Below are 115343 nucleotides of genomic sequence, written 5' to 3'. Positions count from 1 at the left end.
GACATATTCAATAGTTGTTCCCAGTTTTCTTCTTCAGGTATATCTGACCTACCTATAAGGAAAACTTTTGCTTGATATTTATCCAACAGGTGTGTTGCCAAGGTAAGTGCCGCATTACCAACCCCGCCTGTAATGATGTATATTCCATTCTCTTTGACTTTAGGTGTTGATTTTATCGTATTCAACCTTATAGGCTCATATATTCTTAGCCAACGGATTTCATTTCGATACGCGATTCGTAAATCCTCCAGATTATATAAAATATCATCTACTATTTTTTCTGCTATTTGTTCATCATTTTTATCTATGTCTATGGTACAATTAAACCCTTTTAAATTTTCTTGCATGGCAACATAAAGTAGTGTTGCTACAGTTGCCGAAACAAAGTCCTTTTTTTCATTTTTATGAATGTTTACTTCTTGCTGCGTAAGCAGTGTAAGTTTATGTCGGTGGCGAGTTTGTTGAAGTTTAAAAGCCTGTATAATGTATAAGCATGCATAAAAATCTTCGTGTAATTGATCTAAATTTTCAACATCTAGTTTAGAAATAGATTTTTCACAGTTCGTAAGTGACCAGCCGTAAACATAATGATCAACTTTACCACTAACAACCTCAATATCATTATAAAGAAGATTGAAGTCTGATAATTTGTTTGGGCAAACAATGTATTCATTTTCCGAAATACAAGCGTAGTTTGTTCCCTTCTTAACAAGAATGACATTTTTTCCTTGTGCTACAAAAATTTGCTGTAGGCTTTCAAAGAAAATATCATTATCTGAAAATAGTAAAATAGTATTTGTTTCCGAAAATACTTCATCTGATTTTTTTATATGTGAAAGTTTCCAGTTTGTCGTATAAAACCAATCTTCAAATGGTTTTTTATTTCCCTTTTTCCCAAAATCAAACTCTTTATTTAATTCTTCAAAGACATCAATTTTATATGGAAACGAAACATCGTCAAAAGCATACGATGGTAACTTTGTTTTGTCTTTTACATTTGTTTTTATAAACTTATTCCATTGCGGATGTATTCCATAGCTCCATAATCTTCCCAATTGCTTCATAAAAAATACCGCTTCATTTTGAGTATTTTTTGAGTCTTTAAGTAAGCTCAGTACTTTAGCCGATTGATTTGTTTTGTTTCGATAGAAAAGATTTTTTAGAATATCCCCAGGGCCTACTTCTAAATACACGTTATGATTAGATGCTTCTAGGTGTTTAATTCCTTTAGTGAATTGAACCGAGTTGCGTAAATGTTCTACCCAGTATTTTGGAGATAGAGCTTCTGCGTTTGTTATTGTCTTTCCAGTAAGGTTAGATATGAATGGAATCTTAGGTTCGTGTAATGTAATAGATGTTACCTTTTTCAAAAAATCGTCTAGAATTGGATCCATCAGGCAAGAGTGAAAACCTCTAGAACTCCCTAGTTGTATGGTAGCAATACGCACCGACTTTAAAATATTTTCTATATTTTCTATGGCTGCAACTGCACCTGATAGTACAATGGCATTGGGAGCATTTACAGCGGCTATGCTTACATCTGACTCTAAATAAAGTTCTATCTCTTCTTTAGAACAATTTACACTTATCATTTTACCTTGTTCAGTATTCTCCATGAGGTCAGCCCTACACACAAGAAGTTTTAAAGCGTCTTCAAATGAGAAAACCCCAGAAAGACATGCAGCTACATATTCTCCTAAGCTGTGGCCTATCATTGCCGTAGGCTGAATTCCAATATTTATAAGTAATCTTGCTAAGGCATATTCAATTAAAAAGACTAAAGGTTGCGTATATTGTGTTGTATTCAATAATCTTGAAGTCTCTGTATTTGTTAATGTTGAGAATACTATTTTTTTATACTCTTTTCCGCCAATACGTGATAGCTTTTCAAGTCCTTCATCAATAATAGATGCAAAAAAAGAATTTTCCTTATAGAGGTCATATGCCATATTTTCATATTGACTTCCTTGACCAGGAAACATAAATACTATTTTTTGTTTAGTATTATCGAAATCACAATATTCTATGTGTTCTGAGGTCAATACGTTCAACTGTTCTATAAGCTCCTCATTATTTCTAACTACTAAAGAAATCTTGTGATAAAAAATTGGTTTTTCCAATAGAGCATTAAAAATACTACTGGTGCTAAGAGAAGAGTTATTTTTTAAATGGAGTATGAGTTCTTCTTTATACTTCATCAATGAAGACTCGCTATTAGCTGATAAGAGTATCGGTATATAGTTTTCATTATTATCCAACGTATGCTCTTTTTTATCGATGAATTCTTCCAAAACTACGTGCGCATTTGTACCTCCAATTCCAAAGGAACTAACTCCAGCTCGCAAAGGAACTTCTGGTTGCATTCGATGATAAGTTTTCAGTGCTGTGTTTACATAAAAAGGACCTTCATCAAAATTCACCTTTGGGTTTGGTTTTTTAAAATGTAAACTTGGCGGAATTTGTTTATGATGTAATGTCAATACCGTTTTTATAAATCCAGTAATTCCAGCAGCCGCATCTAAATGCCCTACATTAGATTTTATGCTTCCTATTGCACAATGTTTATGCTTATTTTTTTGGAAAGCTATATTGAGTGCTTCAAGCTCTATGGGATCTCCTATTTGTGTAGCTGTGCCGTGTGTTTCAACATATCCAATTGTCTCTGGAGTTACATTGGCTATTCGATGCGCTAAACCTACGCAACTAGCTTGTCCATCGATACTCGGTGCTGTGTAACCAACTTTGTTGCTCCCATCATTATTAGTAGCAGACCCTCTTATTACAGCATATATAGAATCTCCATCTTGAATTGCATCTTCTAATCGTTTTAATACTACAGTTCCTGTTCCTTCTCCTAAAAAAGTACCAGAGGCGTCTTTATCAAAAGGTTTACACAACCCATCTTTTGAAGAAATCATACCTTCTTGATAATAATAGCCGTGAGAAGCTCGTGAATTCAAAGAAACACTACTGACTACATACAAGGAAGCTTCTTTCATCAGTAATTGACGAGTTGCCATATGTATTCCTGCTAGCGAGCTTGAACAAGCTGTGTCTATAAAATAACTAGGACCTCTAAGATTTAATTTGTATGATATTAAGGTGTTACTAAATTTCACATTGCTAATTTGTCTTCTGTAATAAGGGCTTACATTGGAGCTTGTATTATTTTGAGCATATACTTTCCAATCTAAATTTTCGGAAGCACTAACAATCAACCCTATTTTTTTACCATAGGTAAAAGGATCATATTTTGCATCTTCAAGAGCTAGCCAAACTTCTTCATGAAGCACTCTAGTTTGTGGATCCATACATTTTGCTTCACTTTTCGTGTATCCGAAAAATGCAGGATCAAAAGTTTCTGCCTCTTTTATGGTTGTATTAATTTTGATGAATGTATCATCTTGAATTTGGCTTTCTTTTAGTCCTTCTTCTCTCAACTTTTCATCAGTATGCCAATTATATAAAGGTGCTCCTTGTTTTAATTTTTCCCAAAAAACATCTAGGTTCTTCGCATTAGGAAATCTTCCAGATAACCCGACAACAGCTATGCTTTTTCTTATTGTTTTTTCATCCATTTGCATAAATCATTTATTTAAATACTCATCTCAAAAATTATTCACTAAAAATATCGTAGATATTATCATCTACCACACTTTCTTCTACCTCATCTAAAATTTGAACGAGATGTTTTTCTTCGTTAGCAGTGATTGCTTCAGCGAGGCTTTCAACCGTTGGGAATTGAAATATTGTTGGCAACTTTAAATTGATATTCAACGCTGTATTTATTTCATATAATAATTTAATTAGTATAATTGAGTTAGCTCCTAAATCAAAAAAACTGCTTTTAAGTGAGATTTTCTCAACTCCTAACTCCTTTTTTAGCAATGAAACCAACACTTCTTCTATGTGATTACCTGCTTCAAAAACTTGATCCGGTGCCGAATTAATGGTAATATCTTTAGCATAAAGAGCTTTTCTATCTACTTTTCCATTCGCATTGAGAGGCATATCTTCCAATATTATAAAAGAGTCTGGCATCATATAATCAGGTAATGTTTTCTGTAGCGCTCTTCTTAGCTCTGTTTCATTAAAGTTGATATTGTTATGCGTTACTATAAACGCAATTAAACTTTGATGGCCATTGCGCTCTCTTAGCTGTACAGCTACTTTTTGCACAGTGTCCCTATTTGATGATAATACCTGTTCTATTTCTTCTAATTCTACTCTGTATCCTCTAATTTTTATTTGATTATCTTTTCGTCCAATGTACATTATTGTACCATCAGGTAACCTTTTACCTAAATCACCTGTTTTAAAGATTTTTTTTGAAAGTTTCTTGTGAGTTACAAATTTCTCGTTGGTAAGGTTTTTTAAATTTAGATAACCATCTGATAATTGCGGTCCTGAAACACATATTTCTCCAATGATATTGTCTCCACAAAGTTCTTGATTTGAATCCAAAATTAGTACCTGTGTGTTATCAACAGGTTTTCCTATGACCATGTTTTCTTCAAATTCTCTTATATTTTCTTTGCTTACCGCATGAGTACAAACACCAATGGTTGTTTCTGTAGGCCCATAATGATTTAGAAATATTTTCTCTGCTTCTACCACTCTTCTTGCATCTTCATAAATTGGCTTTTCCCCTCCACAAACCACTAAACGCAATGAAAGAGAACTTAAAATATTTTCTTTTACATTTAACAAAGCATTCAAATACATCGGCGTAGTTTTTATAAAGGTAATTTTACGCTCTATGATATATTTTGATATTTCACTCAAGTCACTAATTAAATGCTCTGGTGGCACATATAAGGTTGCTCCAGAGACAAGGCAACCAAAAACACTGGTGTAAATCAAATCAAATGTATGTGCAGAAAGCACAATTGAACGATCACCTGCTGTTATATTATGGGAGCCTTTAAACCAATCTACATAATTTACTAAGGCCTTATTTGATATTAAAACCCCTTTAGGTTTACCTGTAGTTCCTGAAGTATATATGATATAAGCTGGTGTATTGTTTGATGGCTTTGGTATTGATAACGTTTCTTTTTTAGTATGTTCCAAAGTAAATTGCTCAATAACAACGTTATCAATTGTTAGCACACTGCTACAATCACCTCTTATATATGCCATGCGCTCACTTGGCGTATCTGTAGCAACTGGCACAAATGTACAGTCTAATTTTAATACACTTAACATAGCAACAAACACCCATTCATTTCGCTCTAAAAAGATAATCACATTACTTTCAGGAAGTACATTATATGTTGTTTTTAAATAACTAGCTAGTTCATCAGATAAGGTATCTAACTCTTTATATGTTAATGTTTTTTTATTTCCTATTAATGCATCATGTGTTCCAAATTCTTCTACCGATTTTTTAAATAGCGTAATAATCGTTTCATCTTTAGTTTCTACATTCTTCTGTTGCCTTGCAGGTCTTAAAATACGTTGCCTCTCAGATGCTGATAAATAATTTAACTCAATTATTGGTGTTTTAGGTTTTTGAACTGCTTGATGAAGTACTGTTTCTAAATGAACTGCTACCTGACGAATATAGGGTTTCGAATAAATATCAGAGTTAAATTCTAATAAGAGATGTATTCTATTATTATATTCCTGAAAAACAAATTTTAGATCAAACATGCTCAATTTCCGAGCATTTCCTGAATATGTACTAACGGTAAGATCTGTATTGTATTTAGTTTCTTCAACAATTGTATTTTGAAAGTTTTGTAGCACTACTAAGATATCAAATAGTGGTGATCTACTAAGATCTCTTTCTAGTTTTAGTTTGTCTACAAGCTTATCAAAAGGATATAATTGGTTTGAATAGGTTTTTGATAATTCTTCTTTCATCAGTGCTGTTAAACCAGCAAAGCTAATTTCTTTATCAAACTGAGCTCTAATGGCCAACGTATTTAAGTAAAGTCCTAGCTGATTTTCTAATTGCTCGTGTATTCTACCCGCTGTCGGTGTTCCAACAATGATATCGGTTTGATTCGTATATCTAAACAATAACGTATTTATTCCTGATAAAAGAGTCATGAAAAGCGTCGATTCACTCACCAACATATATTGTTTTATGCTTTCAGATAGTTCTTTTGAAAAAGTTATTGAGACACTATCACCATTGTATGTTTTTAAAGCAGGACGTTTTTTTGAAGTAGGAAATTCGATACGCGGTATGGTGCCTTTAAATTTATCCAACCAATACTCTTCTTCTTTTCCTATTTGTTTTTGTTGATTAGTCATTGTTAACCAAGCAACATAATCTTTATATTGAATTGTGAGTTCAGGTTGAGCTTTTAATGTATTTTCATTTCGTAAGTAATGGTAATTCGCTAGTACTTCTTTCGCTAAAATCTGCATCGACCAACCATCACAAATTATATGGTGTATTGTAAGTATGAGAATGTGTTGTTGTTCGGATATCTTGACAATGGTAATGTTCCACAATGGCCCTTTTTCCAAATCAAACACTGTTCTATACCTGTTTTCTATGATTTCATCAATAGCTAATGGAGTCGTATGACTTAAGTATTCTATATTAAAACGGAATTGCTCTATTGAACTAAAAAACTGACATACATCATTTTTCTCATCAATTACAAATTGTGTTCTAAGAACTTCATGTCGTTCAACGGCTTTTATAATAGCCTTTTCTAAAAGGTCTTTATCTAAATCACCTCTAAACTCAAAAGCTTGAACAATATTATGTGCTCGATCTGCATTTTCAAATTGACTTAAAGTCCACATTCTCAATTGTGATGAGCTCAAAGGATATTTGTCTTTTAGTGTTGTTTTTGGGATTTTGTTTTGTTGATTACCCTTTGCTTTGGAAACGATTAATTTAGCATGCGCCTTGACTGTTGCATTGTAAAATAATTCTCTAAAAGAGACATCTACTTTAAAGTGCTTGGAGTATCTTCCCGCCAATTGTATGAATTGTAAGCTATGGCCTCCTAAGTTTAAAAAGTTATCTAGCACTGTAAGAGTATTTACTTGTAAAATATCTTTCCAAATTCCAATTATTTTTTCTTCTTCCTCTGTCGGTAATACTTCTTTGGTATTAGTAACGATATTAGAAGTATAATTATTTATAAGCTCTTTTTTATCAACTTTACCATTATGTGTCATAGGAAATGCATCCAGACAAATAATTGATGTTGGTATCATATAATGTGGTAAATGATCATTTAAATGAGCGAATAACTGAGCCTCATCAAAAGCATCATCAGCTATTAAAAAAGCTAATAATTTCTGAACAGAAGTTGATTCATCATATAATATTACAACTGCCTCTTTTACTGATACATTTTGCAATATGATAGATGCTATTTCATCTAACTCAATTCGGTATCCTCTATATTTTATTTGGTCGTCTATTCTTCCTAGATAATGAATAGAATTATCGGTATGTATGTATGCTTTATCTCCAGTCCGATAATATATTTCTCCATTTATAGTAACAAACTTTTCTTTTGTGAGTTCATTATTATTCACGTAACCTTTCCCCAAAGATTTCCCTTTAACTAATAATTGTCCGACAGCTCCTTTAGCTAGTATTTTATTAGTATTTGACATGATATAAACAGACGTGTTTTGAACGGGTGATCCGATTGCTGGGATTTTATCAATTGCTGTTTCTTTGTTTATTGTTAACGCTGTTATAACATGGGTTTCAGAAGGCCCATAATGATTGTGTAATCGAATAGTATGAGCTAATAGAAATTCTTTCAAATACATATTTATAATCAACCGTTCTCCTGCAACAATAATATCATTTACGCAAGTTGGAAATTTGTATAATACCTCCTTAGAATTACTTATATATTTTAAATAAGAGGTTGGTAAAAACAATGTGTTTATTTGGTGCTTTTGTACAAACTGAAATAATGCTTCAACATTGTATCGTATTGTTTCATGAATTAAAAACAAATTCCCTCCTCGCAAATGTGTAACAAAAATTTCCTGAAAAGAAACATCGAATACTAGCGGAGCAAATTGCAAAACTTTCGAAAGTTCAATTGTTGTTGTATCATGAAAATCAATCAAATTAATCAAATTTTCATGGGTCAGCATCGTGCCATTAGGTTTTCCTGTAGTTCCTGATGTATATATTATATAACATATTGAATTGCTATCGGGACCGTTAAACAACATAGTAGTTTCGATAGCTACTTCCTGATTATCATTCCATGTTGCCATCAAAGATTCATCAATAGTACAAGTTGCCTCAGAATCATTTAAAATATATTCTTTTCGCCGTTGAGGATAATTTAGATCCATAGGAACAATTGTTGCACCAAGTTTTAAAACACTCCATACAGCAATGATCATTCTTTCTGACCTTTCCAAGGCTATAACTACACGATCTCCTTTTTGAACTTTATGTTTTTGTTGTAAGAATTGGGCAAAAGAATCCGATAATTCATGAATTGTTCGATAGGTAAATTCTTGATCATTTTGAGTAACTGCAATTTTATTTGGGAATTTTTTTACGATTTCACTCCAATACGTTACCAAAGAATGATGTTGAATTTCTTTCTTTACTCCGTGAACCACGGCTAGATTTTCTTTTTTAGCTAAAGAAACCGTTGTCATTTTTTCATCCTGACCTTCAACGATTTGACGCATTACATTTTTAATGTAATCACCAATAACCTCAATATCTTTGATATTTATTAATGAGGCGTTGTATAAAAATTTAAATTCAACTTGTTCATTTTTCTTTGCTATAATGTTAAAATTATAATTTGTTTGATCGAAAACTTGACTATTTTCTAAACGCAAATTCAATGATTTTAATTCATCTGCATTGGAAAGGTCTTCTATACTCTTAGGGTAATTTTCAAAAATGAATATATGGTCAATTAAGTTTCTAGACCGTTCTGATTGCGACTGAATATCAGCCAATTGCACATAGCTATAATTCTGAATTACATTTATTTTTTCAAAAGACTGTTTGAGTACTTCACGTATTGTTGAGTTTTCATTCCAAGAAATTCGAATAGGGAGTGTGTTTATAAATAATCCCAAAATTTTATCTGAATCAGCTATTTCAGGTGGTCTTCCAGAAGAAACCACACCAAAAACAATATCAGAAACGCCGTTTATTTTAGCCAGTACAATAGCCCATAGCAATTGACACACCGCATTTAAAGTGATCTCATTTTCTTTAGCAATAGCAACAAGATTCTCTGTTAGATAACTTCCAAAAGAAATGGTATGATTTTCAAACTTATAAGGAAGGTTATTTTGTTGTTTTAAAAATGGTATTTTAAGTTGATTTTGGTACCCATTTAAATAGTCTTTCCAAAACTTTGTTGCTGTTGACATATCTTGCCTGTCCAACCAATGTATATAGGATTCATAATCAGAGGTAGGTTTTTTGGGTGCCTCTAAATTTAATGTACGAGTTGCATAACAAGCCATAAAATCGTTGATGATAATGCTATTACACCAGCCATCCATTATAATATGATGAAATGTAAAAATACAAGCATAGGAAGTATCATTTTCTTTTACTAATTGCAACCTGACACAAGGGGTTTTATCTATTTGGAAGCCTTTTTCTAGGTCAGTCTCTAATAGTTCTTCTATTGTTATGGTTGGACTAACCATCAAATTGGTATACCTAAATTCAGGAGTAACGTCTTTTAATACAACCTGAATTGGATAATCAGTTGTTTTTTGTACAAAAACTGTTCTTAAAACATCATATCTTTTACAAACATCATTAAATGCTTCTCTAAAATTGATTAATTGTATTTCTCCTTTAAGTGTAAAGTAATATTGTACAATATGTTGTTTTGACGTAGGGTTCAACTTATGCAAAAAGAACATACCTTTCTGCATAGGAGAGCATTTAAATATTCGTTTTATATTTTTTTTATGTAGCATATATAATTCAATTTTTTATAAAGATCTATTTTGTTCGGGCATTAAAAGAGCGCTTCAAAATCATCCAAACTAAGGTCATTTTCTCCTAAATCACTTGGTGTAACTACAGTATCTTCCGTACGTTCAAATAAGAATATTAATTCTTCTAAGAGCTCAGAGATACTGGTTTTAAGTTGATGAATCGTTTCATTATGGAATCGGGTTGTATTAAAGTTGATTGTCATCTGAATTTGCCCGTTTACAGTTACATTTCTTATATACAAATCGTATACTATTGGACGATTTTCAGATATCCCTACTCCTGTATAATCTTGCGAAACGGTAATTTTGTTATAAGACATTTGTTCAGACTCAGTATCAAAACTCCCTAAGTTATTATACATAATCATAATTTCTTCTCGAACTGATTTTGGTTTCATCAAATCATGATAAATACCGTACCCTATTCCTAAGTTTGGCACTTTTCGAAGTACTTCTTTGGTATGAACTAGTGTTTGTTCCAAATTATACTGAGGTGTTAATAATACCGGGTATTTACAAGTAAACCAGCCAACAGTTTCACTAACATCAATATCTTCTAATAGCTCTGCCCGACCATGACTTTCCATATGAATTTTAGCGTTATTTGCATTAAACACTTTTTGTAAAGCAACACTTAAAACAGTAAGAATAACGTCATCCGTTCTACAAGCATAAATTTGGTTCGCTTTGGTTAATAACGTTTCTGTTTGAGTTTCTGACAATGTCAATGCCATAGCGGTTTGATGAGATGTTGAACGATCTCCTTCTGGAACATCAGGTACTATCTGTGATGTTTTTTGTTCTGAAACTTCCTGCCAATAAGAAAATTCTTTTTGAAATATGTGACTCTCACCATATAGTTTTAATTGTTTTACCCAGTTGCTATAAGGATATTTTTTTTCTTCTAGTTTTAATTCCTTTCCTTCTACTTGTAGTCTCTTTAATTTTAATATATCTTTTATAAGAATTCTCCAAGAAATCACATCTATAACAAAATGGTGAATTACAATGACTAATCTACTTTCATCATCAAAATCAAAGATGGCTGTTTTTATCAACGGTCCTTGATCAATATCCAATGTTTTGTGAAGCTTTGATGTAGCTTCACTATGCATTTTTTCTAAACTCCCTTTTCCTTCTCTATAATCAAAGTATAAAGGTTTTTCTATATGTATTGTTTTATCATAAAACATGTGCCAATCATCATTTTCTTTCTTGAAATTTTGTTGTAAAGCATCATGTTGCTGTATTAATATTCCCAATAAATGTTGTACTTCCTCTGCAAACCATCTATCATCAATATCTTTATTAACCAATGAAACCGCAAGATTGAACTGAGAAGGAATACCTCCATATCTATCAACAAACTCTGTTTGAATAGGTAGTAATTCAGATTTCACTTCAACTTTGTGATTAGAAGACAACTTGTTTCTATGCTCTAATTGAAATGCCTGTTCTCTTAGTGTTGGCGCCGTCAAAACCTTCGTAATACTGATGTGGTATTTTAGTTTTTTTAATTTAGAAACTACCAACATGGACTTTATTGAATCACCTCCAAGTTCATAAAAATTGTCATCTAATGACATATCTTTTGAGGTACGCAATACTTCTTTCCAAACAATAGCCAAGGCTTTTTCCTTTTCCGTTTCTGGTAGATTTACAACTTCAGTTTTTCCTTTTTTACGAGACAGATTTTTTATTCTTTTTCTATCTATTTTATTATTTGGGGTGAGTGGTATTTCATCAATTACTTCTATTCTTGTAGGAATCATATATGATGGCAACTGATTCTTTGTATAAACTAAAATATCTTCCACATCTAACGATTGTTCTTCTGAAAGTTCTACAAACGCCATTAAACGTTCATCATTATTAGATACTACAGCTCTTCTAATCAATACATGTGTTTCTAAAATAGCTTCAATCTCCGTAAGTTCTACCCTAAAACCTCTTATTTTAACTTGATGATCATTTCTGCCTAGAAATTCCAACTCTCCATTAGGCAACCATTTTCCTAAATCCCCTGTTTTGTATATAACTTCATTATTTTTATAAGGATGCTTTACAAACTTTTGTTTTGTCTTCTCTGTGTCATTATAGTAACCTAGAGAAACTCCTGTACCTCCAATAACAATTTCTCCAACAATTCCAATGGGTAATAATTTGTCATTCTTATCCAAGATTAGAATTTCCATATTATCAATTGGTTTACCTATCGATATTTCTGATGAAGGTTTCATTTCTTTATAAGTAGCACAAACAGCTGTTTCTGTTGGTCCATATTCATTAAACAATCTTACGCTTGGAAGTTTTGAAAAATGTTTATCTAAAACAGTTTGCGTTAATGCTTCTCCTGCTACTGTAACAGTTTTTAAATGAAGATTTTTATTTTTTAAATCGTCCAGTATAACTTCATAAAAAGTTGGTACTGCAATGAAATTTGTTATTTTTTTGTCTTCTATATATTTCGAAAGATAATCTGTATCTAATATTTTATTTTGATCTGGAATACATAACGTAGCTCCTGATCGCAACGCTCCAAAAATATCTTCTACAGAAGCATCAAAATGAAAAGAAGGGATACTCAAAATACAATCCTCATTTGAAAAGGAATATACTCTTTCTCTCCATTTCAATGTATTGATAATGCTTTTATGAGTCACGCTTACACCTTTAGATTCCCCAGTAGTTCCAGAAGTAAATATCATATAAGCTGGATCTAAGGCATTGATTTCTCTATTTACGCTTTCGGTCGGTTGTTTATCTATGACATTCTTTCCATGTTGATGTTTCAAAGGGCTTTTAACAGCTTCTGACCGTAGCGTTCCCAATTCAAAAATTACATCATATCGATACTTTGTCAATTCGTTTGCTACTGAATGTTTTTTAGCGGAAACTATAGGTGATCTTTGCATTTCATTCTGAATAGAAAAATCAATGAAAAAATTAGGAGCTACAAATAATTCTGTGTCAAATGTTAATTTTGTCTTAGCTTTTTTATGCTCTTGTTGATACAACCTCAGGTCGTTTAACATAGTTTGCTTTAACTCATGATTCATGATATCTCCTAAAAATAAGACTCCGTCTTTAGAAATGATACGACATGATTTTTTAAGAATATCACGTAAATAGTTCAATCCTGGAAAACATTGTATCACACTATTTATAATAATAATATCAAAAGTTCCTAAATCTAATGAATCAATTTCAGCCGCTGACTTCACATAACATGAAACATTATCTACACCTTCTCGTTTTATCTTATTAACATTTTTATTGATGACTTCTGAAGAGATATCTAAACCTACATATTCTTTTACATGAGGTGCAATGGCAAACATTGTTATTCCAGAAGCACATCCAACCTCTAAAACACGTTTTTCTTTATTTAAATATGGGCGTATTTTATAGAGAATGTTTTCAGAGTACTCTTTCATTTCTAATTCAGAAAATGGTATTCCTGTAAAACTACTTACCCAACCTCCTGCTTCAATTTCATCTTTAGCAGTAGTAGCAATGTGATTCCATAATTCTTCCGACATTAACGGGCTTTCTTCTTCTACTATTGTATATGGTTCTTCCGTATCTACACATACATACGTTTGAAGTCTAGCACATTCCCATTGTAATATATTGGCCACACCAATTTCTGAAGTACTTATAAAAACTAATGGAATTTCGGCCTGGTTTAAAACTTCTTTTTTTCTTTTTAACGGCCATTTTACATCGAGTGGTACATAAGAACATCCTGCCTTTAAAATTCCTACAATTAACGCTATGTATGTAGACGATTTATGATAAAGTATTCCAATGTTTCTTCCTTTTGGTATATTATTCTCTATAAGGTAATTACTTACTTTGGATGATAATTGATCCAGTTCGGAATATGTTAATATACTTTCATTATCAATAACTGCATTTTTATTTGGTAATGTAGTCGCATAATTAGAAATAAGAGATACCAATGTATCTTCTGTTTCTAGTTCATTTTGAAGACCTTTGAATTCAGATAATAATTGTTGTTTTTCTTGCGGTGTTACTATATCAATTTCCGACGCGGAGAGTGTAGGGTCTTTTATTATCTGTTGAATACAATTTTTAAGATGACGTTCTATTTTTTGCAAATCAGATTTTGAAAATAAATTTGCATCAAAAGAAAATCCGAAATGCAACTCAGTTCCAGGCATTACAATAAATGCGAAATTGTAATTGGATTGTTCGTAGACCTCGAAATCTAAAAACTCAAAATCTAGATTCTTTTTATTTTCATTTAATGAATTTAGACTTGGGTAATTCTCAAACACATATAAATGATTTATCAAGCGGTCTTTTAGATGAGAATTTGCCTGAATTTCGGACAATTGCAAATAATGATGTTCTTGTGAATCAATCCAAAATTGCTGGTGATTTTTAACTACATTTTCAAAGGAATCATTTTCAAAACATATACGAACAGGAATCGTATTTATAAACAATCCAACCATGTTTTCTACATGTTGTAAATCTCCTGGTCGTCCAGAAACTACAGCTCCAAAAACAACATCGTTTGTATCATTATATTTTGCTAGAAGCATGCCCCATATACAAGAAACTAGGGTATTTAATGTAATCCTGTTTTTATTTGCTAAATGCTGTAAGGCAACCGTTTCTTCTTCACTAATATGAAATGAATAACGATCATGTGATTTACTAACGTCTTCTACTAGGCTATTTTTTTCATAAGGAACTTTTACTCCTTGCTCGTAATCAAATAATAATTGTTTCCAATAAGTTACTGCTTTAGAGTTATTCCTTTTAGTTAACCAATTTATATAGTTTGAGAATGGAATTTCTGTACCAATATCAATCCTATTATTCTGTAACAATTGAATATAAGCTCTAAAGAAATCATTAAAAATGATGCTATTACACCAACCATCAAAAAGGATATGGTGATGACTTAAACAGAACTCAAAAACTGTACTACTTAATTTAAATAAATGAAGTCGTATGAGTATCCCATTTTCTAAATCAAAGCCGTTTTCTATATCTTTCTTTTTAATTGTTTCAAGCCTTTCTTTCCTGGTTTTTTCGGATAGATGAGATATATCATGATACGCAAAGTTCAATTTTTGATATCCCTTAACCACTTGTAATAAATCGCCTCCTATATCATCTGTGAAAGATGTTCTTAAGATAGCGTATTTATTAAGTACAACCTGAAAAGCTTCCTCCACTTTATCTGCAATAAAATTCCCTTTAAGTCTGAAGTTTTTCTGTTCAAAATATGCCTTACTAGTTTTATTCCTCTTATAGTGATAAAAAATTCCCTTTTGTAATAAACTCATTGGTAATACATCTACTACATTATCATTGACAAATATTTCAGAATCTGCCATTTCAGTAATACCAAAATCAGAGAACGTAAAATCTGAGGGTGTATATTTTTGTTGTTCCAAAATTTGACAGTGTGAAATGATAGCATAACACTGCTGTTCATAATTCGATAACAATGTTGTTATTTTTGATTCAGAGAAAAAATGTTTTGGATAGTAACATTGCACATATAGTTTTCCATCTTGTATTCTTGCTTGAATATCTATTAGGTAATCACGTGTCCTTTTTTCAGATATAGGATTTACCCCAGGTTTCATAACTAGAAAACCATCCTCCATTGTATTAGAGTCAATATTTCCGATATAATTAATTCTAAGCTCAGGCTTAACTATTTCTTTTGAAGATTTTGACAAATACTTATGCATTCCGAAACCAACACCTTTATTTGGCACTTTTCTCAGTGTTTCTTTCGTATGCATTATCCGTTCGCTAAGAGTTTTATGTACATGTAATTGTACTGGATATATTGAAGTAAACCATCCAACAGTGCGACTAACATCTATATTATCTAAAGTCTCATGCCTTCCATGACTTTCTATATCTATTAAAACCTCTTCAGACCCGAAAGTTTTAGAGAACGCATCTAAAAATGCTGTCACTAATACTTCTTCGATATTAATATTATACTTTTTTTGAGGCAATTCTTGAAACATTAATGTTTCTTTCTCTGAAAATATAAACGTAGATACATGCTGATTTTCATATGTATTAATCAGTTGATCTGTATTTTTAAATAGAGATGTATGCAACGCTATATTAAATTGTTTCCAATATGCTACATCTTTTTGAAAACGTTCTGTTTTTATCTTTTCTAGTTGTTGATTCATCCAATACAAATACGAATCTGTTTTCTTTGGCAATACAACCGGTTTGTTATCACTCAAACTTAGATATATATTTTCAAAATCTTCTTTTATTATATACCATGAAATAATATCTATGATAAGATGGTGAAAAGAAAAGAAAAGCAATGATTTTTGATCCGTTTTGAAGAGAGCTATTCCTATCAATGTATCTGTTACATTAGTACATTCTTGAACATACCTTGATTTTTCTAAAACAAAGTCTTGTTCAACATTTTCAAACTCATAAAAATTATAGATCGCATTATTTTCTATCGTTTGTTTCCAGTCGGAATCTATCTTTAAAAATTGTGCTCTTAGTATGTCATGATGCGCTGAGAGTATTTCAAAAGCTTTTTTGATCTTTAACTTTTCCAGTGGTTGTTTACTCTCGTATAAAAAAGAATAATTAAAGAAATGAGGAATGTCTTTCTCATTATTAATAAATCTACGTTGTATTGGACTTAACGGAACTTCTCCAAAAACCTGATCTTGAATGATTTTTCTGTTTTTCACCCTTACAAATGACCCCAATTGTTCTATGGTAGGATATTTCAAAATATCAGTCAAATCGAAAGTCAACCCTTTTTCTCCAACTCTAGATAAAATTTGAATAGCCTTAATAGAGTCACCTCCTAACTCAAAGAATACATCCTTTATTCCGATATTTTCAACTCCTAGTACTTCTTCCCATATAGCTGCCAACATTTTTTCGTTTTCAGAACTTGGAGGTATATACTCTGTGGTATTTTCTTGTTCAATTTCTATGCTCTTTAGCAACTCTTTCTCAATTATTTTCCCATTTTTGTTTATTGGAAATTGATCTAGTAAATAGAATTGTCTTGGCAACATATACTCTGGAAGATACTGACGTAAATACTCTTTTAAATCAGCGATATTTGTTCTTGTACTAAGTACAAAAGCAATTAAATGTTGCTGATCATTATTTTCAACTACTGTAATATGAGCATTTATAATAGCTTTGTGATCAACAAGTAGGTTCTTGATTTCTTGTGTTTCAATCCTATAACCATTAATTTTTAGTTGCTTATCTTTTCTACCTAAAAACTGTATTGTACCATCAGGAAGTGTTTTTCCGTAATCACCTGTTTTATATATTTTTTTAGTAGTTCGGAAAGGATCGGAAATAAACTTTAGGCGTGTTTCTTCTGTTGCTATATATCCTTTAGCCAATCCATTTCCTCCTATAAATAATTCACCGACAACTCCATTAGGAACCATTTCTAATTCAGAATTTAATACATATATGTAACTTCCATAAATTGGTTTCCCAATTACTGGGGTTTGCAGAAAAGCATCAAGATTTTCCTTTGTAATTAGGTGAGCACAACTTCCAATCGTTGCCTCTGTAGGTCCGTAATGATTTAATACAGAAATTCCTGTATCTACAATTTTTTCAATGTCACTAAGTATTGGTGATTCTCCACCACTTACAATTAATCTTAGCTTTGAATCGTGCTTGAGGATGTTTTGAGAAACATCGAGTAAAACATTAAGGTATGATGGTGTTACTTTAATGTATGAAATTTGATAATCCTTTATAATGTTGGTAATATCTAGGATAGTTTTTGCCTGGGAAGTTTTAGGTACAAAAATAGTTGCCCCAGAAAGTAAACAAGGAAAAACACTAGTGTAAATAAGATCAAATGCTAAACTTGATAGAACAATAGAACTATCCTCAGCAGTTATTTCATTTGTTGTAATAAACCAATTTGAATAATTCAAAACAGCTTCATGAGTAATTAAAACTCCTTTAGGTTTCCCTGTAGTACCCGAAGTATAAATACTATAACATGTAGTATTTGATTGTATTTCTTTCACTTCAAAGTCTCTCGAATAATCATTTTGATGATTTCTGAATTTTGAAATTATCGTGCTATCTACACACGTTTTACTCTTGCTGTTTTTGGTTATATATGCAATCCTTTTTTCAGGGAACTCCAAATCAACAGGAATAAAAAAGCATCCCATTTTAAGAATACCAATTATGGTAATGAAAAACCACTCGTCTTTTTCTAGTCTTACAACAATACCATCTCCAGCGACAATACCGTGCTCTTTTTTAAGATAATCTGCAAACTGATTACCAAGAATATTTAATTCTTTGTACGTAACTTTTGTATAACATGTTTCTAGAGCGATATTCTCTGGATAATTATGTACAATATTTTGAAATCTGGAAACAATAGAATCATTCAGGTTCGTTGTAACCTCTTTTCTCTGTGAGGCCTTTATATATGATTGTTGTTCAAATTCTGACAGAACAGATATTTCTCTTATTGGGAGATTCTTATTTGAAACTAGTCTTGGAATGAAGGCTTTAAAGTGATGTAAAAATTGTTTCATCGTAGTTTCTTCATAAATATCTGGATTAAAATTAGCGCTAAGAACAATCTTGTTATTACTTTCATAATAACTTAAATTTAAGTCAAATTTAGATTTTACATTATCGCTGCTTATAATTTCATCCTCAGAAGGAATTCTATTATCTACAATCGCAGATTCAAAATTTTGAGAAGTGAATAATATATCAAAAATAGGACTTCTACTTCTATCTCTTTCTACATTCATTTTTTTCAATAGCGCATCCAAAGAGTATTCTTCATATTTAAAAGCTTCTAAGGTATTGAGCTTAACTAGAGAAAATACTTCTTCAAAATTTTTATGTGGTGAAATTGTATCTCGTAAAGCTATCGTATTGATATATGGTCCTATTTGGTTTTCTAATTCTTTTGATTTTCTAAGTGCTACAGGGCTCCCTATAATAATATCCTCTAAACCAGTATATTTATGAAGTAACACCTTCCAACAAGATAATAAAGTGATAAATAAACTTCCGCCATTAGACTTTGAAAACGATTGTAATAACTTTGAAGTAGACTCTGGTAATGAGGTTTTTAAAATTTTTCCTGAATATGTTTTAATTTTAGGACGTATTTTTGTTCTTGGTAAATCGATTAAAGGAAGCTCACCAGAAAGCTTTTCTTCCCAAAACTTTTCATGTTTTTTAAAGGTTAAATCTGAAGTTATTTTTCTTTCCCACTCAGCATAATCTTTATATTGTAATGACAAAGGAGCAAATTCATGAGTTGTACTGCTTTTTATAGCTTCATAACATTCAAATAGTTCTTTTAATACTAACTGTATCGACCATCCATCAGAAATTATATGATGTAGTTTTAAATAAAAAACACTCTTGTTTTCAGGAATATTAAATAGCGCGTAATGCAGTAAAGGACCTTCTTCCAAGTTAAACAATGTTTTATTTTTAACTTTTATATATTCATGTATCAAAAAATCCGCTTGATCATTTTCGGAATAATCAAAAAAATCATAACTATGAGTTACCTCTTTTGGTCTTAGAATCCATTGTTTAATATCTGATTTTTCATCCTTTCTAAAAACTGTCCTCAAAATTTCATGTCGTTCAATAATACGATCTACCGCCGCATATAACACATTAATTTGATATGTATCAGATAGTTCTATTACCATAGGCATATGATATGCTATAGAACCCTCAGGTATTTGGCTTTCGATCCAAATTCGTTGTTGAATATTTGATAATGAATAATTAGCTTTAGTTTCGGTAGCTGATATTATTTTACTATCATCATCAGAAATATGTCCGGAAATACTTATAATTGTTGGAAAAAGAAAGATATCCCTCATCCCCAAGTTACTTCCAAATTCAGTATTTATTTGGTTTACCAGCTGCATCGCTTTCATACTATGCCCACCCAATTCAAAAAAATTGTTTGTAACCCCAATTTGTTCAGTTTCTAAAATGTCACTCCAAATTTTAACCAGTTTTTCTTGAATGATAGTTTTGGGAGCTACATATTCAGTTTGAACCATGTCTTCCAAATTAACTTCTGGAAGTTTTTTTCGATCAATTTTTCCATTAATTGTTATCGGGAGTTTCGGAACTTGGACAAAAAAACCAGGAATCATGTAATACGGAATTTTCTCTTGAAGATGTTCACGAGCAAATCCTTTATGTAGCTTTTTATCACTTATATAATATGCAACTAAATGTTTTTCGTTTTTGTGCGATTGTATGTCTATATACGCTACCTCTATAGGTGAATCTTTTGTTAGAGCTACTTCTATTTCTCCTAACTCAATACGATGGCCTCGGATTTTTATTTGCCTGTCTCCCCTTCCCATAAACTCGATGTTTCCGTCTGGTAGTTTTCTGGCTAAATCACCTGTTTTATACAATATTTCACCTTCTATAAATGGATGTGCGATATACTTTTCGGCGGTTAATTCTGGAGCATTTAAATACCCTCTTCCAACACCATCACCAGAAATACATAGTTCTCCTATAATACCATCTGGTTGCAGTGTATTGTATAAGCCATCAATAATAAAAACCTGATAATTAGCAATTGGTTTTCCTATTGGTATGTTGGGGGTTACTATGCTTTCAATACTTTTTACTTCATAAGCTGTAGCACATATTGTAGTTTCTGAGGGTCCATAAGCATTTATAACTTTTATATTGTTCGCTAAGTACCAAGTAACTGCTTCTGTTTTTATGGGTTCAACACCAAGAAGTACTTTTTTAAGATATATACTTTCATAAGTACTTAATGTTTTAGCTATTTGGAGCACATGCATTGGATGAATATAGCAATGTGAGATACGATTATCATAAAGAAATTTGGCATAAGCATCTGGACTAAAAGTTATTTCTTCTTTAGCAATAAACAATGTGCTACCTGATGTTAATGCTGTAAAAATTTCCATTACAGAAGTATCAAAAATTGGTTTACATGTAAGTGAAATATGGTGAACCTCCATGTTATAGTAAAACATGAAATTAACACAGTTTTTATGCGTTATCATCACTCCCTTTGGCGTTCCAGTAGTTCCCGAAGTGTAAATCACATAGGCTAGGTTTTCAGGTGTAGTATGACGCTGCAACGTTTTATTTTCAAACCTCGATGCAGTTTCTAGAAAAGTAGTTAATTCTTCCTTATCAATAACTGCTTTACACTTAGTATCATTAAGTATATAGTCTATTCTACTCTGCGGATAATCTAATACCATAGGCACATAAGCTGCACCTGATTTTAGAATTCCTAAAATCGAGATAATTAACCATTCGCTTCGCTCTAATAATACACCAATTAAATCATCTGGATGGGTATCATACTTTTCTTTTATATAGCATGCAAGTTGGTTGGATTTTTCATGAAGTTGCTGATATGTTAAGGTGTTTTCTCCAAAATTTACAGCAACGACATTAGGAGTTTGCTTTGCCTGATCTTCAAATAAATCTATTAATGTTTTGTGCCTGGGATATGTAAGATCTGTATTATTATAAATTTCTAATTGTTCTTGACTGTCTTTTTCTAAAATATAATCGATTTTACGAATAGGTGTGTATAAATCATTCGTAATAACCTTTTGCATGAAATTTTCAAAATGAAGCAGAAGTTTATCAATAAAGCTAGACTCATAAACATCATTATTATAATTTAACGTTAACTTTAGACCATCAGTTTCTACAAACATAAAGCTCAGATCAAACATTGCCATAGTTGAGTCTATTTGACATGAATATGTTTCTAGTCCTTCAAAAAAATTATCTGTCGCTAATGTATCTACCTGTGTTTGACTTTGTAGCACAACCATAACATCAAACAGTGCTGATCGAGAAATGTCTCTTTTTAAATTAAGCTTGTCTATCAGTTCATCAAAGGGATATGTTTGATGTTCGTAAGCCTCAAATAGGTTTTCTTTTTCACGATTTAATACTGTTTTAAAGGTATCATCCGATAAAATTTGTGTGCGAATTGCAATCGTATTTATAAAGAGTCCTATTTGATTTTGTAAGTCAGGGTGCTCTCTTCCTGCCACCGGCGTACCTAAAATGATATCACTTTCATCTGTATAACGAGACAAAAAAGCATTCATTCCTGCTAAAAGTGTTACAAACAACGTAACCCCTTCATTTTTTGATAATTGAATAATATCACTATGAAACTCTTTTGAAAACTTAAAATGGATTGTTTTTCCATTGTATGTTTTAATCGATGGACGTTTTTTAAAACTTGGCAAATTCAGCTTAGGGAGATCTCCTTGAAATTTCTGTACCCAAAACTGTTCTGCCTTTTTGTGTTTTTGTTCTGTTGCTAATGAGTTTTTCCATACGGTATAATCTGTATATTGTACGGATAACTCTGGAAGTTTTAGTGTGTTTTTTTTGAAATAGGCATTATAAGAAATTACTAACTCTCTTGAAAAAACCTCAAGAGACCAACCATCTCCAATACTATGATGTAGTGCACATACTAAAATATGATTTGTTTCAGATAATTTAATTAACCTAGCTCCAAGCAAAGGGGCTACCGTCAAATCAAAATCAAATTCACAAAATTGATTTATATCTACAGAGTCATTATGAGTCTGATCAACATATTCTATTGAAAAAGAAATATCATTTGGAGGTGTAATTTGTTGAAATACTTCGCCATTTTTTTCCACAAAAGATGTTCTTAGACTCTCGTGTCTTCTAACCACATAAAGAAAGGCATTTTCCAAGGCGTCCATCTTAAGAACACCTTCCATTTTGTAAGCTACCACTATATTGTATGCTTTATTAGCATTTTCAAACTGGCTCAACATCCAAATACGTTTTTGGGCTGAGGTTAATGGGTAGTACGTTTGTTTAGGTGACTTAGGAATTTTGGAAGTGGCCTGAGAGCTCAATAGTGCAACTAAATCCTCTTTATATCTCTTTATCTCCTTTATATGTGATGATGTTAAGACACCTTGAGGAGCTTTAATTTTTAGATCGTTATCCTTTACTTCTAAACGAACTCCCAATTTGTATAATTTATCTAATAGATACTTCATATTAACAATAAATGCTATTGATTTTTGTGACAATATTTTTAAAAATTACTATTTACAATTCCCCGTCTATGCTAAAAATATCACGGTTTTGTATTTCCGTATATACCTTTATTATTATTCGAAACATAGCTTAGTTTACATTCTCATGCTGCATATAGTATACCTTCTTCAAAGAAGTGTATAAATCGTTCTATATATCCATTTTGGATTGGTTTACCCTCTTTTGCCTCCATACAAATTCCAAGTCGGCAAAACTCACTAACTAAATACTTCACAGGTTTTTAAAGGTTTTTATGTTATATTACAAATTCATCAAAATTACCCTCCAAATCTTCTCCTTCACCACTAATAACAACTATCAATTGTGCCATACTTTCTACAGTATTGTTCATAAATAGATTTTTAATTTGTAAGGAAACCGTTTCAAATTCTTTATTAACTTCATTCACAATTGCAATCGCAAGTAAACTATGCCCTCCTAATTCAAAGAAATCGTGCTTGACACCGACTTTTTCTATTCCTAAAATTCGTTGCCAGATTTCTGCTAGTTTCTCTTCTATAGAATTTCTTGGGGCTATATATTCTTTTACGATCAACCCTTCATCCAAATTAAACTCAGGTAATCCTTTTCTATCGAGTTTACCATGTCTATTTAACGGTATACTTTTCAATCTTACATAATAGGAAGGAATCATATATGGTGGTAGTTTTTCCGCTAAAACATCTCTAATTTCTTCTTTTCTTGGGCCATTTTCCGTTTCTACCCAATACAGTACAATAACTGATTGATCATTCACCTTTTTTAGACTTACAACAGCTTTACTAATATGTTCTATCTGTTGTGCTACTTGTTCAATTTCCTCTAACTCTATACGATATCCTCGTAATTTTACTTGTGTATCTTTTCTTCCTGTAAAAACAAGGTTTCCATCAGGAAGCCATTTCGCTAAATCGCCAGTTCTGTATAAAGTCACTCCTTTTTTAAATGGATGCGGAATGAATTTTTCTTTGGTTAGTCTTTCGTTTCCTAAATATCCTTGTGTCAATCCTAAACCAGAAATACACAATTCACCTGGAACATCTATAGGCATTAAATGCGTTCCATCTGTAGCCAATACATAAACCTGTCTATTTTCTATTGGTTTTCCTATCGGAATTATATTTTCGTTTCCTGTTACTTTATAATACGTGGCACAAACCGTACTTTCTGTAGGTCCGTACGTATTGTATATTAAAATATGTTGACAGATTGAATCAATATAATCCATACGTAACGTATCGCCTCCACTAATCAACGCTCGTAGATTCAGGTTAAAATCTTGATAGTTTTGATTAAGGTATTGTAATGCATATGGGTTGGTACTAAGTAAAGTCACTTGATGCTTTTCACAAAGGTTATATAAGGCTTTGAAATCTGTTTTTTCTTCATGGAAAATTAATGTTCCGCCACTGATAAGTATCGGATATATTTCTTCAATAGAGGTGTCAAACGAAATACTGGCTTGTTGTACTATACTATCTATTGATGTGATGTTGAAATACGTTGAAAACGTTGTTGCATACTCTACTAATGACGCATGTGTAATTGGAATCCCTTTCGGTTTTCCGGTAGAACCAGATGTAAATATCACATATGCTATATCTTCTTGCGCAGTTTTAGAAACATATTGATTACTGTAATCTTGAAACGTTTCTTTTATAATGCTCAACATTGATTCATCAATCACTTTTTTACATTTGCTAGTAGTTTTAATGTACTCTTTTCTTGCTACTGGATAATTTGGATCAATCGGAATATAAGTGGCTCCCAATTTCATAACTCCGAAAATAGTCATAATTGTCCACGGAGTTCCATCGAGTTCAATTCCAATAAAATCACCTTTTTTAAGTTGTTGCGTTTCTTCTAAATAGTTTGCGATTTGATTGCTTATTTGATCAAGCTCTTGATATGTTTTAATCTCATTTTTAGCAATAAATGCTTTCTTACTTGGGTTGCTTACGGCTTTTTCGGCAATATACTCAACGACCGTTTTTGTATGCTTTAGTGGTTTGTTTTCGTGATTGAATTCGTTACAAATCATTTCTACTTCAGTAGCATCAATCAATGTAATATCTTCTAGTGAAGTTTCAGGCTTTTGTATCCCTTCAGATAGAAATTTTTCAAAATATGTTAAGAGACGTGAAATAAACTCAGTATCATATATATCTGTATTAAATTCTACACTAAGTGTAAGATTTTCTTTTCGTTCAACAAACACAAAACTCATGTCCAATTGACTCCCTTTCTTTGCTACCTCATCATATTCTGACATTCTTAAATGATCGATTTCATTTTGATCATCTAAATGTAAAGTTTGATGATTCTGTAATAATACCATGATGTCAAATAAAGGAGACCTACTCGCATCATTTGGAATACTAAGATGATTCAATAACTTCGTAAACGGATATTCTTTGTTTTCGTAGGTTTGTAATAATGTTTGCTTTTGCACTGTTAAGAATTCCAAAAATGTTTGCGATTTTTCAAACTGTGTTCGAATTGCAAGTGCATTTGAATATAAGCCTATTTGATCTTCTAAATCTGGATGCTCTCTTCCAGCAACTGTAGTTCCTAATGTAATATCAAATTGATTCGCATATTTAGAAAACACACCATTTAACCCGCCTAATAACACCATAAACAGTGTCATTTGATGTTTTTTAGCAAACGAATGAAGTTGCTCTGTAAATTCAGAAGAAAAATCGTGATGCGCTAATGTTCCGTTATACGTTCGCACTGCAGGTCGTTCTGTACTATTGAGTATTAGTGGCGTAGAGAATGTTTCAAATTGTGTTTTCCAAAAGTTTAGCTTCTCCTCATATGCTTCACTTTCTAATTGTGCATTCAGCCATTCGCTATAATCTTTATATTGTAGTAATATCGGTTCATCTATAGTAACTTCACCCAAAACAAGGCTACGGTATTCCGTAATTATTTCTTTAATGAAAACTTGCAACGACCAACCATCACTAATGATATGATGCATTACAAATAGTAAAACATGTACATCTTTCTCCGTTTTGAATACACTTGCTTTTACTAATAAATCCTTTTCAAGGTCAAAAGGTGTTTGCTGCTTTTCATCTAACCGTTCATGCAATGCTACTGTAGGCTTATCGATATAATCTTCAACTGCTAAAGTAAAATTGACAGCAGCTATAGGAATGATTTGCTGTTGTACATTTCCCTCTTGTTTTTTAACAAATTGTGTACGTAAAGATTCGTGTTTTGCTATAATTTTTGCAAAAGCATTTTGCAAAACTTCCGTATGAAAATTTCCTTCTATTTTTAATGTCGCTGTTAAGTTATATGCTGTATCTCCACCCAAGTGTTCATGAATAAACCATAATGAATATTGTGTTGGACTTAGTGCATAATCTTTTGCTTCTATAGCTTTCGGGATTTTGATATTGCTTCCTAAAAGCTTTAATAGGTATGGTTTATGTTCGTTGATCTCTGCAATTAACGATTTTGTCAACACACCTTTGGGCGCATTCACTTTAAGAGCTCCATTTACGTTTTGAAGGTTAATATTTAATGCTAGTAATCTATGTAATAACTCTTTTTCCAATTGTTTCCCTTTTTATAAAATAACTTCGTCCATTTCTTCTAAAGTATCATTAGTCTGCTGCTTTTGTAATACAGAAAAACTGACCACTTCTGATAGCGCTTTAATCGTTAATGTTTCATATAAATTCTCAATAGATAAAGCCATATCGTATGTTCTATTTATTGTATTGATAATCATCACTGCTTGTAAACTATTTCCTCCTATCTCGAAAAAGTTATCCAAAACTCCAAGTGATTCATAAGCTATATCGAGTTGAGTTGACCATATGGTAGTCAATTCTTTTTCAATGTCACTTTCTGGAGCTTTATACACGTCTGTTTTTATGTCTTTTTGTTGTGGCATTGGAAATACTTTTCGATCAATTTTTCCTGTTCGAGTTTCTGGAAATGTAGATAACTGCATGTAAATTGCAGGAATCATATAGTTTGGCAATCGATCTTTCAATGCTGTTTTGAAAAGATTTACATCTATCTCTTTTCCTGTATAATAACAGGTTATATATTTATTTTGATCAAGTGTTTGCAATAATACAACTGCTTTTGTTACATTTTCTAGCTGTGCTACTTGGTATTCTATTTCGGAAAGCTCTATACGTAATCCGTTTATTTTTAATTGAGAATCTTTCCTTCCCAAAAATTCAATGGTACCATTTGGCAAACGTTTTCCTAGATCTCCTGAACAATAACTTCTCTTATCAGAGTTTATGGTTTTTTGCGTAAATACTTCTTTTGTTTTTTCTTCTAGATGTAAATAACCAAGCGAAATATATTCACTCGTAAACATAATTTCACCTTCTTGGTATGTTTTTACTTCATTTCCTTGTTCATCGACAATAGAAATTTCAGTTTCAAGTACATTCGCACCTAAATGCAAGTCATTTTTATTAACTTCAGTAGCATGATTCAAAAAATACTGTGACACAATCGTAGCTTCTGTAGGACCATAATCATTCACGAAAAAGGCAGTTTTCGGAAAGTGTTTCTTGAACAATTCAAAATCCGATTTATATGATGCTTCTCCTCCTAAATCTAACAACCTGACCGTTTCTACGACTTCACCTTCCCGTAAACCTGATATAAAATAACGATAAATTGTTGGTACCATATGTAAGATAGAAATCTGCTCACGACGCAACCAATCTGACAAATCAATCAAACCTTTTTCTGGTATATAATAGAATTTTACTGTTGCTCCATTTAAAATAGCGCCATAAATATCTTTTACAGATGCATCAAAACTATAGGTAGAAAGCACACTTAAATTATCTGTATTTGAGATACTTATATTATTCGTATATACACGAATGTAATGCAATACGTTTTTTTGTATTTGAACGACTCCTTTTGGATTTCCAGTAGAACCCGACGTATATAACACATAGGCTTCATCTGTTGGTTTCGTCTTAATTTCAGGATTTGGTATTGTGAGTGATTGATTGGTTTCTGATAATTTAATTAACGCTAATTTCGGTTGCTCTTTTAGAAGCGATAATGCTTTTTCTTCAGTCGTTTCTTCATACACTAACATATTACATTCTGAATCTTCCAACATGAAATGAATTCGCTGTATTGGATTTTCTAAATCGATCGGCACATAGGAATGACCTGATTTTAATACCCCTAACATTCCAATTACTGCTGCTTTATTATGTGGTAATAACAAGGCAACTCTTTTTGTTTTTTGTACTTGACTGCCTATTTGTTGCGCTAATTGATTCGCATCATTATTAATGGTTTGGTAGGTAAATTTTTTATCGTTTGCAACCACAGCAGTTTTATTTGCGTATGCCTTAACTTGTTTTTCAAAGCGTGCTACAATAGATTGATTTATTTCTTCCGCTTCAAAAGTTGCAAAATCATTTTGAGGTAATTCTTGCTTAAATGCATTTAAGGTTTCGAATGCAGAAATTGCAGCAATCGACTTTGTGATTTCACCTGTTACTTGACTTAAAATGTCTACGTATGTATGCATCCAAAGCATTATGGTTTCCTGTGAAAACAGTTGACTATCATACACACAATCAATGGTAAATCCGTTCGTATAACTTTTGATATAACATTCCATGTCAAATTTTGGAGGAACCGATAAAGATTCAGAATACGCGTCAAACGATCTCAGTTCTTCTTTTGCAACATCAAAATCTACCATATTTAAAAACACTGGACTCATCGGAAACTTATCTGTTGGTTGTATTTGTAAGCTATCCAATAGATTCTCAAACGAATAATTTTGATATGTCAAACCTTTTGTCAGTGTTTGATGTACTCTCTTTACCCAAGTTTTAAATGGTAGTTCTTCTTCAATAGTATCACGCAACATCAATGTATTTAAAAAACATCCTGCTAAATCATTGAGTTGATAGTGATCTCTGTTCGCTACGGGAACCCCTACAATACTGTCTTTTTCGTACGTGAGCTTATATATTAATATTTTAAACACTGCCATAAACGTAGCAAATAAGCTCACCCCTTCTTTTTGAGACAACTGTATAATTTTTTCTTGTAATTCAGGTTGAATAGCCACCGTATAACTGGAAGCTGTTGTTTTAACCGTTTTTGAATAATCTGTTGGTAATTGCAAATACGCTAATGGTTGTTGCAATTGTTTTTCCCAATATGCTTTTTGATATTGAAATTCTCCCGAACTTTCCTTTTCTTTTTGCCAAGCAGCATATTCTTTATATTGAATTGGCAAAGCTGGAAGTTTCAATTCTTCCTGTGTTTTTTCTGCCTGATAGAAAGTCATTAAATCACGATATAACAGATGTACTGACCAACCATCGCAAATACTGTGATGAATGTTAAAATACAATTGTTCATTCGTCACAGCAATTCTGAATAATGGGTAAGTATTTAACTCAAAAACATGATCAAAAGCATACGATATTGCTACTGCTTTTGTCGAAGCATATTTTAGTGTATATTCATTCTCTTTTTGTATTTTTTGTTTCGGAATACCGTCAATATCTACAAAAGTTGTACGCAAAGTTTCATGTCGTGCTATTAGCTTTGATAGTGCTTTTTCTAGTAGTTTTCGATCTATATTTTCAGGAAGCTCAAACGTATTTATAATATTGAATTCTTTCGATTTTCCTTTTACCTTATCAATTAACCAATATCTCAATTGCGCAGCAGAGACATCGTAATGTGACTGTGCTTCCAATTGTGGAATGTCAAGTGTTTGTTGTTTTTCTTGCGCTAAGAGCTCTGCATGACCTTCTAATCGTGTATTTTCATACAAACTCGACAAACTAATCGACACTTTAAAATTCTCTTGATACTTCGCTATGAGTTTCATTAACACTAAACTATGACCTCCAAGTTCAAAGAAATTATCTGTAACTCCTATTCTCTCTATTCCTAATACATTTTGCCATATCTCTACTAATTGTTTTTCTATTTCATTACGAGGGGCTACATACTCATTTTGAGTAAGAGACTCTGAAGTAACTTCTGGAAGTGATTTTTTATCTATCTTCCCATGAGCCGTTAATGGTATTGTTTCTAATTCCATATAATAGCTTGGAACCATATAAAATGGTAAGCACTCTTGAAGAAAAGCCCTTAATTCAGATTTTTCTATACCTGATTTTGTAATATAATATGCAACTAATTCTTTTTCCGTTTCATTTGCCTTTACATCCAATACAACTTCTTGGATCTCGTTCGAAAACCGAACTATGGCCTTTTCTATTTCTTCTAACTCTATACGATGACCTCGTATTTTTACTTGGCTATCCTTTCTACCCAAAAACTCAATATTTCCGTCAGGTAACCATTTAGCAATATCTCCGGTATCATACATACGAACTCCTGCTAGAAAAGGATTCGTAATGAATCGTTTTACTGTTAGCTCTGGTTTGTTTAGATACCCCCTGGCTACACCTGCTCCTGATACATATAACTTGCCTGATATACCTATTGGTAATGGCTCTAAATTGTTGTCTAAAATATAACAACTCGTGTTTGATATAGGTTTGCCAATTGGAACTGATACATCAAACCCTTGTTGAAGATTAAATGACGTTGTTACAACTGTATTTTCAGTTGGCCCATAATTATTATATAACCTAAACTTTGGCTCTTTATTTATTTTTAAAGTATCACCGCCAGTTAAAATTATAATATCATCTGATTCAAAATTGCTATTTACCAATTCTTGGGTTATGCTTGTTGGTAAATATGAGTGAGTAATACTATGTTCTTTAAAAAATAATTTCAGCTTATTAAGGTCTAAACGAGTGGTTTGATCTGGAATTGGGTATAACGTTGCTCCAGCTAACAAACAAGGGCCAATCTCCCATATAGACGCATCAAAAGCTATTCCTGAATACAATGTTCCTCCGCTAGACTCATTAACTTCATATTCATTATTATGCCAACAACATAAATTGAGTAAATTTTTATGCTCAATCAATATTCCTTTAGGTGTTCCTGTAGTTCCTGAAGTATAAATAACATACGCTAAATTAGTACTCGCTATTTTTACAGAGGGTAATGTTGTACGTTGATTCTTATTCTTCTCAAATTCTGAAATGATTGAATCATCTATAATTATTTTACATTGGCTGTCTGATTCAATAAAAGTAATGCGTTCTTTTGGGTATTCTACATCTATTGGTAAGTAGGCGCCTCCTGTTTTTAGAATCGCTAAAAAAGAAACTATCAGCCAATCACTTCTTTCTAATTTAACTCCAATAAAATCTTCTAAAATAACATTATAATTATCGATTAAATAATGAGCTAACTCATTCGATAATACATCTAATTCTCTATATGTTACGCTCTTTTCTCCAAATACAATAGCAATGTTTTCTGGAGTCCTTTTTACCTGTTCTTCAAAGACATCTATATAAGTCTTTTCTCCACATTTATAATCTATTTTGCTATTGTTAAACCCTTCAACTAATGTCGTCTTTTCTTTAACTGTTAAATAAGGTACTGAATCAATAGTCAATTCTGGGTTCTCGATAACCCTTTTAAATATCACTTCTAGATGATCTGTAATTCGAGTTACAAAATCTTCAGTATAAACATCCGTATTATACGTTAGAAATAAATGACTCCCGTTTTTTCCTTCTCTAAAAGCAAATTCTAAATCAAATTTACTTGTTGTATCAGCAAGAGGGATTTCTTCAATAACTAAATCTCTAATTAGATTAAATTTATCAGAATGTTCTTCTTGAGTATCTACTGTAAGAACAATATCAAATAACGGATTACGGCTTCGATCATTCTTTACATCTAAATTTTTGACTAATTCATCAAATGGGTAATTCTGATGCTTGTATGCTTTTAAAGTTGTACTTTTAATTTGATTCAAAAGTGTCTTAAAAGTATCTTTCTTTTTAAATGAACTTCTTAAACCCACTGTGTTTACATAAATACCAAGTTGATTTTGAAGTTCCGTACGTTCTCTTCCCGCAAAAGGACTTCCTATAACAATATCGGTTTGATTGGTGTATTTATACAATAATAGCTTAATCGCAGATAATAAGCCCATAAATAAAGTTGCGCCTTGGTCTTGACATACCTGCTTTAAACCTTGGATGGTGTTTGTCTCAAAACGCTGTTCAATCGTTTTTCCTTTGTATGTTTTTATAGACGGTCTTAGTTTATACGTTGGTATATCTAATACTGGAACTTCTTCTTTAAATTGATCTAGCCAATACTCTTTATCTTTATTTATAGAATCTCTATCTAAAGTAGATTGCTGCCATTCTGCAAAATCCTTATATTGAATTGTCAAAGGATCAAGCTCGATTTCTTCACCTTTCGTTATTGATTGGTATATCGAAAATAAATCCGAAATCATTATCGAAGAAGACCATCCATCACTAATAATATGATGCATTACTGAGGTTAAGATGTAATTATCATTTGACTTTTTTATTAAAGAAACTCGTATTAAAGCATCAGATGCTAAATCAAAATTATAGTTAACCTCTTTTTTTAGTATCGTTTGAAGTTTCTTGGATACATTCTTGTCTTTTGATACATCAATAGATTCTAATTTAAAATTGTTAGTGTTAACCGATATAATTTGTTTTGGAACTCCTATTTCTTTCTCTAAAATTATATTAGTTCTTAATATCTCGTGCCGCTCTATAAGTTTTAAAAAGGCTTTTTCTAAATCTTGAATATTTACAGACCCTGTTAATGAAAAAAGGCTTGGCATATTATATGCATGATTAGTACCCTCTATTTGATGTAATAACCATAATCTATATTGTGATGATGATAGTACATAACTTGATTTATCAGATGCTTTTGGTATTACAATATTAGCAGCATGTTCAAGCTTATATTCTGACATGAAAGATACTAGAGCTTCTTTATGCTCTTTAATCTCAGATAACAACGCTGTAGTCATAGCTCCCTTAGGCGCCTTGATATCTAATTGATTATCAACCAAACTAATAGTTATATTTTTATTATACAACTTTTTTAATAAATCGTTCATTATGTCAAAGAAGTCTTTTCTACCCACTTAATATACCTGTATGTTAAGGGCAGTATTTATAATTTTAAAAGGTAGTGTGTTAAATCTCTAATGGATATTTCTAGTTACCAGTACGTCCTTTTTCATCTGAATTTCCTGTTCGATGCCTTTTAGCACTAATATTTCTATTACCAAATTTATAACTTATAGATACTTGAAAGGATCTACTATCAAAGTAATATCTTGATGTTTGAAACACGCCATTAACTGTAGCACTAGTTCTTTCCAATGAAGTTTTAAAGAGGTCATTTCCTCTCAAGGTAATATTCAAATTTTTATTTAATACTAAATATTGCAAGGATAAAGATAAAGAGCTCGCAGATTTGGTATCAAAAATACCATCCACACCAGGAAAACTATACCAATAGTTAACTCCCATAAGTAATGTTTTGTCTTCATTTAAATTAAAATCATTATAGGTTGAAATAGTTGCGTTGAACCCTTCTTGATCTTCCTGATTTTCCTCTAAATTAAATTTGGATTTAGAATAGTTTATATTCAAACTATTATTACTACTCCACCATTTAATTTTATCAAAAGTGTAATTTTCAGATATCCCTAAACGTTGGGTATCTATAAAGTTTTTACTTGTAAAACGAATGATATTCGTTGTGGCATCTGGCAGTGGTACTTGTGAAAATAAATTATCCTCGTAACTATAGTATACTTTTGTGATAAATTTTTTATAGGTATTTGTTAATTCTAAATTATCAATAAAAGATGGCTGTAAAAACGCATTTCCTTCAACTAGTTGAAATGGATTAGAAAAATAAGTATTCGGATTTAATTGAAAAAAATTTGGTCTTTGAATACGCTTGCTGTAATTACATGAAAAATTCGAGTTCTCTGTGGCATTGTATGATAGATAAAACGTTGGAAACAACTTTGTATAATCATTAGTTGTTTCCAAATTCAGGTTATTAGATCTAGAATCAGTTTGTGTAGCTTCCATTCGTAGTCCTAGCTGTGAACTCCATTTATCATTGAACTTTTTATTAGCTGAAATATATACTGCTTGAATATCTTCTTTATATTCAAAATCATTCTGAGACAATGGTACATCTGTAACTGGATTATCTACCAAACCACTATTAAAGAATAAAATGTTATTCAATGATTTAGAGTTCGATATTTTACCTCCGAAATCTAAATCTATCCAACTCAATGGATATTCAATATCTATTTTTACCGATACGTTAGTTACATCTTGCTTATTCGTGTTTGTTCCTCTATAAAATTGTTCAGAAAATGGATTTTGTATGGTTGAAACTCCATTATATGTTTTAGTATCAGGATTGTTATAGGTGAAATAGTCCAAATTCAATGATATTTTTCGACCTAAAGTATCTATAGCTACTTCATTGTTATAGTTTATAGAATGGATTTCAGGTCTAAAATCCATTGTACCATCAGACTGAAGTGATCTTATAATTTCATTTGTATCGTAATCAAAAACTGGCGTGAAAGGCGCATCTGTTACATAAAAATTTGTTTTATTATATAAATATTGTCCGCCCATAGACCATTTGGGGGTTATTTGATAATTAATATCTATTCGCCCATTTAATCTTTTCATATCAACATTAATAGGAGAAAACGTATACCAAAGTCCATCAGAAAAATACGCATAATCTTCTAGTTCTTCAAAATATGTTCCATCACTATAATTAAGTGAGGTTGCTATACTAAATTTATCTTTATTAAAATTAAAACTTCCTCCAACGGAACCTGTAGGGTAAAGACGTTGTCTATACGACGATTTCAATTGTGCATTCCATGAATCTTTTTTAGCTTCTTTCAAGATTATATTTACCAAACCACTATTTCCTGAAGCTTCATATTTTGCTGGTGGTGTTGTAATGACTTCTATATTCTTAATATTTTCTGATGCTATTGACTTTAAAAAACTGGCTAAATCTTCAGCAGATAATTGTACTGCCTTATCATTAATCATGACTTGAAGATTACTTTTCCCTATCATTGTAATTCTATCATTTTGCACACGCACTCCAGGGGTTACCCGTAAAACCTCAAAAGCATCTCCTTCTGAAGCTTTTGATGAATTTTCCACATTAAACACTAAACGGTCTATTTTTCGTTCAATCAACTTCTTTTTTGCCGCAATAACCACCTCATCTAATTCTTGAGCATTTTCAATTTCTAAAACTCCCAAATTAATAGCCTTTTTGGCTGCAGCTACTTTTTTACTGTAAAGGGTTTGACCGATGTAAGTAACTTGCAATGTATAGTTTCCTTGTTTAGTGTTTAACTTAAACACTCCATTAGCATCAGTAACAACACCTGTGATAATTGAAGAATCATTTGACAGCAAAATTACTTCAGCAAATTCTAAAGGTTTTTGAGATTCTTTTTCTAAAATACTACCTGTTATTTCGGTTTGAGCGGTTACTATAAAACTTGATAGTAGTATTAAAAAGGGTATGATTTTCTTCATTTAATTATGTTCCTAATTTTTAGCTTTATAGACTTGGGTTAAATAAAGAAATTTTCAAATTCAATTTTTTCATCTTGATTGCGATTGTGTTGACCAACAAGTTCTGTGTTTTCAATGAAACGTGATTGATTTAGTATACTTTATTTATACTGTTTTTTAACTGATTTCTAATTATGTCAGCTATATCGTTAACATGTGGAGTTTTCAACATTGTTTGATGATTACCTCCAACAGTAAATACATCTATCTTTTCAGCTGCTAAATCAGACCATCCGAAATCGAAAGTATCAAAAATAGCCTTCTGTTTTTCAGTTATTTCAGAAGCTTCTTTATCTGATTTTATTAAAGAAATAGGAACCGAAACCTTATCCTCTATTTGTATCTCATATTCCATAGCAGCCGTTACATTGGCAATATATACTTTAATAAAACCAATAACTTCTTGTTCTGAGAAACTTAGTCCAGCTTCTTCTACTTTCTTATAGACTGCATAAAATTGTTGTTCTTCCGTCATATTCTCCAATTCTTCTTTTTCAATGGATACATCAAAATTATTAACACCTAATAATGCTTGAATACTATTAACAATTTTCTCTGGAAGAGGAGCATTTCTTTGGAAAAAATTAAAAGCTTTTTTATGTGGTGCTTCTATATCCAAAATAATTAGATGCGCTATTTTTTTATTCTTTTGGAGGAGTTGCTGCACCATTTCGTAAGCCACAAAACCACCAAATGAATAGCCCAAAATCACACAAGACTCAATGTTTTCTGTTCTTAATTCCAACTCCTTAATATACTTCTTAGCCAAATCTTTAACACTATCTAATGGAGTCGCGTTTCCATCCAGTCCCATCGTGACAAATCCATTCAAAAAGTATTCTTTATCTAATAATTTGCCCAATTCATATAAAGATAAAGGAGACCCTCCTAAACCAGAGACACAAAATATTTCTGGAAAATCGCCTTGTTCATTTAAAGGAGTCAATACGTTTTCATCTAATTGACTTTTTTGCTTTGACAATGCTTCATCAGAAACCACTGAAGTGATATCTATTAGAAGTGATTTAAAATTTTCTATCAAAGAAAGAATAGTTCCTTCTTTATATTCTTTAGTAGAATAATTCCATTCAACTGTATACTGACCATCGCTTATGTAGCTATTTATTTCAAACTTGCAATCAATTGGAAAATTTTCAGAAATATCATCGCCTTTATTCTCACCTGCAAATCCAAATTTACTATCCTTATCTTGTGTATTATCAAATTGACCTAAGTAATTAAATACTACATCCCAACAATCTTCTTGTTTACCCAATGAATTATTGGTACTATTTAGAATGTATTCGTGAATACAATATCCTATGCCTTCGTTTGGAATTTGGTCTTGTTGTTCTTTGATAGATTTCACCAACTCTGTAACACTCTCATTTTCTTTCATTTTAACTAAAAAAGGATACAAAGTAGTAAACCAACCTATCGTTTCAGTAATATCAATAGTATTAGAAAAATCACCTCTTCCGTGTCCTTCCATACCTATAGTAACCTGATTAAGTTGCGACCAGTTTTTAATTGTCTTTACAAGTGCAGCTATTAAAAGACTATTGATATTGGCTTCATAAAATTCATTAGCCAGAAGTAAACGATTTGTCTCACTTTTGTTTAAGCTTACAGAACAAATGGCAATGTCTTTTCTCAAGGAAGGAGATGTACTAACAATATCTGTTGGTAAAGGTTGATATTGCGTCATTATTGCTTCCCAATAAGACTGTTCTTTTTTTATTTCTTCTGTATTAGAGAAATTGATTAATTCATTAACCCATTCTCTGTAAGAAGTACCTTTTAATCCTAAGTCTGGCATTTCTCCTTTAATCATACCTTGGGTTAACAAGTTTACCTGATCTAAAAGAATACGCCAAGATACACCATCAAAAATCAAGTGATTTGCTACGACAAAAATTCTATTTTGAGAGATAGATTTAGGTGAAGATATGTAAACAAATTTTATCAAATTATCAGAATTAGTTCCTACTTGTTTCTGATAATAATTACATGTTTTAGTGAGTTCTATTGAAAATTCATCTTCGGGTAGATGAGATAAATCTATTTTCTCCAAATAATTACCTGAATCTGCATAATACTGAATCCAGCCTTCTTCTTCTTTTTTAAATCTAAGTCGCAGAGAATCATTATAACTTATAACTTTTTCAATTATAGGTATAAACATATCATATTTCAACTCCTTAGGCATATTAAATAATAATGATTGATTAAAATGATACCCTTCCTTATAATCGAAAGAAAAAAACCTTCTTTGAATAGGAGATAAAGGAGAAATTCCGGTTAATAGCCCTTGCTCACCATAAATTAATTTGGTTCTCATTTTTTCAATATTACTGGATAGATCAGCAATCGTTTGATAAGCAAAAATATCTGTGAGCCTAATTTGATATCCTATTTGCTTCATTTTAGCCATCATCTGAATACTTAAAATAGAATCACCTCCAATATCAAAAAAGTTATCCATAATCCCGACTCTTTCTAAACCTAACAACCCTTCCCACATTTCAACAAGTATTTTTTCTAATTTGGTTTTAGGAGGGAGGTATTTTTTGGAGGATACAGAAAATAACTCAGGAATAGGTAACGCTTGGTAATCAATCTTACCATTAGCCGTAAATGGGATAGCCTCCAATTTAATATATACCTGTGGCATCATGAATAAAGGTAACTTCGATTTCAAGTACTCTTGCATTACATCCCACTCTAATTCTTTATCTGCTAAATAATAAGCAATCAATCGCTTATTACTTTTTATATCTTCTTTAAGTACTACTATAGCTTGATTGATTTCCTCTAATTGCTGCAGTTGATAAGCTATTTCTTCTAACTCTATTCGGTGTCCTCTCAGTTTTATTTGGGTGTCTTTTCTACCAAAATATTCAATATCACCATCCGGCAAACGCCTCCCTAAATCACCAGATCTATATAATCTCTTGCTTTCCATTGAAGGATGTTTGATAAATTTTTCGTCAGTTAAATCTGGTCGGTTTAAATAACCTCTGGCCAATCCTGCTCCTCCTACACAAATTTCACCGATTACTCCTATTGGAACGACCTCTAATTGTTCATTTAAAATATCAACTGTCAACGTTGGCAACGGGCGACCAATATTGGACAAGCCTTTTCCTGCATCTAAAAAATCAATTTCATTATACGTAACGTGAACGGTAGTCTCTGTTATCCCATACATATTAATTAATTTAACTTTAGGATAGCGCCTATGCCAATTTTCCAACTGTCTAGGATGTAAAACTTCTCCACCAAAAATCACATAACGCAAGCATAAATTCTCGTTGTATAACTGTTCCTCTACTCCAATCAGGTTTTTAAATGCAGTTGGAGTTTGGTTTAATATAGTCACTTTTTCTTCGACCAGAAGATTTAAAAAACCTATTGGATCTTTTACAATCATCTTTGGTACAACTATTAACTTTGCGCCATATAGTAAAGCTCCAAATATTTCCCAAACTGAAAAATCAAAACAGAAGGAATGAAAGAGAGTCCAAACATCTTTATCATTAAAATCAAAAAGAGAATTTTCCTTAGATAACAATTGTACTACATTTCTGTGTTCTATCATTACTCCTTTGGGTTTCCCTGTAGTTCCTGAAGTATAGATGATATACGCCAAATCATCCGGTTGCATATTGCATAAAACAGTCTTTGTACTATAGGTATCGCGCTCTAATAAGAATTCTTGATACAACTTCGAGTCTATGCATACGTTGCATTTACTATCTTTCTCAATATAAATAATTCGCTCTTCTGGATAAGAAGGATCAATAGGTACATAAGCACCTCCGGATTTTAGTACAGCTATTATTGAGACTATCATCGCCTCACTTCTTTCTAGTTTTACTCCAATTAAATCATTGTTCTGAATAGAAAATTGTTCTTTTAAATAATGAGCTAATTGATTCGATCTGTTATCTAGTTCTTTATAACTCAATTCCTGTCCCTCAAAAGCAAGGGCAATTGCGTTTGGATTCTTTTGTACTTGCTTTGTAAATAAAGAAATTATGGTTTCTTCTTGTGGATAATCAACTACAGTATCATTAAATTTATGTAACAACTGTTTTTCCTTGGATGTCAACATAGAAATTTCCGCCAAATTCTGAAAAGGGTTTGAGACTATCGAAGATAACAAGCTTTCATAATGCGTAAACAATCGATCTATAGTAGATTTTTCAAATAAATCTGTACTATATTCTACGGAAACAAACAACCCTTTTTCTGTTTCTGCTAATTCAAAAGTTACATCAAATTTAGCCGTTTTATGCTCATAATCTTGTTCTTCTACGATGGTATCCCCAAGTGATGTCTCAGATATATCAGTGTTGTTTTGTAACACAAACATAACCTGAAACAAAGGAGTTCTACTAATATCTCTTTCCTTCGAAATCACATCAACCACCTTCTCAAAAGGAACATCTTGATGAGCAAAGGCCGATAAGGTTGTTGCCTTTACTTGATCTAATAATTCTTTAAAAGTATTTATTTTAGCGAAATCACTACGTAAAACCAAGGTGTTTACGAAATAGCCAATCAAATTAGATAAGTTAGCACTTTGCCGGTTGGCTACTGGGCTACCCACACTAATATCATCTTGTCTACTATATTTATGTAACAATAGTTTGAACACACTAAGTAATAGCATGTACATTGTAACCCCTTCTTTACGAGACAAACCAACCAAGCCTTCTTTTAGTTCCTCCTTAATTTCATAATATGCCATAGCCCCTTCGCCACTAGGACGAGAAGGTCGAGGATAATCAGTAGGTAAATCAAGAGGAGATAGCCCTGAGAGTCGTTCTTGCCAATAGCCTAATTTTTTTGCAAAAAATTCACCTTGTAGTTGGCGATGTTGCCATACTGCATAATCAGCGTATTGTATATCTAAGGTCGCTAAATTTGATGGAATACCTTCTTGCTTCGACTGATATAAAGTGGTAAGCTCGTCTACCAATATCGGCATCGACCAACCATCAGAAGCAATATGATGCAGTACTATAATTAATATATGCCCATCAACTCGTTTCACCAAACTCGCACGAAGCATAAGATCTCTTGAAAGATCAAAAGGTTTATGAATCTCTTGATCAATAAACGATTTTAATGAGGTACCTAAACTGGTTTCATTTCTATAATTTAAAGACCATTCGGATACAGATACTTGTTCTTGATAAACTTTTCCTATCTCTTCTTTAAATATGGTACGAAGTGATTCATGACGTTCTAATATTTCTAAAAAACATGTGTTTAGAAACTCTAATTCAATATCTCTAGGCAATGTTAAAATCATAGGAATATGATAATTCACACTTCCTTGTAAACGATCTAAAAACCATAACCGCTCTTGATTAAAAGATAAAGGAACTTTTTCTGGGCGCTCCTCTTTTTGAATTCTCGTTATAGTATTCTGACCTTGAATCATCTGAGCTTTTTGACTCAAGAACACTAATATTTCTTCTTTTTGTTCTTTTACTAATTCTAGTATCTCAGCGTCTACCTCTCTTCCTTTGTCCAGTTTGAATTTTAGTTTTTCATCTTTATAAAAAACATGAATACCTTTATTTTTAGCTTTCAATAGCAAATCAACAACATGATTATTATACATATATAAATCGTATTAAATTTATAAATCAAATTCTTCTATTTCTATTTCTGTTTCTTCTTGTTCTTGTTCTTCTAATTGTTGTAAAGCTATATAATTGGCAATATCAATAATCTTTACTAATTGGAATAGTAAGTCTAATGGAATACTAGTTTCTAGTTTACTTTCTATTTGGGACTGTATTTTCATAGCAAACAAGGAATGACCACCTATGTCAAAGAAGTTGTCTTGAACTCCTATTCCTTGTATTCCTAATACTTCTTCCCAAATAGAGGTCAATTCTTCCTCAATTTTATTTTTAGGTGCTACATATGTTTTCTCAATAATACTATTATGATCAACTTCTGGTAATGCTTTTCTATCTATTTTACCATTGAAGGTCAAAGGCATAGTTTCTAGTCTAATAAAATAACTAGGAATCATATAATCTGGAAGCTGCTTTTTTAAATGATCTTTCAGGCTTTTCTTATCTAAAAGATCACTAGCAACTACATACGCTACTACTATTTTATCTTTTTTATGTTCTTTAACTTCCACAACAACTTGCTTCACCTGTTTTTCTGATGCTAAACAAAGTTCAATCTCCGACAATTCTATACGATATCCTCGTATTTTTACTTGAGTATCTTTTCTGCCAATATATTCGATATTACCATCGGGTTGCCATAAAGCCAAATCACCTGTACGATAGTATTTTTGTTCTTGTTCTTGATAAAAAAGATCTTCAATAAATTTTTCTCTCGTTAAGGTGTCTAAATTTAAATATCCTGGAGAGACTTGCTTACCACTAATGCAAAGTTCTCCTATTACCCCTATTCCAGTATGATTTCCTTCTTCATTTAGAATATATATTTTGGTATTACTAACCGGTTTACCTATTGATATTTTCGTTATTGGATTGGGAGAAGATAGCGGCACTTGCCAGCAAGTTACATCTATTGCCGCTTCAGTTGGTCCATACAAATTAAACAAAGACACACTATCTTTAAAAATTGCTTTGAACTTGTTAGCTTGATAAGGCATTAACTCTTCTCCACTACACAAAACACGTTGTAATGAAGGATAGTGCGAAATCTTAGAATTTAATAAAAACATTTCGAGCATAGAAGGCACAAAATGTATCGTCGTAATTCCTGTTTCTCTAATTAGATGAGAAAGGTAGTCAATATCTTTATGTCCATCTGGTCGAGCTACAACTAACTTTACACCAGTAATAAGAGGCCAGAAAAACTCCCACACAGATACATCAAAGCAAAAATTTGTTTTTTGTAAAACTACATCTTCTTCTGGTTTTAAAACAAAATAGTCTTGTGCCCATAATAATCGGTTTAATAAAGCTCCATGCGTATTTTTTACTCCTTTGGGTTTCCCCGTAGTTCCTGAAGTATAGATGATATACGCCCAATCATCCGATTGCATATTGCATAAAACAGCCTTTGTACTATGCGTATCTTGTTCTAATAAGAATTCTTGATACAACTTCGAATCTATACATACCTTGCATTCACTATCTTTCTCAATATAAATAATTCGTTCTTCCGGATAAGAAGGATCAATAGGTACATAAGCTCCTCCCGTTTTTAGTACCGCTACTATTGAGACTATCATCGCCTCACTTCTTTCTAGTTTTACTCCAATTAAATCATTGTTCTGAACAGAAAATTGTTCTTTTAAATAATGAGCTAATTGATTCGATCTGTTATCTAGTTCTTTATAACTCAATTCTTGTCCCTCAAAAACAAGGGCAATTGCGTTTGGATTCTTTTGTACTTGCTTTGTAAATAAAGAAATTATGGTTTCTTCTTGAGGATAATCAACTACGGTATCATTAAATTTATGCAATAACTGTTTTTCCTTGGATGACAACATGGAAATTTCTCCAAAATTCTGAAAAGGATTTGAGACTATCGAAGATAACAAGCTTTCATAGTGCGTAAACAAACGATCTATGGTAGATTTATCAAATAAATCTGTACTATATTCTACGGAAACAAACAACCCTCTTTCTGTTTCTGTTAATTCAAAGGTTACATCAAACTTGGCCGTTTTATGTTCATAATCTTCTATTTCTACCAAGGTATCTCCTAATGACATCTCCGATATATTGGTGTTATTTTGTAAAACAAACATCACCTGAAATAAAGGAGTTCTACTCATATCTCTATCCTTCGAAACCACATCAACCACCTTCTCAAAAGGAACATCTTGATGAGCAAAGGCCGATAAGGTTGTTGCTTTTACTTGATCCAATAATTCTTTAAACGTATTAATTTTAGTGAAATTACTGCGCAGCACCAACGTGTTTACAAAATAGCCAATCAAATTAGATAAGCTCGCATTTTGACGATTCGCTATTGGGCTACCTACACTAATATCTTCTTGTCTACTATATTTGTGCAACAATAGCTTAAACACACTAAGTAATAGCATATACATTGTAACACTTTCTTTACGAGACAAATCAACCAAGGCTTCTTTTAGTTCCTTATTAATTTCATAATATACCATGGCTCCTTTACCACTGTGACGAGAAGGTCGAGGATAATCAGTAGGTAAATTAAGAGGAGATGTCCCTGAGAGTTGCTCTTCCCAATAGCTTAGTTTCTTTGCTAAAAATTCGCCTTGTAATTGGCGATGTTGCCATAAGGCATAATCAGCATATTGTATATCTAAGGTTGGTAAATTTGATGGAACACCTTCTTGCTTGGAGTGATATAGAGTGGTAAGTTCCTCCACTAATATCGGCATTGACCAACCATCAGAAGCAATATGGTGCAATACTACAATCAATACATTTCCCTTAACTTGTTTCACCAAACTCGCACGAAACATGAGATCTCTTGAAAGATTAAAAGGTCTGTGAATCTCTTGATCAATAAAAGTTTTTAATGGTGTGTCCAAACTTGTTTCATCCCTATAATTTAAAGACCAATCAGATATAGATAATTGTTCTTGATAAACGTCTCCTGACTCTTCTTTAAATACAGTTCGAAGTGATTCATGACGTTCTAATATTTCTAAAAAGCAAGCATTTAAACAATCTACCTGAATATCTTCAGGTAATGTTAAAACAATTGGAATATGATAATCTACACTTCCTTGTAAACGATCTAAAAACCATAACCGCTCTTGATTAAAAGATAAAGGAACTCTTTCTGGACGTTCTCCTTTTTGAATATCTGGTAAATCTGAAACTTTTTGCTCTCGAAACATATATTCAGACAGTTCTAATATTGTTCCATGATCAAACATATTATCGACACTAATTTCTAGACCTAACTCTTTACGAATAGAGCCTATTACTTTAGTTGCCATTAATGAATCTCCTCCCAAATCAAAAAAATCATCCTCTAGCCCTATAGAATCAAAACCTAAGTGCGATTCCCACAATTTTTTAAGTTTTTCTTGAATATTTTTTTGATTTAAATTTTGAACAGGAATCTTTTGTGGTTCACTATCTGTTATTTTATTTATAATTTCTCCTATTTTTTTGGAAACCAATCCTACCTCAATATTCCTATCCAAATTATTACTTTCAATTGCTTTGAGAAGAAAATTCATATTATAAAAATTTTGATACTCCTCATTATCAGTAGTAGAAGCACCCCAAAAGAAAATAATTTTCAAATCGTTTTTTATAGTATTCCCAAGAGTTTTAAGAAGTGTATCATAGTCTTCATAGATATCTTTGTTAATAACGTACTTGTTATCTGATTCCTTAAGAAAAATATCTCCCGCACTAACATTGAATAAATGACTATTTTGTTTTAAAATAAAACTTGAAAATTCATCCGTAATAGGATTGTTATAATTAAAAAGCACATAAACACTTTTATCATTTACAGTCTTGCTTTCTTTTTTCCAAAAGGCATGAAAAGTCCATTCAACATGAACATTCTCAGCAGCAGAAACTGTAGTTTCCTCTAACCAGTGTTTTTTCTTCTCCATAGGATAAGATGGTAGCAAACTTCGTTTTCTATTTTCATGCTGATACAGTAAATTCCAATGCAGATGTACATTTGACAACCAAAATTGAGCTAAGTTATATAAAAACACATATTGATTATCGGTTTTTAATGACTGTTCCAAATCGGAATCTAGCAAGTATTTATGCTTATTGGCGATTTTTTTAAGTCTTTTGTTTAAGCTTTCAAATTCTTCTTCTTTAAACAAATATTGATTTTCTTCTAAGCTGTTATTTACATCAATAGACAACTCTATTATGTCAACATTTTCAGTGTTTATAAATTCACTATTCACAGAGAGGCTATCATCAACCAGTGCCGCTTTAAGTTGTTCTTTATTATTGACAATAAATGCTTTTTTATAACTATAAGCCTTTCTACCTACTTGAAGTGTAAAACAAATATCCGCTAATGATTGTTCTGGATAATTCTCTAAATTAACCCTTAAATCTTCTTGCATTTGTTGCAAAGCAGTATTACTCTTTGCCGATAACAAAATGACAAACCAGTTATAATTACTAGCATGAGATATTGGTTCTGGGGCTTCTTCAAGAATAAAATGTGCATTAACACCACCGATACCAAAGGAACTCACACCCGCCTTTCTGCTACCTTCTTCTACAACCCAATCTTTCAATTCAGTATTTATATAAAAAGGGCTGTTTTCCAAATCAATAAAACTATTGGGTTTCTTATAATGCAACGTTGGAGGTAGTTGCTTGTGATAAAGTGATAAAACCGTTTTTAGTAAACCTGCAGCTCCTGATGCGGTATCCGTATGACCAATATTTGTTTTTACAGAGCCTAATGCGCAGAATTTATGTTCTCCCGAGTATTCATGAAATACCTGATTAAGTGCAGAAAACTCAATAGGATCACCTAATTTAGTACCTGTACCGTGAGTTTCTATATAGGTAAGTTCGTTAGGGTTGATATCTGCAATTTCAAGAGCTTCTTCTATTACCTTTTTTTGCCCCTTAATACTTGGAGCAGTAAAACCAGCCTTGTTACTACCGTCATTATTGATAGCAGATTGCTTTATAACTCCATAAATTTGATCTCCATCTTCAATAGCGCGTTCTAATACTTTTAATAACACCACAACACTGCCGTCACTTCCTACTGTTCCATCTGCTTTTTCATCGAAAGCTCGGCAAAACCCATCAGATGAACCAATCATTCCTTCCTCATAAAGATACCCTACTTTATTGGGCACTGCGATTGAAATACCTCCAGCCAAAGCAAGATCACTCTCTCCATTTAATAAACTCTGACAAGCATGATGTATAGATACCAAAGATGTTGAGCAGGCAGTTTGAACGGTAGAAACGGGCCCACGCAGATTCAATTTATATGCCACTCGAGATGTCAAAAAATCATTACTGTTTAACAACCCAATGTTATAAGCACCTACTCGCTCTTGTAGCGACTCATTTCCAACAATATATCGTAAAAAATATTGATTAAACCCACAACCAGCGAACAATCCTATCAACCCTTCATAATCATAACTATTGTATCCTGCATTTGAAATTGCTTCATAGCAACATTCCATAAAGATACGGGTCTGTGGATCCATAACTTCAGCCTCTGCTGGTGAAATTCCAAAAAATTCGGCATCAAAGTGATCAATATTCTCAAGGACACCTCTACGCCTAACATACTTCAAATCAGCGATTAAATCCTTCGAAACATTAGAAGCTATCAAGTCTTCCTCTGTCAAGTCCGTAATACAATCTACTCCTGCTTTAAGATTTCCCCAAAACTCTTCAACAGAATTGCTTTTAGGCAAACGGCAAGACATTCCAATAATTGCTATATCTGTTTTGTTTACGCTCATTATCTTCTATTATTTTTTATTTTCCTCCTTTTATTTTTTAATGTCTCCTCAACTTTAAATTGAGGTTTACTTGTTACCTCTGATTCGTTTGCGTAGCTATTTTTAATATAACCCGCTAATTCTTCAATATTTGTAAATTGAAAAAGATCTACTACTTTTACAGTAGTGGTAAAACTCTTATTGATTTGAGCCAATACTTTAATGGCTAAAAATGAATCTCCACCCAATTCAAAGAAATTATCTTGAACTCCAATTTGTTCCAGATTTAGAAGATTTTGCCATATGGCAACCAACTTTTCTTCCACTTCATTACGAGGATGGATATATCCTTTTTTAATAATATCTGTTTCTTGTATATCGGGAAGTAATGCTCTATTTACCTTTCCATTGTTTGTCAATGGCATAAATTCTAACAATATGAAATAAGCTGGTATCATATATTTTGGCAACTTCTCCTTTAGGCCTTTCCAAATGCCTTCTTTTTCGGATTCATCTACACCTACAAAATATGCAACCAATACCTCTTCTCCATTTCGTTCTTTTAGCTCTACTACTACTTCACGTATACTTTTTTCTAACGATAAAATAGTAGCTTCAATCTCCTCCAATTCTATTCTAAATCCACGTATTTTTACTTGATTGTCTTTTCTACCTATGTAAGAAATATTCCCGTCTTCTTGCCATTTTACTATATCTCCTGTCTTATATAAAATTGATTCTTCTTGGAATGGGTTTTTTATAAATTTCTTTTGAGTTAAGTTCAAATCATTCAAATATCCTCTAGCCAATACTGCACCTGAAATACATAACTCCCCTGGCACACCAATAGGTACTAAATGATTTTTATCATCTAAAATTAATGCTTGACAATTAGCTATAGGCTTCCCAATAGTAATCGGTTGATCACTCATTTTTGCACTCAAAACATCTATAGTTGTCTCAGTAGGCCCGTAATTATTGTATAATTCATAGCCTACTGAACGTATTCCTTCTTTTACTCTTACTGACATTTTTTCGCCACCAGCAATTACACATTCAATAGAATCTATCTTAGCTTGTCCAGCTAATAATTCATATAAGTATTGAGGAACATAATTTATTATCGTGATTTTTTCTCTACGAAGGTATTCTCGTAGTTTTTGAACATCAAATAATAGTTCACGACTAATTATATGATAAGTTCCTCCTTTAACCAAAGTTCCGAAAATTTCTTCCAAACTAGGATCAAAAGTAAAATCTGTCAACTGGATAGCAACGGTAGTATTAGAAATAGTATAACGATCGGTAAACCAATATATCAAATTAGTTAAACTTGCATGCTCTACCATTACACCTTTGGGCTTACCTGTTGTACCTGAAGTATAAATTACATACGCTAGGTCATTGGTTTCTATCGAAGCCTCACTTGTTACTTTGGAATATTTAGATTGTTCTAAACTAAATTCCTTAAATAATTCTTGATCAATACAAACCTCACACTGACTATCCTTTTCCATATAGGCAATTCTCTCTTCTGGGTAAGTAGGGTCTATAGGAACATACGCACAGCCTGATTTTAACACCGCTAACAAGGATATAATCATCGCTTCACTTCTTTCTAACTTTACTCCAATTAAGTGGCTTTTCTGAATTGTATATTTTTCCCTTAAATAATGCACCAATTGATTTGACCAATCTTCCACTTCTTGATATGTCCATTTGGTTTCTCCAAAAACCAAAGCAATACTATTTGGAGTCTTCTTTACTTGTTCTGTAAATAACGAAACAATTGTTTGATTTTTAGGGTAATCTACCTTAGTATCATTAAATACCTGGATTATTTGATTATTTTCTTGTTCTGTTAACATGGATATTTCTTCCAAGTTTTGTGAACAATCAGCAGTTACTCCAGCCAGTAAACGCTCGTAATGTCCAAGCATCCTATTAATGGTAGTTTTCTCAAATAAATCTGTGCTGTATTCTGCGGTTATGTATAAACTTTCGTCTAATTCATATAGTTCAAATGAAAGATCAAACTTAGCCGTTTTATGTTCATATCCCCGAACATTTACAGCTATATCGCCTAACGACATTTGAGAAATGTTGGTGTTATTTTGTAAAGCAAACATCACTTGAAATAAAGGGCTTCTACTCATATCTCGGTATTCCGAAACCTGTTCCACAACCTTTTCAAAAGGAACATTCTGGTGCGCATAGGCCGCTAATGTTGTCGTTTTAACTTGATTCAATAATTCTCTAAAAGTATCAATCCCCCTAAAATCGCTTCTCAATACTAGTGTATTTACAAAATAACCTATCAAATTGGATAAAGCAGAATCTTCTCTATTTGCAATTGGACTACCTACAGAAACATCTTCTTGGCCACTGTATTTATGAAGTAATAATTTAAAGGCACTCAACAATAACATATACAGCGTAACTCCTTCCTGTTTTCCTAGATCTACTAAAGCATTTTTCAACTCCTTTCCAATTTCGTAATGCAACAAAGCCCCTTCTCCACTTTGTCGAGCAGGTCGCTTATAATCTGTAGGTAACTCTAAAGTAGACAGCCCAGATAATTGATTCTTCCAATACATCAGTTTATCTGACAAAAAGTCTCCTTGGAGGTTTTTATGTTGCCATAAAGCATAGTCTGCATATTGGATGGTCAAAGGAGGTAAGTTAGCTAATGATCCTTTCAGTTTCGCACTATACAAAGCAGTGAATTCTTGTACCAAGATTGGCATAGACCAACCATCTGAAGCTATATGGTGCATCACCAATATTAAAATATATGAATTTACCTGTTTCTGTCTCACCAAGCTTCCTCGGAGCATTATATCTTTAGAAAGATCAAAGGGTCTGTTAATTTCTTGATCGATAAAAATATCTAAAGGGAGGTTTAACTCCGAACTATCATATTGATTTAAAGACCAATTAATATAAGAAAGTTGCTCTTGATAAACATCTCCTGACTCTTCTTTATAGACCGTTCGAAGTGATTCATGACGATTTATTATCTCTCTAAAACAAGCTTCAAGATAATCAATATGAACTCCTTCTGAAAATTCTAAGACTATCGGAATATGATAACTCACACTTCCTTGTAAGCGATCAAGAAACCATAGTCGTTCTTGATTATAAGAGAGTGGGGTTTTCAAAGGACGTTCTTCTTTTCGAACTTCAGGTAACATAGCCGTTTTTTGCTCAGAGAACATGTAATCAGACAATTCTGCAATCGTCCCATAATCAAACATATCATCTATACTGATTTCTAACCCTAACTCTTTACGTGTTAAAGCAATCACTTTAGCTGCTAACAAAGAATCGCCACCGATATCAAAAAAATCATCCTCCAATTCAATCGTTTCAAATCCTAGATGTGTTTTCCATATTTCTTTTAATTTATTTTGAATATCTATTTTTTCCAGTCTTTGAGATATATTAATATGCTCATCATTGTCAAGAGTATTGGATTCTAATTCCATGTAAAAACTCTTTTTCAATTGAAGAAACTTATCTTTTTGCTGATGTAATGGCATTTTGGAGATTAGCACTTGAGATAGTGAGTTTTGTAATACCCTTTCAAAAATCTCAATTCCTTCACTTGGAAGCAATCCTTGATTGGTCCCTATCAAATCTTGTCTAGCAGCCATTCCTATTTCCTGCCAAGCATCCCAATTTATAGTTTTGACGACCGTTTTAACCATACCCGAGTAAGTGAAAGCATCTAAAAAGCTATTTGCGGCAATGTAACCTAATTGCCCACCCATACCATAAATACTAGAAATGGAAGAACAGGAAATAAAGAAATCCATTTCATCTGAAATTAAAGTATTCAATAGAATAGTTCCATGTACTTTGGCCCTGAGAACTGCTTCCATCTTTGCTTTAGTCTGCCCGATAATTAAATTTTCATCTGGTACTCCGGCTGCATGTACAACTCCATCTATTTTTAAATACGTTCTTTTTATCTTCGACATAGCGGCTTCCATTTGACTTATATCTCCAACATCAGCAGACAATGCTAAAACTTCAGAACCTTCTTTTTCAATTGCCTGTATTTTCTTTATTTTCTCTGATAATTCATTCCCTTCTTCAGATTCTACAACCAATTGCTGCCATTCTTTTCTGTCTGGAAAAACGGATCTTCCAAGTACTATAATTTTAGCCTTTACTTGTTTAGCTATATAATGCGCAATACTTAAACCAATACCTCCAAAACCACCAGTGATTAAATAGACTCCATCATTTTTCAAAACGGTCATCCCTTCTTTACTATTTAATTCTACTTGTTCATAAGTGAGAACCCATTTATATTGATCTCTCAATGCTAAAATATTATCTGTTGCAGTAAAATCTAGCTCAACAGTTAATTGCTTAATTAAAGTAGTAGTTTCATGAAGAGTCGTGGGTAATTTAACATCAATGGATTTACAATTTAAATGATCATATTCTTGCGGTGCTACTTTTACCAAGGCCAATAAAGTAGCTTTAGCTGGATGGGTTACTTCTGCAGGAATAACAGCCTGTACTTCATTAGAAACAATAATTAACTCCTGTTTATTTTCTCTTTTAAATTTACCTAAAGCTTTAGTCAAAAACAACAGACTATACAATCCAATTTCTTGAGTAGAGTCTAATGTGTTTATCGTAAAATCTCTAGTGTTAATAGGAATACTGAGTGTCCATAAATGAATAATCTTATGTGGAAAAGGATGGTCTTTTAACAGTTGTTCTAATAATTCTTTATAATCTCCAGGCTCAGAAGGGTTGATTATGTATTCGAGAGTGCTTTTCTTCTGAAAAGTAGTACCGCTCTTTACTCGAATCAAGACATTACCTTCTTCAACTAGCGCACTTATAAAGTCTTGACTAAACTCTAAACTATTTTCAAATACCAAATAGGTATTTTCTTTTTTATATGTATTAAGACTTGTGAGCTCAAAAGAACCTTTTTTCCAAATGGGTTGATAAGTATATTCTGTTGCTTTTTCTGTTTTCGAAAAATCAGAATTCGATTCTAACCCCTTTTCAACCTTGATAGGGTCTAACCAATATCGCTTTTTCTCCTGTGGATGAATAGGTAATAAAAGACGCTGTCGAGCTTCATTTATATACAACAATGACCAGTTAATATTAATGTTTGCTTCCCAGAGTTCCTGCAAATAAAAATTAAATAGCTCTTCCGCATGTAGATCAGTTTTAATCAATCTTATCCTTATCTCATAATTTTCCAATATATTTTTAAAGGAGCTATTCAATTCTGTATATTCTCTATTTTTTAGTGCTTTTCGTTGTTCTCTCAGTACTTTATTTATTTCCTTTTCTAAGGCATTAATATTGATATCTTTATTTTCAATAGTAAATGCTAAAGACCTTGGAAGGTTTCCCTCTTTATCTAGTAATAAAGTAGACAACCCCTCTCTATTTTGCGCTACAAATACTTTTCTATGCGCATATCCCTTTCTACCTAGCTGTAAGGTATAGGAGATGTCCGCTAGAGATTGTTCTGGGTGGTTTTCTAAATGTAGCTTTAGATCTGCTTGCATTCTTTTTAATGAAGATTCTTTCTTGGCAGATAATGGAACGAGATACCATGTTTTCTGACTTAACTCTCTTTTTTGCTGAGGAGCTTCTTCCAAAACAACATGGGCATTAACTCCTCCAATTCCAAAAGAACTCACTCCTGCTTTCAAACTCCCATTATTAGCCTCCCAATCTTTAAATTCTGTATTTACATAGAAAGGACTATTATTCAAATCAATATACTTATTAGGTAGTGTATAATTTAAAGTTGGTAACAGTTTCTTATGATGAAGTGATAAGACGGCTTTAAGTAAACCAGCGGCCCCTGAAGCGATATCAGTATGCCCTATGTTAGTTTTGACAGAGCCTAGAGCACAAAAATTATTCTCATTGGTATATTTTCTAAACACTTGATTAAGTGCTGAAAACTCAATCGGATCTCCTAACTTGGTGCCCGTTCCATGGGCTTCGATATAGCTCAACTCCGAAGGATTGATCCCTGCCTTTGTCAAAGTTTTTTCTATAACTCTTTTTTGTCCTTCTATGCTTGGAGCTGTATAACCAGTTTTGTTACTTCCGTCATTATTAATAGAACTTTGTTTGATTACTGCATAGACTTGGTCTCCATCTTCAATTGCTCGATCCAACATTTTCATCATCAATACAACACAGCCATCACTACCTACAGTACCATCTGCTTTTTCATCAAAAGCACGACAAAAACCATCTGAAGAACCAATCATTCCTTCTTCAAAAAAGTATCCTTTTTGATTGGGAATGGCCAAACTAATTCCTCCCGCCAAGACCATGTCTGTATCTCCATTAAGTAAACTTTGACAGGCATGGTGTACAGCCACCAAAGACGTAGAACAAGCAGTTTGAATGGTCGAAACAGGTCCTTTAAGGTTTAATTTATAGGCTACCCGAGACGCTAGAAAGTCATTACTATTCAATAACCCTAAAGCATAATCGCCAACTCGTTCTTGAATTTTTTTATTAGGTAAGATATTCTTTAAAAAGTATTGGTTATATCCACTACCAGCAAATAATCCAATTAAATTTTCATCATCATGGCTATTGTATCCAGCTTTAGAAATGACCTCATTACAGCATTCCAAAAAAATACGACTTTGTGGATCCATGATCTCTGCTTCAGCAGGTGGAATTCCAAAAAACTCTGCATCAAACAAATCAATATCTTCTATAAATCCACGTCGTTTTATATAATTAGGATTGCGAAAATCTTCCTCTGGAATCCCTGATTTCTTTAAGTCTTCTTCCGAAATATTCGTGATACAATCTATCCCATTTTTTAAATTTTCCCAAAAGTCTTCTACAGAACTACTTTTAGGTAGACGGCATGACATCCCAATAATAGCAATATCTTTTCCCCTGACTTCTCGGTTATTCTCTTCAATAGAAGATGTAACTTTTATTAAATCTCCTTGTAGCTGCTCATCAATAAAGTTTCCTAATTTATGAATAGTTGTGTACTGAAAAAGATCTGTAATGTCTAGTTTTATAGTAAACTCTTTATTGATTTTAGGTAAGATCCGAATCGCTATTAAAGAATGACCTCCTAAATCAAAAAACGAATCGTAAATATCAATGACCTCAACGGTCAAAAATTCTTTCCATATTTTCAATAAAGTACTTTCGGTTAAACTTCTTGGAGTATTTACTTTTTTCTCTATCAAATTTTTTGGTGAAAAATTCAATAAAGCAACTTTATCTACCTTTCCATTTGGTGTTAGCGGAAATTTCAACAGATTATTAATCGACGTTGGGATCATATAGTTTGGTAAACTTCTTTGCAAGTAATCTTTAAATTCAGTTTTATCATAATTCTTTTTTGATACAACAAAAGCGGTTAAATAATCACTCTTAAATTTATCTTGCTTTACCAAAGTAATTGCCTGCTCAACGTCTGGGTACATTTCCATGACATTGTTAATCTCGGATAATTCAATGCGAAACCCTCTGACCTTAACTTGATCATCTTTTCTTCCTGTAAACTCTATATTTCCATCTAAAGATCTTTTGCCAAAATCACCTGTTCGATACATTATTTCACCTGAAACAAAAGGGTTTTTCACAAATTTCTCTGATGTTAACTCTGTGCGATTTAAATAGCCTTTGGCAATACCTTTTCCAGCCAAATAAATTTCACCACTTACACCATAAGGACTTAAACCTCCCTGTCTGTCTACTATATAAATTTGAGTATCATCAATTGCTTTACCGATAGGAACAGGGAAAGGTATTTTTTCTTTCTTTAAATCAATCTTATAGCAACTACTATAAATTGTATCTTCTGATGGGCCATATAAATTTCTGAATTCTAAATGACTATACTTAGACAGCCTTTCCGCTAATTTATAAGGGATTGCCTCCCCTGCTAAATTAAGCGCCACTACATTTTCCAAAGAGACTCCTTGATCTAACAAGGCATCTAGAGCTGAAGGAACCGTATTTAAAAAAATATTTTGATCTGTTAAGATATACTCATCGATCTCAATACCCGATCTTATAATTCTCATTCCCTTGCCCACAATCAATGGGTAAAACATTTCGAAAATAGAAATATCAAAGCTATGAGAAGTAGCAGCATAAATGGTATCGAAATTCACATTTCGAAATTCTTTTATACTCCAAGATAAAAAGCTTCCTAAATTACCATGGCTCACCATAACTCCTTTCGGTTTCCCTGTAGATCCAGACGTATAAATGATGTATGCTAAATCTTCTGAATTCAATTCAACTTCAATATTATTGTTAGGGTAATTATCTTGATATTTTAAAAATTCATCTAAGATATCTTGATCTAAGATCAGCTTACAATTGCTGTCTTCAACTATATATGAAATTCTTGATTCTGGATAATTCTTGTCTAAAGGCACATAAATCCCACCCAGTTTTAGGGTAGCTAATAAGGAGATTATTAAATACTCTGAACGCTCTAATTTTATTCCTACATAATTCCCTTTGGTTATATCACAATGATGCTTTAAATAATACGCCATTTTATTTGACAGAAGATCTAATTCATTGTAAGTAATTCTTTTCCCCCCAACCAAAAGAGCAATTTTATTTGGACTGAGTAATGCTTGTTTTTGAAAAAATTGAAGAATCGTTTCTTCTTCATGTTGTGTTTTTAGATCGTTTGAAGAACGAGAAGAAATTGTCGTTTTCTCTGCAGCAGTAAGAAACTCTAAATTTGTTAATTCAGTTACTTCATTAAGTACAATGCTTTCAACGACTTCCTTAAAATGATCTTTAATTTTATTAACATAAGACTCTTCTAGTAAGTTTTTATGTTTAAATCTGATTTCCAATTCATCTCCAATAACAACGATAATAGTTAATAAGTAATTTGTTTCCTCCTTTAAAAAAACGGTATCTACATTTAAAGAACTTTCATGACTTAAAACTTCTGATATTGGATAATTTTCAAAAACTAATATGCTATCAAAAAGATCTTGATTAATTCCTGTAATGTCTTTGATTAAACCAAGGGAATTGTATTGAAAATCTCTTGCGATAGAATGAGTTAATTGCAAGTTTGATAACCACGATACGATATTTTGATCGTCATCTAAATTTGCCCTGAATGGAATCGTATTAATGTACAAACCAATTCTTTGTTCTGAATGGTTTAAATCGGCTGGTCTCCCAGAAACAGTAACTCCATAAACAACATCAGCTTTGTTTGTATATTTTGATACTAAAAACGCCCAAATTCCTTGAATAAATGTATTTACAGTTAAATGGTTTTTTTGCGCATAGTTTTTAACCTTAGCGGTTGTTTTTTCATCAAAAAATAATGTCGTTGAGTTAAAAGTACCTGAACTTTTATTTCTCCCTAACGTATCTTTAATAAATGGCAACAAACTTGGGCTTTCAAAACCACTCAAATACTCATCCCAAAAAGCTCGCTCCTCTACCAAGTCTTTTTGTTGGATATAATCAATATAATCTTTGTACCTGTCTTTTTTTATTGGTAAAAGTTGTTCTCCATTTAAAAGCTTTTCATACAGGTTAATAAATTCTTCCATCATAACAGGAAGCGACCAACCGTCCATAATAATATGATGGAAACTAAATATCATTTTATGCTCTTCTCCAAAATCAAATACAGTAATTCGAAACAGCGGTGCCTGATTAAAATCGAATCCTCTCTTTTGATCATTCAGTAAAAAATCTTCAATCAATTTCTTTTTGGATAACCCCGTACCTGGATTATCTTTTATAATTTCAAAAGGAACCGTAATTTTATGATGAACCACTTGCATTGGTCTGCTAAATTGCTCATAAACAATGTTAGTTCTTAAAATTGAATGTTGTTTCACCAATTCAATCCATGCCTTCTCAAATACGTTTATGTCTACTTTACCTGTAAAATTAATAATTAACTGCTCTAGGTAACTGCTATTATCTTTATCATATAATTTATGAAATAGAATCCCTTCTTGTAAGGGGCTCAAAGGGTATAAACTCTCTATTTTCTCTGAGTTAATTCCATTAAAAAATTTATCCAATTCAGAAGTTGACACCTCATTTTGCAATCCGAAATCGGAAGGTGTTTTCTCTTTAACATCCTTTGAAACACAATACGTTACAACAGCCTCCAAATAATAAACAAAAGAAGTCATCAGTTTCTCCATAGTTTCTGTATGATATTCTTTAGAACTAAAGTTACATATAAACGTTAGGCTATTTTGTTCTAAAACACCATTGATTTCTAATGTTTGTGCTACTGGGGAATCTTCTGAAATTAACGATCCCATAGTTTCGTTTGACAATGAGAAATTTCGACTATCAATCTGGTTCACAGCATCTATCCTCCCTAGATAATTGAAAATAATTTGCCAGGGATTAGTTGGTAGGGTTGCTTCATCAGTTAAGTATTGTAAGCATCCATAACCAATACCTTTGGTTGGAATGCTTCGTAACAATTCTTTTGTTTCTTTTATAAGATTCCCTAAATCATCTTTATTTTCCACCGAAAGTTTTACAGGGTATAATGCTGTAAACCATCCTATGGTTTCTGTTACATCAATTTCTGTTCTATCTGTTTCTCTTCCGTGTCCTTCCAACCCAATAACATGAGACGTATTTCCTGTCCATTGCTGAAGTGTTAATGCTAATGCACTTACTAATAAATCATTTATAGTGGTATTGAATGTTTCGTTTGATTTTTTAAGCAGGTTTTCAGTGACTTCTTCACTTAGTGTAACACTTGTATGGGTAATTGTATTTCTTGTTCGTTTTTCTATAGAAAAGTCTACAGGTAAAACGTTTGTGCTTTTTGTCATTTCCGACCAAAAACCGACTTCATTTGTGGCTAAAACGTTTTCCGTATGTGTATGCAATTGCGTTCCCCATTCGCGATACGAGCTACTTTTTTCTGGCAATGTATATGCCTTATTTTTTGAACGTTTTTCAGTGTTTTGAATCAATGCATTTAATAGAATTCGCCAAGAGACTCCATCTATAACAAGATGATGAGCGACAATTAGCAGCCGATTATTTTGCTCATAACTAGGTGTTTTCAGCAAGACAAAGACTACTACTTTTCCCTTTTCAATCGCTAAACTTCTTTGAAATTTATCACATACGCTTGTGAGTACTTTTTGAAAGTTCCCCGACACATCTTCCGGAATTGTCACAACTTCTAAAGTTTCCGTACGTTCACTATAATATTGTTTCCATTTATTATTTTCACGAACAAATTGCATTCGTAATGCATCATGATGTTCGTAAAGCTCTGAAACAACTACTTCTATGTCTTCTTTTGCTATTTCTTTGTTTATTTCTAGTAAAACGGATTGATTGAAATGCGAAGGGTTTTCAATATTTTTTGCTAAAAAATATTGTTGAATTGGAAGTAGTGGAACTTCTCCAGTTAATATACCTTGTTCTGCTGAAATTTTACGCTGTTCTGTTTTTAATATGCATGCCAATGCTTGAATCGTTTGATTGACAAACATATCTCTAGGGTGAATGTAATATCCTTCACTTTTGAGTCTACTCACTACTTGAATCACCATAATAGAATCACCTCCTAATTCAAAGAAATTATCATTGATTCCAATCTTTTTTATAGTGAGAATTTGTTTCCAAATTTCTATTAATATTTTTTCTTCTCTTGTACTAGCAGCTTCAAATTCTTTCTGGATACGAGCATTTTGATCAATTTCAGGTAATGCATTTTTATTTAGTTTTCCATTAGCTGTGAGTGGAATTTCATCAATCAAAATGAAAAAATGAGGTACCATATAATCTGGTAACAACTGTGTTAACTTTACCCGTATATCTTGTTTGTCTATTTCATCAGTTTTGGAAACAATATAGGCTACTAATACTTTACGATCATTGTATGTTTTAGCAATTACTTCAGCTTGTTGGATCTCTTCCAATCCAAGTATTACTTTTTTAATTTCGCCTAATTCAATTCTATTTCCACGAATTTTAACTTGATCATCATTTCTACCAATGTATTCAATTGTTCCATCTGGTAACCATCGGGCAATATCTCCTGTTTTGTATGCTTTCCCCAACGATTTCCCATTAAGTAGTACATCAACAAAACGTTCTTTTGTTAACGTTGGACGATTTAAGTATCCGTTTGCTACTTGCGCTCCTGTTATGGTTAATTCACCTAAAACACCTATTCCACAAGTATTTCCAACCTTATCTAAAATGTGAATTTGTGTATTACTTACTGGACTTCCAATTACAACTGTCGATTTTTCATTAAAATCAACTAACGGAACTTTCCAACATGTAACATCTATAGCCGCTTCCGTAGGTCCATATAAATTAAATAACTCTGTTTTTTGTGTTCCTAGTTTTTCTTGAAATAATTGAATTTGATGCTTCTCTAATGCTTCTCCACTACAAAGTATTCTTGTCGGAACATGTTTGGCAAATGGATTCCAATCCATTAGAAAAGTCTCCAACATTGAAGGCACAAAGTGTAACGTAGTGATATTTTCTTTGGCTATTATATTTTGCAAATATTCATTATCGCGATGACCATCAGGTGTTGCTAAAACTAACCGAATTCCTTTCGCTAAAGCCCAAAAGAATTCCCAAACAGAAACATCAAAGCAAAATGTTGTTTTTTGTAATATTACATCTTTTTCAGGTACTAGTTGAAAATAGTTTTGCGCCCATTCCAATCTATTTAGTAAACCACCATGCGAATTGATCACTCCTTTTGGCGTTCCTGTTGTTCCGGAAGTATAAATAATGTATGCCGTGTCTGTTAATTCTATTGTAGGAAGCGGTCTATTACTTGTTGTCGCTTTTTGAGTGATACACTCTTGAATCATTTTTACCGCACCCGTAATTGCTGTAAACGATGTATGAGTGATTTCATCGGTAAGTACAATTTCTATATTAGCATCATTCACAATGAATTCTTTTCTAATCATTGGATATTCAGGATCAATAGGTATGTACACGCAACCAGCCTTTAAGATCCCTAATAATCCGATTACCATATCTAATGAACGTTCCAAACAGATTCCTATAGGTACTTTTTCTGAATGAATCGTTGTCATAATCTCATATGCAACTGCATCTGAATATGTATCGAGTTCTTTGTATGTTATATGTTTACCTTGAAAAGTAAGCGCGTTACGGTTTGGGTGTTGTTTCGCATTCTCTATAAACTGCGTAACAATATCTTTTTGTTTTGCATAATCAACAAACGTTTCATTAAATATCGCTATTTGTTGTTTTTCATCATTAGAAACCATTGTATATGAACCAATTGTTTCTTCTGTGTTTTTTAAAACATGTTGAATTAATGTATAATAATGATCAAATAGTTGCTTTATAGAACTCTCTTTGTATAAATCGGTACAGTACTCTAATTCTATCTCTAATCCTGCATCACTTTCAGACACATTACAACTCAAATCAAATTTGGTTACATTTCGATCTAAAGCTTCCGAAGTAATGGTAATATCTGGTAAATTAACCGTGATTTCTTGTTTGTAGTTTTGAAATGCAAACATCACCTGAAATATCGGATTTCGACTTAAATCTCTTGAAGTTACTATTTCATTTACTATTTTTTCAAATGGAACATCTTCATTTTCAAAACCTAACATCACTGTTTCTTTAACCTTTTTTATAAGGCTTGAAAACTCCATTTCAGGATCAATTTGTGTTCGCAACGCCAATGTATTTACAAAATACCCAATGAGTCCTTCGGTATTTTTGTAAGCTCTGTTGGCAACTGGAGTTCCAATACAGATATCTTCTTGCTTTGTATATTTATGCAATACTATTTTAAAAATCGTCAATAGTACTACATAAATAGTCGTTCCATAGTGTTTTGCAAAATCTTTTAATTGTACTGTAATTGTTCTATCTAATGAAAAAGAAATACTGCTTCCTTTTGTACTTTGAATTTTAGGACGTGGAAAATCGGTTTGTAATTCCAAAGGGGCAACTCCTAGAAGCTGATCTTTCCAATACGCTAATTTTTTGGGTAAAATATTCTTTTGAAAATCTTCTTTTTCCCAGATAGCGTAATCTGAGAATTGTATAGGCAACTCAACAATAGAAGGTTTTGTATTTTCGATCTGACTTTTGTAAAGCGTTGCAAATTCATTGATAAATATTGGAACAGACCAACCATCTGAAGCAATGTGATGCATAACGATAATTAGCATATGCTCGTTTTCATCCAAACGAAGTACACCAATACGTAACATGTGGTCTTGAGACAAGTTAAAAGGCTTTGCAATTGCTTCTTGAATATTACTTGTATCGTATTGAGAAACCTCTCTGAAAAAGTCAAAACTCCAACGGTTTTGAGGCATAACTTCTTGATGTGAAATTCCATTTTCTTCTAAGTAAATCGTTCGTAAAATCTCATGTCGATTCACAATTGTACGAAATACATTTTCTAATATCTCAAGCTGTAATGTTCCTTTTAACTTAATGACTGAAGCCAAATGATAATTCACCGTTCCGTGTAATTTATCCAAAAACCAAAGTCGATCTTGATTAAACGAAAGTGGAATTCTAGATGGCTTTTTTTGCGCAGAAATTTCAAAAACATTCTGATGCTCCATCCGTTCTTTTAGATATACTACAATTTGTTGCTTACGCAATTTCAATTCTTGTAATAATTCATCAGGTAAATCTTTTCCATCAAAACGCACATCTATATCGTTTCCGTTTAACGTAATGTGAATGCGTGCTTCTTTAAGCTTCTTTAGTAGGTTTTCCATTGCTAAATGGTTATTTTATTAGTATACTCTTTTTCATCTTTGAACCAAATCAAGTTTTCAATTTCATGAGAAAGGTCAATCAAAGCTGAGTTTTTAAAGAATACTTTAATCTGAATTTTAATTTTATAGCGTTCATTTAATATTTTAATCATGGTGAGCGCTTTTAAAGAATCGCCTCCAAATTCAAAGAAATCCATTTCCATATCTACTTCTTCAATGCCAAAAAAGAGTTTCCATATTTCGATGAGTTCTTCTCGTAGTTTTGACTCAGTAGCATCTTTCGCATCAAATTCTTCTTTATCTAAAAAGAAGGTATTGACTTTATCAAAATAGACTGTCTCTGGTTTTCCGCCACTTATTGCCTGGGCTAGCTTATTCACATCTATATAGGTTGGATATTCAACACGATTAAAAGCATACGTAGGCAAGGAAGTTTTTTTACCCAAAGAAACATCTTTTAAACCATCCCTATTATTAAGCGCATTACAACTCCATAATTCCCCTAAAGCCTCTTGCGTGTAACCTTCTTTTTCTTGCTTCGTTAGTTCATCAAAACCATTTTTTACAATGTTTACAGAGATGTTTGAACTTCCTGCAGTTTTATTTTGTTTGTATAGTCGAACTAAAGAATCTCCTGGTCCAATTTCTATAAACACCAAGTTTTCATGTTTATCTAACGATTGTATTCCTTTAGAAAAGTTAACCGTATTTCGTAGATGTTCGCACCAATAATCAGCAGTTTTTCCTTCCTTATTTTTAATAAGCTCCCCTGTAATATTTGAAACAAAAGGAATTGTTGCCTCTCCAAACGTAAAGGTTTTTAAAAAACTTTTGTATTCTTCCAAAATATGTTCGATCATATAAGAATGTGACGCAAACGAAATTTTCAAAAGTCTGTGCTTAATTTCTTTTTCCTCAAAAACTTCCATCACTTTTAAAATGGCTTCCTTTTCACCTGAAAGTATGCATTGATTAGGCGTATTTATAGAAGCTATGGAAAGTTTATCATTTAAAAAAGGGGCAACCTCTATTGCACCTAAAGAAACGCCTAACATTCGTCCTTCAGGCAGCTTTTCCATTAAAGCACCTCTCTTTATCAAGATTTTTAAAGTATCTTCATACGATAAAACACCGCTTAAACAAGCTGCTGTATATTCTCCAAAACTATGTCCGATAAAATACGAAGGTGTTAGGCTTATGGATTTTAAATAGTGTGCTAAGGCGTATTGAAATACAAATAATACAGGTTGTGTGTATTTTGTATCGTGTAACATTTCCTCTTTTGATGCATCACTAAACAAAATATTTTTGAAATCAATTTGCATCAATTCATTTAGAAGTTTGAAACCTTTGTCCATTTCTAAACGGAAAACAACAGAATTTTCATAGAGTTCTTTCCCCATAGAAACATATTGTACGCCTTGCCCAGGAAACATATACACTAATTCCTTAACTGATTTCTGAATCGGTTTAACTCGATTAATCTTTGAAATTTTCTGTCTAATTTTTTGTTGTAATTCTTCTATACTTTTTGCTGTGACAAACGTTCTATATCTAAATGATTTTCTTCCATATTGTAATGTGTATGCAATATTTTCTAACGAAATTTGCGCACTTGAATTTTCAATATATTGTTGAAAGTCTTTTAAGTACTGTTTTAAACTTTCATTATTTTTTGCTGAAAACTGAAAGATTAATGGCTGTTTTAATGGGACTTCCTCCTCCTCCTGATTTATATATTCTTCTAAAATTATATGTGCGTTTGTTCCGCCAATTCCAAATGAACTTACCCCAGCGCGTAATGGAAATTTTGAGTCTTCAGGGAAACTTGTTAAACGATTAACAACTCTAAAAGGTCCTTTACTAAAAGGAATTTTTGGATTTGGTGTTGTGTAATGAAGTGATTCAGGTATTTCTTTATTTTTTAATGCAAGTACCGTTTTTATCACCCCTGCTATTCCAGATGCCGCGCCTAAATGTCCCAGATTTGACTTTATCGATCCTATATAACATTTGTCTTTTGAGAATGTACTAAAAGCGTTATTTAATGCTTCTATTTCAATAGGGTCTCCTAATTTGGTTCCTGTTCCATGGGCTTCAATATATGCGATAGAATTGATATCAATCTTACTTGTTTTATGGGCTCTTTTAATACATTTCACTTGGCCTTCTATACTTGGCGCTGTATATCCTATTTTTAAATTCCCATCATTGTTAACTGCAGAGCCTTTAATAATTCCGTAGATATGATCTTTATCTTTCTTTGCTTTGTCGAGTCGTTTTAATACGATTGCAGCTCCACCATTTGTAAAAACAGTTCCATCAGAAGACGCGTCAAATGTTTTGGTATGACCGTCTGATGAAAAAATCATGTTTTCGGCGTATTTATACCCTGGCATTGCTTGAGACGAAATTGCAATTCCACCTGCGATTGCAATGTCACATTCACCAGTTAATAAAGCCCTACATGCGGTGTGAATTGCCACTAATGATGTAGAACAGCCAGTTCGCATAAATAACGAAGGTCCATTCAGGTTTAGCTTGTATGATATTAATGTGGAAAGACGGTCTTTATCACAAAGTAAACTAGACATAAAATCGGTGACTAGCGGGTTTCTGTTTAAAAAGGAATTGTAAGCTTTCCATACAATATTATCACTTGCACCCGCATACAATCCAATGTTATTATGTTTATCTGGTATAATTCCAGCATCTTCAATAGCAGACCAAACTATTTCATGAAATACTCTGATTTGCGGATCCATATGTGCAGCTTCTGCTGGCTGATAGTTAAAAAATGAAGCATCAAAATATACTTCATCTTCAAAACTTCCATATGCATCAATATGATCAGCATCTTTGTATTGTGATACATTAATGTCTCTTTTTTCATAGTGGTCGTCTGTTGCATATTGAATAAGCTCTTCCCCCTTTTTCAATTTTTCCCATAATTCATTAACATTTGCTGCCTTAGGGAATTTACCTGACATTCCAACAATGGCTATTTCGAGCCCAGTTGTTTCTGTTTTTTTTGAATTCATGTTAGTTGTCATTAAATAAGCTTATTCCTTGATCAAAAATATCTAATGAATCATCTTTTATTTCTTCTACTATTTCGCTTTCATCATCATCATTCCAATGTTCACAAAGACTTTTTATGTTGGGGTATTTGAACAAGTCTAACATTTCGATTTCTTTGTTCAATTGCGTTTTAATTTCATTACTCATTGTTACCAAAGCCATACTGTGACCTCCTAATTCAAAGAAATTATCTTCTATTCCTATTTCATTTTCAGGAAGTTCTAAAATCTTGCTCCATATGGCAACTAGTACTTTTTCTTCTTGAGAACTTGGCTTGCTATATGCCTTTTTATTTTCTTTCAAAACGGTTTCAAACTCTTTCTCAAGTACAAGCCTATTTATCTTTCCATTTCCATTTAATGGTAATTCCGTTTTTTGAAGTATCGTTTGCGGAACCATATACATTTCTAATTTCGTAAATAGTTCTTCTTTGATTTCTTTGATAGAAATTATTTCTTCTGCGACAATAAATCCCGCTAATTGTTTAAACTTTTCATTGTATACAACAGCGGCGTTCTTTATCGTTGTATTTTGTAAAAAAGCACTTTCAATCGCGCCCAGTTCTATACGTTTTCCATTGAGCTTTATTTGAAAGTCTTTACGTCCTGAAAACATAAAATCCCCTGCTTCATCCATAAATGCAAAATCGCCTGTTTTGTATAAGATAGCATTTGGCAGCATCGGATGTGTGCTGAACTTTTCTTTTGTTAACGCTTCATTTTTGTAATATCCTAACGATCTGTATCCTGTTTTTATATGAATTTCTCCTACCGTTCCCTTGGGGCAAGGGTTCAAATTCTCATCTAGTAAAATTGCTTTAGCACCATCTATTGGTTTTCCTAAAGAAACGATTCCTTTTTGTTGTGTTTCCTTTGGAATTTGATATGCGAATTTTGCCAAACTTGTCTCAGATGGTCCATAGATATTGACCAATGTAGCCGTTTTACCAAAATCTTCTTCCCATTTTGAAACATCTTCCCAAAATAATTTTTCTCCCGCCAAGAGTATGTATTTTACAGTCAAAAACGTGTGCTTATTTTTCGCCAAATGCATGATTTCTCTAAATAAAGTAGGAACACAATGCACCAAATTGATTTCATTTTTTTCCAACCAAGCTGGAATTTTTTCAACTTCCAATAGGCCATTTTTCATTGGTGGAATGTAGATGGTTCCACCTGAACATAATGCTACAAATGTATCTCTCAAAAATACATCGAACGAATGTGGAGCAAACGCAGCTACTTTTATGGGTTCTTGAATTTTTAAAAACTGTAATTCCCAATCTATGTAATGATTTATTCCACGATATGCTCCTAAAACACCTTTGGATTTTCCTGTAGAACCCGATGTAAAGTATACATAACAAGGGTCATCAGGATGTAATTCTATTTTATCTAAAGAGGTTACTTTCGTTGTAACTTCATTTGCTTTCTGCTGTAAAACTCCGTCTGATAAAATGATATTTGTTTTTTCAGATGCTTTCGATATCCCTTCAATTTCCTTCCAATCAACAATACTTTCATTATCACAAATAATCCAGTCTGGTTGATAATCTGCAACCATTTCTGAGAGTATTCCGGCATTCATTTTACTATTGACCGGAATGAATATTTTTTTCGATTTATAAATCGCCAACATGGCAATAATGGCAGTTATTGGAGATGTTGTAAACACAAAACAAGTTTCAAATTCTTTGGCTGTAAACATGTGTAATTGTTTTGCCAATACAATTGATTTTGAATTTAAACCACTGTAAGTCAAAGTTCTTCCTTCATGAACAACAGCATCAACATCAGGGTTTTGCGTTGCCAAGGTTTCAAAAATATGTACTATATTTTTCATCTGTTAATATTTATTGCTTTTTAATAGTCAGATAGAATTTGCCGATAATCATCTTGGTAGGTACTTAGATTTGTAATGATGCCTTTACCATTTGAATTTATCGCAAATTCAAACAATAACCGGTATAACTAATTTTTTAATCCATTTTTAGTCAAGCATACCTTCCCACAAATTTTCTTGTGTTTTAGAAGTTGCTTTTTGCTTACTGATCTTTTTGATGTCTATCTCAGGATTCGATACTATGTTGTATACTATTTCTGTATACTCTTCTTTAATAGTTTCTATAAACGCAACATCAAACAGTGCTGTATTGTATACCAATTCTAGTTGTAATTCTTGTTGATTGTTTACATACAGTGTCATATCATACTTATTGTTATCCCATTTCCCTTCATAGATTTCAGCATCTAGCGCACGACTTGTTTTTCTCAGTTCGGGAAGATGCACCATGTTGAAAAGAATTTGAAAAATGGGATGCTTTCCAACTACCCGTGTAGGATTTACAATTCGTACCATTTCTTCAAAAGGCAAATATTTGTGTAAAAAGGCTTCTAACACTGTCGTTTTAACCTCTTTTAAATATGACTTAAATGATTGTTGGGTGTCACATAATGTACGCATTGGGAGTACATTTAAAAAACAGCCAACTACAGATTCGTATTCCAATTGATCTCGTAATGAAATTGGTGTTCCAATACAGATGTCTTTTTGATCGCTCAGCTTCGCTATAACGATTTTAAAAATAGTTAACAATACAATGTATAATGTGGTTTCTTCTTGTATACATAGGGTTTTCAATTGTTTTTTTATTGATGAATTAAAAGAAAAACATACTGTATTCGTATTATTTACCTGTTTTTCTTGAGCGATTTTTTCCTTTACAGGAAGCTCTAAGTTTTGAAAGTTTTTTAATTTTTCTTTCCAATACGTTTCATAAATTTCTCTTTTACTTTGTGCTTGATGTTCGTAGGTTATAAAATCCTGATAAAATACATTAGGGATTTTTTTATCACTTAAAACTTCATCCGCTAGATAGTTTTGCAACAGTGAATTTAGAATTAGTTGTACCGACCAACCATCAACAGCAATGTGATGCATGACAATGATGAGTGTGCTTTGAGCTGTATTCTTTTTCTGAAGAAAAGCCCGTAACGGGTAATTTTTTTTCAAGTCGAAAGGCATTGAGAATACCTGCTGTAAAACTTTATCTGTTAATATTATTTCCGACCTTATACTTCCAAGTTTCCAATCATCAACGTTTAAAATTCTTGTCATAACAACACCTCTTTTCTCTGCATAAACAGTTCGTAACATCTCATACTTTTCTAAAAGTGCTATAAAACTTTGTTGCAAGCGGTCTCTGTTTATGTTTTCTTTCAGGTTTAGTACAATTGGAATGTAATAACTGTTTTTTGATTCTAATTGCTGTAATAACCAAATCCTTTTTTGAGCAGAAGAAATATATTTCTTTACCCTTGTATTTCCTTCTTTTTGAGAAGAAATTTGTTGTTGATTCTTTATAATTTCATGCAACGCAGAAATATTCGTGCTTTCAAATATATGATGCAAATTTATTGACCTGTTGAATGTTTTATGAACCTCAGATATAATTTGCATTGCTTTTAAGCTATGACCTCCAAGTTCAAAGAAATTATCTGTAACTCCTATTCTCTCTATTCCTAATACATTTTGCCATATCTCTACTAATTGTTTTTCTATTTCATTACGAGGGGCTATGTACTCATTTTGAGTAAGAGACTCTGAAGTAACTTCTGGAAGTGATTTTTTATCTATCTTCCCATGAGCCGTTAATGGTATTGTTTCTAAGTCCATATAATAGCTTGGAACCATATAAAATGGTAAGCGCTCTTGAAGAAAAGCCCTTAATTCAGATTTTTCTATACCTGATTTTGTAATATAATATGCAACTAATTCTTTTTCCGTTTCATTTGCCTTTACATCCAATACAGCTTCTTGGATCTCGTTCGAAAACCGAACTATGGCCTTTTCTATTTCTTCTAACTCTATACGATGACCTCGTATTTTTACTTGGCTATCCTTTCTGCCCAAAAACTCAATATTTCCGTCAGGTAACCATTTAGCCATATCTCCGGTATCATACATACGAACTCCTGCTAGAAAAGGATTCGTAATGAATCGTTTTACTGTTAGCTCTGGTTTGTTTAGATACCCCCTGGCTACACCTGCTCCTGATACATATAACTTGCCTGATATACCTATTGGTAATGGCTCTAAATTGTTGTCTAAAATATAACAACTCGTGTTTGATATAGGTTTGCCAATTGGAACTGATACATCAAACCCTTGTTGAAGATTAAATGACGTTGTTACAACTGTATTTTCAGTTGGCCCATAATTATTATATAACCTAAACTTTGGCTCTTTATTTATTTTTAAAGTATCACCGCCAGTTAAAATTATAATATCATCTGATTCAAAATTGCTATTTACCAATTCTTGGGTTATGCTTGTTGGTAAATATGAGTGAGTAATACTATGTTCTTTAAAAAATAATTTCAGCTTATTAAGGTCTAAACGAGTGGTTTGATCTGGAATTGGGTATAACGTTGCTCCAGCTAACAAACAAGGGCCAATCTCCCATATAGACGCATCAAAAGCTATTCCTGAATACAATGTTCCTCCGCTAGACTCATTAACTTCATATTCATTATTATGCCAACAACATAAATTGAGTAAATTTTTATGCTCAATCAATGTTCCTTTAGGTGTTCCTGTAGTTCCTGAAGTATAAATAACATACGCTAAATTAGTACTCGCTATTCTTACAGAGGGTAATGTTGTACGTTGATTCTTATTCTTCTCAAATTCTGAAATGATTGAATCATCTATAATTATTTTACATTGGCTGTCTGATTCAATAAAAGTAATGCGTTCTTTTGGGTATTCTACATCTATTGGTAAGTAGGCGCCTCCTGTTTTTAGAATCGCTAAAAAAGAAACTATCAGCCAATCACTTCTTTCTAATTTAACTCCAATAAAATCTTCTAAAATAACATTATAATTATCGATTAAATAATGAGCTAACTCATTCGATAATACATCTAATTCTCTATATGTTACGCTCTTTTCTCCAAATACAATAGCAATGTTTTCTGGAGTCCTTTTTACCTGTTCTTCAAAGACATCTATATAAGTCTTTTCTCCACATTTATAATCTATTTTGCTATTGTTAAACCCTTCAACTAATGTCGTCTTTTCTTTAACTGTTAAATAAGGTACTGAATCAATAGTCAATTCTGGGTTCTCGATAACCCTTTTAAATATCACTTCTAGATGATCTGTAATTCGAGTTACAAAATCTTCAGTATAAACATCCGTATTATACGTTAGAAATAAATGACTCCCGTTTTTTCCTTCTCTAAAAGCAAATTCTAAATCAAATTTACTTGTTGTATCAGCAAGAGGGATTTCTTCAATAACTAAATCTCTAATTAGATTAAATTTATCAGAATGTTCTTCTTGAGTATCTACTGTAAGAACAATATCAAATAACGGATTACGGCTTCGATCATTCTTTACATCTAAATTTTTGACTAATTCATCAAATGGGTAATTCTGATGCTTGTATGCTTTTAAAGTTGTACTTTTAATTTGATTCAAAAGTGTCTTAAAAGTATCTTTCTTTTTAAATGAACTTCTTAAACCCACTGTGTTTACATAAATACCAAGTTGATTTTGAAGTTCCGTACGTTCTCTTCCCGCAAAAGGACTTCCTATAACAATATCGGTTTGATTGGTGTATTTATACAATAATAGCTTAATCGCAGATAATAAGCCCATAAATAAAGTTGCGCCTTGGTCTTGACATACCTGCTTTAAACCTTGGATGGTGTTTGTCTCAAAACGCTGTTCAATCGTTTTTCCTTTGTATGTTTTTATAGACGGTCTTAGTTTATACGTTGGTATATCTAATACTGGAACTTCTTCTTTAAATTGATCTAGCCAATACTCTTTATCTTTATTTATAGAATCTCTATCTAAAGTAGATTGCTGCCATTCTGCAAAATCCTTATATTGAATTGTCAAAGGATCAAGCTCGATTTCTTCACCTTTCGTTATTGATTGGTATATCGAAAATAAATCCGAAATCATTATCGAAGAAGACCATCCATCACTAATAATATGATGCATTACTGAGGTTAAGATGTAATTATCATTTGACTTTTTTATTAAAGAAACTCGTATTAAAGCATCAGATGCTAAATCAAAATTATAGTTAACCTCTTTTTTTAGTATCGTTTGAAGTTTCTTGGATACATTCTTGTCTTTTGATACATCAATAGATTCTAATTTAAAATTGTTAGTGTTAACCGATATAATTTGTTTTGGAACTCCTATTTCTTTTTCTAAAATTATATTAGTTCTTAATATCTCGTGCCGCTCTATAAGTTTTAAAAAGGCTTTTTCTAAATCTTGAATATTTACAAACCCTGTTAATGAAAAAAGGCTTGGCATATTATATGCATGATTAGCACCCTCTATTTGATGTAATAACCATAATCTATATTGTGATGATGATAGTACATAACTTGATTTATCAGATGCTTTTGGTATTACAATATTAGCAGCATGTTCAAGCTTATATTCTGACATGAAAGATACTAGAGCTTCTTTATGCTCTTTAATCTCAGATAACAACGCTGAAGTCATAGCTCCCTTAGGCGCCTTGATATCTAATTGATTATCAACCAAACTAATAGTTATATTTTTATTATACAACTTTTTTAATAAATCGTTCATTATGTCAAAGAAATATTTCCTACCCGCTTAATATACCTGTATGTTAAGGGCAGTATTTATACTATCATTTACCATTTGAATTTACCGTAATAAGACGTTCTTTTCCCCCTTCTATTTCAATATAAAAAGAAATCATAGCTACTGCTATTATTGATTTTTCTATCTTATATAAAGAAAAAAACACTCATTTTCTTTTACAGTAAATTCAAACAATATCTGGTATAATCTTAAAAAACTGTGTGTTAAATCTGTAATGGATATTGCTAGTTCCCTGTACGCCCTTTTTCATCTGAATTTCCTGTTCGATGCCTTTTAGCACTAATATTTCTATTACCAAATTTATAACTTATAGATACCTGAAAAGATCTACTATCATAGTAATACCTTGCCGTTTGAAACACGCCATTAACTGTAGTACTAGTTCTTTCCGCTGAAGTTTTAAAGAGGTCATTTCCTCTCAGGGTAATATTCAAATTTTTATTTAATACTAAATATTGCAAGGATAAAGATAAAGAGCTCGCAGATTTGGTGTCAAAAATACCATCCACACCAGGAAAACTATACCAATAGTTAACTCCCATAAGTAATGTTTTGTCTTCGTTCAAATTAAAATCATTATAGGTTGAAATAGTTGCGTTGAACCCTTCTTGATCTTCCTGATTTTCCTCTAAATTAAATTTGGATTTAGAATAGTTTATATTCAAACTATTACTACTACTCCACCATTTAATTTTATCAAAAGTGTAATTTTCAGATATCCCTAAACGTTGGGTATCTATAAAATTTTCATTAGTAAAACGTATGATATTTGTTGTAGCATCTGGCAGTGGTACTTGTGAAAATAAATTATCCTCGTAACTATAATATAGTTTAGTTACAAAATTTTTATAGGTGTTTGTTAATTCTAAATTATCTACAAAAGATGGCTGTAAAAACGCATTCCCTTCAATGGTTTGAAATGGATTGATGAAATAGATATTTGGATTTAATTCAAAAAAGCTTGGTCTTTGAATACGCTTGCTGTAATTAAATGAAAAATTCGAGTTCTCTGTGGCATTGTATGATAAATAAAACGTTGGAAACAACTTTGTATAATCATTAGTTGTTTCCAAATTCAGGTTATTAGATCTAGAATCAGTTTGTGTAGCTTCCATTCGTAGTCCTAGCTGTGAACTCCATTTATCATTGAACTTTTTATTAGCTGAAATATATACTGCTTGAATATCTTCTTTATATTCAAAATCATTCTGAGACAATGGTACATCTGTAACTGGATTATCTACCAAACCACTATTAAAGAATAAAATGTTATTCAATGATTTAGAGTTCGATATTTTACCTCCGAAATCTAAATCTATCCAACTCAATGGATATTCAATATCTATTTTTACCGATACGTTAGTTACATCTTGCTTATTCGTGTTTGTTCCTCTATAAAATTGTTCAGAAAATGGATTTTGTATGGTTGAAACTCCATTATATGTTTTAATATCAGGATTATTATAGGTAAAATAGTCCAAATTCAATGATATTTTTCGCCCTAAAGTATCTATAGCTACTTCATTATTATAATTTATAGAATGGATTTCAGGGCTCAAATCCATTGTACCATCAGACTGAAGTGATCTTATAATTTCATTTGTATCATAATCAAAAACTGGCGTGAAAGGCGCATCTGTTACACCAAAATTTGTTCCATTATATAAATACTGCCCACCCATAGACCATTTGGAGGTTATTTGATAATTAACATCTATTCGCCCATTTAATCCGGTAATATGGGCTCTAAAAGGAGATATGGTATGCCATAACCCATCAGGAAAATAAGCATAATCATCTTGCTCTTGAAAATAAATCCCATTACGATAGTTTACAGAAGAAGCAATACTGAATTTATCTTTATTAAAATTAAAACTTCCTCCAACGGAACCTGTAGGGTAAAGACGTTGTCTATACGACGATTTCAATTGCGCATTCCATGAATCTTTTTTAGCTTCTTTCAAGATTATATTTATCAAACCACTATTTCCTGAAGCTTCATATTTTGCTGGTGGTGTTGTAATGACTTCTATATTCTTAATATTTTCTGATGCTATTGACTTTAAAAAACTGGCTAAATCTTCAGCAGATAATTGTACTGCCTTATCATTAATCATGACTTGAAGATTACTTTTCCCTATCATTGTAATTCTATCATTTTGCACACGTACTCCAGGGGTTACCCGTAACACCTCAAAAGCATCTCCTTCTGAAGCTTTTGATGAATTTTCCACATTAAACACTAAACGGTCTATTTTTCGTTCAATCAACTTCTTTTTTGCCGCAATAACCACCTCATCTAATTCTTGAGCATTTTCAATTTCTAAAACTCCCAAATTAATAGCCTTTTTGGCTGCAGCTACTTTTTTACTGTAAAGGGTTTGACCGATATAAGTAACTTGCAATGTATAGTTTCCTTGTTTAGTGTTTAATTTAAACACTCCATTAGCATCAGTAACAACACCTGTGATAATTGAAGAATCATTTGACAGCAAAATTACTTCAGCAAACTCTAAAGGTTTTTGCGATTCTTTTTCTAAAATACTACCTGTTATTTCGGTTTGAGCTGTTACTATAAAACTTGATAATAGTATTAAAAAGGGTATGATTTTCTTCATTTGAATGTTTTGTTGATTTTTATTTATAGGTTTGGATTAAATAGAGAAATTTTCAAATTCAACTTCCTCATCTTGATTACGATTATGTTGACTAACAAGTTGTATATTTTCAATGAAACGTGATTGATCTTCTAAAACAGGATGTTCAAAAATATTATTTAGAGATATTTTAATAACGAATTCCCTTTGAACACAAGCTACTAATTTGGTTACACTTAGACTATGACCACCCAAGTCGAAAAAATCATCTTTTAATCCAATTCGTTCGACTCCTAAAATTTCTTTCCACAATACCGCTAATTTTTTTTCCGTTTCAGTGTTTGGAGGCAGGTATTCTTTAGTCGATATTATATTTAAATCATCTAAATCAATTAATGCCTTTCGATTAATTTTTTTGTTTGACGTTAATGGAAAATCATCTAAAATTATAAATTGAGATGGAATCATATAATAAGGGAGTACTTCTTTAAGTTGAAAACGTAAACTATCAATTTCTAAATTATTTTCACTTGTAAAATAAGTAACTAGTATACTATTTCTGGAAACGTCTTCTTTAGCCACAACAATAGCCGCCTCAACCTCCTGAATTTCATTCATTTTAGCTTCTACTTCCCCCAATTCTATACGATATCCTCTAATTTTAACCTGATTGTCATTTCGTCCTAAGAAGACAAGTTCATCATTATCATTCCACTTTACAACATCTCCTGTTTCATATATAAGCCCCTCTTTAAAAGGATTTTTTACAAATCGTTGTGCTGTTAATTCATCTTGTTTGTAATATCCTTTTGCTAAACCATCCCCTCCAATAAATAGGTTACCTGAACTTCCCTTAGGGCGTAATTTTAAGAAATCATCTAAAACATATATGGAGGTATTAGCAATGGGTTTTCCAATAATATTAGCTTGATTTGGTTGTTCAACCTTTTTAATAGTTGACCAAATAGTTGTTTCCGTTGGGCCATACATATTCCAGAGTTCTGAACTAGATTTTAATAATTGACTAGCTAGAGATACACTTAGTTCATCTCCGCCGCATAATATTTTTAACTGGTTACCACCATTCCATCCCGCACTAAATAGTTGTTGATAAAAGCTTGGTGTAGCCTGAATTATTGTAGGTTTTACGTTTTCTAATAACTGTATTGTTTCGTATGGGTCAGACAAAGTTTTATCGCTCACAACATAAACACTTGCTCCTGAAATTAAAGGAGTGAAAAACTCAAGAATAGAGATATCAAAAGAGTAAGTGGTCACAGCAAAGAAAGTATCTGTGTTTTTTATTCCTGGCTCGTTTTTGATACTTAATAAAAAATTCAATAATGAACGATGCCCTATCTCAACACCTTTAGGCTTTCCTGTTGACCCAGATGTATAAATAACATATGCGGTATCATTTCCTGTTGGATAAGATTCAATGTCCTCTTTTAAATCATCACTTTTTGACAAAATTTCACTTGCAGTTGTAACAATTAGTTTATCTGTTGCCATTTCAGCCAACTCTTTAGAACTTATAAGTACTTTTAATTGGCTATGTTCAATAATGTATTTTAATCGCTCAACTGGAAATGTTGGATCCAAAGGAATATATGCTCTTCCTGATTTTAGTATTCCTAATAATACTGCTATTGTTATAGCTGAACGATCTAGCATAACACCTATAGCTTCTTCATCTTTTTCAAAATTTGTATTTATATAGACCGAAACTTGCTTTGAAAGTGAATCTAATTCTTTATACGTAAATCGCTGTTCTTCATCAATAATAGCTACTGCATCCGGCTGATTCTTAACTTGTTCTTTAAAAAGCTCCAAAAATGTATACTCACTATTATAATTTTGAGAAGTATCATTTAATTTATGAATTAATTCTTTTTCTTCTTTCGATGTTAGAAAAGGAAGTTTATAGAGCGACTCTTTAGGTGTTTTAATACAATTTTCAATTGCACCATTTAAATGTGATTGAACATTCTCTATAAATTTAGTATCAAAAATATCTGAGTTATATACCACTCCTACCTCTAATTCATTATCCCTTTCTTCAAATATAAACTCTAAATCAAACTTACTCATGACAACATCTGAACTCACATACTCACGTATTTGTAAGCCCTCTATTGTGTTCGTATTTGGTGTACTGTTATCAGTATTCTGCAATGTTACCATTACATCAAATAATGGGTTTCTACTTAAATCTTGTTGTAACGATAGATCACTAACTAGTTTGTCAAAAGGATAAAATTGATGTTCATAAGCATTTAATGTAGTTTCTTTTACTTTTTCAAGCAGAGTTTCAAAATTATCATCTCCTTTAAATTTTGTTCTCAAAGCCAATGTATTAATATATACACCTACTTGATTTTGTAACAAAGTATGCTCTCTGCCTGCTATTGGAGTACCAATGATAATATCTTTTTGATTACTATATTTATATAAAAGATAGTTAACTACTGCTACCAAGCCCATAAATAATGTGCTGTTATTTGATTGACAGAGTAATTTAAACTTGTTTAGTACATTTTTGGTAAGTTTTTTTGTGGTAATTTTACCTGAATATGTTTTGTACCGTGGGCGATTTTTATTGGTAGAAAGCTCTAAAACAGGAATATCTTCTTTAAACTGTTCTTCCCAGTATTTTTTTGATTCCGTTGCCTTATCTGATGATAATTGATTTTTTTCCCATGAAGCGTATTCTTTATACTGTATCGTTAAAGGTTGTAAATTAAGAGTTTCATTTTTCAAGAACGCATTGTAAAATTGAAATAATTCATTTGTAATAATTTCTAAAGACCAACCATCACTTATAATATGATGTATTACAAAAATTAAAAGTGCTTTTTTATCTCCTGTCTTTATTAGTTTAGCTCTTAATAAACTTTCTTTAGATAAATCAAAACTGTAATTGCTTTCAATGTCAATAAGTTGTTTTATAGTGTCATCTGAAGCATTCAAAAAACTTGTAGCCTCATATAGAAATTCAAAATTATTTTCTTCTTTCGAGCATATACTCTGTCTAATATCACCAGTAATAGCATCTTCTTTAAATCTAGTTTTTAATACCTCATGTCGTTCTATAAGTGCATGAAATGCCTTTTTCATTACTTGAATCTCTATAATTCCTTCAAGGAGAAAAACCCCAGGCATGTTATAAGCAATATTTCCGCCTTCAAATTGACTTAGTATCCATATTCTTTGCTGCGAAGATGATAATGGATAACTATCTTGTTTTGGTAAGAGTGGAATATTTTCATATATAGATTTAGTACTTGCTTTTATAAGTTTTGCTTGACTTTCAATTGTGCTTTCAATAAAAAAGTCATTGAAACTTATGGTTGTATTAAACTTTTTATTGACGAGATTTCTAAGCTTGGTAATTTTTAAACTATGCCCTCCCAATTCAAAGAAATTATCTGTAATCCCAATTTTTTCTATTCCAAGAACTTCTTCCCATATAGAAACTAATTGTTTTTCATTTTTTTCTTTAGGTGAAATATATGTTTTCCGGACACTGTCTTCTCCTGAAATATTTGGTAAAACTTTTCTGTCTATTTTGCCGTTTGGCGTAAGTTTGAAACTATCTAATTGCAGATAGAAATCAGGAATCATATACGCTGGTAGTTTCTTTTGTAAAAATGTTTTTATACGTGATTTATCAATAATAGCATTTGATATAAAATAACTGATTAATACTTTTTCTTGATTTATATTTTTGACAATAACGACAACGTTCTCAATTTCTTCAGAATACTGTTTTATTGCTGTTTCAATTTCACCTAATTCAATTCTATATCCACGCAACTTAACTTGATGATCATTTCTCCCCAAAAACTCAATATTTCCATCGGGCATCCATCGAGCTAAATCTCCTGTTGAATACACATTTTCATTTTGATATGGGATTTTAATAAACTTTGAAGCAGTAAGTGCTGATTTATTATAATAACCCCGACTAACACCGGCCCCACCAATATAAATTGTTCCAAAAACTCCTGTTGATACTAATTGTTCATTTTTATTTAAAATGTATATATTGGTATTTGAAAATGGCTTTCCTATTGGTGTTGTTCCTAAAAAAGTAGCATTACAGTCATCATAATAAGAGGAATCTATAGTAGCTTCTGTAACACCATAACTATTTACCACTTTTATACTATTGCCAAAGGTATCTCTAATGGCATTAAAATTCTGATTATTAAAGCTGTCCGATCCAAATATTATTAACTTCAGAAAACTATAATCCTTATTATTATCTTTAATATAATTCAGTAAAGGAAGTAATAATCCGGGGGTTCCCTCGAATAAAGACACCTGATGTTTTTCCATTAAGCTATATAACTCTTTTGGATTTAGCTTAGTATTATCTGATGGTAACACCATTTTTCCTCCATTTAGTAAGGAACGACAAATATCTCCAACAAACACATCGAAAGAAACACTGGCTAATTGCAATAGGCTAATAGTAAACTGATCTAATTCATATTGTTTCTTCCAATCAGAATAAATACTAACAACATTTCTATGCTCTACCATTACTCCTTTAGGTTTCCCTGTAGTTCCTGAAGTGTAGATTATATAAGCTAAATGATTGGGCTTTGTAAAACTTTTTAAGTTTTCAAAACTATAGTTGTCTTTTACTACGTTAAATTTTTTAAATTCTTCTTTATCTATAACAACCTTACAATTACTATCTTGTTCAGTATAAGTGATGCGGTCTTGCGGATAATTAATATCCATTGGCACATAAGCTGCTCCTGATTTTAAGATTCCAAAAATAGCTACTAATAATTGTTCACTTCTTTCTAATTTTACTCCTATTACATCATCAGGCTCAATCGTGTAGGTGTCTCTAATGTATTCTGCCAACTGATTGGATTGTTCATTAAGTTCTGTATACGTTAGATTTTCTTCCTCAAATACTACTGCAATGTGATTAGGTGTTTTTTCTACTTGATCTTCAAATAAATCAACCATTGTTTTATCTTTAGGATAATCTACTCTAGTATCATTAAACTCTTCAAGTAATTGTTTCTTTTCTTTTTCAGTAATATACTCTACCGATATTATAGGCTCCTCTGGATTATCTATAACTTCACTCAATAAATTCTCATAATGCGTAAACATTCGTTCTATTAAAAAGTCATCATAGATATCAGTATTATATTCTATACTAAGCTCTAGTTTTCCTTCTCTTTCTGCAAACGTATAACTTATATCAAATTGAGAAGTACTTCTACTTACTTCAAAATCTTCAACTTGTATACCCTCTATATCATGATCTGCTGTTATAGTAGGAAGCTGTTCTTGATTTTGTAAAACTACCATCACATCAAACAATACAGAACGCGATGTATCTCTTGGAACATTTAGTTTATTAACCAATTCATCAAAAGGATAACTTTGATGCTCATATGCTGATAGTAAGGTTTGTTTTTGATGGTCTAGTATGTTTACAAAACTATCTTTTTCTTCTATTCTTGTTCGTATAGCTAAGGTATTTAAATACAAGCCTATCTGTCCTTCTAAATCAGGATGTTCCCTTCCTACTATTGGCGTACCTACAATAATATCATTTTGATTGGTATAACGATATAATAAAGCGTTAATCCCTGACATTAAAGTCATAAATAATGTAGCACTTTTAGATTTTGAAAATAATTTTAGCTTCTCTAAAAAGGATACTGAAAAACTATGGGTTAACGTCTTTCCGTTATACGTTTGTACTTTTGGTCTGTTTTTAAAACTCGGAAGATTCAAAATTGGCAGTTCTCCTTGAAATTGAGAAAGCCAATACGTTTGAGCCTTCTTGAAACCTGATTTAGTTAGTTCAGCTTCTAACCAAACTACATAATCTTTGTATTGAATCTCTAGTTTTGGCAAAGTATATGCCTTGTTTTTCACTAAATTATTATATATCGAAATGACTTCTGATATTAATAGTTTCATAGACCAACCATCACCAATAATATGATGCATGGTTAATGAGAAGATATGCTCTTGATTTCGCGTTTTTAATAAGGTTGCTCTTAATAATAAATGATCTTCCAAATGAAATGCAGTAGCGTGTTCTTCTTCTAAAAACAACATGATCTCTTCTTTGGTTTGACTTGTAACATCTTTTTCTAAAAGAGTAAACTCAAAAGTATCTTCTCCTGTTATATATTGACGTATTTGTCCTGATTCATTAACTTTAAAATTGGTTCTTAGTATTTCATGGCGTTTTATTAAAAGTTTAAAAGCTTCTTCAAATTTTAAAACATCTAAATCTCCTCTTAATGTAACTGCTCCTGGCATATTGTATGCCAAATTCCCTCCTTCTAATTGACTTAACACCCATATTCTATGTTGAGATGTTGTGAGTGGGTAATGTGCTGCAGTTTCTATTTTTGGAATGGCATGGTAAACGTTATTTGAAAATCCTTTGTTCAATGCTTTAATGGTTGGATTTTCAAAAAAGAACGTAAACGTGATACTTTTATTTAGTTCTTTATAAATTCGGTTTATTATAGCGCCAACTAATAAACTATGCCCTCCAAGTTCAAAGAAATTATCCGTGATTCCAATTCGTTCTACAGCTAATACTTCTTGCCAAATCTTTACTAATTCTAGTTCTATTTTATTCCTTGGAGCCACATACTCTTTTTGAATAAGAGACTCTGAAGTTATTTCTGGAAGTGCTTTTTTATTTATTTTCCCATTCGGAGTTAATGGAATTGTATCTAATTCTAGATAATAGTTCGGTACCATATAAGATGGCAGTCTTTCTTGAAGAAAATCTTTTAATGCTGGCTTTTCTATCTCTGATTTTGAAATATAATAAGCTACTAATTCTTTTTTCTTTTCAGTACCCTTTACACATAATACCGCTTGTTGAATATCTTCTGAAAACTGAACTATCGTACTTTCAATTTCTTGTAATTCTACACGATAGCCACGTATTTTTACTTGATTGTCTTTACGTCCTAAAAACTCAATATTACCATCAGGAAGCCATTTGGCTAAATCTCCTGTATTATACATACGTTCTCCTTTTACAAAAGGATTTGCTATAAACTTTTCTGATGTTAACTCCGGTTTATTTAAATAGCCTTGTGCTACACCTGCTCCTGATAAATATAACACCCCCGATATACCTATTGGCAATGGTTCTAAATACTCATCTAATATATAACAATTTGTATTTGATATAGGCTTCCCTATAGGAACAGAAACTTCAAAGTTTTCATTAGAAGATAATTTATACGTGGTACTATACGTGGTATCTTCAGAGGGGCCATATAGATTTCTGATTTCTGTGTTGGAAGCGAGCAATTTATTTGCTATCTCTACAGGAAATTGTTCTCCTGCTAAATTAATAACTGTTGCATTTTCTAAACTAACACCACTTTCAATAATACTTCTTATACTTGACGGAACAGTGTTAATTAATACTTTTTTATCAAATTGTAATTCTTCTCCAACTGCTAAAGAATTTTCTAATAGTTTTATTTTTTTTCCTTCAATTAAAGGGTAAAACATCTCGTATATAGAAAGATCAAAACAATGTGATGTCGTAGCGTAAACCACTTCAAATGTATTGGAATCAAATTCTTTTTGAGCCCAATCTAACATTGCCACTGTATTTCGTTGCAATATCACCACGCCTTTAGGTTTTCCAGTGGTACCAGACGTATAAATCACATAAGCTATGTGATTTGGCTTAGTGACTTTTTGAGGGTTTTCAACACTATATTCATTTTTAACCGCTTTAAACCTCCCTATCTCTTCTTGATCTACGACAACCTTACAATTACTATCTTGTTCAATATAATTGATACGCTCCTTAGGAAAATTAATATCTATAGGTACATAAGCAGCTCCTGATTTTAATACTCCAAATATTGCTACCAACAATTGCTCACTCCTCTCTAATTTTATTCCTATTAAATCATCAGGTTGAATAGAATACGTTTCTCTAAGATACCTTGCTAACTGATTTGAGTGCTCATTAAGTTCTTTATACGTTAACGCCTTATTTTCAAAAGCTATGGCAATATTACTGGGTGTCTTTTTTACTTGCTCTTCAAATAAATCAACAATCGTTTTATCTTTTGGGCAACCAACCTTGGCAGTATTAAATAAAAATAAGACTTCCTCTTTTTCTTGCTCAGTTATAATTGATATTTTGTTTACCTCTTCATTTATATGATTTTCAAGATTTAGCAGCCATCTTTTTATATTTTGCAAAAAATGATTGGCAATATAATCTGTTACAAAACTCTGATCATAAGAAATAGAAATAATAATCCCTTCTTCTTTTTTATCTATATTTACATAAAAAGGAAACTTATTCTTTTCATAACTCAAATTACCATTATATGAAAAGCCAAAACAAGTGTAATTATAAAATGGTTTCTTATTTATTAAACCTTTATTAAAATTAGAATACTTAAATACCTCTTGAATTTCTTCTTTAACTTCATTAAGGGATTGTTTAAGCCTTTTTCCCTTTTTTGAAGGGAATTTATATAACAGTGTTTGTTCACTATTGGTTACTCCAGATGAAGCAATAAAATGTACAGATTCAAAATAACGTTGTACTAAAATAGAATAAATTGTGAGAAGAACTGTAAACTCTACCACGTCATTATTGGCCGTGAGCTTATTAAAATATAATAATTCTTCTTTTTTAACAATACGTTCTTGGGTCTGTACTAATGTTAATGGCCTATCATTAACAACAGGACATAACTTTATCTTATTAATCCAATAATTTGACGCTAATTTATTTTCTAAACTTGTATTCAAGGTTGTACCAAACTTTTTAATATACGTTTAATTCTTCAAAATAATATGAAGGAATACTGGCAGTAATATTTTGCTGTAATGAATCTATTTGTACAATCACTTTATTGACATTGCCTACTTTTAGAACTTCGCATTCTAACCCACTTAATGGACCGTGAGCAATTTTTTTTATGTCCCCAACTTTTAAGTGTTCTGAATGTAATCCAATATCTAGAATATCTACATCGTCAACTAATAACTTAAGTTGCTTAATTTCTTTTTCTGACACTCGCGCATACTCCTTACTAAAACGAATATAAGCACATGCCCCATTTACTGATAATGCTTGATAAAATTCTAAAGAAGAATTAATATTCACGAAGACATAAGATGGAAAAAGCGGTTTAAAAATTGTTTTTTTTCTATCACTCCATTGTCGAATTGTTTTAACCTGTGGTAAAAACGGTTCTAAAGAAATGTCTTTTAGAGATTCATATACTTTTTTCTCCCAACGAGATTTTACATACAATGCATACCACCCTTTTTTAAAACTCATAGTAGTCAATAGTTTAGTTAATTTTTGAGCACAGCTTCGCTACCATCACACACACGAAGTCGTTGTCACGAGGCTTATATATTGAAAAAATAAACAGCTAAATTCAGCGTTCTTATCTAAAAACCATGTTGAATATCACTAGTTTAATCCTGTTTTTGTGTAACAAGGAATATCTATAACCCAAATTACATTCATTCTATACTAGACAAGTGTTAATGTTTTTGATTTATTACCCATCTAACAATGAATATTTACAGATAGTGTAGAATTTTAAAAACATTACCCTTGTTAATGAACGCAACACGCAAGTATATATGGTTTAAAAACAAAGTGAAAGGATTATTATTTCTGTTTTCGCACAGCTTCGCATTCCTTGGTCACATTACGTCCGTGACAAAAAGAGTCTCTGAAGGAAAATATATGAAATAAATTTAGCAATTTTTTTGCAACACATTATTTCTTCATGGCTAATTTAAAAATAATTTTATAAAAAATAAAAACTTAATTTGTTAAAAAAAAATTATATTCACACTAATTAATCTAAAATACTAAACAATAACCATTTATATACGTGTTTTTTTTTAATATGAGATTCAAATAATGGATTCACAACCGTATCATTTTTCTTTACTAGTGTAAAAAACTGATATTTTGAAAGTTTTTTGACATCTCCTTTTAGAAGCTCCATCTATTTCATAATCAATAAACACATTTCGATGTAAATCTTTTGTGAGTTTATTTTGAGCTACCTAGTAAATTTGGCAGATGTAATGAGACGCTCCCCTTATTGTATCTCTAAAAACAAATCACACTCAAAAACCACGAATTACTCGCCTAAAGAAAACAGAAGTTACCAATACACCTTTGTATTATACCAGTTATTGTTTGAATTTACAGTAAAAGAAAATGAGTGTCTTTTTCTTTATATAAGATAGAAAAATAAGTACTTTTGAAACTGAAAGTTCTTAAAAACGGAGAGCTAAATATAAAACAAAAGGATTATACAAAGCCTTCTTTGTGTAATTTCTCTAAAAATTAAAAAATCTTATGAAAAAATTATTACCTGTTTTAGGTTTATTGTTTGTTAGTTTCGCTTTTAATTCTTGTACTGAAGAAGAACCCTGTAAAGGAGAGGTTACCACTTTTACTTTACCAGATGGAACTACTAGAACGATAGAGCAACCTTGCTTTGACTAACTTTAAAAAGATAAAGTTCTCTACTTAGAGAGCTTTTCTGGTTTTTATGCCATAGCTCCTTGAGCATTAATTACTATAACCTCTTTATACACCACCAATTTCATTATATTTTACATACCATTTCAATCGTTTTTTACCAAGAAAGAAATGTAAAATATCTTCTTCTTCTAATCTATCTAAAACACCATAAATAATTATTTTATTAAATTTAAAATCAAACTAATCACAGAAATTACCTCGAAGAACTGTTTTTAAACGTATTAAACCAAACAAACTTAACGCAACTGAGTTGCATTAATAAATATTAGCTTTATATTTACCAATCAGTTTATTAATGATTTTTCATGATATTAACAAGTCAAAGACCAGACAATATAGGCGCCATTGCAAGTACTTTATGCCTTATACATTGTATTGCTACTCCCTTTATATTTATAGCACAAAGTTGCTCAATAACATGTTGTAGCACAACACCCATTTGGTGGAAATCTATAGACTATCTTTTCTTGATAATTTCTTTTTTTGCCATTTATCGCTCTACACAAACAACGGCTAGTGCTTGGATGAAATCATTTTTTTGGTTAAGCTGGTTTCTATTGTTCTTAATTATAATAAACGAAAAAGCCGGATGGATTCCCTTACATGAGAAGTTAATATATTTTCCAGCAATATCATTAATAATACTACACCTATACAACAAAAAGTATTGCCAATGTAATACGACTAAATACCGTACAAATGAAGAATAAAGAACAAAGTAACTTTACAAGGATTTTAGAATACAGAGGTTGTTTTTTAGAAACGGCAACTACAACTAGTAATTCATTCTTTAAAAGAATAACACAATAAAAAATATAAAAATGATCATTAAAGAATAAAAGGTACGTTCAAAAATGTCATTTCAAAGCGGTAATCGTAAATCCATAATTCTTTTGCTATTATTTGAATAAAAAATTGAAATTACCATTAACTAATTCATCAAAAGAGCCAATTAAAATAATTGGTAAAACATACAATAGAAATCAGGATACATTCATTCATATATATTCTGATTTAGTTTGTTTAGAGAAGTATCATTTAAATTAAAAATAGAATCACTAATTATTTTTAGATGTAAACTATTATCAACAAATACATTATGGAGTATAATCGAAGAAAATTTATTTCCTTTATAGGAAAAGCAGGCTTAGGGGCTGTTATTATGCCTCAATTTTTAATACGTTGTGGCAACACAACTACACCAACAAATGGTTTTAGTACAATTTCTAAAAAAAGACTTCAGCTACTTAAAGACCTTGTTTTAGAAGGCTTAGTTCCTTCAGATAAAGATGATTTAGTATTAACCAATGGATTAAATTATCATACCATCATAAAGTGGGGAGATAAAATTAGTGATACAGACACCTTTGGATTCAATAACGATTTTACCTGCTTCATTCCTTTTGATGATGATAATCCAAAAGATGGTTTATTATGGGTAAATCATGAATATACTAATCCACTTTTTATTTCTGATTTTAATTACAGAGATTATGAAAATCCAGCACAACATCGCACTAAAAAGCAAGTTGATAAGGAAATGTATAATGTTGGAGGAACCATTGTACGAATTAAAGAAAAAAATGGACTTTGGAAAGTTGTTGAAAACGACCCACATAATAGACGTATTACTGCAAAAACCCCAATAAAACTCAACTGGGACACACCTATTAAAGGAGTAACTAGTGTCATTGGAACAAATAGTAATTGCTCAGGTGGCATTACACCATGGAAAACGTTTATCACTTGCGAAGAAAACTATGATGGCTTTTTCGGAGAAACCGAATACAATGAAAATAATGTAGCTAGCCACAAACCTAGTAGGCAAGGATGGGAAAAATTTTACAATTACCCACCAGAACATTATGGTTGGGTGGTAGAAATAAACCCAAAAGATGGAACAGCCCAAAAACATATTGCTTTAGGTAGGTTTGCACACGAATGTTGTACATTATATGAACTTGATGATAAACGAATAGTTGCCTATACAGGAGATGATCATACTGATGAACATTTGTACAAATTTATTTCTTCAAAACCTAGCTCGCTAAAGGAAGGAACTTTGTATGTAGCCGACACTATTCATGGAAAATGGCTTGCTTTAGATTGGGAAAACCAACCTGTTTTAAAAAATAAATTTAAAAACCAAACAGAAGTATTAATTAGAGCAAGAGAAGCTGCAAAACTATTAGGTGCAACACCCTTAAATCGTCCTGAAGATATTGAAATTGACCCTATAACAGGACACCTATTTGTTTCGTTAACCAATAACAAAAGTAAAAAAGATTTTCATGGCTCAATTCTAAAGATTGAAGAAGCTAATGGCGCATTTGATGCTTTAACCTTTAAAGCTTCTACATACAAAGCAGGTGGAGAAACAAACGGTTTTTCTTGTCCTGATAATTTAGCATTTGATCTAGCAGGAAACCTTTGGATGACCTCAGATATATCTGGAGGTGCTATGAACAGAACAGACAAACCCTATATGCCTTTTAAAAATAATAGCCTCTTTGTAATTCCACGACATGGAAAAGATAAAGGAAAAGTAATTCGAGTGGCATCAGCACCAAAAGATGCAGAACTTACGGGACCTTGGTTTTCACCAGACGGAAAAACCTTATTTTTAAGTGTCCAACACCCAGGAGAACAAACCAAAGATGTGAAGAATCCAACCAGTAAATGGCCTTTTGACAAAGACAATATTCCAAAACCTGCTGTTGTTGCAATTACCGGAGACTTAATCGAAAAAATGAATAAACTAAATCAAATCGAAATATAACTCTTATCTGTTTTAAATACAATGAAAAAACTACCTGTAACTGTATTAAGTGGTTTTCTGGGAGCTGGAAAAACGACATTACTAAACCACGTACTCCATAACAAAGAAGGCCTAAGAGTGGCTGTAATTGTAAATGACATGAGTGAAGTTAACATTGATGCTCAATTCATTAAAAGCGAAAACACACTCTCAAGAACTGAAGAAAAATTAGTAGAAATGTCTAATGGTTGTATTTGTTGTACACTTCGTGAAGACCTTATGATTGAAGTAGAAAAGCTAGCATTGCAAAACAAATTCGATTATTTATTAATTGAAAGTACTGGTATAAGTGAGCCCATTCCTGTGGCGCAAACTTTTACTTTTGAAAGTGAAGACGGCAAAATAGATTTGAGTCGATTTAGTTATATAGATACTATGATAACAGTAGTCGATGCTTTTAATTTCTTAAAAGATTTTTCAAGTTCGGATTATTTAACAACAAGAGAACTTACCAATATAGAAGGTGATGACAGAACTATTGTTAATTTATTGACAGATCAAATTGAATTTGCCAACGTTATCATCATCAATAAAATTGATTTGGTTTCTGAAGATAAAGTTGAAGAACTTCGCGCCATTATTCACAAACTAAATCCAGAAGCTCATATTATTACTGCTACCGAATCTAAAGTTGAACTAAAAAATGTACTCAATACAGGTTTGTTTGAATATGAAAAAGCAGAAGCTTCAGCAGGATGGCTAAAAGAATTAGAAAACGAGCATACACCTGAAACAGAGGAGTATGGAATAAGCTCTTTTGTGTTTCGAAGTAAAAAACCATTTCATCCAACACGTTTTCTAAATTATTTAAACGAACGTTTTCCGCAAAACATTATTAGAAGTAAAGGTTTATTTTGGTTGGCGTCAAGATCTAATCAAGCGCTACTATGGAGTTCTGCAGGAGGTTCTTGTAAAGCAGATTCTGCTGGAGTTTGGTGGGCTTCTATGTCTTTTTCAGAACGAATAAATTATGCTACATTTGCTGAAAACAAAGATCAAATTGAGTCTGATTGGGATTCCATATTTGGCGATAGAAAAATAGAATTGGTCTTTATTGGTCAACACTTAAGTAAAGAAAAAATGATAGCCGAGCTAGAAGATTGTTTAATTACAGAGCAGGAAACCCAAATATGGAAAAATCAATTATTCCCTACACAAGACCAATGGCCAATAGCCGTTTAAAAAAGAGATTATATTTTACGTTTTATGATTTAACTCTACTGATTTTTATATATTAAAAACATCAATTCAATGAAACCATTACATTTTATTTACCTTTTCCTGTTATTTACTTCATGTAAAATGACAGATAGAAGCCTCACTAAAATCACAGCAAAAACAATTGCTATCGATACTACAATTAGGTCTTCTACAAAAATAGACAGCATTGTTGCGCCTTATAAAGAGAAATTGATAAACGAAATGGAAAAGGTCTTGAGCTATACCCCAAAAGATTTAACCAAAAAAAGTACTGGAATGCAGAGTACTTTGGGCAATTTAATGGCAGATATGTGTTATGAAATGGCGAATCCTATTTTTAAAGAGAAAATGAATGTATCTATTGATTTTGCTATGTTTAATAATGGAGGGTTACGTGCTCCAATTCCTGCAGGAAACGTAACAAAAGAACACGCATTTAAATTAATGCCTTTTGAAAATAAACTTGTTGTTGTAAATCTTTCAGGTGACAAAGTAATAGAATTGGTGAATTATTTTATTAGAAATAAAAAAGCACATCCCTTATCAAAAAATGTATCCTTACTCATTAAAGACAATGATTATGTACTAAATATTAATGGTAAGAAATTCCAAAAAAACAGCACCTATTCAGTGGTAACATCTGATTATTTGCAAGGTGGAGGAGATAGAATGCATTTCTTTAAAAATCCAGAAAAGCTAATAAAATTAGACTATAAAGTAAGAGATGCTATTATCGATTATTTTAAAAAAACAGATACCTTAAAAGCAACTATTGATAAACGTGTAATAATCAAATAATGAAAAGAAGAAATTTTATAAAGCAAATAGGAGGTGCATCTGCACTTGCAATGGTTGGCGGGTTAACATTACCTCCTCTTATGAACAAGGGAAAACGTCATATTACGATTTTACACACTAATGATACCCACAGTCATATAGAACCTTTTAAGGCAAACCATAGCAGAAATGCCAACAGAGGAGGCGTTGCTAGAAGAGCCACATTGATTGAACAAATACGAAAAGAAAATCAAAACACGTTATTATTAGATGCTGGCGATATTTTTCAAGGAACACCTTATTTCAATTATTTTGAAGGGGAGCTTGAATTTAAACTGATGAGTATGTTAAAATATGATGTAGCAACTATTGGTAATCACGATTTCGACAACTCTATAGAAGGTTTATTTAAGCAATTGCCAAATGCAAAATTCGATTTTGTTGCTGCCAACTACAATTTTAAAAATACGGTTTTAGACACACACGTCAAACCTTATAAAATAATCATTAAAGACGGTATTAAAATCGGCATATTTGGTCTAGGTATAGAACTAGAAGGACTAGTAAATAAAAAACTGTACAAAGAAACAGCGTACTTAAATCCAGTAGAAATAACTCAAGATATTACCCATAAACTAAAAAATGAAGAAAAATGTGATTTGATTATCTGCCTATCGCATTTGGGGTATTATTACAAAAATAATCCAAATAAGATCTCTGATTTAAATTTAGCGAAAACCACTAAAAATATTGATTTGATTATTGGTGGCCATACACATACATTTTTACCAAAACCAACCATTATCAAAAATATCGATGAAAAAAATATGTTGGTAAATCAAGTTGGTGCTTATGGTTTAAATTTAGGTAGAATTGATTTTTATTTTGATGAAGAGAACAATAAAACCTCAACAGGTACAACAATTTTAGTATAGTTTTTAAATGTAACTTTTATAGCAATAAATTGCTATGTAATAAGTGAGGTAACACTATCCATTTTTAATCATAAGAATACTAAAAATACATTTCACTTACAACTATCAACTAAAAGAATATATCAAAAAACACCCATTCGTAAAATGGGGGTTAACTCATAATACTTTTTATTTACCTTTTTCTAAAGAAAATACAAACAACTTATACATTTACAGATATTTAATAAAAAAACACAAAGTTCATTATAAAGAATTTCTATTCGAAGGGGTAAGAGATAAACAATACAACTCCTCTAGTATAGCAAACGTACTTATGAAAACAGTTATACCATTTGAATTTACCATAATAAAACGTCCTTTTTCCCTTTCTATTTCAATATAAAGAAAAAAACACTCATTTTCTTTTACAGTAAATTCAAACAATAACTGGCAGTAATAAATTCAGTACTATTAAAAAACCTTTTAGATTCTTAGTGTAATTATGTACTTTTACAATGGACATAATAACACTTGTTATTATGCCTCCGTTACCCATAATTAGCAGAACGCATTGAAAAAAAAATCATTAATAGTATTTGATATTGACGGAACACTTACTGATAGTGTAATTCAACATCAAAAAGCCTTCACAGAGACATTGTTGGAAATTGGAGTGAGTGAAATTAATTCTGAATACAAGTCTTTCAAGCATCATACAGATAGTTTCATTGCAAAAGAAATCTATGAAAAAAATCAAAATAAACCGTTTACAAAAGAGAAAATACAACAATTTGAAAATGGCTTAACTGAAAGGATAAATCTTCTCAATTTCAAAGAGATTAAAGGGGCAAAAGAACTCATAGAGAAACTTCAAAAAGAAACTGAATTCGGAGTTTGTTATGCAACCGGCTCTTTACGAAAACCTGCAGAACACAAACTAAACTCAATCGGACTAGATTTTAAAGAATGGCAATTAGTGGCATCAGACCAAATCTACGAAAGAGAGAACATTGTTGAAAAAGCCATTAAATACTCTTGTGAAAATTATGATGTTGACACGTTCAAAAGAATAATTTCAGTCGGTGATGGTTTATGGGATTTAGTAACGGCTGAGAATCTAAAGTTGGAATTTATAGGTGTAGGAAAAAAAAACAAAGAGTTATTAATTCAAGAAGGAGCCATTACAGTGGTTCAAGATTTGACCGAATTTGAAATTGAAGGAATAAAATATAGGTAACACTGAATATAGCAAACAGGGTGTACAGTGATATACGAAAGTAACGTGCTATTTAACAAGACCGTCAAATCGTTGATTTGGCGTTTAAGAATGAATAAATTAATAACAAAATAAAAAGTTTTGGCTAAGTGCTTAATCGAAAGTTCACTACTTTTAATTCCCGTACTAACCATAGCCGAGACGTTGGCAATAATTTAAAATGAATATCAAAAAAAAACATATATATAAGTATTTAATTGAAATAATAATCATTGTTATTGGTGTTTTAATTGCATTTTATTTATCAAATTGGGGAAATGAAATCGAGAAAAGAAAAACTGAAGGTGAAATCCTATCTCAAATATACTTTGAGCTAAATGACAATCTTGTTGATTTAAAAAATGATATAGAAATTCATAAAAATTCATTAAGGAGTCAATTAAAAATTAAAAACTTTCTAGATAGTGATATCAATAATGTTGATTCATTAATGATGGATTTTTATTGGGCATCAAAAGATGAATATATTTTTCCAAATATATCTGCTTTTGAAAACTTAAAAAGTAATGGTATGAGTATTGTCAAGAATGACTCATTACGAAATTTAATTACTTTGGTTTATAACAACTATTTTCCAAGAATATCAAAAGGGAATAATTTACACCCTGATATAACAGACTATTTACATCCTTTTTTAATCAAAAATTTCAAAATTAATAGAAATCCTGATATTAAGTATAATCTTTATCTAGGAGACTCTTTGAAAATTAGTTATCCACGAGATTTTGGAAATGGAATAAAACAAATCATAGGCTATATACCTTTGGATGTAAGAAAATTAAAGAAAGATGAGAAGTTTAGATTTTTAATTTCAGAGATCTTTTGGTTTAGACTTTATAAGATTAATTATTATCAACTTTCAATAACGAATACTGAAAAAATACTGAAACTAATAGAAACTGAATACCCAAAAACTATTGCCAATCGAGTAGACGGCTCTCCTCGTTAAAGAAGAGAGTGCGCCTCTCACACCACCGTACATACGGCGGTTCATTATATCAGCACTTTACTTTATAGTAATACCCTAACAAAACATATAATACACTTACCAGAAAGCACCTTTTTTTAAGGTGTTTTTTTACGTCTAAAATTTAAATAACCGAATTACAAATTAACAGTAGGTTCTCGGATACCTAAAAAACGAAAAAGTTCTTTGACATAATTGTGGTAAGTGGAAAATATACTAGTATTTATATTTCCTATATTTGAAAGGTAAATATGCGCAATTGCGCATATACACAAGTTGGCAATAATTATGACCTACTCAATGATGTATTAGTACGATTGAAAAAATATAACTAAAAAATTAGTTTAAACTAATTTTTTAGTTATATTTGAATTTATTCAATCATATTAAATATGAAATTCTTAAGCTTAATATTTTGTTTTATAATAACAACTTCTTTGTTTTCGCAAACAAGAACACAATATAAAACCCTCACCAAATACCAATTAGATTCGTTAAAAACCGAATTAGACACGATATTTATGAAAGACCAAACTTTCAGACGTATCTATAAAGAAGCAGAAGAAAAACTTGGAAAAGATTCAGAAGCCTATGAGTACTTTTGGGAAGTGGTTGAAGCCCAAGATAAAATTCTTGAAAAAGAAGTTTCTAACATTATAGATAAATACGGTTGGTTAGGAATTTCTCAAATTGGAAGATTGGCTAATACAACTCTATGGGTTGTTTTACAACACGGAAGTGTTACTACAAAAGAAAAATACGCACCTTTATTAAAAGCTTCCGTTCTAAAAGGAGAATCACAAGCGATACATTATGCCAGATTAATTGACAGAATGCTTATTAATTCTGACAAACCACAACTATACGGAACACAATATACTTATGACAATCCACCAGTTTTCTTTGAAATAGAAGAACCTGAACTAATCAATAAGAGAAGAAAAGAATTAGGATTAAATTCCATACAAGAATTTGCACAATCAATAAACATTGAATGGAATATAAAACAAAAACAATGAAAATAGTAACGCTACTGCTATGTCTTGGGATTAGTATTTCGTCCTTTGCTCAAAATACTAAATATTATAGGCAATTAAGATACAATCACGTTTCACCGTTTATAGAAATTACAGGAGTTCATCCTATCGATAGCACTACTGCCAGCAAGACTTCTCACTATATTTTTAAGTATGGCAATTTAGGTAGAATATCTGAAATAATAAATAATCATTATCATACAGAAAAAGTACATCCATTAGCTTCGCTAGGCGCTTATAAGGTTATTTTTACCTATAAAGAAAACAAAGAAATTAGAACATTTTATGATCCAAATAATAAAAGAATTACAAATGATAGAAATGTATATAAAGAAATCTATCTAATGGATAATAACAATGTAAAAAAACAACTTAACTTTTATGATTTAAATGATAAGCCTATAGAATCTAATTGGGAAATCGCAGAATATAAATGACTACAAACAGAAAAATACATAGTAGAAAAAAGATATAATTTACAAAAAGAGTTAGTGAACTTATCACCTTATTTTGAATTTGGTATTACAGGAATTATAATTGACACAAATGGGATGCCAAAGGGACATTATAACTTGAACGAAAAATTAGAAGTCATTGATAATTATTATGGTACTGCTTCCTATCAAGACACTTATGATGACTCAGGAAATCATATAAAATATACCTATCACAACAAGAATAATGAACTTGTCATGAATCAATGGAATTACGCTATTGGTGAAAAGATATATGATAAACTAGGTAATAACATTCAACTCAATCTTTACGACACCAAAAATAAAATCCTTGATACTCGCCATATATATTCTAATGCTTCTATAAAAGAAAGTTCAATTGCTACTAAAAAAGATTCGTTAGAGATAAAGAAAATATCTCTTGGTTATCTTGAGGCCTTACAGCAACTAAAACCAGAATTAATGGATACGGTTTTAAATAATAATTTAAACAAAATAACTATTGGTTATGATAGAAACGAAATGAAGCAATTTGGAAGAGCAAGTACTAAAGCGCAAATGATAGAATTTGCAAAAAACTGGAATAAAACTGGCACAAGATTTCCTTTTAACCCAGAAAACCAAATTAAAATTTTAGATATCTACAATAGAATAGCAACAATTAAATTGATTTCTGATAACTGGGTTGAATATCTACAATTAATAAAATTAGACGGTAATTGGGAAATAATGAATTTAATCTGGCAATATAGAGATGTAAAAATGTATAAGGAATAAATAACTATTACCAATCGAGTAGACGGCTCTCCTCGTTAAAGAAGAGAGTGCGCCTCTGACACCACCGTACATACGGCGGTTCGTATATCAGTACTTTACTTTATGGTAATACCCTAACAAAACATATAATACACTTACCAGAAAGCACCTTTTTTTAAGGTGTTTTTTTACATCTAAAATTTAAATAACCGAATTACGAATTAACAGTAGGTTCTCGGATACCTAAAAAACGAAAAAGTTCTTTGACATAATTGTGGTGAGTGAATTACAATAAAGACTCTATAAATTAGATAATACTAGCACTATAAATTTTATTCTATTTCAATGATTCAAAATATTTAAGCACTGATAATCAATTACATATAAGTCATTTGTATGTATAGAAGGTTTGAAAGATGCTTTTAAATTACTACCTTTAGGGGCGATGTATGTGAAGTTCCTATGTATACTTACGCTGCCCTATATTGAAAACAATTAACTAAAGGGAGGGATGCAAAAAAAAGTACTTACTCGGATGAAAAGAAGATTGACTATGATAGCGGACGCAATACGATGATATGTTTTTATAAAAATATTTTTACTTTTTTTTAGGCACTATAGTTTTACATTTTAATAATTTAGACTTGGTGCAGTGTGAAAATTAAATTGCAAATAGAAAGAAATTAACGTGTGTATTTTACCATAAAGTAGAACGTGTCGCTTTACATACATTACAACGTATAAAATTAATTGCTAAGACTGTTTTTGATATCAAAAATCAAACTATTTTCTATTTTAGTTTTATGTTGTTTATTTAGATTAGTGATAACGCAACTAATATTATACGAAACGTTGGCAACAAGGCTAGAGCAACAGAAACGAAAAAACAAAATGAAAAGAAAACACATAAACATATTGATTTTAGTGCTAGTTATTGCAGTTTTTGGACTTCAATACTATTTGATAACCTATTATATTGATGGAATATTTCAAAACACATCGGTTGAAGTAAGAAATGCAGCTATGAATAATGAGTTAGAAAGTTTCAAAATGTACTTAATTGAAAGTTTTGTCTTTTTATTCTTACAAAGTGTAGGAATGTTATTATGTTTAAATATTGGTTTTCTATACTTTAAAATTAAAGTAAGTTTTAAAAACACTCTCAATTTGATTGTTTTAAGTTTAGTTGCTGTAATAATACAGCAATTATTACTCATAGCTATTGTAAGGTTTAACAATTGGACAACTTTATTAAATTCAATTAAATCTGCTTCTGAAAAATTAAATTTAGGGAATTATATAGATGTAGAAAAAACAGCATCTTGGATTGAATTATCATTAATAAGTATAAGCTTGGAACAAATATTAGTTTTAATGTTATTGACAATTGGAATACATAAAATTATAAAAATTAATTACAGAAGAGCATTTTCAATTACAGTAAGAACTTATGGCTTAGGTATTTTATTATGGTTTGTATTTGCCATGGTTATGGAAATGAATTTTAGCTAGCTATCAATTGACGTCTAGATAGAAAAGGTTTATTTATTTATCCTTTACAAAAAAATGAGACTAATTATTTTTTAACTTTTAAATTCTATAAAAATGAAAGAATTAAATGTAAATCAATTAGAAAACCTTGAAGGAGGTCGATTTTGGGGAACTGACTGTAGTGGCGCTACTTGGGGACATCTTGGAGGAGGTTGCTATGTTAGAACTTGTAAGAAAAAAGCTTTTTGGATTTCTTACGCCAGTGTTCAACAATTTACAGGTAATTGTCACAATTAATTATTACCTAAGGGTGCTTTAATAAGCACCCTTTTAAAAAACATTAAATATGAAAATAAAAATTCTATTCTTTTTTATGCTTTTATTCATTATAGAGGCAAATTCACAAGATGTTATAGTTTTAGATTGTAAAACAAAAAAAGGAATATCATATGTTACAATATTTAATACAAAAAATAAAATTGGTTTTTACACTAATGAGAAAGGTTCGTTTTCTTTAACAGATGTTAAAAGTGACAGTCTATGTATTTCTCATATAAGTTATAAAACCTTAAATTTAAAAACATCTGAAATAAAAGATACAATCTTTTTAAATCCTAATTCAGAAATTTTAGATGAGATTAAGATTGTTTCAGGAAAATCTAAAGCAAAAACAATTGGCTATATCAAAAAAACAAAAACTTTAGCTTGGAACATAAAAGAAAAAACAGAACTAGCTACATTAATAAATTACAAGAAAAAATATAAATCTGCTTATATAAAAAAAATTTATTTGCCAATTGGAAAATTGCAACTTGACCTTATAGATAATAAAGTTAAAGAATCATACCCTAATTTTAATAGTATTATTAGAATTCATATTTATTCTAACTCAAATGGAAGCCCTGGAGTTGAAATATTAGATAAACCTTTCGTAATTGAATGTAATGAAAAATCCTTAGATATTATCGAAATAAATATTTCAGATAAATTTATTAAATTACCACAAAATGGCGTCTTTATAGGTATTGAGATGATAGGAGAATTAGATAGTGCAAGAAATTTACTTGATAAAAAAGGTAAGTTAATTTTACCTTCATTTCTATTTACAAAGAAAAAGAAAAATAATATTTTATCAGAAACCTATATAAAAACAATTATTGATAATGGTAAATGGAGAAGTACAAAACAACATAATAAATCAATTAGAAACTTTTCAAAATATAATATGGCGATAAGTTTAGATTTAAGTATTTATGACTAAAAGTAATTTCCAAAAAAAACACACCCAACACCAAGACCAGTCCGATTGTGGTGTTGTTTGTTTACAAACTATCCTTAAACATTATAATAGTTATATTTCTTTAGAAAAATTAAGAGAACAAAGTGGTACATCAAAACAAGGTACAACTATGTTAGGTCTTATGCAATGTGGCAATAAAGTAGGTTTAGAAGTAAAAGGTTACGAATCTACCATAGAAGCACTTAAAGAAAATAAAACTCCTGCTATTTTACATACTGTTTTTGAAGAGAATCTTCAACATTATATTGTTTCTTTTGGTTTTGATAATAAAAAAGAAAAGTTTATTGTAAGCAATCCTACAAATTCAAAAATTGAATATATCAATGAAAAAGAATTAAAAATTATTTGGCAATCCAAAGCGTTATTACTTTGTAAAGAAACAGATAAACTAATAAAGAAAAAAGCAGAAAACAAACAAAAATGGCAATGGATTTATAAATACATCAAAGAAGATATAAATTTACTTTCAATGTCTTTGTTTTTAGGAATTATATTAGCAGTTTTAAGTTTAGCAACTGCGGTATATTCTCAAAAACTAATAGATATTTTATTGCCTTCAAAAGATACGTTTAAGATTATTGCAAGTATTTGTTTATTATTTTTTTTATTTACAATACAAATCTTTTTCGGATATTTAAGAAATTTATTTTTAATTCGTCAAACAAAAAACTATAACACAAGAGTCATTCACTTTTTTTACAATAACCTACTAAAACTTCCAAAATCATTTTTTGATACTAGAAAAATTGGAGATATGGTTGCTAGAATGAACGATACAAGTAGAATTCAAAGAACTATTTCTAAAATTATAGGAAGTATTGTTATAGATATATTATTAGTAATAGTAATTTCAATTGCTATATTTAGTTACAATCAAACTTTAGGTTTCATTACTTTATTATGGATTCCTCTACTTACAATAGTTGTGCTTGTTTTTAGTCCGAAAATCAAAGAACAACAAAAAGAAGTAATGCAATCTTACGCTAGAAATGAAAGTAATTATATAGATACTATTAAAGGAGTTGAAACCATTAAGAATAATAATAAAGAAACATTTTTTGCAAAAGAAACCAATTCAATTTATAAACTATTTCAAAAAGCTGTCTATGATTTAGGTCTTATAGGCCTAAACTATGCTACTATTAATGAATTAATTTCAAATATTTTTATCACAGGAACATTAGGTTATAGTGTTTATTTAGTATTAAATAAACAATTAACTGCGGGTGTAATCATTGCAATTTTACAATTAGTGGGTATGCTAATGTCATCAACTTCAAATTTAGCCTTAGTTAATATTGAAATTCAAGAAGCCAAAGTAGCATTTAACAGAATGTATGAGTTTACTTCTATTGAAGCAGAAAATAAAGGAGATGTAGAGTTAACACAATTTAATTCTTTAGAAATTAAAAATCTTTCATTTCGTTTTGCTGGTAGAAAAAAACTCTTTAAAAACATTAATATCTCTGTAAATAAAAATGAATGTATTGCTATTGTTGGAGAAAGTGGGAGTGGTAAAAGTACATTAGGGCAAGTATTACAAAAGTTCTATACTTTTGAAAATGGTGAGATACTAATCAACAATAAACATCTTTTAAAAGATATTAACACAAAAGATTGGCGAAATGTAATAGGTATCATTCCACAAGATATTACTATTTTTAGCGGTAATGTAATAACAAATATTTTATTATGCAAAGAAGATACTCCACAAGACATAGAAAACTTTTGTAAAGAATATGGCTTTACAGATTTTATAAATAGCTTACCACAAGGCTTTGCAACCATTTTAGGAGAAGAGGGCATTAATCTATCTGGCGGACAAAAACAAATCATTGCTTTAATGCGAGTTTTATATAAAAAACCACAATTATTACTATTAGATGAATTTACTTCAGCAATGGACAGAAAAACTGAAAAGTTTGTGTTAAACTTATTGAAGAAATTAAAATCTGAATTAACTATTATTTTCATTTCTCATAGATTACATTCTTTACCTCAAATTGCAAATACTATCTATGTATTAGAAAATGGAGTAATCTCAAATTTTGGAACTCACAAAAAACTTATGGAATCAAAGAACTTTTATAGTGAATTTTGGACTGAATTTGAACTTAAAATACAAACCGAATAACGCTCAATAGCCAATCGAGTAGACGGCTCTCCTCGTTAAAGAAGAGAGTGCGCCTCTCACACCACCGTACATACGGCGGTTCGTATATCATCACTTTACTTTATGGTAACGCCCTAACAAAATATATAATACACTTACCAGAAAGCACCTTTTTTTAAGGTGTTTTTTTACGTCTAAAATTTAAATAACCGAATTACAAATTAACAGTAGGTTCTCGGATACCTAAAAAACGGAAAAGTTCTTTGACATAATTGTGGTGAGTGGAAAATATACTAGTATTTATATTTCCTATATTTGAAAGGTAAATATGCGCAATTGCGCATATACACAAGTTACCTGCAATTAATAATGAAGAAAACTAAGTATATAGAAAAAGGGACTCCGTATGAATGGCTAGACTGTGCTTCTGACTTGTGGTATGGAGCACAATCATTATGGAAGAATGAATCTAAAGTCCATAAACTAGAACTTGATTTTGACAATGATTGGGAATCACATTTTGACCATGTTATAACTAGACCATATTTTCTTCTTACTTCGTTGTGCTTTGAAAACTTACTTAAAGGAATAGTTATTTCAGAAAATCCTAACTTGTTAGAGGATGGAAAACTAAACCAGACTTTATCAACTCATAATCTTCCCAAACTAGCAAAAATGGCAGAATCAATCTCATTAAGAGCTAATGATTGGGACTTGTTGGAACTGTCAACAATTGCAATTTTATCAGCGGGAAGGTATCCAATTTCAAAAAGCAGTCAATCAGAATTTAGAAAATTGGATTTGAAAGATAGCATACGAAAAGAACTGACTTTTTTATATGAAAATCTATCAAATTGTTTGTTGGTTAAGATTGAAAAAGGTTGGAATGGGCCTGAAAACGTCAGAATGTTGCCAATTTATTTACCAACTTTGGAAAGTATTCCTGAGAACATGAAGGATATGCCTCTAAGTAAATTTTTGGAAAAGCAAAGAAAAGTTATTTTGAAACCCTATATAAAAATCGAAAAAAGCTGAGAACACTGTATATAAAATCATAGCACCCTTCGGGATGCTACGCTTCATATACTAACGTTGTAGCCAAATAATTACTTCTTGGAAACGTTTTACGGAAAAAATTGAATAAATTCGTTACAGTGAACAAAGCGTGAAAACCCCTATGTTTACTGAACTTTCAAAAAACGTTACTCAGAATTAAAATCACACGCCTTAATATGTTGTAACAAATATTTTTTTCAACGACCTATAGAGTATGAACATAAACAAGACCATTGAATTATTAAACTCTTTACTATCTCAATCGGATAAAAAAACTGAAAAAAAAGTTTATAACTGCTTTATCCAAACATTATCCTCTTTAAAGAATAAAGATTTAACTGAAAATCAGTCGCAAATAATACAAGACAAACTTTCTTCCTTGAATTTAAAGGCAACAACTGAAAATAGAAAAAAATTCTACAAACAGAAACTTTCTGAATTTAAAACATTTCTGAAAAATGAATTTTCTTTCACAACTGAAAACTATTATACAGAATTAGGTATGATTTATGGAATGAGTTTGGGAACAGGAATTGGCATATCAATTGGAGTTGCCATTAATCCCGCTATAGGAACAAGTATTGGATTGTCCATTGGAACTGGTCTTGGAATGGTGCTAGGAATGTTATTTGGCGCAACAAAAGATACCGAAGCTAAAAGACAAGGAAGAGTTATTTAAAAGAATATTGCGAATAAAAAACTGACCACAATAACTAAGCATATGGCGTGCCGATAGGCTAACGCTATATGCCTTGTTGACTGATTTGCCGCTAATAAGTAATGAAAACGTTAAAAAAGAGGTTGAAAAATCTTGTTTTGGAATTAAGAGTGATGATGCACTCGTTTTTAGTCATTTTAAACCAATTTCATCTAAAAAATAGGAAATCATAAATTTATAGCATACATTTTTTAGTCGCCTAAAATCGATTATATTTATGCTATATGTGCAATAGTTATGAAAAAATAGAATTTTTGCGTAGACTCACGATGTAAACCATTAGAACAAAAATCAAACTATGAAAAAAAAACCAAAATTATTTTCAATCTTAATCACTTTAATTGTCTCTGCAATTTTAGGATATATTGAAATTGGAGTTTTTAAAGAATATGGATGGACTGTATTTATTTTCATTCCTTTTATAATCGGATTTCTTCCTCCATTTATAAATGGAAAATTAACTGAAATATCAAGAAATGAAAGCTATCAATTAAGTTTCCTAACTCTTGGAATAGTTTTAATTGGACTTTTAGTCTTTGCAATTGAAGGAATAATTTGTATTGCAATGTCTCTACCGTTAATTGCTTTACTTGTTTGGCTTGGTTCTTATCTTGGGTTTAAAGCAAATACTGGAAAATGGACAAATCCAACTAATACTACAATTGGGCTTTTTATAATTAGTATTTGTTCAATGAGTTTTGACTACATCAATGAACCTGAAAACCTGATTGCTGTGAGAACAAAAGTTATCATTAATTCAAATATTGAGAATGTTTGGAAAAACGTTGTGACTTTTAACAAAATAGACGAGCCAACTGACTGGATTTTTAAAACTGGGATTTCTTATCCTACAGACGCTACGATTAAAGGAACCGGAGTTGGAGCAATAAGATACTGTAATTTTACAACTGGAAGTTTTGTTGAACCAATTACAACTTGGAACGAACCTAATCTATTACAATTTGATGTAAAAGAACAACCAATTCCTATGAATGAATTTAATCCATTTTGGGATATTCATCCACCACATTTGAATGGTTATTTCAAATCGTATAAAGGCCAATTTAAACTAACTAAAATCAGAGAAAATAAAACGGTATTAGAAGGAACAACTTGGTATAAAGTGGATATTACACCACAGGTATATTGGAAAGCATGGTCTGGTTTTATTATTCATCGAATACACGAAAGAGTTTTGAACCATATAAAAATAGAAGCTGAAAAAAATAACGCTTTACAATAACTAAACATATGGCGTGCCGATAGGCTAACGCTATATGCCTTGTTGCATACATAAAGCAAAACATATAATTCAACTTACCACAAAGCACCATAATCAAGGGTGTTTTTTTATGTCCGAGATTTAGTAAACGAATTATAAAATAAGAGTAGGTTCTGCGATACCTAAAAAACGGAAAAGTTCTTTGATATAATTGTGGTGAGTATATTACAATAACCGTTTTGTAAACATATTATTATCTTTTAACATGATAAATTCTTTGGGATTATACCCATGTTTATTTCATATATAAGTACAAAGACAGGGGTAGTCAATTAAATATTAGTAATTAGATGTTAAACTTAAAACTAGATATACAATCAACCCTAAAAACACTTTTAATCTCAGCCCTATTTACTTATATTTGAAAGGTAAATATGCGCAATTGCGCATATACACTAGTTACCTTTCATTATTAAGAAAAATTGAAAATTCACTAATTAAACACAATAAATCGGTTTATTATACTCTAACATTAAAAGGAGTAATAAAAGATCTCCCTTATATTTTATGAAATCAAACTATAAAGACATTACCTATTTTGAAGACAGCTCAATAAAAGTCAATTGTCAGAATTACAAAGAAATCAAAGCGATATGCTTCCGCATGACCATGACTATTTAACAGTTAGCTTATTACTTACTGGAAGTCTTATGGAGCACACTTCTATTGGAACTAAAATTGTAAAAGCAGGAAGTGTTTTAATCAAACCTTCTGGACTAATTCATGGAGATATTTTTACTGAAAACTGCACATTTTTATCTTTAAAAATATATGATTGGGATTATTATAGATTCGACTTTAAAAATTGGGAAATAATTCAACAAAACATATTGTTAAAGAGTTTTTTAAAAATTATAACAAGCAAAAATAAAAAAGAAAGCCTCAACCAACTTAAAGCCGATATAGCGTTAATAACAAATAAAACCGATATCAACAAAACCGTCCCCGATAAAATTAAACACATCCGAACATTAATTGACTCACATTTTTCAGAGACTCTACAAATCAAACAACTGGCAAAAGAAGTAAATATGCACCCTGTACATTTGGGTAGAACATTTAAAGCGTATTACAAAATTGATATTAAAACTTATCAGCAACAACTGCGAACACATTTTGCAGTTTCCGAAATGGTTGCAAAAAATAATAATCTCACTCAAATTGCCTATGCTACTGGCTATGCTGATCAGAGTCATTTTTCTAGAGAGTTTAAAAAATCTACCAATTTTTCTCCCAAAAAAATAATCACTTCATTGAATGTTTAATTTGTTCAAGTTTTTAAATTTAACATCCAATAAATTTGGGCCCCAATTAAAACATTTAAATAAGCCAACACCTATGAAAATAACAAGAATACTGCTCTTATCTATAATCTTATTCTCTTCTTGTGCAAAAACAGAGAAACCCAACTATTCTGAATTCAATAAAGCCTATACTAATTTCATTGAATTAGCTACAAACGAATTTGGAGCAAAATATGGAATGGCTATATCGGTAGTAAAAGACGACCGTATCATATTTGAGAAATACCTCGGAATGGCTGATGTAGATAAAAACATAAAGGTTAGCAAAAACACTCTTTTTTACATCGCTTCAATCACCAAATCTTTTACTGCAATGGCGGCCTTACGTCTTGAAGCTAAAGGAAAACTTAACTTTGACAAATCACTTGCTGAATTCTTTCCAGAGATTGACTTTGATCCAAAACTTAAAGCAGACAGCATCACCATTCCGCATTTAATGGCACATACCTCTGGAATAGAAAATAACCCAATAGGAATTGTATCCGCCTATACTGGTTTTCACGACAGGGAGAAACTACTTGCTGAACTTGCGCAATTCACCGTAGTAAACACCAATGCTACCTTTGGTGAATTTGAATACACCAATCTGGGATACATCATCTTAGGAATGATTATAGAAAGAGAATTAGGAGCTGATTGGAAATCGTTGGTTGCGCAAGAAGTATTGCAACCCTTAAAAATGAACCATACGAGTACCCGAATGTCTACTGCTTTAAAACAAGGATGGGAAATTGCAAAACCGCATTCTCAAAATAATGATGAAAATAAATTAGTCCGTCTTTTTTTAGAAAAAAAGGATAATACAATGCATGCCGCTGGGGGGATACTATCAACTGCTGAAGATATGGCTAGATATATGGTCGTTGCGTTAAACAATGGTAAAATCGATGGAGAACAAGTAATTGACTCAAATTTAGTTAAGGATAGCCAGTTAAAACATGCTAGGCAGAATAGAATGTGGCATGATCTTAAACGATTTGGTTATGGTTACGGTTGGAACATCGCGACAACTCCGTTAGGGGACACACTAGTGCACCATTTTGGCAGTTTTACGGGTATGCATCCTCAATTCTCATTCGTGCGAGAAACCGGAGTAGGTGTTGTTATAATGGCAAATGAAGGAAAAATTAGTTATGATCTTAATATGCTCCTTAGTGCGTATGTATTTGATTATTTCTCTAAACGAGAAAACCTCGATACTCACTATAAAGATAAACTAAAAGAATATCACGAAAACTACACTAAAAAGAGAAAATCAGATACTGAATATAGGATTAAAATGGCGAAAAGAACTTGGAAACTTGACCTGCCTTTTTCTTTATATGCTGGAACCTATACAAGTGATTTATTTGGTACACTAATAGTAAAAGAAGTTAAAGAAAATAAATTCGTCGTTACCATTGGAAACCTTAAATCTGATATAGCAACACCACACAGAACTAATGCTATTAGAGTTGTTATGGGGGGGGATGGTTCAGTAGTCCAATTTGGAGTAAACGATGGTAAGGTAGAAAAAGCTATCTGGAAAGGACTAACATTTACCAAAATGATACGTTAAAAACAACGAAAAGGTAATCGAGTAGACGGCTCTCCTCGTTAAAGAAGAGAGTCCGCCTCTCACACCACCGTACATACGGATCTCGTATACGGCGGTTCGTATATCATCACATTAAAGCTATTTTCACCTTTAACGTTATCCTTTAATAGTACCGAGTTTTGCAGTCTCGCTTCCTTCAGATAAATCCTCACGGATTCCACCCTTGCGACTTGCTAATGGTTATGGGCGTTACCCCAACCCATAAGGGACTTGTACCCTCTAGATTAATATTTTATCTTGCGATAAAATAAAGATGCCCATGCTGGGCACACACAATATGTAAAACCAATGCCTGCCTTTGCGCGCTAAGTTCCAGCCGCATTTTACGGCACTGCTACTGCACAAACGTTAGATGCAAGCTGCATACACTTTACGAAAATTAATAAAAAGACCTATTAAAATGACAATAAAACATCTTTTAGTTTTCTCACTTCTATTTTTTTCATCCTCTCTATTCGCACAAACATACATTACCAATGTTACGGTAACAGATGTAGAAAAACAAAAATTAGTACCTAATCAGACTGTCACTATTACAAATGACTTAATTTCAAATATTCAAAAAAATAATAAAATAAAGATTCCTGAAAATGCTACTCTAATTGATGGATCAGGCAAATTTCTCGTTCCAGGGTTAGTAGATTCGCACATTCATTTCTTCCAAAACGGGGGTTTATATACTCGTCCAGATGCTATTGATTTAGTGAAATACAAAAGCTATGATAAAGAAATTGCTTTAGCAAAAACCGATATGGAATCTAAATTAAGGAGGTATCTAAAAAACGGAATTACTACTGTAATTGATGTAGGAGCCAATTATTATTTCCTTAATCAACGTAATGACTTTTTAGATAAAAAGTATTCACCTGAAATTTTTATAACCGGTCCTTTATTGACTACTTATGAACCAAAAACCTATAAGAATCTAGGGGAAAATGAACCTTTTTTCCTAACAAAATCAGTTGAGGATGGTATTAAAGGAGTTAAAGAACAACTGCTTTATAATCCCGATTTTATCAAAATTTGGTATATCGCTGGAGCAGACGGCTTAGGTATAGAGGAAAGTGCACGCAAAAACCTACCCATTATAAAAGCTATAATAAATGAATCTCATAAAAACAATTTAAACGTTGCAGTGCACGCAACTCAAAGAATAACGGCACAATTGGCCATTGAAAATGGTGCTGATTTTTTGGTACATAGTGTGGACGATGAGATAATAAAGGACGATTTTGTAGAATTAATGAAAAAGAACAAAACAATACTTTGTCCAACATTAATAGTTCACAGTGGGTATATGAAGACATTTGGTCAAAAACACTCATTTAGTAATTATGAATTAAAAAAAGCTGACCCATTTCAACTAGGCTCTCTATTAGATTTAAAACATTTGTCCGACACTTTGATCGTTGAGAATTACAAGAAATTTGCAAACTCTCAAAAAAGTATTTCGGACTTAAAAAAGGCTGATTCTATTAGTATAGCTAATCTCAAAATACTATCTGACGCCGGAATATTGATTGCTACCGGCACTGATGCTGGAAACATTGGGACTTTACACGCTTCATCCTATTTAGCAGAATTAAAAGCAATGCAAAAAAGCGGGATGAGTAACTGGCAAATTATTCAAGCGTCAACAATAAACGGTGCAAAAATATTTGATAAGGAAAATGAACTTGGAACAGTAAGCATTGGCAAAAAAGCTAATCTTATTCTATTAGATGCTAATCCAATTGAAAATATTGAAAACCTTACCAAAATAAATACTGTTATAAATAAAGGCGCTGTTTTTAAACCAAGAGAATTACTTAAAGACTCACCTGCAGATTTAGCACAACGACAATTAAATGCGTATAACCTTAGAAATATTGAGGCATTTTTAGAACCTTATGCTGATGATGTAGAAGTATATAATTTCCCGGAAAAATTACAATTTGAAGGAAAAGAAGCAATGAGAAAAGGGTATGCACAAATGTTTAAAAATGTATTGAATCTACATTGTGAATTAAAAGAAAGAATTGTTCTAGGCAATATGGTAATTGACAAAGAACGAGTACAGTTTGGAAATGAAATAATTGAAGCCGTAGCAATATATCACATTGAAAACAATAAAATTAAAAAGGTATATTTTATTCAGTAAAAAGGCCAGCACCTAATAACTAAGTATATGGCGTGCCGATAGGCTAACGCTATATCCCCTGTTGACTGATCCGTTGACAGTAAGGGGTAAAACGATAAGTTAATGCTGTTTTTGTATATTTGGTAAAACAAGTAATACAAAAATATAGAGATAGCTATCAGGCTCTACTCTACCCACACATTTAAAAAAACTATGAGAACCAATTTAACTTTTACATTTTTAATATTATTTGTATTCCAGATTAGCGCTCAATCTCTTGATGAAAAAATAGAGAACTTATTAGAATTAGATGGAACTATAAGAAATATCGAAAATCTCATTACTCAAACAATCGATCACCAAAAACAAAATAATTTTGGAATTTCAGATAATTATTGGGAAGCCTTAGAACAAAAAGTAACTAAAAAATCACTTGCAGAACTTAAAACGTTAGTAAAACCTATATACTCTAAAAACTACACCGAATCAGAAATTGACAACCTTACAACTTTCTACAGCTCACAAACAGGAAAATTGGTTACGGAAAAACAACCGATTATAATCGAAGAATTAAATTTACCTTTAATACAGTGGTCGCAAAATTTGGGTTCTTATGTAATTGAAGAAATTGAAAACAGAGGTAAAAACGAATCAACATCTGACGAAAAAGAAAAATTTAAAACCGAATTTAAAGAAAAATACGGCTTGCAAATACTCAATCTTACTGACCTTGCAATAGACAAAGAAAATAATATTGGAGACTTATTAGTCGATTTTGGAAAAACAGATGGTAAAAAAGACGTGACCAAGATAATTCGTGTAAAAAATAATTCAAATAAGGAAATTGAATTTCAAGAACCAAAATTTTTGAGCAACGAAGTTATAAAATTTGATTTAGGAGATAAACCTCTTGGAGTTGGAGAAACTAGGGATTTAAAAATTACTTTAATCGCTGAATTAGCGGAAAACAAAAGTTACTCAATGTCAAGTATTAATTACAATAATGGAAGTAGAATCCAATTCGGAATTAAATATGATGCGCCTGCCAAGGAAATTAGTTTTGAGATTTCTGATAGAAAATTGACTTTAAAAAAACTAAAGCAGGACTTTTCTAAACCTTACGTTTTCATCTTAAAAAATACAGGTAAAAAAGAGTTTTATATTTCTGATATAAAGTTAGATAAACAAATAGCTTACTTGAACTGGAACAAAGAAACGGTTAAATCAAATGAAGAAACTGAAATTAGAGTAGTTTTTTCAAAACAATTAATTTCAAAACAGAAAAATACAGATTCGAATTTGAAATTGGAAGTCGATTTAACGAAAGGAGAAAAAGGAGGTTTTTCAAGTTTTGCTAATGAAACGATTGAATTAATATTTGAATAAAAAACGTGTGGTAATCGAGTAGACGACTCTCCTCGTTAAAGAAGAGAGTCCGCCTCTCACACCACCGTACATACAGATCTCGTATGCGACTTCATTATATTCGAAATTTGCTTTATGGTAATACCCTAACAAAACATATAATACACTTACCAGAAAGCACCTTTTTTTAAGATGTTTTTTTTACGTCTATAATTTAAATAACCGAATTACGACTTAACAGTAGGTTCTCGGATACCTAAAAAACGAAAAAGTTCTTTGACATAATTGTGGTAAGTGGAAAATATACTAGTATTTATATTTCCTATATTTGAAAGGTAAATATGCGCAATTGCGCATATACACAAGTTGTAGCCAATTAATTACTTCTTGGAAACGTTTTACGGAAAAAATTGAATAAATTCGTTACAGTGAACAAAGCGTGAAAACCCCTATGTTTACTGAACTTTCAAAAAACGTTACTCAGAATTCCTTCCATTTCGGAAAAAAATTAATCTCTTTAAGCTAACGTTTTGCGAAGGAAAAAGGAGAAAAAACACATCCGAAAACCAGAATCTCTAACCGCTGTCTTTCAGCACATTATAGAACCGTTAGTCAAAACCTAAAAAAACGAAATGACACATTTAATTACTAAAGGATTCTTACTCATTTTAGCTTTGACAATTGTTTCTTGTAGTGGACAGAATATAAAACAGAATGAGAAAACTATTTCAAGTCAAATAATAGAAAATGATAGTGTTGTCAAAATTCCACTTCCCGAAAAAGGATTTTATTGTGGATTAACAGATAGTAAAGGGAACTTATGGTTTGGAAGTAGAGGAAACGGAGTTTTTAAATACGATGGTAAATCAGTTGAAAACTACACAACGGATAATGGACTTTGCGAAAATGACATATCCTGCATTATTGAAGATAATGAAGGAAATTTGTGGTTTGGCACAACAAGTGGAATTTGCAAATTTGATGGAAAGCAATTTAAAGAACTAAAAATTCCATACACCGATACTTCTACTTCTTGGCTCGATGATGTTTATCCTGTAGTAAACCCAAACCAAGTAATGTCAATCTACGAAGACATAAACGGAGACTTTTGGCTCGGAACAAATGGCGCTGGAGTCTACCAATACAACGGGAAAACATTTAAACAACACCTCTCTGATGTTGGTATGATTTACGATGACGGTTTATACCATAATATCATTTTAAGTATAATCGAAGATAAAAAAGGAAATATTTGGTTTTCTTCTTTAAGCCACGGTGGTGTTAGTGTTTATGATGGTGAAAATTTTACACATTATACCAGTGAACTAAGTGATGATTTTATACGTGTTGTCTTTTGTGATTCAAAAGGAAAAGTTTGGATTGGTACACACGGAACTAACGACGGTGGACTTGATAAATTTGATGGAAAACAGTTTACAGCATTTTATAAAACGGATAATGGTTTAAGTCATAATAATGTTAGGTCCATTTTTGAAGACAAATCAGGATTGCTTTGGTTAGCAAGTGGCACAACAGAATTAAGCATTTTTGATGGCAAAAAGTTTAAAATTTTCAAGGATAATGAAGGAAACACATATGATAAAATAACTTTTATTATTGCAGACACAAAAGATAATATTTGGTTTGGGAACAGATTCGGACTATGGAAATATGACGGGGAAAAAGTATATGAAATGACAATAAACTAAAACAAAATGACAGCAGCTAATCGAGTAGACAGCTCCCCTCGTTAAAGAAGAGAGTGCGCCTCTCACACCACCATACATACGGATCTCGTATACGGTGGTTCATTATATCAGAACTTTACTTTATGGTAATACCCTAACATGCTTTGACACCCTTTTTGTGTTAAGCGTTTTTCCGTTATAGTCGTTCGTAGATTAGGACTTTGTGCTACTGCCCATCCTCCCAATCGTGTCCGAATCTAGGCATACGCTTGGGTTGGCTGGACTACCTAGTAAATTTGGTGCAAATACCTTAAGTCTAAAACGGTTTTTAGTTGACGATAAAATTATGCTCAGGAACTCGTGAGCTTAATACAAAGTTGGTAAACAATGCCAGTTATTGTTTGAATTTACTGTAAAAGAAAATAAGTGTTTTTTTCTTTATACAAGATAGAAAAATCAATAATAGCAGTAGTTATGATTTCTTTTTCTATTAAAATAGAAAGGAAAAAATGACGTTTTATTCCGATAAATTCAAATGGTAAATGGTATAACTTCTATTGATATATCTTTTAAATTACACTTTTAAAAACACAATTTCTTATGCCTTTATTTTCCACTTACTTTTATTACTGAGTTGTGCAACAAGCACAAAGCCAAAAGAAATTGCTTACTGATTTATCAATTTGTGAAATTCATATAGTAAAATGGTTTAGGTATATTTATAAAATAAAATAAAAACCAACGCAACATTTCTTAGCCAACGCGCAGGCATTCATTAAAACCAGAACCAATGAAAAAAATACTACTCACATTTTGCATTTCAATATCTATAAGTTCTTGGAGTCAAGAATTAGAAATAGGCAAATCATTTCCAAAAATAGAAATTATTGAAATTGATGAAGAAAACCAACCCAATTTTGTGAAATATGGGCAGTTTCAAATTGAAATCCCATTACGCAAAGATGATAAAACAGGGCTCTATTTAATTAAAAACCCGAAAGAACATTCAATTAAAATAGTATCATTAATTAAAAAAAGTATAGAAAATAATATTAACGTTTTAATTTTCCCTGAATTAGCCAGTAGTCTTCCTTCTAAAGAAAGAGATAAATTAGAAAAAGAAGTCCTAAGTCTAGCAAAAGAAAATAATTTATTCGTAATACTTGGAAGCTATTATGATGAAAATAAAAATAGTAGAATATTAGTAATAACTTCTAAAGGGATTTACAGAAGTTATAAAATAAAATCATCAAGATTTGAAGCTTCTCCAATAAAAGGAAAAGGAATGAATCTTGGAGACACTTTATTAGTCTTTCAAACAAAATACGGTAACATTTTACCTATAACTTGCGTTGACTTAATATCAGATGACATTCAATATATTGCAAGGTACTTAAGTAATAATGAAGTAATTGAAGTATTAGTAAACATTAACTGGAATCCCGCAACTTGGGAATTTATGAGAGAAGTTTCTGGAATTGTAAATAGACATTCCTTATTTGCAAGTATTACAAACAATATTGTTGATTCAACAAAAATTAAAGATTGGAAATCTAAACCTTACTCAAGTAAATGTGATTTTTCTGGATATGGTGATTACGGAAATACCTCTCTTTTTGGGTCAATGAGAGAAGACCAACGTGAAAAATTATTTCCGTACATTTCAAATTGTTTTAAACACCCTGAAAAAGAAACTCTACTCCCAAGCTATCAAAATTTAATATATAATCTTGAGCCTGGAATAGAATCAATATTAGTGTATGAATTAAACTTAAGAGTTATTAGACTTCCAAATAAAACACAAGCACCTGACCAAGGGTATCCATTGGTAAGAAATATTGAAGTTATCGAATTGGAAAAATAACGAAATTTAATAACCAAGCATATGGCGTGCCGATAGGCTAACGCAATGTATCTTCTTGTAAAACTATAACAAAACTTACCATAAGCACCTTATAATCAAGGTGTTTTTTACACCCAAGATTTACGTAAACAAATTATGAAATAATAGTAGGTTTTTAGATCCTAAAAATGGACAAATTCTTTGACATAATTGTGGTAAGTGGAAAGTATATTAGTATTTATATTTTCATATATTTGAAAGGTAAATATGCGAAATTGCTTATATACATAAGTTAGCTACAATTAGAAATGAATTTAATTCAGGAAAACACAAAGGATGATCAATGGTTCACCAGCCTGCGAGAGGTTGAAAAGCGGATGGAAATTAACCTTGAAGATTATGATTGGCATTTTTCTGATGTTAAAGGCGGATGGATTCTATTAGAAGACCCAAGATGGGTAACTGGACGAGAATTGAAATCAAAAATTAATGAATTTGATTACCAATTTATTTGAGCGGTAATTTCAGCATTCCCGTCAGGTTCTCAACCTAAATTAAGTAAAGAACCTTATGCAGACGGTAATCCAGATTTTTGGAAAGGAATTCCAGAAAAACAGCTCAAGGATGCTCTTTTTGAAATAGTTTGCTGGGATAGTAGTGCCACCCTCTGGATTGGTTTGCCTGATGAACTTGGAATCAAAGCATTAAAAAATGCACCAGGCATTGAAGATTTAGATGAATTCAATAAAAAAAGTAGCTAATACCACCTAAACTGCATTAAAAAGCAGTTTAACCAAAACGTTACTCAAAATAAACACAAAATTATTTTAAATAAAATGAAATTATTAATTTCCATATTAACAGGCTGTATTTTATCTTCATATTCTCTATCTTCTAAAGATTATGATTACAAGTCTTTAGCTCAATCCTACGTTTTAAATGAAATTGATAAATTTATCGATGATTACTCCTCTGGATTAACAAACCCTTTATTTGTTCACCCAAAACTAAAACCATCATCTAAGGTGTTGTCAGAAATTATTGTGATAAAATGCCCTTCAAATTATATTTGGTGGACAGTCAAAGATAAATTTGACGAACTCCAAAAAAAGGATGATTGGAAAAACATAATTAAAGAAACTAGAGATAGTTATCCAATTACTTACTACTTTAATAATAAGAATCATATAGATAGTATTAATCAAGGAAACAACAAATATGTTTTTAAATACACTTCAACTAAAGAGGTAATTAGAAACTTATACTCAGAAGGAGTATTGGAGAATATTGCGGAATTTAAATATAACAAATCAAGTCAACTGATAAGCTATTCTCTTAAAGATAAAAACAATAAGCCTATTGAAAAAAGAAAATATCATTATGATAATCAAGGAATAATTCAAAAAATAGAATCTTTCGACTCAAGATGGGAATATGCTAACTATATATGGGATTTCACATATAACGACATGGACAATTCTTTAACTGTTATTGAAACAAAGAACAATTTAAAATCAACATATGTCCATATTAAAATAAAGTCTTCTAAAGAGTATTATTATGAATATTTCTCTAAACCAAAATATTTATATTTAAAATCTACAATAATATTGGACGAAAATGGAAATATTAGTCAAAAAAATATTAATCGCAATAATGAAATTCTTAGGTATTCTGATAGAAAAACAATTGATAACTGGGAACAGGTTAAAATTAGGAAAGAACCCTATAAAAATGGATACAAATTATTAGAAAGTGTCAATGGCAAAAAGGATATCTCAATAACTAAAAAATTATTTAATGACAATCACGATTTAATTTTTGAATCTTACAGTAATAATTTTAGTTTTCCAGAAAATGAACCTGAAGTTAAACGAGCTAAATATAAGTTTTACAATTATAAATAACTACTGCTAATAACTAAGCATATGGCGTGCCGATAGGCTAACGCAATGTGTCTTGTTGTACAATCATAAGAAAACTTACCACAAAGCGCCTTTTTTTAAGGTGTTTTTTTATGTCTAAGATGTACGTAAACGAATTATAAAACAATAATAGCTTCTCCGATACCTAAAAAACGGAAAAATTCTTTGACATAATTGTGGTGAGTATATTACGATAACCACTTGTAAATGTTTACATTCATTTGTAAATGTATGTTTTTTGTTAAATGGATAATCCCTATAAAGTTACTGTTATTTTGTTGCATGCACACCGTAAATAACTTGTTTTCAATGAATTAAACTCAATTAGTTACGTGGGGATTTTTGTAACTTTGTGTAAAAAAGATGAATATGCGTAATTGCATATATACACTAGTTGTAGGTAATTTAGATTAATGAAATCAATAATAGAAACAAAAAGATTAATTCTTAGAGAGTTTACAAAAGATGATTTTGAAGCAGTTTATGAGTTTAATTCCAATACTGATATTCATAAATATACAGGAGATGAAGTAATTAATACACCGAAAAGGGCACAAGAGATAATTGAACAGATT

General features: G+C 31.4%; 42 protein-coding genes (2 of these 42 only partly in view). 27 read left to right on the top strand and 15 right to left on the bottom strand.

Translation table 11 applies throughout. The features are described 5' to 3' along the window. The 15 genes from AC2TDS_RS14925 to AC2TDS_RS14855 all read right to left on the bottom strand — a co-directional run. Positions 1-3578, bottom strand: partial view of an SDR family NAD(P)-dependent oxidoreductase gene (locus AC2TDS_RS14925; protein ID WP_484736375.1) — the 5' portion only. Its footprint begins 940 nt before the window's first position; only the first 3578 of its 4518 coding nucleotides appear in the window; the start codon lies at positions 3576-3578; the stop codon falls past the left edge of the window. A 37-nt stretch (positions 3579-3615) separates the two neighbouring features. Continuing rightward, positions 3616-9870: a non-ribosomal peptide synthetase gene (locus AC2TDS_RS14920; protein ID WP_484736374.1), complete on the bottom strand. Its 6255-nt coding sequence runs from the start codon at positions 9868-9870 to the stop codon at positions 3616-3618. Between the two features lie 86 nt (positions 9871-9956). Then, positions 9957-23045: a non-ribosomal peptide synthetase gene (locus AC2TDS_RS14915; RefSeq protein ID WP_484736373.1), complete on the bottom strand. Its 13089-nt coding sequence runs from the start codon at positions 23043-23045 to the stop codon at positions 9957-9959. Between the two features lie 296 nt (positions 23046-23341). After that, positions 23342-26656 (bottom strand): non-ribosomal peptide synthetase, encoded by a 3315-nt coding sequence (locus AC2TDS_RS14910; RefSeq protein ID WP_484736372.1) that lies wholly within the window; start codon positions 26654-26656, stop codon positions 23342-23344. A gap of 12 nt (positions 26657-26668) precedes the next feature. Next, positions 26669-33118, bottom strand: coding sequence for a non-ribosomal peptide synthetase (locus AC2TDS_RS14905; protein ID WP_484736371.1), 6450 nt, complete (start codon positions 33116-33118; stop codon positions 26669-26671). A gap of 100 nt (positions 33119-33218) precedes the next feature. Beyond that, a complete protein-coding gene (locus AC2TDS_RS14900) occupies positions 33219-35612 on the bottom strand; it encodes a TonB-dependent receptor domain-containing protein (protein WP_484736370.1) in 2394 nt (797 codons plus the stop codon). A gap of 130 nt (positions 35613-35742) precedes the next feature. After that, complete coding sequence (locus AC2TDS_RS14895; protein WP_484736369.1) at positions 35743-41289, bottom strand: non-ribosomal peptide synthetase; 5547 nt, start codon at positions 41287-41289, stop codon at positions 35743-35745. An 18-nt stretch (positions 41290-41307) separates the two neighbouring features. Then, complete coding sequence (locus AC2TDS_RS14890; protein WP_484736368.1) at positions 41308-47091, bottom strand: type I polyketide synthase; 5784 nt, start codon at positions 47089-47091, stop codon at positions 41308-41310. After that, positions 47091-61853, bottom strand: a complete 14763-nt coding sequence (locus AC2TDS_RS14885) for a non-ribosomal peptide synthetase (protein ID WP_484736367.1) — start codon at positions 61851-61853, stop codon at positions 47091-47093. The genes AC2TDS_RS14890 and AC2TDS_RS14885 overlap by 1 nt, the downstream gene beginning before the upstream one ends. A gap of 2 nt (positions 61854-61855) precedes the next feature. After that, complete coding sequence (locus AC2TDS_RS14880; RefSeq protein WP_484736366.1) at positions 61856-64894, bottom strand: type I polyketide synthase; 3039 nt, start codon at positions 64892-64894, stop codon at positions 61856-61858. Position 64895: 1 nt separating this feature from the next. Next, complete coding sequence (locus AC2TDS_RS14875) at positions 64896-66776, bottom strand: non-ribosomal peptide synthetase (protein WP_484736365.1); 1881 nt, start codon at positions 66774-66776, stop codon at positions 64896-64898. A gap of 147 nt (positions 66777-66923) precedes the next feature. Beyond that, entirely contained in the window at positions 66924-71558 is a 4635-nt protein-coding gene (locus AC2TDS_RS14870) for a non-ribosomal peptide synthetase (RefSeq protein WP_484736364.1), read from the bottom strand. A 263-nt stretch (positions 71559-71821) separates the two neighbouring features. Next, positions 71822-74215, bottom strand: coding sequence for a TonB-dependent receptor domain-containing protein (locus AC2TDS_RS14865; protein ID WP_484736363.1), 2394 nt, complete (start codon positions 74213-74215; stop codon positions 71822-71824). 36 nt (positions 74216-74251) lie between these two features. Further along, complete coding sequence (locus AC2TDS_RS14860) at positions 74252-82996, bottom strand: non-ribosomal peptide synthetase (protein ID WP_484736362.1); 8745 nt, start codon at positions 82994-82996, stop codon at positions 74252-74254. A gap of 16 nt (positions 82997-83012) precedes the next feature. Continuing rightward, a complete protein-coding gene (locus tag AC2TDS_RS14855) occupies positions 83013-83531 on the bottom strand; it encodes a UpxY family transcription antiterminator (RefSeq protein ID WP_484736361.1) in 519 nt (172 codons plus the stop codon). Positions 83532-84578: 1047 nt separating this feature from the next. Between AC2TDS_RS14855 and AC2TDS_RS14850 the strand changes: the two genes are divergently transcribed. The 27 genes from AC2TDS_RS14850 to AC2TDS_RS14720 all read left to right on the top strand — a co-directional run. Further along, positions 84579-84728 (top strand): hypothetical protein, encoded by a 150-nt coding sequence (locus AC2TDS_RS14850; RefSeq protein WP_484736360.1) that lies wholly within the window; start codon positions 84579-84581, stop codon positions 84726-84728. Between the two features lie 344 nt (positions 84729-85072). Next, the gene (locus AC2TDS_RS14845) at positions 85073-85477 is read left to right on the top strand and encodes a MerC domain-containing protein (RefSeq protein WP_484736359.1); all 405 of its coding nucleotides are present in this window, start codon (positions 85073-85075) and stop codon (positions 85475-85477) included. 389 nt (positions 85478-85866) lie between these two features. Further along, positions 85867-87546 (top strand): PhoX family protein, encoded by a 1680-nt coding sequence (locus AC2TDS_RS14840; protein WP_484736358.1) that lies wholly within the window; start codon positions 85867-85869, stop codon positions 87544-87546. A 21-nt stretch (positions 87547-87567) separates the two neighbouring features. Further along, the gene (locus tag AC2TDS_RS14835; RefSeq protein WP_484736357.1) at positions 87568-88767 is read left to right on the top strand and encodes a GTP-binding protein; all 1200 of its coding nucleotides are present in this window, start codon (positions 87568-87570) and stop codon (positions 88765-88767) included. A gap of 120 nt (positions 88768-88887) precedes the next feature. Continuing rightward, a complete protein-coding gene (locus AC2TDS_RS14830) occupies positions 88888-89583 on the top strand; it encodes a 5'-nucleotidase C-terminal domain-containing protein (protein WP_484736356.1) in 696 nt (231 codons plus the stop codon). Beyond that, on the top strand, positions 89583-90497 hold the full coding sequence (locus AC2TDS_RS14825; RefSeq protein WP_484736355.1) for a bifunctional metallophosphatase/5'-nucleotidase: 915 nt from the start codon (positions 89583-89585) through the stop codon (positions 90495-90497). The genes AC2TDS_RS14830 and AC2TDS_RS14825 overlap by 1 nt, the downstream gene beginning before the upstream one ends. A 550-nt stretch (positions 90498-91047) precedes the next feature. Continuing rightward, entirely contained in the window at positions 91048-91713 is a 666-nt protein-coding gene (locus AC2TDS_RS14820) for an HAD family hydrolase (protein WP_484736354.1), read from the top strand. Positions 91714-91912: 199 nt separating this feature from the next. Continuing rightward, positions 91913-92701: a DUF6090 family protein gene (locus AC2TDS_RS14815; RefSeq protein ID WP_484736353.1), complete on the top strand. Its 789-nt coding sequence runs from the start codon at positions 91913-91915 to the stop codon at positions 92699-92701. Between the two features lie 410 nt (positions 92702-93111). After that, positions 93112-93738 (top strand): DUF6624 domain-containing protein, encoded by a 627-nt coding sequence (locus AC2TDS_RS14810; protein ID WP_484736352.1) that lies wholly within the window; start codon positions 93112-93114, stop codon positions 93736-93738. After that, a complete protein-coding gene (locus AC2TDS_RS14805; RefSeq protein ID WP_484736351.1) occupies positions 93735-94193 on the top strand; it encodes a hypothetical protein in 459 nt (152 codons plus the stop codon). Before AC2TDS_RS14810 ends, AC2TDS_RS14805 begins: the two co-directional genes overlap by 4 nt. Positions 94194-94247: 54 nt before the next feature. After that, on the top strand, positions 94248-94988 hold the full coding sequence (locus AC2TDS_RS14800) for a nuclear transport factor 2 family protein (protein ID WP_484736350.1): 741 nt from the start codon (positions 94248-94250) through the stop codon (positions 94986-94988). 870 nt (positions 94989-95858) lie between these two features. Further along, positions 95859-96479 carry a hypothetical protein gene (locus AC2TDS_RS14795; RefSeq protein WP_484736349.1) on the top strand — a complete coding sequence of 207 codons (621 nt, stop codon included), beginning with the start codon at positions 95859-95861 and terminating at the stop codon, positions 96477-96479. 93 nt (positions 96480-96572) lie between these two features. Then, on the top strand, positions 96573-96755 hold the full coding sequence (locus tag AC2TDS_RS14790) for a hypothetical protein (RefSeq protein ID WP_484736348.1): 183 nt from the start codon (positions 96573-96575) through the stop codon (positions 96753-96755). Between the two features lie 49 nt (positions 96756-96804). Further along, on the top strand, positions 96805-97719 hold the full coding sequence (locus AC2TDS_RS14785; protein WP_484736347.1) for a carboxypeptidase-like regulatory domain-containing protein: 915 nt from the start codon (positions 96805-96807) through the stop codon (positions 97717-97719). After that, positions 97712-99892 (top strand): peptidase domain-containing ABC transporter, encoded by a 2181-nt coding sequence (locus tag AC2TDS_RS14780; RefSeq protein ID WP_484736346.1) that lies wholly within the window; start codon positions 97712-97714, stop codon positions 99890-99892. The genes AC2TDS_RS14785 and AC2TDS_RS14780 overlap by 8 nt, the downstream gene beginning before the upstream one ends. Before the next feature lie 348 nt (positions 99893-100240). Then, positions 100241-100906: a hypothetical protein gene (locus AC2TDS_RS14775; protein WP_484736345.1), complete on the top strand. Its 666-nt coding sequence runs from the start codon at positions 100241-100243 to the stop codon at positions 100904-100906. A gap of 235 nt (positions 100907-101141) precedes the next feature. Next, positions 101142-101606, top strand: a complete 465-nt coding sequence (locus tag AC2TDS_RS14770) for a hypothetical protein (protein ID WP_484736344.1) — start codon at positions 101142-101144, stop codon at positions 101604-101606. A 337-nt stretch (positions 101607-101943) separates the two neighbouring features. Then, the gene (locus tag AC2TDS_RS14765; protein ID WP_484736343.1) at positions 101944-102888 is read left to right on the top strand and encodes an SRPBCC family protein; all 945 of its coding nucleotides are present in this window, start codon (positions 101944-101946) and stop codon (positions 102886-102888) included. A 602-nt stretch (positions 102889-103490) separates the two neighbouring features. Continuing rightward, on the top strand, positions 103491-104192 hold the full coding sequence (locus AC2TDS_RS14760) for an AraC family transcriptional regulator (protein ID WP_484736342.1): 702 nt from the start codon (positions 103491-103493) through the stop codon (positions 104190-104192). A 73-nt stretch (positions 104193-104265) separates the two neighbouring features. Continuing rightward, positions 104266-105789, top strand: a complete 1524-nt coding sequence (locus AC2TDS_RS14755; RefSeq protein WP_484736341.1) for a serine hydrolase domain-containing protein — start codon at positions 104266-104268, stop codon at positions 105787-105789. Between the two features lie 439 nt (positions 105790-106228). Beyond that, the gene (locus AC2TDS_RS14750; RefSeq protein ID WP_484736340.1) at positions 106229-107968 is read left to right on the top strand and encodes an amidohydrolase family protein; all 1740 of its coding nucleotides are present in this window, start codon (positions 106229-106231) and stop codon (positions 107966-107968) included. Between the two features lie 192 nt (positions 107969-108160). After that, positions 108161-109333, top strand: a complete 1173-nt coding sequence (locus AC2TDS_RS14745; RefSeq protein WP_484736339.1) for a DUF1573 domain-containing protein — start codon at positions 108161-108163, stop codon at positions 109331-109333. A 611-nt stretch (positions 109334-109944) separates the two neighbouring features. Further along, entirely contained in the window at positions 109945-111021 is a 1077-nt protein-coding gene (locus AC2TDS_RS14740) for a ligand-binding sensor domain-containing protein (RefSeq protein ID WP_484736338.1), read from the top strand. A gap of 769 nt (positions 111022-111790) precedes the next feature. After that, positions 111791-112864 (top strand): hypothetical protein, encoded by a 1074-nt coding sequence (locus AC2TDS_RS14735; protein ID WP_484736337.1) that lies wholly within the window; start codon positions 111791-111793, stop codon positions 112862-112864. Between the two features lie 356 nt (positions 112865-113220). Continuing rightward, complete coding sequence (locus AC2TDS_RS14730) at positions 113221-113358, top strand: hypothetical protein (protein WP_484736336.1); 138 nt, start codon at positions 113221-113223, stop codon at positions 113356-113358. A gap of 321 nt (positions 113359-113679) precedes the next feature. After that, positions 113680-114750 carry a hypothetical protein gene (locus AC2TDS_RS14725; RefSeq protein WP_484736335.1) on the top strand — a complete coding sequence of 357 codons (1071 nt, stop codon included), beginning with the start codon at positions 113680-113682 and terminating at the stop codon, positions 114748-114750. Between the two features lie 431 nt (positions 114751-115181). Next, a protein-coding gene (locus AC2TDS_RS14720; protein WP_484736334.1) for a GNAT family N-acetyltransferase crosses the window boundary here: on the top strand, positions 115182-115343 show its 5' portion. It continues 384 nt past the right edge of the window; only the first 162 of its 546 coding nucleotides appear in the window; the start codon lies at positions 115182-115184; its stop codon lies off the right edge, out of view.

It is taken from the genome of Tenacibaculum profundicola (assembly GCF_057220795.1).
Note: the sequence above shows the minus strand (reverse complement) of the source record. Positions and strands in the feature narration are given on the sequence as shown.

Coding starts and splice junctions, on each gene's coding strand:
- AC2TDS_RS14915 (WP_484736373.1), bottom strand. CDS start 23,045: ATGAAGTATCTATTAGATAAATTATACAAATTGGGAGTTCGTTTAGAA.
- AC2TDS_RS14825 (WP_484736355.1), top strand. CDS start 89,583: ATGAAAAGAAGAAATTTTATAAAGCAAATAGGAGGTGCATCTGCACTT.
- AC2TDS_RS14865 (WP_484736363.1), bottom strand. CDS start 74,215: ATGAAGAAAATCATACCCTTTTTAATACTATTATCAAGTTTTATAGTA.
- AC2TDS_RS14850 (WP_484736360.1), top strand. CDS start 84,579: ATGAAAAAATTATTACCTGTTTTAGGTTTATTGTTTGTTAGTTTCGCT.
- AC2TDS_RS14805 (WP_484736351.1), top strand. CDS start 93,735: ATGAAAATAGTAACGCTACTGCTATGTCTTGGGATTAGTATTTCGTCC.
- AC2TDS_RS14830 (WP_484736356.1), top strand. CDS start 88,888: ATGACAGATAGAAGCCTCACTAAAATCACAGCAAAAACAATTGCTATC.
- AC2TDS_RS14750 (WP_484736340.1), top strand. CDS start 106,229: ATGACAATAAAACATCTTTTAGTTTTCTCACTTCTATTTTTTTCATCC.
- AC2TDS_RS14790 (WP_484736348.1), top strand. CDS start 96,573: ATGAAAGAATTAAATGTAAATCAATTAGAAAACCTTGAAGGAGGTCGA.
- AC2TDS_RS14855 (WP_484736361.1), bottom strand. CDS start 83,531: ATGAGTTTTAAAAAAGGGTGGTATGCATTGTATGTAAAATCTCGTTGG.
- AC2TDS_RS14845 (WP_484736359.1), top strand. CDS start 85,073: ATGATATTAACAAGTCAAAGACCAGACAATATAGGCGCCATTGCAAGT.
- AC2TDS_RS14775 (WP_484736345.1), top strand. CDS start 100,241: ATGAAGAAAACTAAGTATATAGAAAAAGGGACTCCGTATGAATGGCTA.
- AC2TDS_RS14895 (WP_484736369.1), bottom strand. CDS start 41,289: ATGTATAATAATCATGTTGTTGATTTGCTATTGAAAGCTAAAAATAAA.
- AC2TDS_RS14755 (WP_484736341.1), top strand. CDS start 104,266: ATGAAAATAACAAGAATACTGCTCTTATCTATAATCTTATTCTCTTCT.
- AC2TDS_RS14870 (WP_484736364.1), bottom strand. CDS start 71,558: ATGAACGATTTATTAAAAAAGTTGTATAATAAAAATATAACTATTAGT.
- AC2TDS_RS14740 (WP_484736338.1), top strand. CDS start 109,945: ATGACACATTTAATTACTAAAGGATTCTTACTCATTTTAGCTTTGACA.
- AC2TDS_RS14810 (WP_484736352.1), top strand. CDS start 93,112: ATGAAATTCTTAAGCTTAATATTTTGTTTTATAATAACAACTTCTTTG.
- AC2TDS_RS14785 (WP_484736347.1), top strand. CDS start 96,805: ATGAAAATAAAAATTCTATTCTTTTTTATGCTTTTATTCATTATAGAG.
- AC2TDS_RS14745 (WP_484736339.1), top strand. CDS start 108,161: ATGAGAACCAATTTAACTTTTACATTTTTAATATTATTTGTATTCCAG.
- AC2TDS_RS14890 (WP_484736368.1), bottom strand. CDS start 47,091: ATGAGCGTAAACAAAACAGATATAGCAATTATTGGAATGTCTTGCCGT.
- AC2TDS_RS14875 (WP_484736365.1), bottom strand. CDS start 66,776: ATGAAAAATATAGTACATATTTTTGAAACCTTGGCAACGCAAAACCCT.
- AC2TDS_RS14900 (WP_484736370.1), bottom strand. CDS start 35,612: ATGAAGAAAATCATACCCTTTTTAATACTACTATCAAGTTTTATAGTA.
- AC2TDS_RS14770 (WP_484736344.1), top strand. CDS start 101,142: ATGAACATAAACAAGACCATTGAATTATTAAACTCTTTACTATCTCAA.
- AC2TDS_RS14880 (WP_484736366.1), bottom strand. CDS start 64,894: ATGAATTCAAAAAAAACAGAAACAACTGGGCTCGAAATAGCCATTGTT.
- AC2TDS_RS14905 (WP_484736371.1), bottom strand. CDS start 33,118: ATGAACGATTTATTAAAAAAGTTGTATAATAAAAATATAACTATTAGT.
- AC2TDS_RS14885 (WP_484736367.1), bottom strand. CDS start 61,853: ATGGAAAACCTACTAAAGAAGCTTAAAGAAGCACGCATTCACATTACG.
- AC2TDS_RS14840 (WP_484736358.1), top strand. CDS start 85,867: ATGGAGTATAATCGAAGAAAATTTATTTCCTTTATAGGAAAAGCAGGC.
- AC2TDS_RS14780 (WP_484736346.1), top strand. CDS start 97,712: ATGACTAAAAGTAATTTCCAAAAAAAACACACCCAACACCAAGACCAG.
- AC2TDS_RS14920 (WP_484736374.1), bottom strand. CDS start 9,870: ATGCAGAAAGGTATGTTCTTTTTGCATAAGTTGAACCCTACGTCAAAA.
- AC2TDS_RS14730 (WP_484736336.1), top strand. CDS start 113,221: ATGGAAATTAACCTTGAAGATTATGATTGGCATTTTTCTGATGTTAAA.
- AC2TDS_RS14835 (WP_484736357.1), top strand. CDS start 87,568: ATGAAAAAACTACCTGTAACTGTATTAAGTGGTTTTCTGGGAGCTGGA.
- AC2TDS_RS14725 (WP_484736335.1), top strand. CDS start 113,680: ATGAAATTATTAATTTCCATATTAACAGGCTGTATTTTATCTTCATAT.
- AC2TDS_RS14795 (WP_484736349.1), top strand. CDS start 95,859: ATGAAAAGAAAACACATAAACATATTGATTTTAGTGCTAGTTATTGCA.
- AC2TDS_RS14765 (WP_484736343.1), top strand. CDS start 101,944: ATGAAAAAAAAACCAAAATTATTTTCAATCTTAATCACTTTAATTGTC.
- AC2TDS_RS14735 (WP_484736337.1), top strand. CDS start 111,791: ATGAAAAAAATACTACTCACATTTTGCATTTCAATATCTATAAGTTCT.
- AC2TDS_RS14815 (WP_484736353.1), top strand. CDS start 91,913: ATGAATATCAAAAAAAAACATATATATAAGTATTTAATTGAAATAATA.